The organism is Legionella navarrensis (assembly GCF_052527415.1).
Genome location: NZ_JBNVZR010000008.1, coordinates 1 through 114,967, shown reverse-complemented (window position 1 = coordinate 114,967; position 114,967 = coordinate 1). Strand labels below are relative to the sequence as shown.

The window sequence follows — 114,967 nt, the reverse complement described above, 5'->3', positions numbered from 1 at the left end:
AAAGATCTTAATGCATCAATTCGACGTATCAGCAAATCACTCTTTCTATTTTGCAGATTGATTGTAAAAAAATAAGTCGCATTAGGAGCCAGTGTTCTACGATAAACTCGCATAGGTTGGTCTGTATAAATTCCATGTGGGTCTTGTAACCGCTTTTTATGTGTAATTCAATAGAGTTGCTGGGCTTTTCAGCCCAGCCTACGCTTGCTTGCCATTCTGAATAGCTGATATGATACATCAATATTGCGATTATTATATCGATTTCACAAAAAGGCTCAACTATGGCAGCCGGCGAAACTGACGTACATAAATGCATTGACGAAATAAAAATTCCTAATCAGATTCATATTATATGGTTTGGAAGCTTTTTACGAAAATCACATCAAGACCGCATTATTTTATGGAAATTGAAAAACCCCTTACATACTGTCAATCTTTGGATCTGTAAGAGTATGCTCAATGAAGATACTTGTGAAAAATTTGATCGATTTTGTTCTGAAAATAAAATATCTCTCCATGATGTAAGCAAGCTAAATTTCTTAATGGAGCCAAGTGTTAGTGAATCTTTATACAGGTTAATGACTCACTCTCAACCCAATTATGCAGCTATCTCTGATATTTATCGTTTTTATGCGTTGAAATTCCTTGGAGGTTGGTATTTTGATACGGACATCGATCCAAAGTTAGCATTACCTGTGGACTTATCCTTGAAGTACGGCTTTGCTATCCATGCAAAAATCCTTCTTTCAACGGTAATTTCATTTACTCCTGCTATTATAGTATCGAGCAAGGAAAGTTTATTTTTAACCGCAAGTCTCTCTATCATAAACAATATGACACTGGCTTCTTCTGATCAGCCAATACCATTTATCGATCATTTTAGCTCATTAATTCATAGCAGAGATGCCGTACAAAGAATGATTTCTACCCAAATAACAACAGGATCCATTGGGCAAGCTGCTTGCAGTTATTTATGTGTAGATAATAATCCTTTATTTCCTGCTCCAGGCTCCATGAGCACAGAAAAAACTAACGTTCTTTCGAAAAAAATTTTACTGGGTTCTTTGCGGTTGGATAATACATTTGTTCAAAACGAGGAAAACTCTTGGCTTCTTAATGAAGAGTCTGAATTAAATGAAGGTCTTCAAAATCTGGCAGCCTTAAAACAATGTATATTTACCAGAGACAGATCGGCCTATACTCATTTTTTTGATGATCTTCTATTGCATAGAAATAAAATATTTTCTGAAATACTACCAATAAACCTATCAGAAACTCCTGAAAAAAAATCCGATTATTCTAAATCTCATTCTGTTTTTTTCCAATTAGATGTAACTGAGGAGAAGAGATCTGCCTCTCCTTTCGACAGTGGCGTTGATATAACTCTTTAAGTCTAGTAGCCAATCCCCATTACTGAGGAGCAACCCTCTAAGAACGATGCGGGCTAGTTTCCCAGCACATCGCTCAAGCCCTCATAAGGCTGATAGCAGGCCAATATTATACAAACAACAAAGCAGGTTGGTTTTAAATGCAGAGCTTGCAAACATGAAGTGTGTCCATCCATTCACTCAGCCATGCAGCCCATGATCAGAAGACGAACCCGGGGTCGGATTAACCTCTTCCTTTGGATGATGAAATAGTAAAAATGGTCTTAGCCCGGCTCGGCCAACCGCTCGCTTTTTCTTATGTACAGGTATGTCTGGCTGCTCCGATACATCCGGTGCATGTTTGTTTTTATCCGACCTTTTTTTGGTATAAAAATTCAAGTGGGCATACGGTTTGATTTTCCAGGGTAGCGTGTCTGAGTTGGCTTCTGGTTTGGCCAAAACAGGGGCGTATATCTCTTTGGCCTGCTCCAGGCTTTTAACCCGAATGTATACACGAACGGTCAGAAAGCAGTACGGTGCGTATTTTGGCGCCGTGTTTTCAGACGTTGGTGCGCTATATTTGAATACAATGCTGGCTGCTGACTGGCCGTGGCTCAAGCTGTTTTTGATCTCCTGACTCAACTGGCTCAGTGTCTTCGCCGCTTCGGCTGATGGGAAAAACTGTCTGTTGCTGGCCTCAAACTCATCGATGCAGTCAATAATACTGCTGTTTGCGTTAGCATGTCCTCCATAAGCAGCGCAATGTGTAACTGGATCACCGGCAAAACGTTGTCGTGTGAAAAAACCAATATTTTGTCCGGTCTGTTCATCAACCAACACCAGCAAAAAGCCAAGCCCTGGATTAATGGGAAGTCCATTTAAAGTGTCCGAATACAAAGACGTGTAAAAATTGGGTAACAAAGCCAGTGGTAAACCGGTATTGTCAGGCGAGACAAATTGTTCGCGGAAAGACAGTTGTTGTGCCGAATGGATGTTGTTAACAAGGCGTGGCAGCTCATCTGTTGGAGCCTCTTGCAGCAGCTGTCTGTTCTGTAAGGTAATTTTTGATGAAACCGCAAGCACACGGCTGTTACTTTGTGGCGCGCCAATCGAGCGGCATAAGTCTATCAGGCTGAGGCGGTCTTCCACTTGAGCGCTATGCAGGAGCATAAACAGCGTCAGTTGATTTTTTTGCACAGGCGCCACAAGCGCATTCGGCAGCGAGGGTTGAAATTCTGCAAAATTTCCCCGGAATTGTACGCGTGCCACCCGTTGCTGGATGACCTCTTGCAGGCTGGTCGTTTCGGTAGTGTGATCAGTGACGTCTGGTGGATTGGTTCTGTTGTGATAAAACTCGATCAAGGCCCGTGGGATGTATGTCATGTCTCGGTGTTGAAATTGTTCGGGAGTCGGAAAGAAGTGATCCAGAGCATTCTGAAAGTGCTCGCTGCTGCCAAATTCTTTTAAAATAATACGTTCAAATCGATCAAGCAATGCGCTCAGGTTATGTTTATTCTCTTCGAGTCTGTTCAAAATGGGTGTACGTTGAGATGCTGTTGGAAACTCATTCAAGCTGTTCAGCAAATCAATCAAACAGGTTAGTAACGACGACAAGTTGTTGGTAGCCGGGTTACTGAGGTCAGGCTTGTTCAATATCGTTTGGGCATGTTTTAATGAGTTGATGAGCGCCGGAATTTTAGACTGATGATCACAGCCTAAAATATGGCAATTGAACACAGACTCAAGCAAATTGGTCAGGGGTTGAAGAATATAATTGGTTGTCGAATTAAAGGTTCCCCGCGCCAATGCGTAGGTTTGAAACTGTGCCAGGCATTGCACCAGTTCAATCTGATCCGGTTTGGACCAGGCTCCGGTGACATCCAGAATGGTGCCTATATCAACGATACCACGGCTGGCGCGCTGCATAAAACGTGCTAATACATTGCCCTGGCAAGACAGCTCGTTGTCTAAAAAATAGAGTAAATGTTGCGATAGCTGGCCGACTTCCCTTGTTTCAATTGAGGGCTTTTTTATGCTGGACGCCAGCGCCTTGTCTACCTCGGCTTCAACGTATTGAGCATTAAAGATATCACTATCAGGATGATAGTGAGTCTCAATGTGATGCTTCAGCTCGTTGTTAATCATGGCGTACAGTGCGTCAGTTCTTACGCCGGCATCAAACCATGGCGCCTGTTGGTATTGTTCATTTTGCAAAAATCCGCCTGATTTCTTCCAAAACAGGGTAAGGAATTTTTCCAGGGGAGGGCGGGCGGCAACTCTTGCAGGATCATTCAGCGTCAGCACAGGCTCATATTTTACTTTTCTTTTTTGTACCCTTGCCGGTTTTGGGTTTACCGGTTCGGAGCTGGAGCCAGTTTCGGCGTTGTCTGCTGAATTGGATTCTGCATGTAGCCATGAGTGCATAAATTGTCTTACCGGGTGCGCTTCTGGCAGCGTCAAAATCTGTTGGATTGACTGGTTGCCAACCTCGGCTCCGGAGCGTTCAACGAGTTTGGTTATACTGGAGCAAATGTTGTTAATTTTCCTGGTGTTGTGCACGTTTTTGACAGCGTAATCGTTGTTATTCAATATAAAAAACGTGGTTGCGAGGTCGAGGGGATATTGTCCTGACTGGTTTGCCTGGTTGATTGTCGTCCGTATTTCATTCCAAAATTCGATAATATTGATATGCACCAAAAGCTGCACAATATCAAATGCGCCGAGGTGGCAGGCTGCGTGTAAAGGGGTATTACCCGACCCGTTCATAACTGACAAGGTTTGTACGGGTAACTGCTCTCTCTTTATTTGTTGAATAATGATTTCAACGGTACGAAAATTTTTGTTAAGAACGGCTGCGTATAATTCATCATGCTGCTCCGGCAGCGTAAAAAACGCGGGATCATGTATATCGTTGGAACTGGATGCTTGCACATGACGAGAGGACTTTCTTTTAGGCATTTTATGTCTTTAAATTGACTCGATTGGTCTTTATTTTATCATTTTATCTTTTTGTTGTATATAGGCTTTGCAATGCTTGTTGGGTGACCTGCCCTGGAATTTCTAAACAAAATAATAGTTTATTTGCATGCATATAAAAAATACAGGGGACAAGCGGGACAAGTGGGGATCTAACATAAATAATTATTGTTATATTTATTTTTTCGTTATTTTCCTTTGGCAAATTTTCATAAATAACGCAATACTATTATACTGGAATTTTTTTTAAAAATTAACCTTTAATTTAGCGACTTATTTAACAATCATTCTTACTGAAAAACTGGGCGCTTGATATGCTCAAAACTAATCCCATAAATGTATGCTAGTATAAATATTTATAAAGAGATAAAAAAAACAAAGGGGGGCTTGTGAAAAATACGTTACAAATATTTATTCATCTAACTCCTTCTTATTCAGGAAAATCCTGAATTTACAATAAGGAGCTTAACAAATGAACATCCCCTTGGAAGCGGTTGTCTCTGAAACAGGAGATGGTCAATTTACACAGAAAATTATTGTAGGGAATCATGTTTTAATAGCCGATGAGCCTATTATAAATGGAGGAAAAGATACTGGTCCATCGCCCTATGATTTTTTACTTGCCGCATTAGGCTCATGTACTTCGATGACGTTACGTATGTATGCAAACCTTAAGAAATTTCCTCTAGACCATGTTATTGTGAGATTAAGACATGAAAAAATTCATGTTGAAGATTGTATTGGATATGAAAAAAATAATTCAAAAATAGATCACATTGAACGTTTAATTGAGCTGGAAGGAACACTGACTCAAGAACAACGTACTCAACTATTAGAAATAGCTAATAGGTGTCCAGTGCATCGAACTTTAACGTCCAAAATCATTATTACAACAAAGCTGGTTGAAAACCAATCCAAATGATCTTAAGGAGCATCGTGATGAACGCACTCATATACCAGGGACCAGGAAAAAAATCTTTACAAAATCGTCCTGCTCCCGAAATAATACATGCAACAGACGCTGTAATTAAGATCACAAAGACTACAATTTGCGGCACTGATCTTCATATTCTTAAAGGAGATGTATCAACATGTCAGCCTGGCCGAATTCTTGGCCATGAAGGTGTTGGAGTGGTCGATAAAATCGGTTCAGGAGTTACTGGATTTAAGAAAGGAGATCATGTTCTTATTTCATGTATTACATCCTGCAGCAAATGCGACTATTGTCGCAAAGGAATGTTCTCACACTGTGTAAATGGTGGCTGGATGCTTGGGAACTCAATTGACGGTACACAAGCTGAGTATGTTCGAATACCTTTTGCAGATACCAGTCTTTATAAAATTCCTGAAGGAGTAGATAAAGAAGCGCTGGTAATGCTGAGTGATATTTTACCTACCGGTTTTGAGTGTGGCGTACTCAACGGCAAAATACAACCAGGTAATACTGTAGCTATTGTTGGTGCAGGGCCTATTGGCCTGGCGGCTCTTCTTACTGCCCAGTTTTACTCTCCTGCTGAAATTATAATGATTGATTTGGACAATAACCGTCTGGAAACAGCAAAACGATTTGGAGCAACAACCACAATCAACAGCCAGGAAGGCAACGCTGCAGAAAAAGTAATGAAAATGACTGATGGGCGTGGAGTAGACACGGCTATTGAAGCAGTTGGAATTGCGGATACGTTTCTTATCTGTCAGGACATTGTGGCACCTGGTGGTACTGTTGCTAATATTGGTGTCCATGGTGCGAAAGTAGATTTACATTTAGAGAGATTGTGGTCACAAAACATCGCGATTACCACTCGGCTTGTTGACACAGTCACTACACCCATGTTGCTCAAAACAGTATGTGCAAAAAAGATTAATCCTACATTATTAATCAGTCATCATTTTAAATTTGAAGATATTATGGATGCTTATGAAACGTTTGGAAATGCAGCGAATACCCATGCGCTAAAAGTAATTATTGACGTAGGATGATGCTGTTTACCAAGGAGTGGGCAATAAATATAGCTAACCCCCTCGTTCTCGTTGCAGGTAACTTAACTCAACTTAATTTTGTCTGGATGCGCTTTAGTTAGAAGAAAGGGAGCCTATGTTGATTTGGCAGTATCAATAAAAATGATCTGTATTTTACAACCAGTCTAAACTTTGCTTTACTGATTGATTAGCTGCTTTTTCCAGGGATTTAGAGTCATGCCAAAAATTATTATAATGGGCTGTGGTATCGGTGGATTGACGGTTGCTCACGAGCTTGTTAACGCCATAGACTCAAATTATGAAATTCATCTTTATGAACGACATGACGTAATTGGTGGTATGGCCAGAAGTGGCCTGAAAAACAGATGCGGCACCATGTTGCCAACAGAATATTGCTGGCGTATTTATGGGCCCAATTATAATAATTTACGGCATATTCTGAAGCAAATACCCTTAAAGCATGATGCAAGCAAAACAGTTCATGATAATCTAATTGATATTTCCAATTATTTGATAGCCGATCAACAAACGATAGTACATATGAACAATCGACCCGGCACCTTATTCGAGCTGCGACGTGTTTTAAAAAAAATTCCATTAAAACAAAAAATTCAGGTTTTAAATAAAATAATATATTGTTTTTTGATTTCGACTAAACGATTAAATGATCTGGATAAATTTTCCTGGGCTAATTACATTAATCCCGATAATTCGCTTTGTCATGATATGAAAAAATATATCATCGATATTATGGGGCCATATCTAGGGGCTGATGCTGAAAAAGTTAATGTACCCTCTGTTGCTAAAACCCTGGAGTCCTTTAAAATATTAAATCGCCCAATTAGTGTGATGAATGGACCAACGAATGAGGCGTGGTTTGAACATTGGAAAATCTATCTTGAGAGTAAAGGCGTCATTTTTCATCTAAACTCTGAAATAACAGCAATTGATGTTAAGGATGATGAGATAAAGCATATTCTTTTGGCTGATAATACCCAAATATCTGGAGATGTCTATTTCTGCTCGCTACCAGTAGAAAGTGTAACACGTCTTGAGTCATTGAAAATTCCTGAAATAAGTAAGTTAGCCAGGCGTTCCTACCAACTTATGATGAGTATCCAATTTTATTTTGATAAAAAAATCAATCTTCCTAATCAAAAAACAGCAATGTATATACCAGATAGTCCCTGGCAATTAGTCATTGAGCCGCAAGGATCAATTTGGAACAAAAACTACAATGAGGTTGCTGATTTATGGTCAATTGGCTTATGTAATTCAGTTCATCCGGGACTTTTAATTAAAAAGCCTTTTGTAGAGTGTTCGCATGAGGAAATTAAAGAGGAAGTTTGGTACCAAATACTACAATCCGAGTTCAATCAGTACTTGCATTTAGATACGGTTAAAATCACTGATTACAACGTCTGGAATACATATGTTTATAATGGAGAAAAGTTAAATACTTATGAACCTAAATTCAGCACGAATAAAGGTACATTTTATTTGCGACCAGACAACAAAACTCATTTAAAAAATATGTATTTTGCAACCGCTTATACAAAAACAGATACTGATATGTTTGAAATGGAAAGTGCTGTTGAGTCTGGGCGACGAGCTGCACAGATTCTTGAGCCATCTATACAAGTAATTGGAATTAATCGACCTCTATTTTTTAGTATATATCGCTTAGTTGATAAAATAGTTCCTTCCTTGAATATATATCAATCCAGTCCGATTTTTTGGTTTCTAGTGGGGGTTATTCCAGCTTTAATAACATTTCCCTTCTTGTTGCTGTACAGGAAAATAAGATAGGAAAATTTAAATGGATAAGCGTTAGAATGCATATTTGGTGATACCATATTTACAACAAAGAGTCGAAAGTATTATTTGATATCAAATAAAATTATCAACACCCTCTATATGAGTTTTAAATTATTTCCTCCTTCTGATTTTACGACATAGAGTGCTTTATCAGCCTGTTTAATGAGAGTTTTTAGGTCATCCCCATCTTTGGGATATATGCTGATACCAATACTGGCCGTAATTGCAATCTCATGCCGTTCTGTTTTTATTGGTTTTGATACGGTACTGAGAATTTTTTTGGCCACATCGATAGCCTGATCCGAACCAGTGAGTTCGGTGAGGACTATTATAAATTCATCCCCCCCCTGGCGGGTAAGAATATCAGTTGAACGGGTGTTTTTTTTCAGGCGTGCTCCGACCTCTACAAGCAACAAATCACCTGTGTCATGTCCCAACGAATCGTTGATCTCTTTAAAGTGATCCAAATCCATGAACAAAACAGCAATCTGGTTTTGGTGTCGCTGTGCATAGGATAAGGCTGCTTCAAAAGATTTTTCCAGTTGCTTTCTGTTGGCTAATCCTGTCAAAACATCATGATAAGCGATGTACTTAAGTTCATGCTCCGCTTGTTTCTGGGTATCGATATTTTGAATTTGCGCGATAAAATAAAGAGGTTGGTTTTGGTTGTTTCGTATTAACGAGCCACTAAGTAAAATCCAGATAACATTGCCATTCTTTTGGATATAACGTTTCTCCAAATGATAGGAACTGATTTCGCCAGTTAATAGCTGTTGAGCATAACTCAGATCCAGCTCTAAATCATCAGGATGCGTGATGGTCTGAAAATCTAATAACAGTAATTCTTCTTCAGTATAACCAACGAGCTGGCAAAGAGATTTATTTACTTTTAGCCACTTTCCGTCCAGAGAAACTATAGCCATCCCAATGGCGGCGGAGTCAAACGCAGAACGAAAGCGCGACTCACTTTCCTCTAAAACAGCATTGTTTACAACTAATCTATCTACTAAATCTAAATTTTCATAGCGTAATTTAAAATTAGTATTAAGCAGCTTATGTCCCGTCCAGGAGACCATAATGACAAAACAGAAGTAAATCAGTAAGGCTATTCCAAGTAAAAAATAGATTGGGGCATTTTGCAAAAATAACCAGGCACTTATCGGTAGAATGATTAACGTAACAAACAGGATGTTTGCGGTCGCATTCGCCTGAAGAGTATGGATTCCCCCCGATACAATGCCTATGCTGATAATGATGATCATCATTTGACATAAGAGGTTATCAGGCGGTATGAGGATTGAGCCGGATATTCCCCAAAGTGCCCCATAAATAATTGCCAGACCTATCAAAAATTTTAAATAGTATTGAGCTGGTAAAAAATGGTTGCGATGAATGATAAATACACTGCTATGAAATATAAAAGTAAGTAGTGCCGCTATAAACCATATCGCAAGGTATGTATGATTTGCCTCATTATAAAGCCCGATAAAGACGATCAGGCAACATAAAAAATTAGCAGGAATACTAAAAAACAGACTATCATTAAGCAGCGCGACGCGGTCCTCATCGATTTTTTTTATCACTTTCTTTTCATGTCCAGGTCTTTCATTGGTCATTTTAAAATCACTTAGAAATGATCGTAGTAATACACCATTTTTAACTGATACATCAAACAGAAGGTAACGCGGCCACTGGTGCGCTATCAATATTGAATCCCATCCTGCACCAGGCCTTCATTACTATAATGATTATAAGACCAAAGCCTCTGACCTGCCCGTTTTTTTTGAAATACCGGTCAGATCAGCTTTCAACCATCATCTTAATGAACCATGTAATAATTTAAATTCCACATAATCCATAAGGAACCAACAATAATAGACACTAAAATCACGCCGGTGAATAAAAGGGTCATGATATTTATTCTACCTTGTTCTGTTTGTGTGCTTAAGCGAAGAAAGAAAATCACCTGCAGCAGAAATTGAATGCACGCTGAGCTTAAAATAATGGCTAATGCCTCTAATTTAGAAAAGCGCTGAGACATTACTGACCAGAAAGAAATCAATGTCAGTACAGAGCAACTTATAAAGCCAATCAGATAGAGGCCCAGTTTTTTTTGTCCCGTTCCATAATCAGGCTCGTTTATTCCAGAATGATCCATGCTAAATTGCTCCCATCAGGTATACAATTGTAAATACAAAAATCCAGACAATGTCTAAAAAATTCCAAAACAGTCCCAGGTAGGTCATGCGGCGGCGTTTAATATGATTTTCCTTGATTAAAGGAAGTTGAATAATCATCACGATAATCCACAAAAGCCCGAAAGAGACGTGCAATCCATGAGTACCAACCAGGGCAAAAAATGAAGAAATTGCGCCACTCACATCCCAGCGAAAACCCTCATTAGCCATGTGAATGAATTCTCTGATTTCCATCACGATAAAGCCCGCGCCAAGCAAGAAGGTACTACCAAGCCAGAACTGAGCTTTGTGTAATTTATTCTGATACAGATTTAACACCGCCAGGCAAAAGGTAAAATTAGATGCCAGCAGGAGGAATGTTTCGATGAGTACATCATGTAAATTTACATAATTCTTTAGTACCGGGCCTGGGTATCCTGGATTATTTAATACTAAAAAGGTTGCAAACAGGCATCCAAATAATATGCAGTCCGTCAGTATATAAATCCAAAAGCCAAATACGTCTGTTGAATCACTGTCATGATGATGAGTGTCGGTGAGAATAGCCTCGTTATGCATTACACAAGCTCCCTGTAGTGAGCTAATTCAGTTTTTTTCACTGTTTCAGCATCGATATAATAATCAACATCAGTTGAGAATGTTCGAGCAATTACCGTTGCGATAACACCCAGTAAACCAACAATTCCTGGAATCAGCATATGCCAGACCAGGGCAAAGCCGGTAATTCCTGAAAAAACAGCAATAATAAAACCAGCAGATGTATTTTTTGGCATATGGATCGGGTCGTAATGAATTTCTTTAGGATGAAAGTGACCTTCTGCCCGATGCCGCTCCTTATCTACCCAGAATTGGTCAAGCGCGTCTACGGTCGGTAATCTGGCAAAATTATATAACGGTGCAGGCGATGCAATCGACCACTCCAGTGTCCGTCCATTCCAGGGGTCACCGGTTCGGTCATGCAGCGCATGACGGTTTTTTATGCTTACAATTAACTGGATAATCTGAAAAACAATACCGGTTAAAATCAGCAGGGCACCCATTGCGGCGAAAATAAAATAGGGCTGGTACATGGTGTTTTCGTAATGATTAGTTCGACGCACAAATCCCTCAAGACCCAAAACATAGAGGGGCATAAAGGCGCAGTAAAAGCCTGTCACCCAAAAATAAAAAGCTCTTTTTCCCCATTTTTCATCCAAACGAAAGCCAAAGACTTTAGGAAACCAGTAAATGATTCCTGCGAAATATCCAAACAGTACCCCACCGATAATCACATTATGAAAATGGGCAACAAGAAACAGACTGTTATGCACCTGAAAATCAACAGGAGGCACAGCCATCATGACCCCGGTCATTCCACCTATTGCAAACGTAGTAAAAAAGGCGGTTACCCACAGCATGGGGGTTGCCATGATAATCCGGCCCTTGTACATGGTAAACAGCCAGTTAAATACTTTTACGCCGGTAGGAATTGCAATGATCATCGTTGCAATTCCAAAAAAGGAATTGACATCGGCTCCCGCGCCCATGGTAAAAAAATGATGAAGCCAGACAACAAAAGATAAAAATGTGATCATGGCGATAGCCCAGACCATCGTGGTGTAGCCAAACAGTTTTTTTTGACTGAACGTGGCAACTACCTCAGAAAACACACCGAATGCGGGCAAAATGAGGATATATACTTCTGGATGACCCCATACCCAGATTAAATTGATATACATCATACTGTTTCCACCTGCGAAATCAGTAAAGAAATGCATATCGAGCATGCGATCTAAAGATAAAAGTGCAAGCGTTACGGTTAACACAGGAAATGCCAGCGCCACCAAAATCATGGCGCACAAGGCAGACCATACAAAAACGGGCATTTTCATTAGCGTCATGCCTTTGCAGCGCATTTTTAAAATAGTCGCAATAAAATTAATGCCTGCAAGTAAGGTTCCAACCCCTGAAATCTGTAAAGACCATATATAATAATCAACACCCACATCCGGGCTGTAATACAATTCAGATAAAGGCGGATAAGCCAGCCAGCCCGTTGACGCAAACTGCCCTACTACCAGGGAAATATTGCACAGCATCGCCCCAATAAAGGTTAACCAGAAACTGAGTGAATTCAGATAGGGATAAGCCACATCCCGCGCTCCAATCTGTAAGGGGATTATCATATTGAGCAGGGCAAAAACGAGGGGCATGGCAACAAAGAAAATCATAATAACGCCATGCGCTGTAAATATCTGATCGTAGTGATCGGGAGGTAAAAATCCCAGGGCTCCCCCCGCCGCAACGGCCTGCTGCGATCGCATCAGGAGTGCATCTGAAAAGCCACGCAGCAGCATCACAAATGCCAGGATTAAATACATAATCCCAATTTTTTTATGATCAACAGAAGTGACCCATTCATTCCAGACATAGCCCCACTTCCGGAATACCGTCAATAAAGCCAGGACCCCTGTAAATGCCAGTACCATAAATACGCCTGCGCCCATGGCAAAATGATTGTGAAATGGAATGGCATCCAGCGTTAATTTACCAAATAACAGATTTTCAAACATAACTATTCCTTATGGAATTTAATTGCATTTTCGCGGGGATGCTCCGGGCCTACACTGGTCATATAGGTCATGATGACCTTATCGAACAAATCAGTCTGTATGCCGGAGAATAGTCTGGGTTTATCAGCAATAGAGGGGATTAACAACTGATTGTAAGCCTGATCGGTTAATGCATCAGCTGATTTTTTTGCCTGAGCAAACCATTGTTGTAATTCCTGAGGTTCAACCACCTGGACTTCAAAGTGCATGTCTGAAAATCCATTTCCGTTATATTGAGTGTTTAAACCATCATAAGTACCGGGTTCGTTAGCTAAAAGATGCAGGCGGGTACGCATCCCAGCCATCGCATAAATCTGACTTCCTAACTGTGGGACAAAAAACGCGCTCATAGGCACATTATCAGCAGTAATCCAATATTCAACCTGCTGGCCTAATGGAATTTTAAGATAATTAACTGTTGCTATATTCTGTTCAGGATAAATAAACAGCCACTTCCATGGTAAAGCAATCGCCTGAACCAGCAGTGGCTTTTGATTCTGGCCTGCAATCGGCTGATAGGGATCCAGTTCGTGCGTCTTTTTCCATGTCATGATCCCGAGGACCAGTATAATCACACAGGGAATACCCCACCATAATATTTCCAGATAATAATTATGGCTCCAGTTTGGCTTATAATCGCGGGTACGGTGTGATACCTGATAATGATAAACAAAGGTAATACTCATTACGATGACGGGCAGCACCACAATCAACATCAAAGCCAGCGTATCAAAAAACAACTTGCGCTGTTCGTATGCAATCACCCCCTTGGGATTAAGCATGCCAATAAAATTCTCTTTACAGCCGCTCAAGGAAAGCAGTACCAGCACACCTGAGATGATGAATACAATATTGACAAGCCAACGAAAGGCATTCTTATTAATTTTAGCTGCTCGCGTCCTTGCGATCATAAACACTCCTGGTTGCGATACTTTCTAAGATTCTGAGATGATGATACGATTTAAAAGAAAATACAAAGAATTTATTGTAATTAACGTTTAATAACAAGGGATTGGTACTGTGACCTATATAATATTTGCTCGGTGGTTCGGATTGGTATCAGTTATACTTTCTTTAGGCATTCTGTTTAATCTGGAAGATGCCAGGGATATGGCCAGACACATGGTTAAATCCGACTCGGGCTACATCATGGGCGGAGTTCTTCCCACTATCTTTGGTGGATTGTCCTTAATGTTCGTCAACAGCTTTGAGCTGGGATGGACCTTAATCATCACCTTAATTGGAAGCAGTATGCTCCTTATTGGGATTTTCAGGGTGATTTTTGTCAGGCAATGGAAGGCGCTTCTGTCACAATACATTGAAGAGATACCTTTTTTGTTCAGCTTATTTGGTCTGATGTTCGGTGTGATCCTTCTCTATGTTGGTTTTATTGCGAATTCATTTAGATAGTAGAGCTCTTTTGATTGCGAGGTGGCTTAGCTCATGAATGAAAAAAATGTCCTGGCCGCACAGGTGCTGACTTACACCGGGATTATACCTTTTATATTCTTCGGAATGGCGCTTGCCCTCCACGTGGGCGGTTTCGATTATCGTTTGGCTTTATTCGCCTACGGAGCCGTCATCATCTCATTTCTTTGCGGAATCCATTGGGCGGTGTTCCTGTTTTTTTCGCAGAAGTGTACTCGCAATCTGCTGTTTCACAGCAACGCCATAAGCCTGCTGGGGTGGTTATCCGTGCTGCCCGTCATGACTTATTTAACGTTCGCCATTCAAATCGCATGTTTTATTTATCTGCTGATTCTTGACAGGGATCTTTATCGCAGCAAGGTTATTCCATTATGGTTTTTCCGCTTGCGTGTTAACGCGACGACAGCTGTTGCTTTGGTACTTTTGCTAACGGCGTGCTTCTCATGACAGTTCATTGAGTCATGTGTTAACTAATCGGCACGTTGATTTTCATTCATTCACTTCAGCTGTCAATGATTCAAAACATCCCGCCTTCACTTTATCCCGATATAAATCGCTACGTGATCAGTACCACTATAGTCTTCAAAATCGCTGATAAAATTACGCTGATATTCCGTACTGGCCTCAAAAAATTCCCACACTCGTTTCCACGTTTCAATCACTGTGGCAGGCATTGGGCCTGTGCCTTGAAAAACAAGATACTGTCCCGCCTGGATACTCACGGTGCCTGATTCTGCCTGTACGTCGCAGGCTTCCGTGCCGACAGTAACCGTGTAATAGCCAGTCGCATCTGAGTCGTAGCTTGAATAAACACCATAAACATTAGAATTTATATTGGGCTGACTGGCATAAAACTGATGCCAAAGGCCGGGTAATTTTGCTGTGTTTTCATTAAATTCATCCTTATTTTGAGTCCTTACACTAAACCCAGTCACCGTAAAGCCATCTACTTGACTTAATGCGGGTGATACAGACATATCAGTTACTCCTTCTCATTGTTAATGGACAGGCACAAACGGCAGTAATCGTTCCTCTGTCAAAATCGCGCCCATCATAACGAAGAAAATTAAAGATTACATCCTGACCCGCGATCTAAAAAACTGCCGGCCAGAACGTTCGGTATGCGTGAATCCATACCATAGATATCATGCCGGATTATAGTTTATATAAATCCTTAATCAGCAAACGAATATTTTCCCGCGCAGCCCCTTCATTTGCCAGCTTGACCCGCGTTACACCTACAACTGCGTCGTTCATTGTTGCGGTGTGTGACGAACTGATGGTTTTACTGTATATCGTATTATGCGTTAACGAATCGTTTAGTTTGTAATGGATGAGAAGGGTTGATTTGAAATCCAGACCGATAAGCGGGCGTTCGAAACGAACTATATTCGCGCTTAATGTATATCTTGCCTCAGGTTTTGCTGTAAACAGGCTCGCACTCTGCAGTGATTTTTCCAGCGCCGCCTTGAAGCTTTCATCGCTTATTTCCGGTACCAGAAGAGGATTTACGCAATGACCACCACGAACTTCCGATACCTTAATATGATTGATCAGACTTTTATTGGCCGGCTTGTCTGTTGTGTTATAGGTGTAAGTCATAGGCTCAACAGAGGCGTTGATTCCACAAGCCGTCAGACTGAGGCAGCTTAAGGAAACAATAAGGCAGGAGCCGATTTTTTTTAACATTGATATTCTCCATGATTTTTATAGTTGGACTGTCGTACAGGATGTTCCGTTATACGATATTTTTCCTGCAGCGGCATTTTACCGATAATCAAAGCGAATACAAGGACCCACCGTTACATTTGTCTTAAGCGGCGCATTGGTGTTAATGCGCCGGATGATGGGAGTACGGATCAGCAAGAGCTTGAAGCGTAGCTGCAGGATGGTTCGGATCCATCCGCATGCGGAGCCAGTTTATGCTCTACCTGCGGCAGGAGTTCCCAGATGGTATGTAATTCAGCGGCAATTTCTCTCAAAATTCGAGCGGTTTCAAATTGACTGCTGTTGAGTGCATCATGGAACGTGACGCAGGGAATCGTTATGCCGTGCTTTTCCTGTAACAGGCCGGTCATGATATGCTGCCTTGCGGCGGCATGTGCCACAGAGTTCTCTGAAATATAGAAGAGCGCTTTTGAATCGGGTGATGGACGGTGGTTCTTTAAAAAGGCATGCAGCATTTCCCAGGTTTTTGCCGGAATGTATCGACCGCCTTCTATCGCTCCTGGTACCAATACCATCTGCAGTCGGATACGATCACTATCAATCTGCTCTTTCAATAAATGATGTATCAAATGCCCAATATGTGGCCATGTGTTGTCCATAGGGTCGCGTTTCTCCATCTCCGCTGCAATGGCGTATTCCACTGAGTATATTTCACCGCCAGGGGCGCAGGGAAACTCTGTCAATGCCAATCCGCATTGTTCATTCACTTCGGCAAGAATTCTGGCACGCAGAAGTCTGAGATCACAAAACCAGTCGGGCTTGAAGCTTTTATCGTCAAATATTGCCTGAATGCATTGAGTAATGCGTCCCTTCAGTTCGCTGTCCTCTGTAAACCAGCCAGCCAGAATTTCTGCTGTGGGTTTTTCTGTTTTGCTGAGTCCGCGCGGATTGCTGTAATAATAAATTGTTACGAGCTGTGTCTGCGCGGCAACAATACTGGCCAGCGTTTTTATCCTTGGTATTAAGGCGAGTGCCGTTGCGGCGTGCAAAAAGATCTCTGTGACAGGACCATCGCTTTCCAGATAATCACGTTGATCACAAAAACCCAGTTTTTTGACCAGCTGCTGAACAGCAAGTGGCACCTCTCTGCGATCGTCCAGTTCGTAAAAATTCGTGCTTCCAGTGACATAACTGAATTTCGGCGATTTCACCAAAAACTGCAGCTGAGTGATAGCAACCAGACACGTAAACAAATCTTTATCGGACATGGGAAAAACGTCGTCACGGTGCAATACACTGTTAATGACATCTGGCGACTGCCATATCTTACCTGCGCACCGGCTTTGCCATTCCTGCGGAATAAGGGGTGAGTGCGCTTTCAGCATGCTAAGCCAACGATTTTCCTGAGCTGTTGGCGACTCTTTTTGCAGCAGTTCAACCAGGTTATCAAAGCTGTTACTGCCTTTTTCATCTTCCATTAAGAGTGATTGCGCTAATCCCTCTTTTTTTTTGTCAGAATATCCCAACCGGTGTAATACTTCATAGATTGTGCTCATAAAACCTCTCCAATTTTTAAAGAGAGGCAGCATAGCCCTATAAAAAAAAACGAATCAGCTTACCCGGTCAGGTGGTTTTGGCAAAACATGATGATGCCGACATTTGGGCCTGCAATTGCTCAGCCAGTTCGTCCAGCTTCGGCAATTGGGAATCTTTAGCGCCGGCTGGATTGGCCTGTAAGGCCTCTGCCCTGCGCAATGCTTCGTCCAGAAAGCTTTGAGACAGGCTTTGATCGGGTTCTATTTCCGCTTTGGCCTGCAAGGCAAGAATGGCTTCCATGCGGGAAATGAAATAGATATTGTGGCTGATAAAGCTCTCCCGCCCGGGAGTGCTTTCATTCTCAAGCACTCGCGCAATCGCTGCTTCGGCATGCTTCAGACAAAAATCCGGATCTTTCTCGCCCGGTTTTAAACGAGTGAACTCAGCCAGGTTGTTGTGTGCCTGAATAATATGAAAGTCGAAACCACAGCGACAGGCCTCCTCCATCTGGGCTGAAATCATTTGCAGCGCTTCGTCATGACGCCCCAACTGGCTAATCGTTATCCAGACTGGATTCATAAAAGTAATGATTCTTTCCGGGTAATAATGAGGATCGCGAAAGCGCCTGCCCTGCTCCCTCAAAGTCAGGTGTCGGGCCAGATCAAGGGCCAGCGTCAGCAAGGGCAGCCGCTCCTCTGGTGTGGAGCCTGCCTGATATCGTCTGAATTTACCCAGATAGTGCATCAGCATGGCAATACTGGACAGCAGCCTTGATTCCTGTTGAAAAAGAATATCTCGACAGGGATTGCTGATTAATGAGTCCAGTTCCGGTAAACAACGTCTGGCAAGAGTATACGCCGCTTCAATCCAGTCAATGATGAGCTGTCGTTTGCCTGGCTCTATCGCGGTATTGTCAACTGTCTGCTGATCAAGATGGTTGGCATGCAGGGTCAGGCTGTCTATGACCGCCAGCTGATCGTCTCTATCAAAGCTCAAACGGCCATTGTGTATATCCGCGACCATGTCATTCAGGATGTCGCGTTTTGCCTGACTCACCCCTGCGCGCAGATTATTGTATTTTAGTCCAGGCGAAACCAGGGGCTCCAGCAGCAGTACCAGCTGATTCATCAACTCGCCAGCGACCGACATGGCATAAATCGATGAAGGATTATGAAAGTCGAAATACAGTTTATGCAGCAAAAACATGCCGGCCGGCAATCGAGTCACCGGCTGACTTTCCAGGCCCAGATTGTGCAAAACAGGCAGCAGTTCGTCGGGATTGGCCCGGCATGAAAAACTCAGATCGGCGAGCGGCCTTTCATTCCAGCGAATGATACAGGTGATGGAGATCATTTGCTTTTTTTGCCTCCCCCGCTCGACCATAGATGGTACGACTGATTTATGCCTTTTCGGTATTGAAGCGCTCTTCAATCCCTTTGCCTGAAAAAATCCATGAAGACTGGTAACGTGTTCGGCAGGAGCGGTAAAACTTACGGCATAGCGCCTTGAGCTGCGAATATCTTCTTCGTGAGCGTTACGAATCAGGTATTCAAACAAAGGTTTTTGTTCTGATTGTTGTGTTTGCCAGGCATCTGGAATCGAAAGGCTGCTGGCTGTTTTCTGAGTAACACCCAGAATCCGACAAAGTAAGCCTCGCTGGTCCGGGATTTTTTCAAGGGTATAAAAAGGGGTGAAATCCCTGACATGTGCCGGAAAATGCTTTAACGGATCATGGGCTCTGCTCCAGTAATTATATAACGCCAATTGTGCTTTCTGTGTCGCCTGTAACAGTTCAACGTGCCCCGTTCCCGCCTCGCGTCCAAAGGCATAAATCAAATTATCAAAATAAAGGTTCCAGCAATACATCATTCTCAGTAAAGGCCAGCGCTGCAGATTTGGAATACGCGACACCACAGAGAGGTAGGGCATTTTTTTATTCGTCGTGTACAGCTGAGCCCAGACAGGCAGGCGTCTGGGAGCGGCTGCCGTTTGTGCGAACAGTAAATGCTGGCGCGCCAGGGCCAACACCGGTCTGGACTGTTGATTGCGGACTCGTCTCAGCAGATGGTCGAAGAGCCGGTTTATTTGCTCCTGAGGCGCGCTCTCCTCGATACTTTGATAACGAATCTGTTTCAACTGTTCTCCATAGTATTTGCCATTGAGGGTTTTAATGACAAAACTGGACAGCTCTCCCAGCATTTCGGCATGCTTCTGACGCGGCAAAAGCTGGTATACCATCGGCGGCAGCCCGTCGAGGATTTGCAGGCTTCTGATAGTATGGCCGTTATCCAGCAACACCTCGGCAACGTCTCTGGCAATCGTGGCGCCGTAGGAAAAGCCCAGCAAATGGAAGGGCCCTGCCGGTTGAATCGTCAGGATGGTCTGTACATAACGCTCGGCTGATTCGCGCAGGGTTCTGGGAAGTAAGGCCTCGTCATAGATGGCCGGATCCGATAAACCATACACATTGTATTTGTGCATTTTTTTAAACATCAAGACCATATTTTTATAGGTAATGTATCCCTCGCCTAATAAGGGCGGCAGGAAAAAACAGTTCGGGAGTCCGTCTTCTATTTCTGTTAACTCTTTATACAAGGCCGAGGCAGTGCGGCCATCTTCGTCGGAAAACAAGGCCTGATGTATGTTGTGCAGGTTGACAGCCGGCAGCATCAGTAGTTTGCGATAACTGAAACCAGGACTTATTTCCTGCTGAATGGTGTTGCAAAGCGTCATCAGTGAAAAGGAGTCACCCCCGGAAAAAATAAACTCCTGCCTGTTATTGAGAGGCTTAACGCCGAGAACGCGTTCCCATATAGCCTGTAAACGCCGCATCATCGGGTCGGCACCGGTATGGTCGAAAGCCGCCTCATTAAAAAACAGCTCACTGTCGGCGTCTACTCGCCTTATCAGCGCCTGTCTGTCTATTTTATCACTCGGAACCAATACGGGTAAGGACGGAATTTTGATACAGACCGGGATTTCTTCCGCTCGTAACCGTTGCCTCAGCCAATCAATAAAATGCCATTTGTCGATGGGTTCCTGCTCAAGCAGATAAGCAACAGGCTTTAGCTGCCCACGCCAGTTTTTGATAAGCACACAAACCTGAAACAGCTCGCGTCCCATTTCCAGATTGTATTGTTTAAAGCATTCTTCTATTGCATGCGCTTCAACCTTTACTCCGGCAACCTTGCAATGTGCCTCAGCGTTTATTCGTCCTTTGAAAATCAGGAACCGACCATCGGCACTCAGGGAAAAGCGGTTTTCAGTATTGAATACGCGCGTTTCCCTGCCATTAATCATCAGGGTGGGAAAGTTTTTTGCGCTGCGTTCATCGTCATTTATATAACCAGGTGAGAGAAACGGGGATTCGATATACAGGCATTCGTCAATAAGATGGAAGCGGATAAACTCGCTGTTGGGCAGGCCAATGGGGACGATTTGCTGGCCATTTTCATCACAGATATCGAGGTTATTCATCAAACAGATACTCATGCCCAGTGTTGCTTCGGTAGGGCCGTAGCAGTTCCATAGTGAAACATCGTGTTTTTCACATACTTGTTTCAGCCTTAGTGAGCAGGCATCGCCTGTAACCAGCAGGTGTTTCAGGCCGGCCCGGGCCAGACGTTCAATCACGCGATCCAGCGTCGGAATGGTCAGTTGAGAGGCGATAAGAATCAGGAACGTGCTGCGATGTTGTTCACAGGCTCGAATAATAGCCTCTAAATCCCTGCGTTGCTCCTGAGAAAGCATCACCAGCGTTCCTCCACCGGCAAATGCTCTGACATACTCTGAAATTCTGGCGTCGTAAGCCGGGCTTCGGGTGCACAGAACACGATAAGGTGCCCGTAATGGAAAGCAGTCTTTTTCTATTTTTGCCCATTCATATAAGCCTGCCGACAAAACCGGGATCCATTTTTTGCTGGCGCTGGTGCCTGAAGAGGCAACGATATAGCTGGGAATTAATGGATCTCGAACGATGGCCGGAAGCGCCGAACAACCTGCGCCGGTTACGTCCGGTGGAGAAAGCGCCCCCTGCTGCAGCAGGATGACATTATTTTTCACACAATCATGCCATATTCCCGTATAATCCATAAACAACAGCTTTATGTCGGGTAAATGCTTCAACTGTTCGCCGGGTATCGCTGTGTCAAGGGGAACAACGGTAGCATTGAGCCTGTCAAGCGCAAGATGAAAAAACACATGCAAATCTTCATTCTGGACCAGCAGGGCGATGCGGTCTCCAGGTCTGATGTCGAGGCTCAATAGATAATACGTCCAGCGCTCCACCAGATCATTCGCCTCCTGCCAGGTCATACGGACCCCGTTGCTGAGGATAAACCCTGTGTCGTCAGGACGAACGACAACATTACTGTAAAACATGGAATACATAATTCTTTTGGACTCACCGGGCAAATATGTCAAATATTATACACCGTGATCGCATTGCGACAAATAAAGAAAATTTTTACTCTACCCCTGTCGATATTCAGGAGACGATATGAGCCTTTCTTCTGCCCTGTTACAGGCTGATTTTTTGGCCTTAACTGACGAGTATTGTATCGATATGCCGCTGATGGATCTGCTGAGCGTGTTTGAAAAAGGGCCTGTCTGTATATCCATCAAGGATCAGAACGGTTTATATCGTCATGCCAACAAAAATTTTTCCCGGTTAATGGGACATCTTTCAGGCAAGACCATTTTGGGCAGGAAAGACGCAGAGCTGACCAACAACCGGCAGCTGCTAAAAACCATACGCCGTCACGATGAGCAACTGTTTGACGAGGCAAAATCCTTCCAGGTTAATGAAATACTTCACCCCCTGGCAACACCAGCGTATCAGCGGGAAGTCAAAGGTACGTTATATCCTGTTTTTACCAAAAACAGAGAAACGCATTGTGCCATTTTAGGTGTTTTTCAACCTGTTAACAAACTGCTGTATCTGTCCGTCGATGTTATCACCCACCTCTCTCTTCCTTCTATTCAATCACTGCTGATTAATAAAAGCTATGCAGTCACATTCAACAACCTATCATTTTCCTTGAGTCGTCAGGAAATTATGGTTATTACGGGTATGGTTAAGGGCATGAATGCTCAGGAGATCGCGGCCGCCCTGGCTTTGCAGCAGACAACGGTTGAAGGCTACTCACAAAATATCAAAAACAAGCTGGGTGTCAGCCGTAAAAGCGAAATCATAGCAGCCGCTCTGGAAGGGCGCCTGCTGGAAGAGATTCTGATTTGACATCGATTGTAAAAAAAGCCTATACAAATACGTCACTTAAAATGGCCTGAGAAGGCACACCGGCAAGAAAAATATGCTTTTTCAGTTTATCAGTTGTGTCCTTGGGGCCGCAGACATAAACGCGGGTGTCTTTCGGGTGGTTTAAATGCCGTAATGCCCGCTTTTCTATACTGGCCTCCGGATACCCCCCAGGGCTTTGCAGTACGCAGGGATCATATACAAAAGACGGAAACAGCATCGCCAGCGTTTTAAGCTCTTCTGCGTAGTAAATATCTTCATCTGAAAGGCCTCCATGAACCAGGGTAATGCTCCCCAGATGCCCCTGACTCAGCGCACTCTTAATAATTGCAACGAGTGGCGCAAGCCCTGTTCCTGTTCCCGCCAGTAACATGTCAAACGCCAATTGCTCCGGGTTGTGGTAAAAGCAACGACCAAAGGGGCCTCTTAATGTTACGCTGGTATGTCTGGCGGCCTTGTTCACCAGCCATTGCCCCATGCTTCCGCCGGGATAAATCTTGACGTGTAACTCAATAAATCCTTCCAGCCGGGGAATGTTGGCTATGGAATAACTGCGTATCACGCCTTCTGGATTAATCAGACTAAGGTATTGACCGGGAACCCAATGCTCCAGATTCTCCGCATGAAGTGTCAGCTGCATCACATTGTAATTAAGCGGCTTCACGTTGATTATTTGCGCGCGTACCTCGCATTCAGCACTGTCAGGGGCCGTCAGTTGAATGGCGTCCTCAGGCCTTGCCAGACAGGCCAGGAAATAACCCTGTGCTTTCAGCGTTTCGGGCAACCCTTCCTGCCACGAAGGATTAACATCCCCTTCCCTGGCCTTAATCAGGCAGGATTGACAAATACCGGCCTGACAGGAGTTTGGATAATCAACCTCATGACGAAGCAGGCACTGCAGCACGCTTTCCTGAGGCTCCAGGGTGTAGAGCTGATTTTCAAATGCCAGGGTACTCATGTGCGCCCCAGAACATCGTTTCGAACACTGTCGGCAATGGCAGCGACACGCTCAATATCTTCTGCCGCAACCCCCAGCTCAGCCAGCGTTACGCCAAGATGCTCAATAACAATGTCTACGTGCATATCATTTAACCCGCGTCTGACCAGATGAGCATGCCCTTCGCGCATGTTTTTCCCGCTGTATTGATTAGGCCCGCCAAACACCATGGTCAAAAATCCTTTTTGCTTCAGTATTTGCTGCTCCATATCCACATCATCAAAAAAATGACTGACCCGCTCATCCATCAGCATTTTGCGATAGAACACATCAACCGCGGTATTGACGGCGTCCTGCCCTCCCAAACGCTTAAATAATGACTCTGACATAGTGATCCCCTTAAAGATGTATTTGCAATACATCTTATAAAAAGAAATAATCACCGTCAATAACCCATCAGGAATTCATAATGCAACTGACACAATTTACCGACTATTCGTTGCGGGCTCTGATTTATATCTCACTGCAAAAGGGATCCTGCACGATCAAGGACATTACTGCAGCCTACGACATATCGAACAATCACCTGGTTAAAATCATTCATAATCTGGCCAGACTTGGGCTGATAAAAACCATTCGAGGAAAAAACGGAGGAATTTTAATGGCGGCACAGCCTGAAACCATTAATCTGGGGCAGCTGATTGTTCAGCTGGAGCCTCATTTTGATTTGGTACCCTGCTTTAATAAGGAAAAGGCTAACTGCTGCATTGCGCCTGTATGTCGGTTAAAAGGGGTGCTACATGAAGCTCAGGCTGCTTTTATGAGGGTTTTAGAGCGTTATACGCTGGCGGATGTGCTGCATAACAAGCCTGATCTATCCACGTTATTGAACATCAAACCGCCGGAGAAGTAAGGCTTTATCAGGAAGACTGGGCCAGGAGCACAGAACAGCGTTCAGAATGAGAGCGTGGTTGTGCCTGGGGTCTTTTGATGCGTAAAACAAAGTAACAGGAGCCTGCTCGGCCATGTCCAGAATGCGCTCTATCAGGTCGCCTTTATGGCTTAATTCTGCAATATAGCGCTCAATAAACTCGTGCCAGTGCCGGTCAATATCCTCGTGAAACCATTGTCTTAAGGCTGTACTCGGGGTGATCTCTTTCAGCCACAGATCAAAAGCCAGAGCATCTTTTTTAATGCCTCGAGGCCATAGCCTATCGACCAGAATCCACGTCCCCTCTTTCACTGCTGGTGGCGTATAGACCCGGCAAATGGCTATCCTGTTTTGATTATCTGCGTTCATGGCCAATCATGCATCCTCAGGCTGTTCCGTGGTCATTGGGTAAATCAATTTTAATTTTAGTGCCAAAAGCCAGGCGTAAGGCATTAAGAATGGCAAGAATATCAATCACTTCCTGCAAAATGGCTCCCATAACCGGGCCTATGTAACCTGCTGCCGCAAACCCCATTCCAATAAGACTCAACACCATGCCTCCCAGCGCGCTCTGTGCCGCAATGGTTCGGGTACTGATGCTCAAATGAAGCAGCTCATCCACTTTGCTTAATGTATTTTCCATAATAACCGCGCCTGCGGCTTCCGCCGTCACACTGCTGTGTTGCCCAAAGGCAATACCAACCGTCGCAGCCGTTAAGGCCGGAGCATCATTGATACCATCCCCCATAAACACCGTCGGAGCTTTTTTTCTTTCATTGCGTACAATGGCCAGCTTTTGCTCGGGGCTTTGTGATGCGTATACCTCGGTAAACGGAACCAGCTGGGCGAGGTAATTAACTTCTGATTCCCTGTCTCCTGAAACCAGCATGATTTTTTCAAACTGATGTGCCGGAATCAGATGACCGATAAATGATTTGCTTTCTGCCCGTGGCGCATCATGAAAATGCAGCGTGGCCGCATATTGCCCGTCTAATAAAATAATGCATTCCAGGCCCGGAGAAACAGCTGGGAGTAAGGGCTGACATTCTGGCGCCTTCTCTAACAGCTTTTTTCGACTTGTAACGGCTACTGTCCGCTGATTAATAATGCCAGTCAGGCCCTGCCCTGGCTTTTCTGATACGTCCGTCGATTCCAGTAAATCAATATGCCGCTCCTGCGTTGCCTTAATGACGGCGCTGGCCAGAGGATGCTTTGAGTAGCGCTCAAGACTGCCAACATATTGCAGTATCTGATCCTGCGTATGATTTGGGGCCGCAAACACGTCGGTCAGGGTCGGCTGTCCATAGGTCAGGGTACCTGTTTTATCAAAAACAGCGGTTTTACAGGTGGGTAATTGTTCCAGTACAACCGGATCTTTTATAATGATGGCCTGTTTTGCAGCCCGCGAAATAGCACTGATAATCGTAATGGGAATGGCGATTAATAAAGGGCACGGTGTTGCGATAACCAGCACCGATAGAAAACGGATGGCATCATTTGTAAAATACCAGGTGGCCGCGGCAAACAGCAGTGCCAGAGGCGCAAAAACAGCGCCAACCTGATCGCCCAGACGACGAATCGATGGGCGTTTTTGCTCCGCTTCTTCCAGTACCTGTACAATAATCGCATACCTTGAATCCACTGGCAGCCGGGTTGCCCGAATAGTAAGTACTGACTCGCCATTGATAGCTCCCGACAAAACAGAGGCACCGGGTGCCTTGGATATTCGATAAGGCTCCCCGGTAAGATACGACTCATCCATGGAGCCATTCCCCTCAATCACGGTGCCATCAACAGGACAGGTTTCGTGAGGATAAATAACAATTTCATCATCAATAAGAATGTCAGTGAGAGGAATATCTTCAATGTCACGCCCAGTCTTTCGATGAGCAACCGTCGGCATTCGTTTTACCAAAGCCAGTAAAACAGAAGACGCTTTATGTCGCGCATAACGCTCCAGTGTCTGCCCACTGGCCAACATGAGAATAATCAAGGACGCCGCTAAATACTGTTGCAGGACAACCCCTGTCACCAGCGCAATGGCAGCAAGAGAGTCTGCGCCAAAGTTTCCTCTCAACAGCTTCAGGAAAATCTGTAAAAACAGGGGGATGCCACCGATGACAATTAAAAACAACAAAGGAGCATTAGCGTGGGTTGTATGCAAGGCGCTTAAAATAAGATGGATACCAATAGCGATAAGTGAAAGAAAGGCAATAAACGATTGCCATCGGGACTGTAAAAAATTTATCAGTCGTTCACTTTTCATTCCGTATCCGGGCATAATTTTGCAGAGTCTAAATACGCAGGTATTTCACATGTCCAGTGAAAGCGCTGTTCTATTTTGGTTTTGAGTGCCTGTGCGGCCTCTGCTTCACCATGCGTGATAAACACTTTGCGGGGCGCTTTTTTCAGATGCGCCAGCCAGTCAAGCATTTCAATAGAATCGACATGTGCTGAAATCGTTTCCATCTGAGCCACTTCCGAACGCACGGGAATCATTTGCCCAAACATCTTTATTTCCCGCTCACCGCGAAGCATTCTGTCGCCACGGGTGCCACCGACCTGAAAACCACTGAATAAGATCGTATTAGCGGGGTTGGGAGCAAAATGACGGATATGGTGAATGACGCGGCCTCCAGTCGCCATGCCGCTTGCTGAAATAATAATGGCAGGAAATTTCTGGTGATCCAGAGCCATGGATTCATCAACTGAATTAATATAATGGGCTGTTTCGCATACCGCTTTATTTTGTTCCGGTGTCAATCGATTTTGTTCAGCATAACGGGCAAAGATTTGTGTAGCATTAGTCGCCATTGGGCTGTCAACAAACACAGGGATATCGGGAATTTCTTTTTTTATCTTTAACTCATGCAGATAATAAAGTAATGACTGCGTTCGCCCCACCGCAAAGGAAGGAATGATAACGGAGCCACCACGCTTTACTGTGCGGTTAATGATGGCCTTCATTTGAATCAGAGGATCCGTATTATCGTGTATGCGATTACCATAGGTAGACTCAATGACCAGATAGTCAGACGATGGGGGTTCTTTTGGGGCAAACATCAGGGGATCACTGGGTCGCCCCAGATCCCCTGAAAATAATATGGATGTATCCCCCTGCTCCAGACGAATAAAGGATGCACCAAGAATATGACCACCGTAGTAAAACGTGGCAGACAGACTGTCAGCAATGGGGATACGCTCTTCAAAGGGAACGACCTGAAAAAAACGCAGGGACTCTTCCGCATCCTGCCGGGTATAGAGTGGTAAGGCCGGATGATGTTTAGAATAACCCTTTCTATTGGCGTAACGGGCATCCTCTTCATGCAGATGACCACTGTCAGGCAATAAAATGCTGCACAAATCCCTGGTGGCAGCTGTACACAGGATTTTTCCACGAAAACCATTTTTTACCAGTAAGGGAATATAACCACTGTGATCGATATGGGCATGGGTCAATAGTATGTAATCAATTTTACCAGGGTCGATTGGCAGACTGGCCCAGTTTCGCAATCGCAACTCTTTGTATCCCTGAAAAAGACCACAATCGACCAGGATATTCAGTTTATTGGCCTGTATGAGGTATTTCGAACCTGTGACGGTTTGCACAGCACCTAGAAACTGAATTCTCATAATGACTCGGATAAAAGGATGATATAGTCATTATAGATTTGTTTTTTGGGTTTTAATAAACATTATTCTACCTTTAGCCTGTCAACGAAAATCAATGGACAATGATTTCTTCATGATGGGGAGGGGGGGCACTGACAATGCCATTAAAAAATAAACGCTATGATTTTGACGTATTCCCCCCTTTTTTGAAGGCCTGCTTCCAGAAGGCATTATGCTTGAAGCCTTGCTGCGTAAATATAAAATAGATAGAAATGACTGTTTTTCTCAATTGGTATTGGTTGGCCAGGATGTTGTGGGTGCTGTAACGATTGAGGAAAAATGAAGACATGCATTTAAAAAATTTTTCTCTGATTACTCAGGATGGGAAAGTTTCCATGTCACCTGCCTATGATTTATTAAACTCAACTATTGCCCAAAAAAATACAAAGGAAGAAATTGCGCTGCCTCTGAATGGGAAAAAAAATAATTTAACCCAACATGATTTTCTTAACTATTTTGCCAAAGAAAAACTAGAACTCGCTCCTAAGGTAATCGATGGCATCATTGAAGAGTTTCATCAAAGCATACCCGAATGGCGAAAACTGATTGGGTTGAGCTTTTTATCGCAACACATGCAGGAAAAATACCTCCAGTTGCTGGAACAACGCTGCTCACGATTGCATTTTTTTTGATTAGGGCGTAGGTAACAATTAATTTGAGGCAATTCGAGGTCCAGGAACATATTGACGGTTTAATAATTTCTTAATCTATTTAATGTACAATGTGGCTAACCCTCTTAACCATAAGGCTTAGTTCACTACCATGGCAAACAATAATCCGCATTACCTGGATCACCGCGCCCACAGCTCCTCTGAACCTGTGCGTCTGTTTCTGTTCGACAGAGATTCCACCCTGGTTCCTGGCGATGGTCATAATTTACCAGAAAATCAGCTCCTGAACGAAGAGCAAATGACCCCAATGCTTCGTGCGATTATATCGAATGGTCACCCGTGGGGTATTATTTCCACGGGCAATATCGATGGCGCGGAAAGCAATGCCCATACTGCCATCAGGAATGCCGGCATTGATTATTCAGCAAATCCGCCCGTCAATCCCAGTATTTCCAAGGGTGTAGAGGGCGTGTTGAATCAGATTCCCGGCTTACCGGACGAAAGATCTGCCCGTGTACGGTTTCAGCTGCACACGCTGGGCATTACGACTTTCGCTGACAAGCCTCTGGAACAGTGCTCGGAACAAGAGATTGATGACTGCATGAGCGTAATCCAGTACGGCTTATACGACCATGACGTCACCAGTGGCCAATCTGTTTTGAGTTTAACGGACACAAGGGGCAAATTTGTCGGTCAGATTGAAATCAATCCAGAAGCCCGGTTTCAGATTCAATTAGGGCAGACAACTCTGACTATTCGTGTATTGCCATTTCTGCAAACAAATGCATTACTGAGAGAAGGGGATAACAAATTTTTTCAGGCACTGATGGCCGTCGATTCTTTACAGCTTGAGATGGAGTTGACTGAAGGCATTCAAGGACTCGGCGTAGTTGGTATCGAAGCGCCTGAATATTATCGTAAAGTCGCCCCTGCAAATGTCACCATGCTGGATGATAAGCTGGGTGTAGTTTATTTGATGCAGGCGGCAGGATTCATGGCTATTCTCGCTGACACGCCCGAAAAGAGGCATAAAAACAGGTCAGAGAACACATACCTTCCTATACTGCATGATCGCCTCAACACATTGGGACTGAAGATGCCAGTCAATGGCAACCGTGATCGCCTTGAGTACGACCACGATTCTCAAATCCAACAGAGACCAGGCATCTATGCATCTTTCCTGAACAACAATATATTTAAGATGATGGGGGGATTCCTGGGTTTTGTCTGCATTGGGGTTCTTACACTGGGTTTGATCTCCATGTTCCCCCCGGCTGGTCTGGGTCTGGCGGCTGTCATCGGCATCGGGGTGTCTGTTGCCATTGTCGGCAGCCTGGCTGGCGCAGGGATAGGCTGGATTTTCGACAATAAGCGCAAAGAGCACAGGTCTGTTGGTGCTGCGCGCCATCAAGATATTGATGACAGCTCACCTGCACCTTTATACGGCTCCTCTGCGTTGAAGCGTCAGTCATATCAACCGGTCAGCCAAAGGGTGGGTCAGGCATCCGTCTCAAATGATTATCAGCCAGACCGCCGATCTGCACCGGGTTCGAGTGTCAATCCTGATTCGGCTTCGGCTGCGGCAATAGATGGCGAAGGCGAATCCACTCAGTTTGGTTTTAAGTGAAACTGACAAGCGATTTCATCAAAATGGAATTATCCTGTCGTCCCCGCCCAGGCGGGGACTTCCAATCAGCCTTAAGTTTGCCTGACACGCTAAAGTGATAATGTGATATCATGGCTCCTTTTAAATTTCAGGCCTGACGATCACCATGGATACCCTGCAACGCTTTATGTTTGAACATGCCAGCATTCGCGGCGAAATTGCTCATTTAGGCGATACCTACACCAGTATTCTGAACCAGCACCCCTACCCTGACATGATCAGACAATTACTGGGCGAGGCGCTTGTGTCTTGTCTGCTGCTGACCGGCAGCATCAAATTTGAAGGGGATCTCAGCCTGCAGTTTCAGGGGGACAGTCGCCTGCCCCTGCTCCTGGTTCAATGTGATCACCAGCTGCATATGCGCGCCTTTGCCAAATATCAGGAGAATCTGAGCACCGAAGAATATGCTCAGGCGTTCTTGCAGGGGCAGATGGTTCTGACCATCAGTCAGGATAAACAAACGCAGACCTATCAAAGTATCGTACCCATTCAGAGTACCGCCATGAGCGAAAATCTGATGCATTATTTTGCCCAGTCAGAACAGATACCAACGCATGTCTGTCTGGCAGTTGATGAGAAACAGGCAGCCGGCCTCCTGCTGCAGCTGATGCCGGGTCAGAATATTGTGGAGCGCGAGAATTTCTGGGAATACGCTTTGATGATCGGTCAGACCCTGAAGCCTGAAGAACTGCTGACACTGGACAACGCCGTGCTGCTGCACCGCCTGTATCATGAGACCGAAATACGCCTCTATGACGCACGCTCCGTACGTTTTCAATGCCGCTGCAGCGTCAGTAAAATGAAACAGGTTTTAACCATTCTTGGCGAAAAAGACGCCAAAGAATTGTTAAATGAGACAGGGCATGTCGACGTAAGCTGCGATTTCTGCAACCGGCATTACCAGTTTGACGCCATTGACATCGCCCTGCTGTTCCCCAACTCACTGGGTGCGGGTTGAGGGGCAGCAGGCGGTTATAGACGCGACATCCTGAGGCCCGGCCACACCACGCATGGCCTGAAGAATCGCCTGCATGTTTAAAAACTGCGCGCTTAACTGGAAGTACAACTCACCCTGCTGCTTTTCCTGTAATTCACCCACGGTCAGGTACGCAGACTGCCCCATATCGGAAAAATAGCTGAGATTCAGTTGGCGCCGTTCGGCGATGCCAGGAAACAGGCCGCAGAACAACAGGCTTTTGTCTCCTACATCGCGCAGCAGATCAACCTGGCGTTGACCACTGACGTTCATGGAGTGGAGGAAGTCAAGGGCAATAACGGATTCCATCAATTTGGAACCCTGCGCAAAGCGCATCAGCAGAAAAACGAGATAGCTTTCCGTACTCTCATTGAGAACCAGGCGCGTTGTGGCCTGAGCCTCGTTAACCAGAGCGTACCATTGACTGGTTTCGGTGGGATGCAAAATCAACCTGTTCATGCGTATGACCCCTTTTGTTACCTCTCACTTTTAGTTTAGCAAACAACATGCCAAATGCCGCAAAATTTGTCACAGCTGATCAAAAAACACCACGCGTTGAGAAACATCCGGGCTGGGCTTAGCCATGGGTATCACAAAGCAGTTAACCAGCGCGCGCCAGAAATCACGGTAAAGATGGGCTTGCAGACTATGTTCATCGCTGATGGGAAAACAGGGACCGTGATTGCATTCCAGCAGCCACACGCGGCCCTGCTCGTCGACGATAAAATCAACACCAAACAGCGCCAGAGCATCGGGCTGATTTGGGTCAAACGCCGCAGGATAACGTGCCCGCAATCCAGCGATGAGCTGGGTGAGCATGTTTTTTATCTGAGCATACAAGGGCGGAAAAAACTCGAAGCGTTCCGAGGGGATCTGAATGGTATTGGGCGCGTCTGCGTACAAATGCTCATTACTCACATGCGAGCGGATATCCTCGTAATTATCGCCGGCGAAAGGATGCCGGGCGACATTAAAATAGCCTTTGGGATACAGCCAGGCACCGGCTTTGTGGCTCAGGATCATAAACAGGCGAATGCTGTATTTGCGATGATCACGCAGCAAATGTGGTCTTGCAATATACTGTTGCAGCACCTGCTCTCCGCCCATGCGCTGTGAAGAGGAAAAATGCGCCTCCAGTTCATTCAGGTCATGGAATAAATGGATGTGCTGCCCATTGTTGAGCATGGATGGTTTCAGAATCCAGCGAAAACGATCCAGATGTGGAAGAGAAGCGGCAATTCTGCCGAGTACCTGCGGCCAATTATGGTCATTAATGCGAAAGGTCAGCGGCATAAGTTCCGGGTTCTGCGCGGCAATCAACTCAGCAAGAAGGTGTTTGTATTCCAGACAGAGCGCAGCCTGTTCATGAAAATCGAGTTGCGCGATGGAAAAATCTGCTGGTGAGGGTCCAGGCAGCCAGCCGGCTTCCTGTAAATAACGGGCAAGATTATATTGCGTTGGGGAATTTTGTTCCGGTAGATAATAAAATAGTTGTTGTCTCGCCGACATGTTGCTTCACTCAGAACAATAACCCGTCATCTACAGGATAACGGGTTTAGAGTTAAATTAAAATCCTGAGCAGGGTGGGCAAAGGAGCGCAGCGATATGCTCACTCTACCCTGGGATTTAATATTGATAGAGCTCCAGTGCTGGTTCGGGAAGCAGTCGTCCCCGCCTGCGCGGGGACGACATGTAATGGCATCGCCTGCAATATCGCTACCTGTCAAAATTAAATGGAAACAGTACTAGTTTAGCATGCTCGCAGTAGACGTTATCTGATTCAACTGACTTCCTCCGGCCTGCAGCACAATGGCGTCGGTGATTGAGTTTCCGTCTTTTTTCGTTGAGAAGAAGGTCATTCCGTTATTCTCTTTCGTTAAGAAGCTGGTATCGCCAAGACCTGGCTGTACAAATACCGGGTTACGCGCCTGCTTGATGATTTCTCCTTGTGCGTCGATGCGCATCAAATCATGAATGACCGCCGGTGCATTCTCAGCCACGTCCTTCAACAGGCGGATTCGATGGGCTTCGGCAGTCGATACGCTGGTAATGGCTTCGGCCTCGGCTCGCGCCTTAGCCATGATTTGATCAGACTCGGCTCCGGTCTGAATCGCCCGGACCCGGGCTTCGGTTTCTGCCCGCACAATGCCTTCCCGTTGCTCAATCTCAGCAGCCATTACCTTGGACTCTCCCGCTTTTGCCGTAATCTGCGCAATGGCGGCCTGACTTTCCGCCAGTCGGCGATTGGCTTCTGCCGTTGACTGCTGTGAGCCCAGATTACGTATCGTAGCCAGATACTCCTCGTCCGCCGGAAGAATTTCGGTAATCTGCAGCTCAGTTACGCATAATCCCCAGGCCCTGGCTTTCTCATCCAGTGCCTCTACGCATTCCTTGTGTAAATCACTCAGTTTACTGCTGCGAATGGTGCTGTGATGATCATCATCTACGTGCAGAGAAGGAGCAATGTCAGATGAATTGAAACGACTGAGAATGGTACGCAGAGTACCATCGGCAAAAACCTTTAAAAACTCAACAATACGATCAATACCCAGACCCACGGTTAAAAGTGGCTTTTCAACATGGAAAATCAGAACCGACTCGGCGCGCATTTCAATCTGATCCGCACACATCACCGTCAGAGGAGGCAGACGTATGCCCTGAGGACAGGTGTTGATGATGGAATTAAAATAATTGCCTTCTGTCTGGCTAATCAAGTGCTTGCCTGGCCCTCGCTCAACAACACCATTCTCGGTATTGACAAAGGCCACCTGCCCTTCTTTGACGGTCACGACTTTCAGAGCGCCCAGATCAATTACGTCCGTATCTACCGGTACTTTTTTTTCAAAGCGATCCGTCGAAGGCAAAACATGCGTTCCTGGCTCCAGATACACAAAAATACCGTTCCGATAACATTCTCCTGCCTCACCATTACGGATGGTCACGTAGCGTTTGTTGCCCAGAACAAAGTCATCCTGGCCTATGTTCTGTATGCCCGTGGCGGCGTCGAATGTTTCACCGGCAGCACAGTCAATTTCATGTATGCCCGGTGGCAGCTCAATGTAGCGTCCGTCCGCAGCGGTTTTAACCCCCAGAAACCCTTCACGGATACGAACGATTATTTTGGCACCGAAATCGTTTATATCCTGCTGTCTGTCTTTAATCTGAGTATGGCGGTCAAAGGTTTCATTTTGAGCCGCATGAATCAGATGAATACCTGGCTGTAGCAAGACCAGCTGACCGTTGGCATCGGTTTTATAGGCAAGTTCATTTGCCTTGATGCGCACACGCTTGATCGGCCCAAAATCAATGAAATCCACCGCTTTGTTAAAAACCGGCCCGAAGCTGTCGCCGGGAAAGGGGCGAAACCAGATCCCCTCTTCAATCAGCCTCACCTGACCGCTGACGTCCTGAATCATCGAAATCTGGTCGGATTTAACGCGTTTGAAACTTTTGTACAACATATACCATCCCAAAACAGGTACCGCTGCGTAGGCAACGCCCAGCAAAAAACGCCCTAATGCTTTCATATGTTAATACTCCTTGTTAAGTTGCATTTGTGTAAAGCACGTAAAGTATAAGCATACTTTTCTTAACGAAACATTAACAAACTTTACAATTTAGGTATTTTATTCTGTACTGGACAAAAACTCCGGGCTGTCATTCCCGCGCAGGCGGGAAAGGCAAATTATATAAAATTGTCCAGCACGTAGCCCGGATTAGGCGAAGCCGTAATCCGGGAACAAGGGATAATAATCAACGGTATCACTCTGATATCCACCCCCCCGTGTTGCGCACTATCCCTGAGACAACGATACGGTCTGATTGTTGATGGCATGATCCATTTGTACGCGCAGAAAAAACGATCGTCCGTTAACATGGCGATTGATAAGGCGCCCTAGAGAACCCTGTTTCAGGGCATTAATATCACGCTCACTGACACCTTGACTGACCGGTTCGTTTTCCAGTATCGCCAGCAGTTTGCTAACGGCATTGATTTTCTCGGTTTTGGTAAATTGCCTGAAAAAGCCGGGATGATATCGCTCATCGCCCCGTGCTCGCATGTCCTGGTAAGCTCGTAAGGCACGTATGAGCGCAGGCCGGTTCATTTCATCAATAAAATCATGAACGGATTGAAAGTGATATTGGCTTGTTACACCATTAAGGGCGTTGAACAGCTGCCCATCATGCAAGGCCGCCCGTTGCCTGTGAGTTATAAAGTCATGGTCTGGAGTATTTTCTGAGCATACCCGCTTAAGCACCGATGTTGCTGCATCGATTTTGTCTGCCTTGTTAAACTGGAAGGGTAAAATTGGGTCTCGCTTTTGCCTTCGCTGTTCAATATACGCCAGCATCACCCTCTTGAGCTCCTCGACCATCGGATTCGATTTGTCTTCTGGCATCAGGGGTTCAGGGGCGCTTATTTCCTGCAAAACAGGACGCTCATCGTCACTCTCCAGCGAGGTATCATCCCTATCCTCCATTGTCAGGGAGTTACGCTGTTGCGGCTCGGTTGACGTCAGGCTGAGAGCCTCGAATAAGTGGCTGAGCTGTTCCTGTTGATCAAAATAGTGTGTAGATAATTCAAAGGCATCTAAATCAGCTTTGATGGCCATCAGTTCAGCCCTGAGGGTCTCATTGCCAGACAAAGCATATAAATGATCGTGCTCATTAACCTGTTGAATAAAGTGCGTGATGCGGGGTTCCATTTCCTTTATGGCCCTGTCCATGGCCATGAGTGACTCCGCCAGGTCGTAACGATACGAGATCGCTTTTAACGATCGGCCATTCAGGCGCATCTGCTGCTCTATTTCCATGATGAGTTGCTGCAGGGCATGGCGGTGGTTTACAAACACTCTGGCAAGGATCAGGCGACTGTTGTCCAGCAACAGCGCATTGAGCCCGGCGCGCAGATCCTTGTCAGAACGTTGCATGGTATAATCGACCAGCTCGATAAACAGCGAATCAGCATGGGGCAGCAGCCTGTGCAACAGATCATCTGATAAGTCGCTCATCTCCCTGTTTTGTAACAAGACGATCAGGACTTGCCAGTCCTCACGCTCAATCAGAAGGGAGATGATGTCATTAAAGGGGTATGGCTTCATCAGCGCCCGTAAAAAAACCGGTTGACTGGCATGCTGAATGATAAGCTCCAGACCGCCTTCATGCAGTGGGCGTGGCGCGTTTAACTGATCAATAAGTTGCCTGCCGTGTGCTTCATCCGCGCCGTCCAGTGTATTGGCAATCACCAGCTGACGCAGGCTCGTAGAAGAAGAAAGTCCCTCGTCGAACACCATATCTTCTATCGATAGATTCAGCTGGCTGAACGTAGGGCTGTAATGATGCGTCGCCATAAAAGCAGAAAGGTGATTTAAGCTTTTTTCATAAACCAGCTCCGTAATCTGGTTCATGTTTAAATCTGCAAATAAGGTTTGCAGCGATTTTTTTATTTCCTGCTCATTCGCAAAGGATATTGGCTGAGAGAGCAGTTCATTGCTGATCCGCAGACTGTGTTCACGACAGGCTCTGATAAATAAGTCGGCGGGTAAAACATGGTTCAAAAGGCCTGTGCTGTGCAGCATGTGAAAGAGGCGCCGATCATCGGTTACAAACGCATAGTCGAGCAGGCGCTCAATGTGCTCATTCAGATCCAGCGTATTGGCAAGGATGTATACCATCTCTTTTATGAGCGTCAGTAAAGGAGATTCCCTGCGTGTCATAGCATGATCCAGCAGGAACAGTTGCGTAGCCGTATCACTCAGGCGATGTTGCTTCAGGTAAAGGGCGAGTAATTCATAATGACCCTCTTCAGCCAGTCGCCGATAACTATCCAGATTCTCTAACAGTGCAGGGCAGTGTTGGATGAGGAATTCAAGGTTATCCGTACGACCGGATTGCATCGTTTGCAGCTGTAACCGATAGTGATCTTCCGGGGTCAAATAACCGGGCTCAAGAAAAGCTGCTGCGAAATCAGGCATATTGTATAATAGCATGGCGTTTAACGCAGGCAGCAGCGATCCTTGTTCATGGCGATGATACTTATCTAATACGCGCTTGATGTGTGGGGGGCTCACTCGCTTAAAAAGCACGTAGGCATGAAAAATATTGCAAGGATCCAGGGTGGAATCGAAGCGCTGTAATCGGCGTTCAAACAGTGAGGCACCCACGGTATCCAGATCATAATGCCTGCCAATGAGATCAAATAGAGGCAGATTCCCTCTGCTTAAAGAATTAGCGAGGAGCTGATCCTGCTCTTTTTCCGCCAATAACGGCCAGCACTCCACAAACAGCTGATTTTTTTTATTAGCAAGTAACAGCATCAGCAGTTGTTGATTTTCCTTTTTAAACAACTCCCGGGCTTCAGGTCTGGATGCAATAACCGCATCAACTATGTTTGTATTCCCTGCTTTCAGGTTGTCTTCCAGTAAACGGAATTTGGTGTCGTTGCCCGTCTGACAACCCAGGTTCATCAGTAGAGAAACCAATGCCGTATTCCCAAGCTCCATGGCGGTTATTAAGGCCTTTTCTTTATCCCCCTCCTCGATAACATCAGGTAGATTATCCTGAATTAACTGATTCTCTCCAAAACGCGCCAGCAGGGTAAACGCGGACAACCCATCATGCTCTGCAAATAAAGCAATGGGTTCTGAAACAGGCTGTTTATCAATAACCTGAATAATGAAATCTTTCCAGGCAGAATCGGGCAGGTGCAGGGCCAGCTCTTTTATTATGTGCGGATTGGATTGCTTCATGGCATGTGCTATCAGAGCAGGCTCAACTGTGAAGCCATGATTCAGGAGCAGCCTCAGATTAACAAGATTCGTACGTAGAACAAGCTTAGGGCTAAGCGTTGGCAACCCGGTTTTTCCTCGGATCTTTTTCAGCCAGAACCGCAGGGTGCTGCTGTTATTTTTAACGGCAGCAGAAAAAATATAATCAACGATTTTTTCTGGATTAACTGATAACCTGGGGATTGCTGTCAATCGCACAAGCGAGCTGGACTGACCATGGCCACTTATTTTTTTCAGCAGGCGGTAAAAATTAAAATTATACAACTCGTTGAAATGGATCCCGGCGTAATCATAAAGATCCAGAATAACATCATGATTTTCAGGATTGAGAGAGCGCGCGCCTGCTTCCAGGAGTGAGGGATTATTGGCTTCTAACAGGCTTTTTAATTCATTCTTGCTTTTGTCTTTAAACAGCGTAACGGTATTTTTCAATAAATCAGTCCGTGCTGTCTGGGCTGTAATAACAAGCGCCTCATATTGAAAGGTGGCATCAAACTGATGAAAGTTGCGAAGCACGAATTCAGGATTATAGACGAGAGCATGATATAAATTAATCCGCGTGACGCGGTTGTTTTTAAATATGGTATCGATGGTATCGTAATCATAGGCTTCAGCAGCAAAATTAAACGATTTATTATCCTTAATCGGGTCATTAGAGCTTGACGCAACTGACTCTACTGCCTCACTCGGCCAAAAATCATGTTTTTGAGGATAGCGGCCCTGTTTTAACTGCCTCGGACTGGCAAAGCAGCGAATAGAAAATCCCGACATTTCGTCGGCTTTGTAGCCAAAAACCCTTCTCAGCTCCAAAATAAGCTCACTGGCAGTTAAAACGATTATTTTGTTTTTAGCTCCGGTGTCGGTAAAGCTGTCTAAATTATAGTTAGAGTCGACGATAGACCACTGGTTATTTTCACATGACAGAGCAATGGCATGGCCCATCGATGAAATATAATAGGCGCGGCCATTATTTTTAATGGCATCAAAGAATGTAGTCCACACACTATCAGTGGTTTGAAAGCCAAAATTAAATTCATTTTTTATAGGTTGTCCCTCGATGGTCAGGAACTTTTCCAGAGACGATTGTCTGGCTCCAAGGATGAATGTATTGGGTGAAAAGGCCAGTTGAACTTCATAAATGAAGTAATCCAGCTCTTCATCATCGCCAATCCTGTAATGCGCGGGAGGATTAGCCAGCTTATGACATAGCCTGAAATAATCAGACTCCCTCCCTGACAGGAAATATTTAATATAAACCGAGGCGATGCCCGAACAGATACCATCCTCATTCAGGCGAATGGAGTGATCAGTCTGTTTCAGCAGTTGATTGGCGGATGAGATAATCAGGGCTTGTTCAGGCATGGTATTTGGACATAAAAAAGGACATGATGCATTATGAATGATCACCTATAGTATGGCAAGCTGCTTACAGGTTACCTGAGCGGTAGCCATGGTGACGTCAGCAACGCACATTTTCCGTTTGAAAAAGCAGCAATGTTTCCTTCAAAACGGGGATGGATGCCAGGAGTTTCATATGCGCCCGAATGGAAGAGGGAAATGGAATGGGCATTTTCGCGTTCAGTACTACATGACTGCCCGGATGCACTGCCAGTAATCGGCACAATTCCGTTTGATCCAGCGTTGCTTTGGTGCGCCCCCGGGAATAAAACTGTGCGGAAAAGGGAGCTCGGTCGGCCCAGTAAATCAATAGACTGTTCACGGCAGGCTCTTCTGTATTCCAGAGGGCGACCAGTGGTTTTTGTGACTTTGCCACCCACTGAGGTTCCTCTGCAAACAATAACAGTGCAGCCAGCATCAATGTGCCCGTGATGGATGCCGCAGTCAGAAACAGTCTTGTAACCCGGCTCGATAAACTCAGCCTCTGCGCCAGTTCAGCAAAGGCCAGCGCAAATGCCGGCAGACTGGGAAACACATAAGGGTAGATAATGTTTCGGGCAAAGGTAAAAAAGAGCAGGGGAATCAGCGCAAACAGCATCAGATAACTGACCCAGCCATGCTCATCCAGACACAGGACCGGCAGCTGTCTGCGGTAGCGAATCAGGGACAGCAGCACGTTTCCAGTCCAGGGTAATATGGCTATCAGGGCATAGACCCAGATCATGCCGCGCCGCGTAACATGAGCAAAACCGTATTTATCGCCCTGCCAGGACGGCTCCAGAAAGCGCTTGATGTGCTCGCCAACGATAAAATAATTAAGAAAACCCGGTGTGCGCCGCTCGGCCAGTACATACCAGGGTATGGAAATGGCCAGCATCAGCAGGCCGCCGGTGATCCAGGGCAGTTTGACCCATAGGTTTCGCCATTGTCTGCGCAGCAGCACCCAGAAAAACAAAGGCATCCCGGTCAGCACCAGCGCGATGGGACCTTTGGCCAGCAACCCGAGACCCAGTCCAACAAAAAACAGATAGCCCCACAGGCGCTGGTCTTCGACAACGGCCAGCCAGAAAGACACCATGCTTAAACTGATGCAGAACAGCAAGGCCGGATCGGTCATCACTGTTCCGGCGTCCAAAAGAAAAAATGCGCAAGTCGACAACACCAGCACAGCATTCAGACCGACCTCACTCGCGCGGCTTCTGGCCACCCGCCAGACCAGCCACAGCACCCCCAGCGAGAGCAGCAGACTGGGCAGGCGCACCGCCAGTTCGTTCACGCCAAAAAACTTCATGGACAGTGCCGACAGCCAGGTAGACAGGGGCGGCTTGGCCCAGAAAGGAACGCCGTAATCATGCAGAGGCGTGACCCAGTTTCCCGTTTCCAGCATCTTACGGGCAATTTCTGCGTAACGTGCTTCGGTGGTGTCATTGAGCGGAATAAGCCCCATCGTCAGCAGACGGCATACCAGCAGAAACATCAGGCCAGCAATCAGATAGCTCCGCCGTACCCCGTTTATAACATATTGTTTTGCTGTATCAGACATGAATCGGCGCATCCGGTTGTACTGCTGATTTTTTTTGTAAGTGGCAGCCCGCTTCCGCCATGTCCTGACAAAACGCATCACTTTGCAGATATTGCCATTCATGCTGACGATATGGGCTTAAAGGATCCTCGTGATCGGAGGAGGGATACCCCGGATGACACATAATCAGGCCCTTATCCCCCGTTATCGCCAGAAAGCGGCGGAAATACTGTCGATAATGTTCAGCCTGGGTAAAATCATAAATACCGGCAAAGCTCTGATTGGCGGGAACGGATTGCTGACGCAGACGGCGTCTGAACGTCATTCCTCCCAGCAGGGCTATGGCCTGGCGCTTCGGAAAATCGGTCCAGCCGGCCAGGCAATCGGTCAGACCGTTGCTGGTGTTGCGAAAGAACAGCGCTGGCTGCTGCCTGGCATACCAGTTCAGCCAGGCATCACGAATCACGGGCAGTTGATGCACATGCTGATGCCCGTCAATAAAGTCCGGTAAGGCTCCTCTTGCCTCGCAAAAGGCATCAAGCTGGGCCTGGATTTCTGCCTCAACGACCTGCCGCGCCATTTGACCGGAATAACAGCGTTTCAACAGCGCCCCCAGGCCCGAAAAACAAGTGCCATAGCGCGCCTGCCAGGCGGAGCTGAGCGCGGAGCCCAGCGTCAGATTAAAGTGCAGACCAATAGAGGTACTGTCCTGCACGGAGGTCAGCTCCTGTTGCAGTTCGCGCCAGGCTGGTACATTGACCAGACAGCTGACCGCATTGAGCCGCTGCTGGCGGATAAGTGATAAAATACCGGCGGAAATATCTGCATTCTGCGCATAATCATCAGCACAGAGAATAATCGCCTTACTCATGAGCTGACCTCTGGCGTCCGTCGATAAACGAGGAAATTACTGGCCAGAAATCCGGCCAGCACGTTCCAGGTCATGCCGCAGACAATCGCGAAAATCTTACCGGAATCAAAGCGCTCAACCAGGGTAAACTCAATGTACTCCACCAGCAGCAGATTAAACACGCCAATCGCTGCAAACAGGGTCAATCGCTTCATCAGCTGTCCTTCGACCTGAAAGGTAAAGCGCAGATTCATGAAAAAACTGAACGCGATAGTAAACAGGTAACCAAAGGCTGTGTAATACAGATAATTCATACCCCACAAATGACCAAGATACATCAGTAGAAAACAGAGCAGGGTATTAATGGCACCAACGGCCAGATAACTGGAAAAACGGTTAATCAGGCCGATTAATGCTGTCATAGCTGATTTCCTGTTTGATGTTGTATAAAGGCCGGTTTTTGGTCTCGACCAGAATCCGGCTGATGTATTCCGAAATAATGGCCAGAAACAGAAACAATACGGAAAAAAGACCGGATGTCAGGAAAATAACCGAAGCAATACCATCCGCCAGCTGTTGATGGGTAAAGAGCTTCTGAATCAGGATAAAACCGGCATAACACATCATGATTCCGCTGATAAACACCGATATAAACGACATGGTTCTCAGCGGTCTGGCCGAAAAACCAATAATGGAATCGAGAGCCAGATTTATGAGCTTAAAAAGATTGTATTTGCTTTTTCCGGCAATACGGGGCGGACAATGATAGGAAATGGTTGCCGTTTTGTAACCAACGTAGGCAAACATCATAATCAAGTGACGATTGCTTTCTTTCATCTTCCTGAGCGACTCCACCACCTTTTGGCTGAGCAGACGAAAATTCCCCTGATCGGCAGTTAACTCAAATCCCGTCATTTTGCGGGCGAAGCCATAAAACGCCTTTGAGGTTACCCGTTTCAGCCAGGACTCCTCCTCCCGGTTACTGCGCGCCGCGCATACCACGTCATAACCCGAGTTGGCTTTGCTGACCATTTCCGGGATCAGCTCAGGCGGGTGCTGCAAATCGGCATCCATCAAAATCACGTAATCGCCCGTAGCATGATCAAAACCCGCGGTTGATGCAATTTCGTGACCGTAATTGCGCGAGAAGGAAATCAGGCGGATGGCTGGATTATCCTTAATATAGGCGACACAGCGCGACACCGTGTGGTCGGTCGAACCATCATCGATAAGAATCAGTTCATAATCGACAAAATGGGTGCGCAACACATCAATTGTTTTTTCAAGAAAGGTCTCGATAACCTGTTCTTCATTAAACATGGGGGCGACAACAGAGATTTTAATCTTGATCAGCTCCTTAAAAATTTACTGAATTTTGCAGCTTATACCTCTGTTTTTCAAGTATTAATGTCAATTAATGGTTAAAAAATGAGCTGCTCATTGTATTTGCCGGTATAAAATGACATGCTTTGTGCCGTACATCCATTCAATCAGCCTGGAGAACCCGTGAAAAAATTACCTGTTAATCGCTTACTGGCCGTCACCTCCCTATGCCTGGCTTTGTCATCCCCGGCTATTGGATGCAGCGACGTCAAACTGACAGCGGAAGACGGCACCATGATGGTAGCCCGCACCATGGAGTTCGGCGCTGATCTGAAATCCAACCTGCGCAGCTCACCCCGAGGCCGTGAGTTTAAAACAACCACACCCAACAACAGACCGGGTCTGAGCTGGAAATCAAAATACGGCTACCTGTACCTTGATGGCTTCGGCATTGACGCCAGCTTTGATGGTATGAACGAAGCCGGTATGTCCTTTGGTTATCTGTACCTGCCAGGTGAAACCCAGTATCAGACCATTCCAGAAGGGAAAGACGCGCAGGCCATACCCTATTCTGTATTTGGTGACTGGATACTCAGTAATTTCAAAACCGTGGACGAAGTGAGAGAGGCCTTGAAAAACGTCTACGTCAGTACACAGGTGATTCCTCAAATCGGCGACGCGGTATTGCCCGCTCATGCCACTATTCGCGATGCCAGCGGCAAGGGAATCGTCGTTGAGTTTTATAACGATAAAATCAACGTGTTCGACAGCATGGGTATTATGACCAATGCCCCCAGATACGATTGGCACGTCACTAACTTACGTAACTACATTAATCTGTCATCAGACATTCCTCAGGCCGTTACCCAGGGAGGCATGACCTATTCCGCCACCGGTCAGGGTTCTGGCGCATTCGGTCTGCCTGGTGATGCCTCACCACCGTCCCGTTTTGTTAAACTGGCGTTTATGGCAGCCAACGTATACAAAGTGAAGGACGCAACCGCACTGGTCAATCTGGCTCAGCACATCATGAACAACGTGGATTTGCCGGCTGGATACGTGCGCTCAACGGAAAACGGCAAGACCGAAACTGACATCACCCAGTGGGCCGTATTCAAGGACCTGACGCACAGGATGTTTTATTATCGCACCTACAATGACCTGACCCTGCGCGTTATTGATATGAGCAAAATCGATTTTTCAGAAAAGGCTGCACGACTGATCATGCCAGTGGAAGATGCTCCACGTCTGGTGAACACGACTGACGCGTTTTTGAAAGCGACAAATCCCGCGCCTTAAGGTATCGGTCAGCGCCTGGATCGCAGAGGCAGGGTGGGCAAAGGAGCGACAGCGACGTGCCCACCAGGCATTGGCACAGCGCACAACCATGGTGGGCACGTCGCTGTCGCTCCTTTACCCACCCTACCCCTGTATTTAATCTTGACAAGGCACCGGGACTGGCATCGATTAGCCGTTTATTATGAGCCGGGTTTACGATACGTTTTTTTAAGCGCCCCTCAGGCGTTTTTGCATCCGAATCAGATAATCAACAGCACGGTATGCTTCTTCAACCCGTTCGTTGTTCTCAACGCGCGAACGTAGAATCTCCATGCTGGGGGCTGAAATAATGCCATTGCCAATCAAAATTCCATCCATTGCAAACTGAATAAAACAGGATTTCACGTGCTCCCAGATAAATTCATAATGATCGGTGCTTCCTTTCAGCAACAAGGCGAGAGGAATATATCCATTATACGGCTTATTTTTATGAAAATACTGAATAACAGCAGGGATTTCATAGGCTCCTGCGTCGACTATTTCAAGGTCGAAGAGATAAGGAGAGCGATCCAGTATTTTGCGGCAGCTATCCAGCTGTATAGCAGACAAATCCTTATAATAATTGGAAGATACAACCAGTATTTTTTCACGTGACATACAAAAAATTTTCCTTATTTAAAAATGAGTAAAGAGCAGGCTGCGTCTGACTTCCAAGAGAATCATACTACATTAAAAGACAATCCAGCCAGTTTTTCGATAAGAAAAATACTTGCGGTTTGCTCTAAAAATAGACTATTATTTCACCTTAGTGGCTTATAGTTAAACTGAAAACGCATAAACAAAACAATAAGGAATAAATTGTAAGCGATTGGCAGCTGTCTTAATACATTTGTACGCATTAAGGAATAACGTTATGAATAATCAAGATATAATCGCTTTAATTAACAATGGAAATTCACCAGAAACAACAGCAGCAAATCTAATTGAATTATTTGAAACAAACAGAGAAGACTTCTCCAGAATAACCTTCTCAGAAGGTCAGAATATATTTCATCATCTTCTTCTCAATAAAAAAACAAAAATTATTGAACTGATGATAGAGCATGAAGGCTTAATCAAACTCTGCGATATTCCTGATAATTTCGGTCAGACTGTACTGCATTATTTAGCTAAAACACCGGATTTAGATCCTGTTTTTATGGAAAAAATAAGCAAACGCCTGTCTCACCTGTTAAATACCCAGGACGAACATGGCAATACTACCCTGCATGTGGGTGTCGTCAATGATAACACAGTCTGGATTCAAACCTTGATGAACGAACCTGGGGTTAATCGTGTTTTGGCGAATGCAGAGCAAAAAACCCCCTACGATTTGACCAGCAGCCCGCTTATCCACTCTCTTTTAAGGTCTATTGATTTGTCAAAAATCAAACTGAGCAATCTGCCCGACGAAGAGGTTCTGGCCACCCAGAGAAAAGAGATGAGAGATACCTTTCCACTGTTAAGCTCCAATGATCGCGGTGCGCTTGCGTCCTCTTCCAGCCCGGTGCTCAGCGATTCAAACGGCTCTCTGACGTCCAGCAGCAGTCAGAGCAGCTGCGACTCGTCGTCGCCGCGCAGGGACAGTAGCTATCGGGAAAATCTGATTGAGTTACTTAGCCAGGATCCATGCGAATACAATAAGCTGTTACAGACATTCTGCTCCCATTGCCTGGGCGCGGACATCGATGCAGACGACCAGTTAAAAACGCTGCTGCTCAATTCACGAAAAAATATCCGCCTGCTTAACGATGCCCAGACCGTGCTGTCGCCCATTCTGCAGGCTCAGGAATATAAATTTCAGCAGGAAAAAAAGCAGCTGCAGACCAGCTTTCTCGAAACACTCAGCATGGGCGGCCTGTTTGCGGTTTTACCCCCACCCATAACACCGGATTTTTCGCATATAGACAGCGAAAAACCAAGGCAGCTGCTGTCAAGCCTGTGGTTAATCTGCGCCGGTCAGGACACGGTTGATTCGGAACGAAACCTGGATTTGATACAGCTGAAATACTGCGCCATTGGTTTGCATAACAGCAAGCCCTTAAACGATCTACTAACGCATCTCAACTCGTTATTCCCATCCTTTGACCACTACCAGAAGTTATTTGCCAACTATCTGGTCTGGCAGCTGATAAGCCGTAATCTGGCTTTGTTTTATGACCCAGAAAACCCAGTCTGGGAGCAATGGGGATCGTTTAAACAACAGAATGCCAGCAACGACAGCGGCCTTGGAGAGCTCGGCCGTCAGTTGAATGAATCGATAGATATGCTGATTTCCAGGAGAGCACACCTTTGCAATTCGAAATTATTAAAAAACTGGCAAACGTTAATGACCCTGTCCTGCCACAGTGTGTTTAATCAGGAAAAACTGTCATTTGGACAACTGGTCCAGGACGCCATATCTGCAGGCTCTTCTGAGCAGGCAGGTCTTATCAATACGATTGCCGGCGAGCTTAAAAAACACGGTAAATCCTGGTATCAAAGACTGTCTACCCATCCATTTGAATCGGAAGAGGGCCAGGCGGTTATATCGGAAAATGCGCGTTATTTTGATCAGTTATTTGATTATTTTTCTTATAAAGTCCTTAAGCCTGATGCTCCTGTAAAAAGGCAGTCAGCATTAAAATTCCTGCTGCGGCTGGCTCAGCAGCTTTACGCATCAGATGGCGACATGCCACGTGATTTGAATCATTTTAAACTGGTATTTCAGGTAATAGATTCTCCTCCCATATCCCGCCTGAAAAGTCTGTTTTCAGAATGGAGTCCGCATGAACAGCTTATCTGGAAAGAAATGAAAAAATTCATTACTGAAGGAAACGAAAAATGGATACGGCAAACCATCCGCGTTGAAGCAGACAGCCTGTCTCCTGTGTGTAATTTTGCAAAGGATTACGAGTTCGCCCGGCAAAACGAAACACCCGTTTACAGGCTGGCAATGTGCGGAAAAGCATTGGAGCCGCTGGAGCAGTCAGCTCAGATTGTTCAATTTGATTCGAGTGTTTATCACAGCGATTTACCAGGATATTTTAACGACTACGTCATAAGCTCGGCCAAAGAGCGCGATGCCCGCTCATGCCGAATCCAGCCCAGAGAAAAAATGGACGTTTTGAACCTGAGTGAATCCGCTGAAAACATCGCAGAGGACTTGATCACAACAATGACAGACTTTAAGGAAGATTTCTTAAACAGAGGCGTGATACCCGGTGTGGTCTGGGGTAAGCGAACCAGGCCGGCTGCAGAGATTACGGATGTATTAATGAACTGGGCACAGACCCGATTATCGGCGCTGGACAAGACTCAGATCCAGGCTCCACTGAAAGAATTCAACAGTACCATGCTTTATTTAACCAAGGTAATCAATCAATACGATCACAGCAACCATCCGGTTAAAATAAACCCCTTGAGCATGATGGATAAGCTCAATCAGCTAAAATCATCATTACTGAATGCCGACAGTCGCGCTGCCGCGCAGTCTTCATCCTGCCCGGAAAAAAAATCCAGCGGCTCGGGGATGTCCAGGTTCTTTCAGCGTCGACTTTCGTTTCGTGGCGATCCTCACGGAGCAAGCTCGTCAACACCCAGCCGCAAATCCTGATAAGAACAGGCCGCCGGGAGATCCATCCCGATGGAAATTGCTATCAATGGATACCGCGGTCACGCCGCGGTACGACGGCGTTAGGGGATGGGGATCAACTGTCAACAGCCCCTGGCAAATAATAAACAAGACATTGAATGATTCTATGATAGACTGCGCGCCTAAATTTTACCCTTTAAACTCAAAATATCATCACGAGGTATGCGCATGTTTCCCGCCAGTTCCAAAGACCATTCAGAAAACTATTACAGCTTAAGTACCGAACAGATTGCCATGGCAGACGCCCTAAACCATTTTTGCTCTTCGGATATAAAACTCGACATACTGAAAAACCAACCCGAATACCATCAAAGCAGAATCGCACTGATTCAGTTGTTTATGTTTAGCTGCAATCTGGCACAGCTGCGGAGAGACGCTAAGGGCGAACAAACATGCCGTCAGTTCCTTAAGACAGCAGGCCAGATATGCGAGCCGGAGGCCGCAGAGCAGGCCCGCCTGCCAAATCCGCTGACAGAACCCGCAGAATTTGATCAAAAGTTACGCTTTAATTATGAGCTGGCAAAAGCATTTGGTGAAAAAATCAGAGAATTGACCGCACTGGAAAAATACCCAGAAGCGGACCTGGAGCCGACAGGCCTTAAGATGGACTGGGGCTTATTTGCTCCCACGCCTCCTCGCAATCAGGCTGAACGGATCGCCTTGCAGATGCAGGCTATTCAGGATTTTTGCCGCCGCGAGTCAACAAATGCATTATTCAGCAATCCAGACCTGACAGCACAACTTATTGCGCTATATGATTTTTTTGGCAAATACGCCGTATTCTCGCGCCAGCCTAAAGACATTGCCTGCGCCAGACAGGCACTGGCTACCCTGAAAAAAACAGATCCAAAGCATATTAAAATTGTACGGGATGATACATTTCGGTTGCTGAGCAGTAACGCGTTTATTAAGCTGCTGAGTACCGCTCATAAAGCATGGCAGGTGCTGCAGGAAAAAAATCTTGACCGGATTCAAAAAAAAGTCGGCATGATATATTGCATGTTACCCAGGGAAAATCAGAACGACCTGCCCACCCTGCTGAGCCTCATCAGACATTCGGTGGAACACATCCGATTTCTGGCTCAGGAGATGCCGAGGCAGCCACTGCCTCCTGCCTGGCAGATACGGGCGCGTACCGGCCCCTTAAGACTGATACTTCAGCCGGAGCACCTGCCCAGACTCGACAAAGAAAAAATCTTTATACTTCAGAATGTTATGCTCTTATCTGCGGTGGAATGCACCCAGTATTTACAGTTTAAGCCAGACAGCCTCTCTGTCAGGGAATCGTTTGAGGTCATTCTGAGTCTTAGTAGGACCTTAATTCAAATACCTCATCTTGATCATGACCTGATGTTTAAATTTATACGGACCTGCCTTGCTGTCCCGGCGTTTTCGGAAATCAGCGCGACCGTTTTGGGATATTTTAAAGCGATGGCGCCGGAGTATGCCAAAGTGGTATCACAGCTGAAGATCAGCAGGCCCGCCCTTCCGGATATCCTCGGCCACTTTCTCATAAATGATGAGAGTCATGCAGTAAAAGCGCATCAAACGTCTGCGTCAAAAAGACGGGCGGCCAGGGCAAGGAAAGAGCGACACCTGACCGCTGCTCAAGAGGCCGCAGCGGTCAGCCTGACGGCATTCTCGCTGCAGAAAATACCTGCTCCGATGCCTGAGGAGGAACCACTGCCTGTAGAGCAGCCATCCATTGCTGAAAGCGGTGTGCCTGAATCAGAAGCGCCGATTTCGTCTGCAGAGCCTGAGTCTTTATTATTTGAGGACATCGACATTAACGCCTGCCTCTTTGCCTCCGAGCTCGCTGAAAAAGCGGCGCGGCTGAACGGGCTCTGGAAATCATTGCTCAGCGTTATGGCTGAGCAGCAACGTAACGCTAATACGCTTTGTCTGCTTGATAATCCTGACGAGCAACCAGATAATCCAATTGAACGGTTTGTGCTCAGGCAGCAGGAGCTGGACAACGCCCGCATCCTGGCTGAACAGCGTGAGTTACTCGATCAGGAGTTCGGCATGGAATACCATGCCTTCAACGGATGGATCAACCAGTATACGCGGGCTCAGGCGCCAGCGCTCAATGTGCATCATGACGTCGTGGTCGATCAAGTCTGGCAGGATTACTTTGTTGACATGTATGAGGGTGCCGCGGATTTACAGCGGGCCGAGCAGAATGTATCCAGCATGAAACGCGAACCCGGACTGATTTTGAATGCCCTGCGCATGATGGCTAACCTCAAGCAAAATCCGGCCCCCATTCTGATGAATTTCCTGAATGAGCGTGCTGGAAAAATCCTTGAACAGGCCATGAAACAGGAACGCCATCTGCTGATGGATGCCTTGTGGCGAGGTTTTGAAACGGGTGACGCGCTGGCGTTTTATTGTCTGCTGGACAAATTTAACTATATTCCCATCGTGTTTCCTGAACTGGCGTTGAAACTGCTGTATTCATCTCACCGGGCCTATGAAGAGAATAACATCATGCAATTGCTTGAGGAGGTGAACCAGCTCCCGCCCGAAAAAAGAAATCGCAAAGAGCTGTTTCGCGATGTTCTGTTATGCGAGGGGCGAATTGATCGCTCGTTTACACGATACAGCCTGTTTCATGCGAACATGGCCGCAGCTCAAAGAAGTCAGGCGAGGGAGATGTGCGAGCGCTCCTCGCAGTACGTCAACATTAAACAGCTGTAGGTTGGGCCTTGGCCCAACAATGGCTCTGGTGAGATATTCTTTGTTGGGCCAAGGCCCAACCTACTGCTTTTATGTACATTATTAAATCATTCGGCACTAGCTTAGGATCTTCGCCTGAACCCTGCGCCCTTTTAACTTCCCATTCTGCAGATACTGCCAGGCTTTTTTTGCCTGGCTGCGGTGAATGGCAACGTAGGAATTAAACGGCGTGATGTCAATTTTGCCCACGCAATCGGCAGGAAGTCCGGCGTCTTTGGTCAAGGCGCCGAGAATATCTCCGGCGCGTATCTTGTCTTTTTTGCCCATGAACAGACACAGCGTCTGCATCTGGGGTAATAAAGCCATCTTTTCGACTGCCTTCAGCTCCTCAGGTTTACCCCAGACAACAGGGTTTGCCTGAGCCTCCTCAATCATAAGAACACGCTGCGCATCACCCGGAACCGTCAGGCTGAAAGCCAGCCCCTGATGACCTGCCCGGCCAGTACGACCGACCCGATGCGTGTGCACGTCGCGCTCAAAGGCCAGCTCGTAGTTGATCACCACAGGCAGCTCTTTGATATCCAGTCCTCTGGCGGCCACATCCGTAGCCACCAGAATAGAGCTGCTGCGGTTGGTGAAGCGCAGCATGGCCAGATCCCGCTCGGGCTGCTCCATATCACCATGCAGCGCGGTGGCACTAAAACCAGCCTGAATCAGGCGATCGGCCAAATCAGCTACCTGTTGTCTGGTGTTACAGAAGATCAGTGTCGATTCGGGTCTGTGTCGATACAAGAGCGACTGCAGCACAGAAAACTTGTCGGCTGCCCGTGGAACTTCGAAAAAACGCTGCTCAATGTCCTGTCGGGCCTGCGTTTCCTCGATACGTATATCCTCAGGATTTTGCATAAACTGCTGGGAGATCTGTCTGATTTCATCAGGCCAGGTTGCAGAAAACAGCAGGGTCTGTCGTTGTTTCGGGCAGAGAGACATAATGACTTTCATATCATCAAGAAAACCCATATCAAGCATACGATCCGCTTCATCCAGCACCAGTGTAGTCAAGCCGGCCAGCGTCAGAGATCCTTTATCCAGGTGCTTTTGCACGCGCCCCGGCGTGCCAACCACAATATGTGCGCCATGTTTTAAGGAGTCTTCCTGTGGCCGCATGGGTATACCGCCTGATAAATTTACTATTTTCACATTGGGCAGAAAACAGGCCAGACGCCGTAAGGCCTGGCTGACCTGCTCTGCCAGCTCACGCGTGGGGCATAAAATCAAAGCCTGAACGGCAAACCACTGTAGTTTCAGGCGATGCAGAATGGGCAGGCCAAAGGCTGTCGTTTTGCCACTACCCGTTTTCGCCTGAGCCAGGACATCCTTTTGTTGCAGGATAACAGGAAGACTGTGCTGCTGAATGGGGGTCATTTGTTGATATTGCAGGGATTCCAGGCTTTTCAGTAATTCATCCCGCAAAGGCAGGGAAGAAAAAGCCGTTTCATGTTCGCTGTGCTGAGTCATGGACTGTTCCGCTCGTTTTTTAATACAGCTGTCTATATTATCACAGATGTGCGCACAGCGCAGAAAAGCCGGGACAGCGAGTCCACGTTTGAATCCATGAGCCATGGCGCCATTTGTGCCATCCAAAAACACAATATGATTGATGATGATACACTTAATAGGGTATAATATAATCATATCGTCTATTTTTTAATACTTTCGGGTGAAAAGGCTCATGAAACCAATAACGAGATTAACAGAAACCGAGGGTGACTACTCCCGTAACTCGGCCTTTATCAGTGAAGCCAATACCGGCGTTGAACAGCTCAACCGCCTGATAGCGCAGTTTAATCGGGCAAAAACAAAAGAGCAAAAACTGGAAATATTACTGGAATTGCAGCAGCACACGACTCATATCATCAATAAATTTCCACCTGCACTCATCGCCCAGTCACCTGAATTCCAGCGTATTTTCCAGATTGAGATGGTAAAATCCGTGCAGGAAGAATTGAAGAAAATCGGTGTTGAGTCGATTTACCAACCCAGACTGGATGAGGAGGAGTATTCGCGTCTGGCAACCTCGTCCAAATCATGGAAAACATCATTCGATCGCCTGCGGAAAGGAAAGGGAGTTTTCGGTGAATTGAGCGGTCTGGAGGGAATCCGGGCCGCGATTGAAAGCACCTCGCAGCAAACGTCTGAACAGGGACTGCATCGTGAGCTCATTCGTCTGAAACGCAGCGTGCGCACCTGGATTGCAGAGCAGAGCACCCTGACCGATAAGCAGGCACAGGCCATGAGAGATCTCGTGTCTGCCACCAATGCCCGGTTGCTCAGCATGGAACAGAAAAATCCGTCTCTGGGCACGCAGCCCTTAGTCCAAAACAACCCTTTTGCTGAGTTCATTGCCAACATGCCGCCTGAAAAAGTCGCCGGATTGACGGAAATTCTGGCCCGTGGCAGCAAATACAACCGCGAGGAAGAACTGGCAAAATTATATGCCCCCGGAGAACCGGGCGCCAAAACCTTTGCCGGGTTGCTCTCTACTCATAAAATTAAATTTTTAGGTGGAAAAAATGCAAGAAATCTGACCGTTGAAAGCACAGACGGCCAGCATACATTTGTTATCAAAGTAGACAGGCGAGGCAATACGCCCAAAAGTCTCGAAGAAAAAGTGACTGACAGTGCGGCGGGGATCTACCTGCCAAATCTGGCAGTGGACCGCAGCATCACTATTATTAATAAAAAACGCGAACCAGCTACACACAATCTGCAAGTCAGCGAATATTTTGCTGGTGGAGATCTGGTAAGTCACAGTAAGCAGCACAAGACGGACGAGGCACGTTTAAAATCAGCGGTCAATATCTATCGGCAACAGGCGCAAATGCTGGTAGACATGGGACGGGAAAACGTGGCCGTCAGCGATCTGAAAAACGCAAATGGACTCATCGATAAGCATGGGAAACTCAGGCTGGCCGATACAAAATCGCTGCTACCTGTTACGGATGGGATGATTATAAAACACAACAATGACAGTCAGTGGTTTGATTTCGTCTCGACACAGTATATGGATCCCCCCGAAGTGCGCAAAGACATACTGAGGGATGATTTTTCCTTCAATGCCGATCAATACCATGCCTGGATGCTGGGTAAAAATCTCTATCAGTACCTCACTGGTTGCGATAGCGCGTATTTGAACAGGCAAACAAACGGCCAGGATTTTGATTTTTCCAAGCCGTTATTTGAATCGGAAGAAGGCAGGCAATGCCGCACGCTGATTCAATCGCTGGTTCGATTAAATCCGTCTGAACGCATGCCGGTCGCTGATGCGCTGCAACAGCTCAGCATGCTGGATAACGGTCTGAATCCTCGTGCCGAGGCTTCATCCGAACAAATGGCGGCTGCCAGTTCGTCTGCTCCTTCCACCCCCAGTGAAAAGAAAAAGGGTGTGTTATCGAGGCTGAATCCCTTCAAAGGCTCAGCCCCGAGACAGACACCCATAGCGGGCTCCAGTACACAGCAAACCTATGCAGCCAGCAGCAACGATCCAGGCATGCCGCCAGCAGCCAGGGGCAAGGGCAAAGCCCGTCCGGATCCCCTTCAGGAAGTGAAAGCAGACTGCCAGCAGCTGGAAAAAGAACTGTCAGCCTTGAAAAAAAGACAGGGCGAGAACCAATCAGGCTACGAAGAGCGCCTGACATCAGCAAACAGTGCAGCGGACTGGACAGGTCTTAAAAAAGATTTAAGCAAAGACATTGAACGCGTGACCGACGAGCTTATGAAAGCAGTACGCCGGGAATGCGGCACTATTGCCAGAGAGATTAATGCGGTTCGTGCCAAACGAAATGAGGAAAACCTCGATTTTAAGGGCCATATCGCATCTCCAGCCAATCTGGCCTCGCTGGATGACCTCAAAAGGCGTTTGCAGGCAACCTTTGACACTGAAAATGAGCTTTTGAGGGCGCATTTAAAGAGCGAATGCAGTGAGCTGCGTGATGCTATTGCACAGCATGCCGTTGGCATGAACGATCGGCACATGCAAGAGTATTTGACTGGGATTGATAGAAGTCTCAGATATACAGAAAGGTTAGCTGACCTTGAAAACCTGAAAACCAATCTGTCGGCCACGCTTTATGCTGTCAGTTCGGCCGATGTGCATGAAATCCAGAACACGGTTGCCAATTACCGCACGGGCAAAACCGAGTTCTTTGCGGTTAATAAAAACGTAAAGGCCGCAAGTATTGAAGGTGCTCTGGCCGCGGTTCCTCTTCATCTGAGAGGCAGTATTTTTGATGAAGGGCAAACGAATCAACAAGTCCGCGAGGTAAAAAAGGAGCTGGCAAGACACCGCTATTTCGGTAAACGCGGTAAGGTCTACACGCAAAATGGCGAAGTCGATGCCAGCAAAGCAGCCAGCACCTTCCGCAGTGTGAAAGACCGGGTTCAACGGATCAAGGAACAGGAAAGACAGGATAACCCGGGTAGAACGCTCGAAGATAAGCCTAAATTCACGCCTTGATGAAAATCATACCCTGTCAAAAACCCCGGATTACGGCTGCGCCTGATCCGGGCTACAGCCCCTGCCAGTACGGCACCCCAAAACACCGTAGCCCGGATTAGGCGCAGCCGTAATCCGGGAACCACACCCTGTAACAACTTGACAACTGACTGTCTAAAAAGTTAGCATCAAGTTCCATTTAAATCACAACTGATTTTTTACTATAACCATGGGGCAACCGTGAACACCGAAAAACGCACATGGCTGACTATGGTATACCCATGGATCCTCTGGACCATCGCCGCCAGCTTTTTCTTTTACAAGTACTTATTGCAGGTATCACCCAGCGTAATGACGGGCGACTTGATGCGCGCCTTTCAGATTAATGGCGCCGGGCTTGGCAACCTGTCGGCCTTCTATTTTTATGCTTATCTTGTCATGCAGATTCCCGTCGGGATCATGCTGGATCGATACAGCCCCAGACTGCTGACCAGTGCGGCCATCATACTCTGCAGCCTGAGTACGCTGATGTTTGCAGAAACGCACAGCCTCTGGCTGGCCTGCCTCAGCCGCGCCCTGATGGGTGCCGGTGCCGCCTTCGCAGCCGTCTCCTGCTTCAAGCTGGCATCGGTCTGGTTTTCTCCCCGGCGTTTTGCCCTGGTGTCAGGTATGTTCATGACGGCAGCCATGCTGGGTGCGGTTGGCGGGCAAATGCCCCTGTCGGTTCTGGTTCATCAGGTTGGCTGGCGTTCAGCCATGCAAGTGGTCGGCTTTATCGGACTTCTCCTGGCTGCCATCTATTTTTTTGTTGTGCGGGACAAAGCCGGGAACCCCCAAACGCAGCATGCGCAGGGACATGAAAAAATCTCGCATTTGCTGGGCCGTATCATCTTCAATAGACAGGCCTGGGTATTATCACTCTACAGTGGGCTGGCCTTCGCGCCGGTTTCCGTGTTTGGCGGGCTGTGGGGCGTGCCCTTTCTTCAGGTCGCATATGACCTGTCGCGTGATCATGCCGCTCTGGCCGTATCCTCGATTTTTATCGGCTTCGCTGCCGGTGCGCCTTTCTGGGGCTGGTTTTCCGATTACATACAACGTCGCAAAACGGTCTTGTTTGTCGGCACCTTCTCTGCCCTGCTCTGCCTGCTGGTGGTCCTGTACAGCAACAGCCTGTCCTTAAGTACCTTAATCATCCTGCTGTTCTTCTTTGGCTTCGGTGCCAGCGGCTTTTTTACCAGTTTTGCCATGATTCGCGAATTGTTCCCCATTGTGCTGGCAGCAACGGTTCTCGGCATCATGAACACCTTCAACTCCGTATTTGAAGCCTTGTTTGAACCCCTGGTTGGCGTTTTCCTTGATAAAACCTGGCATGGTGAAACGGTGGCTGGCGTGCATTCCTTTTCGGTAACTGGGTACCATATTTCGCTGTCGCTGTTGCCTGCGTCCCTGCTGCTGTCTCTGCTGACCCTGCTGTTCATCAAGGAAACGTATTGCCGCTCGAATGAGGAATAAGACGTCTTACAGTACTTTTTTCACAAACTGCGACTTCAGCTTCATGGCGCCAATACCATCAATTTTGCAATCGATGTCGTGATCGCCGTCCACCAGGCGGATATTTTTAACTTTCATTCCAACCTTCACCACCAGAGACGAGCCTTTTACCTTTAAGTCCTTGATAACGGTGACCGTGTCTCCATCCTGCAAAACGGTACCGTTCGCATCTTTAATCACGCGCCCCGTTTCCTGCTCCGCTTCGGCGGCGTTCTTCTGCCATTCATGGCTGCATTCCGGGCAGACCAGATGGTCGCCGTCTTCGTAGGTGTATTCTGACTGACATTTGGGACAATTGGGCAGGGTGTTCATATAAAGGTTTCCTGATGTTGATTACAGACGGACATAGTACGATTTTACAGGGTATTTGTCATATTTATCGGCAAACGCATTTTAATCTCGGAGCGTGCGTTGATAATTATCCACGGGCTCCATTTTTGCAAGATCATCGACGATCTTATCCAGCGCTTTAACCGAATCGGTTTTTATGCCGGTTTTCTTTGTAAACCAGTTTTGCCCCTGTTTCAGTAAACGGCCTTCTTCTGATTGCAGCAGTTCAGCTTTTTTAGCCTCCAGAGCCACTCTGTCACCTTGAAATGGAGCCAGCGCCCGGGCGAAATGCTGCAATATATGTTCCTTTAACTCCCCTCCAGCTAATGCTGTGTTCGTAATATAGTTGTATGTGCGTGTTGCATCTGCTCTGACTATTAATTGCTGGTTATACATTTTTTCACGAAAGGTGTAACAGATTTTTATATTAGCCTGCAGTAAAGGACTGCGTTCATCAGGAGCTGGTGAATTGTTAGCCCTCTTCGCAACAGCTGATGCCGTACCATAACCCGCCGTTCCGGCCGAAGGACTCTCACTGTTTTTTTTATGATTTGTCGAGAGAGGCTCAGGCGGTGAGCTGCGGGCGGCTGATGTCGAACTCGAGGGACTGGCTTTCGCCCGAGTAGGCTTTTGTTCTGCAATAGCCTCTAATGCGGCTCTTCTCGCCTCCGCACGGGTCTTTTCTGCCACCACGTCGAGTCTTGAGTTCGTAGCCGGTGCTTTCTCCTGCGTTGATATAAAGGTTTTGAGCGCAGCCCGACTGTGCAGAGACATAGATACTTCCTCAGCATTTGACTCTTTCAAATGAGCGGACAGCTGGCCTGCCGCTAGTTTCGTTGCTCGAGGATCGTTCGGATTAAACTCAGCTATACGGCGCTTACCCGGATTGGAATCATAATACTGAATCTTTATAGTGCCTTTGTCCGTATGCCTGATACGCAGTCCCATGACGTGATCCTGAGTATAGAGCAAGGCACGCTCGGCTTCCGGTTTGGCGATGATTGCCTGAATAATGGCCGTGGCCGCCGCTTTTCGTTCTGTAATATCTGATATCTCCATTGTTTTAACTGCTTTCTCACGTTCAAACAATTCCTGCCGGTATTGCGCAGCCACTACCCGCCGCATCACCGGATTTAACAGATCGCCTTTGGCCGTTTCTTTTGCCTCAAGCAGTCTTTTGTGAAATTTATCCGTAGCCAGCCAGTTGAGGGTGAAGCCGAAGCAGGCTCCATCGATGTTTTTTAACAGGGGATATTTTTTCAGGTACTCACCTTGATTGAAGGTATAGGCATTATCAACTCTGTTTTTATTTTTCAGATAAGCGCTGTTCATTTTTTCATATCTATCGGCATCGGTTGTCTGCAGGCGTGCCAGGCTTCGTTCAGCAAAACCAATGTCCATTTTATAACGGGCCTTTAGCTCTTTGTTATTTAATCTGTCATGCAGGGCATCCAGATCCCGGTCGCTGCTGACAAATAAGGCTCTCGCCTGAATCAGGCGCTCCTGACGTTTCGGATTATTACCCATCATTGCCAGGCTTTTTTCGCCGAAAGCAGGATTTATCTTGTACAGTTCCAGTAAATGATAATTGCTCAGCCGGTTATGTAATACGTCAATCTGCTCTGGCTTGAGCTGCCCCAGTACCTCCGACATGCGGGTCCTGTCATCCAGCGCAGGGGCAAGCATCTGCAGAGGATCCTGGATCATTTTCAGATAGACGAAATCCTGTACCGCCTTGTCCTGCTTAAATAAGTTGCGTGCCTGAGCGTTAGCCTTTGAGTTAAAGTAGTCAAAAATATCGTTGGCGCTGCGACCTGCCAGACTTTTAATCAGCTCATTACTATCTGGGTTCGAGCTCTGTGTGTACGTCATTTCCATTACGTTCTTTGAACGAGACTTGGACTTTATTTTAGGCAATTGAGTCACCAAACGGTCTTGATGCATAAATTTATTATAGACCGTTCAGAATATATTGAGGCCGATTTTATTTTTTAAACAAGCCCTGCCACTGCGACAGCATATCCTGTACCTGCTGCTGCCACCGATCCGTGACTTGCCTGTATTCGTCTGTGTCGCCTGCAAAGGGGTTGGTAAGGCCTGGATTGACCGTTGCAGCGAAAACTTTTTCCAGCATCTCTTTAAAAGCCTGGTTCATGGGATGATGGGCTAAGATAATAAGCTGACGCAGCATGTCAGAGGATAAAAACTTACTGCTGCCACTTTCCATTTCGACAATAATCTGGAGCAGGGTTGCGTTGGTTAAGTCCTGCCCCTCTTTCGAGTCCTCTACGCGAAAGGGGATGCCCTCAACCACGTAGCGCTGCAGTTCTTCTACGGTTATGTATTGGCTGGTTTTGGTGTCGTACAAACGACGGTTTTTGTATTTTTTAATGAGCCGGGTCATGTTGGCATTCTCTGAATATTTTTGTGACAGTTGTTATGTGATTCCCGGATTACGGCTGCGCCTGATCCGGGCTACGATCTGCGCCGTACTGGGACTGTAGCCCGGATTAGGCGAAGCCGTAATCCGGGAAAGCAGGCTTAGTACATATGCAAACCACCGTTCACACTCAGGTTGGAACCGGTCATATAACAGCTTTTATCATCAACCAGGAACTCAACCACCCAGGCAATTTCTTCTGGCTCAGCCAGCCGTTTGGCCGGGATCATTTCAATAATGGATTGCAGAATATCCGGTCTGATGCCTTTCATCAGGCGGGTATTCACATAACCCGGAGAAATGCTGTTTACAGTTACCTGTTTTGGCATCAGCTCCTGAGCCAGGCTTTTGGTAAAGCCATACACGCCGGATTTAGACGCAGCATAATTGGCCTGTGAATACTGCCCTTTTTGCGCGTTCACGGATGAAATGTTAATAATGCGGCCACTCATCTGATTGCGCATGGTATCCACAACCTGACGTGTCACGTTAAACATGCCATCCAGATTAACGCGCATTACTTCGTCCCATTGCTGCTTGGTCATTTTATTAAATACGGCATCACGGGTAATGCCCGCATTATTGACCAAAACATCGACACGACCAAATTCCGCGATGATTTTACCCACGACTTCTTCGCATTGGTCAAAATCGGTCACATCCATGCGGCGAAAAAGAATATTGGTAAAACCCTGCTCGTTTAACGCGGCCTGCCATTGTTCTCCCTGGTTACCTGGGAGAATATCGAGGGCGACGACCTGTCCAAACGTAGGGCTGAGCTGTCTGGCGATTGCCGTTCCAATATCTCCAGTACCACCTGTAATTAATGCCAGTCTGTCTTTTTTCATGGACGTTTCCCCCATTCGATTAAATACTACATGTACTGCCCACCATTCACATCGAGGTTAGCCCCGGTGATGAATCCAGAGTCTGCCGAAGCGAGAAACGCCACAGCTGCTGCTATTTCGGCGGCTTTACCCAGGCGACCAACCGGAATATTGGCAATAATACCGTTCAAAACCTCTTCTTTTACATTAGCCAGCATCGGTGTTTCGATGTAGCCGGGCGAGATGGTGTTAACTGTAATTCCTTTTCTGGCTACTTCCTGAGCCAGACTTTTGGTAAAGCCAAACATGGCCGATTTGCTGGCGGCGTAGTTGCACTGTCCAATTTGTCCTTTACGGCCATTAATGGATGATATGGTGATGATACGACCGTAGTTACGCTCGATCATGCCAGGCAATATGTTACGGGTCATGTTGAATACGCTGGTCAGGTTGGCATCGATAACGTGCTGCCACTGAAAGGGAGTCATTTTGCGAAGGGAAACGTCTGCGGTGATGCCGGCGTTGTTGACCAGCACATCAATATGGCCGTAGCGTTCGGTAACCAGAGCAGCCAGTTTTTCACAGTCGGCAAAGCTGGCCATGTCGGCGTAGACAATATCCACGTCAAAACCTGCCTGACGCTGCTCTTCCTGCCAGCGTTTGGCTTCGTCGTGCCTGCCGTCTTTAAAGTAACAGGCGATAACCTGATAATCACGGCTCAAGCGCTGGCATATGGCGGAACCAATACCACCTGTGCCTCCCGTGACGATCGCTGTCATTTTATCCATAACAAACTCCTTGTCGTTGTGATTTCGATGTCCATTTGAATCACCTCGAATGCAGTAAGGGATCCCCCTGATGTGGCGCTGTGCCACACAAAGTAGATCCCTTACAGATTTCGGGGTGAATAACTTATACTTTTACTGGCTTTGGTACAAAGTTTTTTACCTGCTGTGCAAATTGATGCAGTACATCCAGTCCGGACTCTTCTGCCTGTTTGCACCATTGCTGCAAAGACTCAACCAGTTCTTTTTGCGACGATGCCGTTTTCAGCCATATATTCTGCAGTGACTGACGGAACGAATAAACGACCCGCAACTGTTCACGGCTGTCGAGCAGAGCCTGCAGGCGTTCCTGCGAGCGCTGTGACAGCAGGCTGTCCTGCAGACGCAGCAGGCGACCGGCACGCTGAAACAGTTTTTTCTCCGATTTATCTGCAGGAGCAACCTGTTTTTCCCGTTTCAAAACAGGACGCACAACGCGCTTGTAATAATAAGACATCACCTGAAAACGGTTACTGACCACGGCTCTGACGGTTTCCAGGTCAACAGACAGTTTTCCAGCGTCCATAGCGAGCCTGGGCGGCAGTTTTTTTACCTTGGCTAAACCAAGCATAGACAAACATCGGATATACATCCAGCCCAAATCGAATTCCCACCATTTAATTGAGAATTTGGCCGACGATGCGAAGGTGTGATGATTGTTATGCAGCTCTTCCCCACCAATCCAGAATCCCCAGGGAATAATGTTGGTTGCGGCATCGTGGCACTCAAAATTACGATAGCCCCAGTGATGGCCAATACCGTTAATCACGCCGGCGGCATGCACGGGAATCCACATCATCTGAATAGCCCAGATGGTAACGCCAGGTATGCCGAACAACAGCACATCAATCAGAAACATCAGTAAAATACCGCGAGCGGAGTAGCGCTTGTAGAGGTTACGCTCAATCCAGTCATCGGGCGTGCCGTGCGAGTACTTTTCAACCATCTCGCTGTCTTTGGCTGCGGCCTTGTATAACTCAGCGCCCTGCCAGAATACTTTTTTAATACCGAGAACTCTGGGGCTGTGGGGATCGCCTTCTACGTCTGTTGTGGCGTGGTGCTTGCGGTGAATCGCGACCCATTGAGAGGTAACCATACCCGTCGTCATCCACAGCCAGAAACGGAAAAAGTGACTGACCGCCGGGTGCAGAGTCAATGCGCGATGCGTCTGATAACGGTGCAGATAAATTGTAACGCCTGCAATGGTAATCTGTGTCAATACGATGGTGGCAATCACATACCCCCAGAAAGACAGATTTAAAAGGCCAAAAATCATACGGGACTCCTCTGAACAAAGAATTCTAAAAACAGCTTGAGCATACCTTCTTCAATTTACGCATTGGGATTCAGACTCTGACAATCAGGATTCCGATGCGCACATTAAAGTGGCCACACAAACGGCTGCTGACGACAAATTTCACTTATTTTCGGGGGAATGCCGGCTCCTTTCCTGCAAATCCGCAAAAAACCCAGAGATCGCAAAACAATGGTCACGACACCCTGATAAAAATTTAACGTCTATCTTTATAATAACACAATTTGTATGGTTTAAATATCATATCAGTTACACAAATTATGTTATCATACTAATCGAGGCTGTTAAAAAGGTTGCCAGCATGAATAAAAAGTTGAACATTCCATTGCAATCCATCAAGCCATTCATGGTCCTTGGATTTGCTATTGCCCTCATTATCGGGCTGTTAATGATGCTTTCATACCTCGTTATCTGGGGTCTGGTCATCGGCGCGGTCCTCTGGCTGGCAGCAACCGTTAAACGCTTGCTCTTTCCGCCCAGGATCATTTCCCGTCAACAGGGCCGCATCATCGACTACCCGCGTGATAAAAAATAATGCCGGAATTACCTGAGGTTGAAACCACCCGCCTGGCGATCACGCCCTTTCTCATTAATCAGCGCATCAGTCACATTGAAGTGCGCCAGAGTCGTCTGCGTCTGCCCGTATCAATGGAACTGCAGAATGGCTGTCAGGGCATGACGGTTGAAGCGGTGATTCGCCGCGCCAAATACCTGCTGCTGCAGCTGAACGAAGGTTTTATCCTGATACATCTGGGCATGTCTGGCCATTTACAGATTGTACCGGTCGGCACAATTGCCACGAAACACGCTCATATCGATATGATTCTCGACTCAGGCCATATGCTGCGCTACCACGATCCGCGCCGCTTTGGTCTTTGGCTTTATCTGCCGCACAGCCCTTATCAGCACGCGCTGCTGACACATCTGGGGCCTGAGCCTTTGTCAGATCTGTTTAACGGTAATTATCTCTGGCAGCGCGCGCAGGGCAGAAAGCAGGCCATCAAGTCATTCATCATGAACAACGATACCGTGGTCGGCGTGGGCAATATTTACGCCACAGAAAGCCTGTTTTTATCAGGCATTCATCCGCTGCGGGCAGCAGGCTCGCTGACGCGGGACGAATGTGAGAACCTGTCGCGGCATATTAAACAGGTGCTGGAACAGGCCATCAGCGTTGGAGGGACCACCCTGCAGGATTTTTATGCCCCCGATGGGAAACCAGGCTACTTTGCCAGTAAGCTGTATGTTTATGGCCGCAAAAACCAGACCTGTATGCGCTGCGAGGACTTCATTGACGCCTGCCAAATCGGCGGTCGAACGTCAGCCTGGTGTCCGGGCTGTCAGCCATTGGGTTTGCAAGTCATATGACTTCCCGTATTATCAACGCATGTATAGATTTTTGAGGCCTTATGAAAATCAGTAAACTCCGTACGCTGTGGATAACGATTCTATCTGCCCTTTTTACCGCCAACACCTGCATTCAGGCTGTTTTTATGCGCCTCAGCAAACGCATCAATCGTCCCTGGGTCGATGCCGCCATCGATATATGGATTAATCGTCTGCTGGATCTTGTCAAGGTACAGTGCCGGGTAGTTAATCCGCATAATGTCTATCCAGAAGCGGGCAAGGCCACTATTATCATGTGTAATCATGCCAGCATGTACGATATCCCTATCAGCTATAAAGCGTTCCCCGGGCATTCCATGCGCATGCTGGCCAAGAAGGAACTATCCAGAATCCCCTTTTTAGGCAAGGGAATGAAGGCCGCCGAATTTCCTTTTGTTGATCGAAAAAACCGTAACCAGTCCATAAAGGATCTGCAATATACCCACGAGCTTATGGAAAGCGGCATCGTAGTCTGGATTGCTCCGGAGGGGACACGCTCTCTCACTGGTCGGCTCGGAACCTTTAAAAAGGGTGCATTCATAACCGCTATTGAAGCTCAGGCCACTATCATCCCTATCGGAATTCGAGGTGCTTACAATATTCTGCCCGCTCACACCATGCAGTTTAATCTCAACCAGACCGCCGAAATACACATCGGTCAGCCCATTGACGCATCTCAGTACAGCCTTAATCAAAAAGAAGAGCTGATTCAGAAAGTGCGGGAATCAATCAAGGCCCTGGCAGGCGAAGAGGAATAAGCGTACGAATCAGATCAGGCGGCCATTCAGAGCTGGCCCGCCCGGCAATTGACTCGCCTGGCTAATGTCGTTATTCTTCAAAAACCTTCATTTTCTGGTAATTATCGTGACTGAACTGACTGAGTTACTCAGACCATCCTGGGGTGCTGAGAAATGGATACTGGAAGGTTGGAACAAAATTACTGCAGACGAAAAGCAAGTCATAAAAAAGAGAATGGATGATTTGTTCTGTGACGGCCTACCCTTTGAACTGAAGTCCGACAAGCTTTTCTATATTTATACCTTTTCTCTTCTGGCACAGCTGGAAGTCCTCGCCATTCAGGTTCCACTTAAATTTGAATCGAGAATGTCTACGCCTGAATTCAGGGCGAGCATGCGCCAGCAGCTGCTGGATGAAATCTTTCATGGCCTGGTTTTCACGAAAATTGTGTATATGCTCTGCGCCCCCCTGGCCTCGCCACCACCTTACAGCCCAAACATAGAGCTGCTTTGTAATTTTATTCGTGAGGAAGAATGCCCCAGGGTTGCCGTCATGTTGCTGAATCTGATTGGCGAGGGCTGGATTGAAGAAATCTTTTACAGCCTGCATCGGGCTGACATTGCGACGAATGTGTTTGATATCATTCTTGAAGATGAACACCGGCACGTTGACGAGGCTGATTTATACCGTGATATTGGTATGCCTGACATCGACAACATCACACCCAAAATTGCGTTTCTGGAAGAGCAGCTGATCAGCAATATTTTTATGCAGTACAAATACATGGTGTCTGTGTGCGCGCTGCTCGGTATTGATGGTGTCAGCAATTTCAAACAAAACCTGCACAACAAGCATTCGCAGCAACTGGCGAAAATTGGACTTAAACCCGGAGACAAATGGTCTTTCTTCATGAAGTTTGGCGACGGTCTGCTGCCCAATTTAAAAAATTACACCGAAGAAAACGCCGAAGTTACAATGACCCCCATTCGCAAGGTCTTCATGACGCAATGGAGTAACCCAAGCGATCCGACCATGGCCGGTCAATTCAGTATCGACGTTTCCCCTCTGGATTTTTTCAACCGTAAATTTCCATCCGAGACGCTGACCTGTCTGATGATGCAGGCGGTCAGTGCTGGTCTGTCAGAAAACGATTCGTTCCGAAACTACCTCAGTTTCCGAAAAATATTTCGCAGTGAAGCGGCATACGTTGGCCTGGTGGTCAAACTGCCTGCCTGCGGTGATCATATTGCAACCATCATTTTTAAAGACTGCCATACATTAAGTCTGCGTGAATTATCAGAAAAAATTCAGAGCCTTATGACGGTTATGACCCATTGTTACAAGCTGCGCGAACATCTGGAGCAGACTAGCCCAGAGATTCAGCGCCTGATGAAAGACATGGTTTATGACTTTGCCTACAACAGCTACGGCTATCCCATGGCAGGCACACCCTTTGTTTCACTCAGTAACATCGGATATTGCGGCTACAGTCAGTGCATGTCGCCGCTACGCTGCAATGAAACCATGAAAGTAACCCTGATGGAAGTTGAACGTCGTCAGGTATGGAGCAAAGAAACCCAGTCGTTTGTCGTACAGGACATGCTTCCGGTCTCGATCAGCGCCGATCATCGCATTTTTGATGGTAATCTGCCCGTTCCGAAACAAACCGGTGAATATTTTAATCGAATGTTCGCCAAAATGGTGCAGGAAAAGCAGCTTCCCTATGAACCTGCAATGCAGCCCAGACAAATGAAAAAAATTCTGGACCGGTTAATCGATACAAACGTAGAAATGGGTTATAAGACCTTGATCTGGCTGCAGACTTACTGGTTTGACTTTATTTCTCTGGAAGAATGCTATCAGGCAGCCAACATGGAACCTGCCTGACACTCGGCTCTCGCATTCACAGGGATGTGATGCGGGGGCTATATCCGCTTGATCAGTATGTTGTATATCCATGCCGTAACGTAAGCACCAACATACGCGTTGACAAATACGATACCGCCACCAAGCACGCTGTTGAAAAACGATGGATTATACGAGACGTACATCTCACCCATCATTGCTACAGCTGGTTTGCCTGTGTAAACGGCCATGGCCATCAAACCTGCCACAAACGCAGCAAAACCTGAAATAGCACCCAAGGTCAATCCTAATGCCATGGGGTGAAGCTTACTGTATGCCATAATAGTCACCTTGTAATATTCCCTGTTCGCATTCTATTATTCATTATTCTCAATAGGATGGGAAGTGTCCTGCTACTCAGCACTCAGCACATAAGAAAAAGCGGTAGGTTGGGCCTTGGCCCAACAATGGATCTGGTGAGATATTCTTTGTTGGGCCAAGGCCCAACCTACCGCTTTTTCCATTTAGTTTTGACATGCGTCGTCCCTGCCTGCGCGGGGAGGATACTTACATGTCAAAACCAAATGGAAACAGTACTAATGCCTGAAGCCATAGCGTGCGGGTGCTGAGCTGACCATCAGGGCCGAGCCCATATGGCGGGGATCAGAGGCCGCCGTTACGATATTAAGTGATTTATCCCAGGTTATCGCCTGCATATCACCGTAATACTGTTTCAGTGCCATTAACTGATAACCCAGTGCTTTCAGACCAGCCTGTATATCCGGGGAAAACGTTTCCGGCTCAAACTGCACCCAGTCGGGCAGATACTGATGATGAAAACGCATAGCCGACACCATCGATATGGCCCCATGGTAGCGACTGAACTCCAGTGCCGCCAATAGCAGCATGGAAGGAATACGACTGCCACCGGGCGTACCATATACAGCAACCCGTCCCGGCATTTCCAGAAAACTCGGCGCCATGCTGGATACGGGCCGCTTTCCAGGAGCAATGGCATTTTTATCATTTCCAACCAGACCAAACACGTTTCTTGCACCAGCCTTGGCTGAGAAATCATCCATTTCGTCGTTCACAATAACGCCCGTTCCAGCCGGAACAACGCTGGAGCCAAAAATATAGTTAACGGTCATCGTAGCCGATACGCGGTTATCCTCGCTGTCAATGATGGCAATCTGCGTGGTATTCGGCTGATTATCATGTGGTGCGCTGCCTTCAAAGCGGGAGCTTGGCGTCACCTGCCCCTGCGGGATGAGAGAACGCAAATAACTCAGGTTGTCACTCGACAGCAGCTTGTCTATGGCCAGAGGGATAAAATCCGGATCGCCCATGGTCTGGCTGGCCTGCCAGTACGTAACACGCATGGCTTCGATCAAACGGCTCAGTCGCTGCACCTCCGGCAGACTCTCCAGTTCTACATTATCCAGCAGCGCCAGTGTTGTCAGCAGAATATAGCCGCCAGACGACGGTGGCGGCGCCGTAATGATCAGCATATTGCGGTAAGCGCCTATTAAGGGCTCTCGTAGTTTAATCTGATAGCGGGATAAGTCATTTAAGGTCCAGATACCGCCGGCGGCACGAACACCCTTTACCAGCTTTTCAGCGACATCCCCTCTGTAAAATCCATCCTGTCCGTGTTGAGCCAGTTGTTTCAGGGTATTGGCCAGATCCGGCTGCCTGAACCGCTTACCCGGGCGCCAGGGCTCGCCCTTGTTCAGAAAAACAGCAGCCGTATCGGGAAATCGGAGCAATTGCTCGAGACGATCCTCGTTTCTGGCAAAATCATAAAAACGTGTATCCATATCAAAACCATCTTCTGCAAGCTTAATGGCCGGGGCCAGAACACGTGCCAGCGGCAGGCGCCCATAATGTTCTGATATATAAACCAGCGCGGCAGGCTCGCCTGGTATGGCGGCGGCCAGCCCGCCATTCAGTGACAGACCGGGAATCACATTACCCTGCTTATCAAGAAACATGTCCTTGCTGGCGGCCATTGGCGCGACCTCACGGCCGTCAATCAGGATATTTTTTTTGCTTTTTCCGTCATGCAGCAGCCAGAAACCGCCGCCACCAAGGCCGGAATGATAAGGCTCAACAACTGCCAGCGCGGCGCTGACGGCAACAGCCGCATCAAAGGCGTTACCACCGGCAGCCAGAATCTCCAGACCCGCGCTGGTTGCCAGAGGATGCGCACTGGCTACCGCGTAGCCAGGTGGCTTCTCATGCAGGGGCAGCGCGTGGGCGGAGGCAGAAAACAAGGTAAACAGGCTGACACCAGCCAGTAAATGCAGAACTGCTTTCATAACGCTTCCTGAAGTGCCCGTTTCTGAAGCGCGTCGACCACCGAGGCAGGTACAAACTGAGACACATCACCTTTCAGAATGGCTATCTCCCGCACCAGAGTAGACGATATAAACATCAGATTTTCAGATGGTGTTAAAAACAGGGTTTCCACGTCAGCCGACAGTTTACGATTCATGCCGGCCAGCTGAAACTCATACTCAAAGTCGTGAACAGCCCGAAGACCGCGCAAAATAATACCGGCTTTTTGCTCCCGTACAAAATCAATAAGCAGGTTATCAAAGCCAACCACCGAGACCCCGGGTAAATCTGCCACCGCTTCTTCAATTAAGCTGATTCGCTGCTCAAGTGAAAGATAGGGGCGCTTGGCCTTATTGCTGGCCACAGCGACCACCAGTTCAGGAAAAATGTTGGCTGCACGCGTGATAATATCAATATGGCCGTTGGTCACGGGATCAAATGTACCTGGGTAAATAGCTCGTTGTTTCATCAGGCTGGCGAGTGATTGCAAGTTGTTCCAGTCTAGCGTATTCTGAAAAAAAACACTATGACTAATGGATTGGGGATTTGGCAATGAATGCACTCAAACGATTGATTTTCGTCCCTATGCTCGCCTTGATGGCCTGTGCGCCTCCGAAAATGCAGGCTCCTGCAATGCCCGGTATGATACCAAATGAAGCGGCCCCCCTTAAGACACCTGGCCCAGGTACCAATGAGAAGGTAGCAGCCATTGTCACAGACGGTAAAATCAACCCAGGCAAATCCCTCGGGACAAGTGCGACGCCCCCTTCTTCCTGGGAACTATCAGGCGCCATGGCGGCCAAAAACAAAAATAAAGCCTGGAGCGCATCGGTAAACTGGATTCAGCGTGGCATTAGCTCTTATCAGATTCGCCTCTTTGGCCCGCTTGGCAGCGGAACCGTGATGATTTCCCGCCAGGGAGGCGCGATAAGCTTCCGCGATGGCCCCAAATCCGTCACATCCAGCAACGCCGATGAACTGCTGAGCAGACAAACCGGCGTTCGACTTCCGGTCAGCAATCTCTTTTACTGGGTACGCGGTATCCCGGCACCCGGTGCCGTCCAGTCGGCTCAGCGCGATGCCAACGGCCATCTGACTCTCCTGCGCCAGTCTGGCTATACCATTCAATACCTCGGTTACAGCAGCGTAGGAAAGATGGCGTTGCCTGCCAGTATTCGCTTACAGGGTAATGGCGTATTCATTAAGATGGTTATTAAACGCTGGAGAATTTAGGTCATCAGAAAAAAAATACAGGATGGCGATTGACAACCCTTAAAATTCTCTGCAAAATACGCAGCACATTCCGACGGTATACGGAATGGCAGTCAAGGATGATAAAGTAGAATCCACAATTTATTGGGGTGTCGCCAAGCGGTAAGGCACAGGGTTTTGATCCCTGCATACCTAGGTTCGAATCCTAGCACCCCAGCCAGATTCTTGTTGATTCAACCTGAAGTCAATTCAGGTTTTTTTGCTTCAAGTAAACAGACGGCAGAAGATATCCGGGAAGGATGCGTAGTCCGGATCGCACTAATAATAACTATATCTTTCTGGCTGTCTTCTGCTATGTGTTTAAGTTAACTGATTAACCCCCAATCGAAGGCTTTTTACACATGTCAACAATGATGATATTTACTGGTAACGCCAATCCCGAACTTGCACTCAACATTGCATCGCATTTGCAGATCCCTATTGGTCAGGCTTCTGTAGGTACGTTCAGCGATGGTGAAACCCTGGTTGAAATTCTTGAAAATGTCCGTGGCCGCGATGTGTTTATCGTTCAGTCCACCTGCGCACCTGCCAACAATAACCTGATGGAGCTGCTGACTATGTCAGACGCCCTCAGACGCTCATCGGCAGGCCGGATTACGGCCGTAGTACCCTATTTTGGCTATGCAAGACAGGACAGGCGTGTACGTTCAGCGCGCGTGCCGATCACGGCTAAAGTGGTGGCTGACATGATGGCATCCGTCGGGATCTGCCGCGTTTTGACGGTTGACCTGCACGCAGACCAGATTCAGGGCTTTTTCTACATGCCCGTTGATAACGTCTATTCCACCCCTATTCTGCTGGAAGACATCAAACTGCAGAATCTGACCAATTTGATGGTGGTTTCGCCTGATGTAGGCGGTGTGGTTCGCGCGCGCGCGATGGCCAAGCGTCTTAACGATGCAGAGCTGTCGATTATCGATAAACGTCGCAGTGGCCCTAATAAATCAGAGGTCATGCACATCATCGGTGAACCAGCGGGCAGAAACTGCATCATCATTGACGACATTGTCGATACAGCCGGCACGCTTTGCTCAGCCGCCTACCAGTTAAAACAAAATGGCGCAACCAGCGTCAGAGCCTATATCACGCATCCCGTGCTGTCAGGCCCTGCCGTGAACAACATCAACCAGTCCGTGCTGGATGAAGTAGTTGTTACCGATACCATCCCTTTATCAGATGCCGCCAGACAATGCGCTAAAATCCGCGTAGTGAGCCTTGCCGACATGCTGGCTCAGGCGATTAAACGCGTTAATGTTGAGGAATCGGTCAGTTCGATGTTTGCGGACTAAACCGCGAAGACCGTATCACCTTAGTGGCGATACGGTTTTTTTGTGCGTTTTAATGAGGGAAAGCCTGCTCTTGAGTCGCCATGTCATCATCTGACGATACTGGCACAGGGGCAGGTAAAAACAGGCGCATTCGGTTCAGTAATCCTTTTCCATTATTATGAGGCGCTCTGACATATTCCGTCAGTACGCCTTTCTGCTCTGCTACTATGCGCTCAGCTCTTTGCCCCGCACTCTCATTCTCCAGCGCTTTCGCTTTATCCAGATCAGCCAGACGCCGAATAACCGATTGGCTGGAAGCAGATTTAGCCGGAAAGTCCGCCAGAGAGTCTTTAAACTCATTGAAATCCTCAACGGGCAAGTCGGCTATGGTTCTTCTCATCTGTTCACGTTGCTCACTGGAAACCCCTTTTCGCGTGAAATAATCAACAAAGGTTTTCAGGCAGGCACCGAGGGTAATGGTAAACGGCAAAGTAAACGCATGGATCACGAACATGATAACCGCGGCGAGAACGTCACCTTCGGCAGTAAAATCACGCATCGACCGAAAGCCACTTAAAAACGCGCCCTTGATATTACGCCACCACAAATTAAAAAAATAACCAGGCCCCATCAACTCACCCCATCATGTTAATAAACAGGCACTTTATAACACAAAAATTAACAGAATGTTAAATTTTAATTCCCAGAGAACATAAACCTATGTGCTGGACAATTTTTTAATCTTTGTATTAGGGGCTGTCCTCTCAGAGCATCATTTGTCCTCCCCGCAAAGGCGGGGATCCATGGTCAAATCAGGCTCGGAGGCAGCTCCAGAAATGAAAAAGGGCGATTAAAAAATCGCCCTTTTCGTTGAAACGCGGATAGGATTAATCGCGGGTTCCAACGTATTTGTCGTCGAAATAACGTCGTAATTTGGTTCTCAGAGTTCCACGACTGATACCCAGCATAACAGCAGCACGAGACTGATTGTATTTGCAATGTTCCATAACAGCGCGGAACAGGGGTGTTTCGATTTCTTCGAGAACAAACTGGTAAAGATCGACAGGATCAGTTCCCTTCAGCTCGGCAAAATATTTTTGCACAGATTGAGTCACGCTGGCTGCCAGTGACGCAGTGTTATCTCCGGCTTCATTACTGATTATTGTCATTCTTTTTAACTCCTCCTTCAAAAAGCAGCATCTTACAGAATTGCACAAATCCTGACAAGTAAAGATAATGCTATTTTTAGTATTATTAGAAAAAAAAACGAGTGCGCCATCTGATTTCAGCGCACTCGTAACCACTTGATTTTACTTGTTAGAACTTCAACATCTCTTGACTGAATGGATTGCCATTCACCAGCAGCTTGCCCTGATCAAGTGACAGCTCAACAACGTAGTAGTCGCCTTGCTGTACGATAAGACCTGTCTGCAGCATTGATGCTATCTGAGCCTTGGTCATTTCAGACACATCAGGCGTTGCAGCCGGCGCTGATGCATCAGCCGCTGGCGCAGCACCCTGCTGAGCAGCCGCACGCTGTCTGTTTGCTTCATTCATAGCCAGCTGAACTACCTCTACAGGTACTTTCAATTTGCTGACACCATGAATTTTTGTAATCAATTCAAAAGGATTGGCACTGTCACCTTTTGGCAGTGAAACAAACAGAGTTCCTTCTACCGTACCCTGAGGCATGGTGAAGCTTAAGTCAGACACTTCAAACTCGGCGCCACGGCTGAACAGCTTTGGCACGTCAGGTAAAATGGCCATTAATGCCTGTTGTTTTTCCTGATCGGTACCTTGCTGGGCCTTGGTCACCTGCTCGTTAATACGAGCCAGAACCGTCGCATCCAGGTTTCTGACCGATATTTCCAGATTGCCAGGACCAAAGGTTTTGCCGTTAGCCTGAATTTTTCCGATTGAGGTTTTGAAATGAGAGCTGAACAAATCATCGCTGATATCGCTGCTGCTGTTCAAGTCAAAACTATTCATTTCAAACTGCGTCTGGCCGTTTTGTGTCACGACGATGGAAGGAATCGATACACTTGCCTCACCCAGATACAGCCCACTGTCTGTTTTACGCAGCTTGTACTCGGTTTCGACTTTACCAAGGGTCGCCTTGATGTCTTTTTGAGTAAACAGCATGCCGGTAACGTTCATGCCACCTTCAATTTTATCGGCATTAGAGGTGACAAAGGTGTTGCTGGTCATTCCCATCCAGTCAAACTCGCCGCCTTGTTTAGCGATCAGCTTGAATGAGGGAACGGCCATTTCAACATCGCTGCTGTTAAAATAATTAACAAACAGAGACAGATCCATTTTTGGCCTGGTGGACTCACTGGTAAACAGGTTATTGAACTGTTCAGTGTACTGGGCGGGCAGTTCCAGATCGGTACTGGCATAGCCAAGGCCAAATTTAACGCCGCTTTTAGAAAAAATGAATGGGCCGTGGAGAATGGTCAACGGCATTTTCATGCTATAGTCCTGAGCAGGCACTGTCTCTGACTGACCATCAGCCGATTTCACCAGACGCTCGGGAACGTGAAGCTTCCAGTCCAGGGTTGCTGTCGAGCTGAACCAGCCGCGATTGTAGCTGTCTATGCTGGCAAACACGCCGTTTGACTGGTTAATGACGTCCAGGTTGTGCCTGACGGTGCGCTCGGTCGCAACACCCATACCGTAGTATCCGCCAAGGACTAGAATGGCCAGAATAACCACCAATCCCGCTAGTTTTTTCATTGTCATCTCCGTGTAAGTATTCTTCCTCTGCACCATACCAGGCCAGAGGCACCGAACTAATTAAAGCACGAGATGACAGAACTAGCAAAGAAATAACAAAAAAAACCACTATAAATCAGCAGGAATGCGTGGGTTTACACCATGTTTCACGAACCATAAAAGCGAGTATCAGAGCTACCAGTGAGCACAATGGGAGAATCTGCAGGCCCGCCTGAAAATCGGTGTGTGTCAGCGTTTCAACATGATAGCCACGGGCGCCGGAAGCACGATCGATCAGCCAGCCAACGAGAGGCTGCATGGACGCGCCAACAAAGATCGAAATCATGTTGGTAAACGCAATCGACGTCCCCACCACGTTACGTTTCTGGATTTCAGTGGACACGGCATAGGCAATGGCAACCCCGGTATTTGTAAATCCGAATACAAAAAAGATGAAATACGCGCTTGACGCGCTCATGGCAGGATAAAACACAAAGAGGCTGGTTAATATCAAACCGCTGGCAGCAGAAATAATCATCAGCGGTTTGCGTCGTCCCATGCGGTCCGACAACCAGCCGGCAATGGGACCGCCTATTCCCCAGCCAATAAATATAAGACCGGTTGCAAAGGCAGCTGAATGGGCTGTTAAACCACGGCCATATTCGAGATACGCAGGTCCTATGGCCTCACCAATCACAGCGGTTGGTCCAAACAGAAATCCTGCATACAGGGCATTTATCCATGTCTGTCTGTGAGACAGGATAATGGCCAGACTTTGCCGGATGCTCAGATTAGCGGGCTCATGAATACTCTGGCGCTGGGCATAAGGCCGGTCCTGAACAAACAGATAAAGCAGTACCGCGAGCACGATAAAGAGCAGTGCGATAATCAGCATACTTTCGCGCCAGCCCATGTGAGCCACGAGAAATGACACCGGTGCCTCGCCCGCTGCAGCACCAAGCATACCGAGCGCCTGCGTTAAACCAGCCAGCAACCCCAGCATGGCCGGAGGAAACCAGGACGTTGCCAGTCGCAGGGAACTGACAAAGGCAAAGGCAGCACTGAAGCCAATCAACATTCGACCGATGGATGCTGTCAGCAGGCCATCTGCCAGCCCAAATACCGCGCAGCCCAGCGCCGTAACCAGCGACATGGCCGTCAGGATGGTGCGAATGCTCAGCCGGTCGACAGTCAGACCCACAGGAATCTGCATGAGGATGTAAGGAACGTAAAACGAGGCGGTTAAAATGCCGAAGCTGGCTTCGTTAATACCGAAGGCCGTCTGCAGGCTGCGGTGCATGACACCGGGTGCCACACGGGCCATGTAATCTGAAAAATAGAAAGCCGCGGCCAGACCCCATACGATCCAGGCGGCAGCCAATGAATTACCCGGGCTGTTTTTTTTATCCTGAGTCACAATACCCTCTTCCGAAAATTTGTATCTATCAAAAACTGATAGAGTATGATTCAATCGTTATCAACCCGAACAGCAGTTCTAATTATTCGAGCACTCGTGTATATTTAAATACATCAGTGAATCGGAAGTTAACACTTTTATTTTAATCTGTACACCTTCCTGACTCTATAAACTTATAACCAGCCTGGGTAACGACCATGACCGCATTGGAAAAAGCCATCAAAAACGCTCTCGATTTATCTGGCAGTACTGCCGAAGCCAATAAGGCGTATCTGGAGTTCATCAAAGCCAACTTTATCATCCCGGTGGATATCAATTCCGATCCAAACGATCCCGAAGTCCTTTATCTGCAGGAGCAGGGCCAGACATTTTTACCCGTATTCACCGACATGAAGCATCTGGATAACTGGGCACATGACATCAGCGACAAAATCCGCATACTCAGACTGTCTGGTGTAGACCTTTTAAAAGGTATGGGAGAGCATGTCAGTGTCTGTCTGAATATTGGCAGCCCGGTTTATAAGGAATTTAATCCATCTGAGCTGGCCAGAATGCGCAGCATGGTTATTAAATTTTTCTCATCTTGAACAAAAGAAGGTTAATATGCTAAAATTTGTATTAACTATGCTGTTATGAGGATTGAACCCATGGCTGAAATTGTACCTCCTTCACTGACACCGGAGGCTGGCGCTGCTCCAACAGCTCCTAAGCCTCTGCCTGGCGTAGACGATACTCCCAGTCCCTCACCAGTGGCGGATAACAGTGAAAAATCAGCAGCACCTGACACCAAGGCCAAAAAACAGCCTCAAGAGCCAGCGCCATCGGACAACGCCAATAAGAAGGAAGCGGAGACTGGTGATCCATGGCTGGATATGTGGACTGATCTGCAAAACAGGTTGAATGAAAAAAGCTCCGACTCAAAGGTAAGCGGGCCGCCGCAAATAAACAGCCCGCAAAAAGAACCACAAGCCGACAAACCTGCTGCCGATAACAGCAGGTCAAACGACGCGAGTGTAAAAGCACCTGAGCCCATGATGTCAACGCCCTCTGACAGCCAGACAGACCCCTCACCGGAAGCTGACGAGTTAGCCGCTTTCGACAGAATGGATGCCAGCTCAAAAACAGGCAGCATGCCAGGCAGAACACCTGATCTCGATGCAGAGGCCGCTCTGGGTCAAGCCGGCCCGGCATTGGGAGCCTGATAAAACGACCATAGGCATTTGAGGCCATATCGTGTATAATATGGCCTGACAAATTCAAGGTATTGATATCCAGACACAGCAGTTCGGCCTTTCCCGTGTTGCCATGGTACTTCCGGTTATACATCACCCCCAGACAAGGTTTTTTATGATAGAAATGATTCGAAATATCGCCATCATCGCCCACGTGGATCATGGCAAAACGACGTTGGTTGACAAATTACTGCAACAAACCGGCACACTGAACGAACGCGCACCCAAAGTGGAGCGCCTGATGGATTCCAATGCCCTCGAAAAAGAGCGCGGCATTACCATTCTGGCAAAAAATACCTCCGTTCACTGGGAAGGTCACCGCATCAACATCGTAGACACCCCAGGACATGCCGACTTTGGTGGCGAGGTAGAGCGGATTCTGTCGATGGTAGACAGTGTGCTCCTGCTGGTAGACGCGGTTGATGGCCCCATGCCGCAGACTCGCTTCGTTACCCAGAAAGCCTTTGCCCGTGGCCTGAAGCCCATCGTTGTCATCAACAAAATTGACCGTCCTGGCGCACGTCCTGACTGGGTGATGGACCAGGTGTTCGATTTGTTCGATAACCTCGGCGCGACTGACGAGCAGCTGGATTTCCCTGTCGTATACGCGTCGGCCCTGAATGGTTACGCAAAGCTGGATCTGGATGACAACGCCACAGACATGAGCGCACTGTTTCAAACCATCGTGGATCGCGTCAGCCCGCCTGATGTGGACGAAGAAGGTCCATTTCAAATGCAAATCAGCTCGCTGGACTATTCATCCTACGTGGGCACCATTGGTATCGGACGTATTTCCCGTGGGCGCATTAAAGTAAAATCGCCGGTTAAAATTATCGACAAAGATGGCAATGTGCGCAGCGGCCGCCTCTTACAGCTGCTGGGTTTCAGCGGGCTGGATCGAGTGGAAGTGGAAGAAGCCAGTGCGGGACAGATTGTTGCCGTCACCGGTATTGAACAGTTAAACATATCCGACACCATTTGCGATCCCAATACAGTCGAAGCCATGCCGCCTCTGACTGTTGACGAGCCAACCATCAGCATGACCTTTCAGGTGAACGACTCACCACTGGCTGGTCAGGAAGGTAAGTTTGTCACCAGCCGTAAAATCCGCGAACGTCTGCAGACCGAATTGCTGCATAACGTGGCTCTGCGCGTTGAAGACACCGCTGATCCCGATAAATTCAGAGTGTCAGGGCGTGGAGAACTGCATTTATCCATTTTGATCGAAACCATGCGCCGTGAAGGTTACGAAATGGCCATCTGTAAGCCAGAGGTCATCATGCGCGAAGAAGATGGCAACATCCTCGAGCCCTATGAGCGCCTGACCGTAGACGTAGAAGAAGCCCACCAGGGCACCATTATGGAAAAGCTGGGTGAGCGTCGCGCTGAAATGCAAAACATGATGCCGGATGGCAAAGGCCGCGTTCGTCTGGACTACCTGGTTCCCACCCGCGGACTTATCGGCTTCCATACCGAATTTTTATCCAGCACCTCAGGAACAGGTCTGATGTACCACGTATACGACCATTACGGTCCGGCTATTAAAGGTCGTCTCGGTAAACGTGCCAATGGTGTACTGATTGCCAACTGCCCAGGTGTTGCGCGCGGTTTTGCCTTGTTTAACCTGCAGGATCGGGGTAAATTGTTCATTGAGCCACAGTTACTGTGCTACGAGGGCATGATCGTGGGCATTCACGCCCGTGACAACGATCTGGTTGTCAACGTTACCAAAGAGAAGCAGTTAACCAACATGCGGGCCTCTGGTACGGATGAACATATTCTCCTGACACCGCCTATCAGGCTGTCTCTGGAGCAGGCCCTGGAATTCATTGACGATGACGAGCTGGTGGAAGTAACACCACAGTCCATTCGTCTGCGAAAAAAGGAATTGAAGGAATCCGATCGCAAGCGAACCTCGCGGGCGAATAACAGCGAAGACTAAACAACATGAAGCCGACTTTTCAGCGCGTTATTCTTTATGCACGGCAACACCGTGCCAATCAAGGCGTCAATGAAAGTCTGCATCGTCTGGTGGAGTTTCTGCAGGAGCGGAAACTCCACACCTGCGTCGATGCCGAAACCGCAACGCATTTTTCCGTGGATTTGCCTGTTCTTGAACGCGAGCTCATGGGTACTCAGCGCGATCTGATTGTGGTAGTAGGTGGGGATGGCAGTCTTCTGTCGGCGGCTCGTATGGCCGTTGATGTTAACGTTCCGGTGATAGGCATTAACCGCGGGCGTCTCGGCTTTTTAACCGACATATCCCCTAATGAAATAGAAACCCAGCTGGGTGCCGTTCTTGATGGCAGCTACCATGAAGAGCAGCGCTTTCTGCTGGAAGCTGACATCCATGACAACAAAACCACCTATTTTCAAGGTAAAGCATTGAATGATGTGGTGCTGGGTCGTGGCAGTGAAACGCATTTGATTGAGTTTGATGTTTACATCGATCAACAATTTGTCAGCCACTATCGCTCCGATGGCATGATCCTGGCGACACCAACGGGCTCAACCGCCTACGCCCTGTCCTCCGGCGGCCCTATTATGCATCCTCAGCTAAATGCTATTGTTCTTGTGCCCATGTTCTCGCACAGTCTGAGCTCGCGACCACTGGTTGTAAACAGCAAGGCCGTGATTGATTTGCACATCAGTGAACACAACGAGAGCGATTTGCGTATCAGCTGCGACGGCCATGAATCACGCATGGTCAAACCCGGGCAGCATGTACGCATTAAAAAAAATGTCAACAGACTGCGTTTATTGCACCCTGCTGATTATCACTATTATGATACATTAAGAATGAAACTGGGTTGGGAATCAAAAAACCAGGGATAAATCATGCTGACCACCTTACGCATCGAAAATTTTGCTATCGTCAAACAACTGGAACTGGATTTTAGCCGAGGGATGACCGCGTTCACCGGAGAAACCGGTGCCGGAAAATCGATTATGATCGATGCCCTGATGCTGGCTCTGGGAGGCCGCGCAGACTCCTCTGCCATCCGAACGGGCGAGGAAAAATGCGACATCACGGCCGTTTTTCACCTGGATCTACAGACTGAACCCGCTGAATGGCTGAAAGAACACGACATAGCCTGTGACGATGGTGAGCTGGTGTTACGACGGGTTCTGTATGCGGAAGGACGCTCCAAATCCTCTATCAATGGCCAGCCATTCCCTTTGCAGAAGGTGAAGGAACTGAGTGAGATGCTCGTGCATATTCATGGGCAGCATCAGCACCAGACACTGCTGCAGCATGCTACGCATCGCCAGCAGCTGGATCGCTACGCCGCCCATGACGATCTGCTGTCCCAGGTTGGGCATTTGTACAGGGCCTGCCAAAAAACCAAGGCGGAGCTCGAAGCCCTGAGCCAGCTTGATAACTCCGATGATCGCCGCGATCTGCTGCGTTTTCAGCTGGACGAACTGCAGGCACTGAACCTGCAGGAAAACGAAATGCAACAGCTGCACGAAGAGCATCAATTGCTGCATCATGCCCACGATTATCTGCATAACACCCAACAAATCATGCATTTACTGCAGGCTGACGATCAACCCAGCCTCTGCCAGGGCCTGAATCAGGTCATCCATTATTTAAGTGAATTACCAGGCGAACAGGCGTCCATCAAAAACGCCATGGAATTGATGAACAGCGCACTGATTCAATGCGAAGAAACCATAGACGAAATACAGAGATTTGCTGAGCAGGTACAACTGGATCCCCAGCGTCTGCAGGAAGTGGAAGAGCGCATCAGCGCACTGCATCAGGCCGCACGAAAATACCATGTCGATGTGAAGGAGCTTCCCTCCCTGCTGCAGCGCCTGCAGGATGAGATAAAAAACTGCGAAGACGCCGATGAGCGGGTAAAGCAACTGCATGGCAAGTACCAGGAACAGAGCCAGGCCTACGAGCAGGCCGCTCTGGCGTTGCGGCAGTCAAGGCAGGCGTTCGCCGACAGGCTGGCGCAGGAAATCAGCGCCATTATACAACAGCTGGGCATGCCCAAAGGACGTGTCAGCATCGAGTTGAGTGCACTCGATAAAATGCAGCCCCATGGACTGGACAAAGTTGAGTACAAAGTCTGCACCAACCCAGGTATGGCACTCGACACTCTGAACAAGGTTGCGTCTGGCGGAGAATTATCGCGTATCAGCCTCGCAATCCAGATGATCACCGCCCAGCGCGGGGCTACCCCCACCCTGCTCTTCGATGAGGTAGACGTGGGCATTGGCGGTGCTACGGCCGCCCTGGTTGGCAAGCTGCTGAGGAATCTGGGTGAGCGTTTACAGGTATTCTGCGTCACACATCAGCCTCAGGTGGCATCCTCGGCCCACCATCATTTTGTCGTGGAAAAATACGACGACAAGGAACAGACCTTCTCGCGCATCATTGCACTGGATGAATCGGACAAAATCGATGAAATTGCCAGAATGCTGGGCGGTTTGACCATCACAGAACAGACGCGCTCTCATGCCCGGGAGCTGCTGGTTCAAAGCCACTAAGTAGTAGGTTGGGCCTTGGCCCAACAATCAGCCTGGATGCCAATTCCATGTTGGGCCAAGGCCCAACCTACTGCCTGTCAGGATCATTGTGCAGGTGTATTATTTTTAATAATTCGACGTACTAGTACTAAATGGAAACAGTACTAGATGACTTCCTCGCCAAAGGGATCAATCCGGTAAATTCTGATGGCCATGATGATCATCAGGCTGTTGTAGACTATGTTAATTCCGATATAACAGATAACGGCTCCCAGCAAGCCCAGCCAGTGAATGAGAACAATACTGGATATCAACTGCACCAGCAGCAGGCCTATCGTTAAGCGGGCGCCCGCTTCGCTGCCCTCATGTGAATACTGAATCATTTTGGACAAAGGCATGGATATCGCGTACGTTACGACGTTGATCAGGCAGGCATAGGTATAGGGCAAGGCATCAATGAAATTTGATTGATATAAAAGCAGAATTTGTTTTGCGAACAGACCAATAACAAGCATGATCACCAGGGAGATGGCAAAGCAAATCAGCATATATTTTTTCATCACCCTGAGCAGGCTTTCTCTGCTCTCGGCAAACGCGGCCGAGATATCTGGCCCTATGAGGATACCAATGGGAGCAATGGCGATAAAAGCCAGAGATATAATGGAGCTGACGGCTGAAAAAAGACCGACCGAATGCTCGTTGTGTCCCAGCCATTCAATCACCAGTAATGGAATGGCCGCAAAAACGTATTTATTGAGATTCTGGATAGTATATCCGTAGATCTTGCTTTTCCATTTCTGTTGTACAGCAGTGATCCACTGTCTGAACTGCTGCATAATGCCATGTTTTATGATGATAACCGAGGCCAGGACAATCAGAACGTAGCTGGCGATAAATCCCATCAACATAATGTGAGGGAAGTAACGCCTGTCGCCATGGAAAAAGACTGGGTAAATGTAAAAATAAATAATGAGACTGAGTATAAAATAACATAGCGTCTGCAAGAGACTCATGATGACAGCCGTACGCATGTAATTGATGGCGCGAAAGTATTGTATGTAGATGTTATAGGCTGACAATGCAACGGTAGCCCAAAGAAACAGGAACAGAGGATGGCTGATTTCAAACAGGCTCAACCCCATACTGGCCCTGCTGATCGCGATGATGCACAGGCTGATCAGCAGGCCACCCCCTATGATTAGAAAATAGACGGGTTTTAAAAACTGTTTAATATCCGTCGTCAGACCGGCAATTTCGCCAAATTTTTTCTGCACAAGCAATTTTGGAACGTAATAGGCAATGATGGAATCCACCCCCAGCGTTATCAGTGTAGACAGTAGCAGCAAGGCATTGGTCGCTACGGAAAAATCACCGAAAAGAGCCTCTCCAGCATGGCGGGCTACCAGCATATTGATGATAAACAACATGAACTGATCAGCAATGATGATAAACAGATTGAGGGCAAAATCCATATTTTAATTCTTACCGTGACAAGTGAAATAACTATACAGAATCAGTAAGTTATCTACCAGTATTACCTGACAACTCACAGACTTATCAACAGCTGACAGTGGCTTGGGATGCTGTGAACTTATTGATTTTTTTCTATATATATCATTAAGTTATAATTTTTATGCTCATTTTTTCTGACCGGAAACAAAATTATGAACAAAATTATCCACAGAGCATGGGCAGGCTCAGGCTCCTACACCATCCAGAACAAACTGTATGGGTTTGAGCGCGCTGTTTTTATCGCGTACAACAACCGTGGAGTATTTTTTGGAAATCGTGTACACAACAATAAAATCCCCGACCAGGTAAGCATCGGAATGCAGCGTGTAGGGGCTCATGTACACAGCAAAACCAAAGGGAATGCGAAAACCGGTAAAATGAAAGCTTTCCTTCTCCTGTCTGCCCAGGAGAATATGTCCGCTGCAATGCGGTGCGCGCGGCATCCAGAAGTGTGGCTGATCGTGATATTCGATGTATTCTCCACCACCATATTGCTGTTGGGTCAGGTAATTGCTCACGTAGTTTTTGCCCACATGAACCAGTGTTACCGGCAGATTTTCTTCCGATTCCAGACACAATGTATCGCCAATGGCCAGCAGTGAGGCATTGTAATAGGCGAGGTTTTCGCGGGTGGCCGTGACCACCGGTATTTCAATGGTCTGATTATCAATCAGCAGTCTACCGAGGCCACCCAGAATGTTTGCATCGGTTTCAACAATACTTTCTTCTGAAATCCAACGCCCAGACAAACAGGCATGCGCCGGGGGCGTCGAGATATCTGGCCGTTTGGCCGGGCTTCCCGCGTCAAGAGGACTGACTTCTCTGAACTCAACATCCAAATCACCATGATGGGAATGATTGATCAGCTGATAGGCTTTGCCGGGCTGAAAGTAACCCATAATATCGCGGGTAATCATATTAGCGTGAGGATCGCCGCCAATGCGATTCACAATTAATCTACCCAGATTTAATAGAATATTTTTAGGCAGGTTACGAATATTCATCAAATTATCACGCATGAGATCTATTCTCCTGTACAGGCTGCTGCAACATGGTTTGTGCTGGCCGCTACTCCTGGCTCAAGTGAGTGCGACGTTCATTCATTGTTTCGATACTGTTCACCACGGTCTGGCGGCAAATTTCATGCATGACCGGAATTTCTGTTAAGGATAAACCGGAGTGAATGGCATGAGCAATAAAAAAGCTATCCTGCCAGGTTTTTTCATTTTTTCGACCCCGTGATTTTAACCACAGACTGATCCAGAGAAAATGAAACAGCCATTTATCACGATGCCTTTCCAGTTCCTGCTCAAATACAGCATTAACGGCTTCGTCAATATTACAGACCCTGACGCCATTAACGAAGCTGCTGCAGCGGTTAACCAGTTTATCAATGTGGGCATTTTCGGTGTACCAGGACTCCGTAAACTGCTTATCATCCAGCCAGGCAAGGGAGCGCTTGAACGATGCCGCTACGATTTCCTGCGTGAAGGGCACTATCTGCACGCTTAACTCATTGATGATACTGTCTACGTCCATACGTTCCGGCACAAAATGAATGCCGGTCATCTCCTGGATTTCCAGTAAATGCAAATCCGGCATTGTCTGCTGAGCGATGGTCACGTCCAGGAAATGATTCGTGATTAAGGTGAGGTAATCCTCATCCACGTTACGCACCGTCACCGTCTCATCAAACGCTTCCTGGTAATAGGCCTTTGCTTCTGCAGCTGTCATGACAGGGGTTATCCAGGCATCCTTGATGCCAACACCCTCTTTGAACAACAGACCGCACAGGCGATTGCGCCGCCCTTGCCGGACGTGAATAAACAGGCCCTGCGCGCCGGTGCCATCAACTTCTGTCGCCTTGATTTGTATCGTGGGCGCTTTGGCCGCTTTTTGAAATACCACGCCCTTCATTCGCTGCAACTTAATCCAGTGATTAAAATGTTCATGACAGGCAGCAGGATACCAGCTCTTGATGGCCGATAAACGGGTCAGAGATTCGGAACTCAGGGTAATCGTCGCGATCAGGTGATCGAGGGTAGAAATGACCATTTCCCGCACATCAGGCTTCGGGTGCAGCAGAGCCAGCAGGGCAATGTCATGCCCCTCATTCAGGCTGCACAGATCAATAATCAGGTCAGCAAAAAATTCTACGGGCATCGCGTGACTTTGAGCAAAAAAATTATCCGCGATATCAAAAACAGACATATCCGATAACTCTTCTATCATGCTGCGAATAGCTTCCAGATGATCCTCTTCGTCCACGGACTCGTCGTCCTGTCCGGCTAAATCAAGATAGGCATCGCGTAATTCAGACGATAATTCAACATGAACATCATAAAAGGCATTCAGGACAGGCAGCCAGAAGCTTAAGCTGTGCCTGCCAGCACGGATGGCAAGCGCGAGGCGATGCATCAGCTGATTCAACACCTTGTCCCCCAGCTTATAACCGGTTTCCTGTGCCGACTGCAGCTGGGCAACGCAGATATCGATGGCAAATATGCACGCCGAATACAGTGAATTTCCTTCGTCAGCTTCCGCTTCATCCATGGCATTGATGATATCAACCAGCTGCACAACCAGACCGGGCTCGTGCAGAAAGGAGATAAAGTGCTGCGGTTCAGGACTGGCATCTGCCTCGATAAGCCCGGCAATTTCACTTATCCATTGCTGCAGACTGTCGGCTTGATCACTCATGTGTTTTTGGGGACCTGTCTTGGCTTTCCATGCTCATCGATGGCGACAAACACGAAGGTACCCTCGGTCACACAGAAACGCCCCTGACTGATAGCGGGCTCTGCCCATACTTCAACCGCAATGGTAATAGACGTATTGCCCTGTTTCACCAGATCGACATGACAGCTGACCACGTCGCCTACATGTACGGGCTTAAGAAAGGTCATGGAATGAATCGCTACCGTTGCTACCCGACCCTGGGCTATTTTTTTTGCCAGAACACCAGCCGCCAGGTCCATTTGCGATACCAGCCAGCCACCGAAGATATCGCCATTGGCATTGGTATCGGCAGGCATGGCCAGCGTCTGGATGGTGATTTCACCACGTGGAACAGACGTACTCATGAGCCACGCTTCAGTTTGGCCAGCGCATCTGCCATGGCCGTGTTAAAGACGCCTTTTTTGGCCACAGCAGGTTTTTTGTCCTGCTCTGGTTTTCTGCTGTGAGGCATGGCTTTCTTTATCGGCGCTGCTTTGGCTGACGGAGCCGGTTTTGTTGTTTTTTTCTGTTGCACAACAGGTGCTTTTTCAGTATCCAGGCGCATGCTCAGGCCAATGCGGCGGCGCTCTTTGTCTACTTCAACGACCTTAACGGTGACAATATCACCCGCTTTGACCAAAGTATGCGGATCGCTGATGAAACGATTGGTCATCGCTGAAATATGCACCAGACCGTCCTGATGTACACCAATGTCCACGAAGGCACCAAAATTAGTCACGTTACTGACAACGCCTTCAAGAATCATCCCCTCATGCAGGTCTTTGATGTCTTCCACGCCTTCTTTGAAACTGGCAGTCTTGAACTGTGGACGCGGGTCACGACCGGGTTTTTCCAGCTCTTTCAGCACATCCTGAATGGTTGGCAGGCCGAAATGCTCATCGACATAGTTTGCTGCATTCACGCTGTTCAACAAGCCGTGGTTGCCAATAATAGCGGCCAGATCGACTTTTTGTCCGGCCAGAATTTTTTCAACCAGGGGATAGGCTTCCGGATGAACAGATGACGCATCCAGTGGATTGTCGCCGTTCATAATCCGCAGGAATCCTGCCGCCTGCTGAAAACTCTTCTCGCCCATACGGGGTACATTTTTCAGCTGCTCGCGATTGACGAACACGCCGTGTTCGTCCCGCCAGGCGACCAGATTTTTAGCCAGCGTTTCGTTCAGGCCCGATACCTTGGTCAGCAGAGCGACGGAAGCTGTGTTCACATCCACGCCAACCGAATTCACGCAGTCCTCTACCACAGCATCCAGACTGCGTGCCAGACGGTTCTGGTTGACGTCGTGTTGATACTGACCCACGCCAATAGCCTTAGGTTCGATTTTTACCAGCTCAGCCAGGGGGTCCTGCAGGCGTCTGGCGATGGACACCGCGCCGCGGATACTGACGTCCAGATCAGGAAATTCGTCAGCAGCCAGCTGCGAGGCCGAATACACCGAGGCTCCGGCTTCGCTGACGGTGATTTTAGCCAGAGTCAGGTCAGGGTACATTTTCATTAAATCACCGACCAGACGCTCGGTTTCCCTTGAGCCGGTTCCATTACCAATACTGATGAGTGTGGCATTATGTCTGGCGGCCAGGCGTGCCAGTTCGGCGATGGCCTGATGCCATTCATTCTGCGGTGCGAATGGAAACACGGTGGCGTAATCAAGTACTTTGCCCGTGACATCGACAACAACGGCTTTCACACCGGTACGAATACCTGGATCCAGTCCAATGGTAACTTTCTGTCCGGCTGGGGCAGCCAGTAATAAATCACGCAGGTTTCTTGCAAACACATGAATCGCTTCTTCATCTGCAGACTCACGCAGACGCGACAGGAGCTCCAGCTCCAGCTTGGTAAACAGTTTCACTTTCCAGGTCATGCGGACCGTATCGAGCAGCCAGGCATCGGCTGCGCGCTGCTGATCGGCGATATTGAAAAAGGCGGCCATGCGCTTTTCACCATACTCGGCATCGGTGGGCAGACACAGGCTCAGCTGCAGCACTCCCTCACGACGCCCGCGAAACAGAGCAAGGGCTCGATGAGAAGGAATCTTTTTAACCAGCTCTTCGTAATTAAAATAATCGGTAAATTTATTAATGGTTGCTTTTTTACTGGTTGTGTTCTGGCTGGCTACGGATTTCAATACCCCGTTTTGCCACAGATACTCGCGCAGTTCATTGACCAGATCCGGATGCTCAGCAAAGTTTTCCATTAAAATCTGACGGGCGCCTTCCAGCGCGGCCTTGCTGTCTGGGACAGCAAGTTCCGGATTGACAAAGGCCTGAGCCTGAGTCTCCGGATCGAGGGATGGATCGCTTAAAATGGCGTCGGCCAGTGGCTGCAGGCCGGATTCCCGGGCTATCTGCGCCTTGGTTCGTCGTTTGGGTCGATACGGCAGATACAGGTCTTCGAGACGCGTTTTACTGTCTGCTGCCAGAATCTGCTGTTCCAGTTCAGGTGTGAGTTTTTCCTGCTCACGAATGGATTGCAGGACCACGTTTCTGCGTTCATCCAGCTCCCGGATATAGTAAAGACGCTCAGATAAAAGACGCAGCTGAGTATCGTCAAGACCCTCGGTAGCTTCTTTACGATAGCGAGCAATGAAGGGGACGGTCGCTCCCTCATCAAGCAAACGAATGGTTGTTTCTACCTGTGAAACCTTAACCTTAAGTTCCTGCGCAATTATCGCTGCAGCCGAGATTATCGCTTGAGCCATTAACATCCCCAAAAACACTGTATAAAAACCAGCACGCATTATATACCCCTACCTGGGTATTTTGCGAGTATTTGTTAATCTTTGAACATTGCCGTCACGCGCCACCCGGTTCCGCCCATCATTACCTCTTGTAATGTGAGCTGAACGGATGAATGTGACGGCTGAAGCATTACTCCACGGTAACGGATTTGGCAAGATTACGTGGCTGATCAACATCGGTTCCTTTGGCAACCGCCACATGATAGGCCAGTAACTGCAGTGGAATAGTGTAAATAATCGGAGCAATCCAGCTGCTGCAGGCAGGAACCGGAATCAGAATGGCGCCATTGACGGGCCATGCCTGAGCGTCGTCAACGAAGACAATCAGCTGACCGCCTCGGGCGTTGACTTCGTGCAGGTTGGATTTTAACTTGTCCAGTAACTCATCGTTAGGAGCAACCGCAATCACGGGCATGTCTTTGTCAACCAGAGCCAGTGGGCCATGCTTTAACTCCCCTGCCGGATAGGCTTCGGCATGAATATAGGAGATTTCCTTCAGCTTCAGCGCACCTTCCATCGCAACGGGATACTGAACACCACGCCCGAGGAACAGGGCGTGCGCCTTATTGACAAAGGTTTTCGCCAGAGATTCGATCTTGCTGTTAATCAGGAGGGCGCGCTCACAACTGGATGGCAGTTCACGGATCTGATCAAGCACCGTGTGTGCCCGCTCGTCGGGGCACAGTGCCGCAGACAGCATCAGAAAGGCGGCCAGCTGCGTGGTAAATGCCTTGGTTGAAGCAACCCCTATTTCCGCGCCGGCACGGGTTAAAAAGACCGCATCGGCTTCGCGCACCATGGAACTGGTAGCTACGTTGCAAATCGCCAGACTGCCGAGGTAGTTCATTGACTTGGCTTTATGCAGAGCCGCCAGGGTATCTGCCGTTTCACCCGACTGTGACACCGTAATAAACAGGGTATTTTCAGGAACAACCACATCACGGTAGCGATACTCACTGGCTATTTCAACCTGCGTTGGCAGGCCGGCCAGCGACTCCAGCCAGTAGCGCGCAACCATCCCTGCGTGGTAACTGGTTCCACAGGCTACGATATGGATATTTTTCACTCGAGTGAATAACTCAGATGCCTTTTCACCATAACTGCGTCTCAGCACGTCCAGTGTTGCTGTCCGACCTTCGAGTGTATCGGCCAGTACTTTGGTCTGCTCGTAAATTTCCTTGAGCATGAAATGGCGGTAGGGGCCTTTTGTGACAGCCTGGCTTTCTTCATCCAGGGGATGTTTCTGGCGAATCACAGGATTGTTCTCGTCATCGAAAATCTCCACCTGACCGCGACATAAACGGACACTGTCGCCCTCTTCCAGGTAAATGACATCCTGCGCGAAAGAACGCAGCGCCATGGCATCGGATGCAATAAACTGTTCATCAATACCAAGGCCGACCACCAGCGGACTGCCACGGCGAACTGCAATCAATTCCTGTGTGCGCAGCTGATGAATCACCCCCAGCGCGAAAGCACCGTGCATCTGCATGGCGGCTTCCTGGACGGCCAGCAGCAGATCTTCATGTTGCTGATAGTGGTAATGAATCAGATGTGCCGCAACTTCGGTATCTGTTTCTGATGTAAATTCATAGCCGATAGAACGCAGATAGTGACGGAGCTGTTCGTGGTTTTCGATGATGCCGTTATGCACAACGGCAATCTGACCATTGGACATGTGAGGGTGAGCGTTTTGCTCAGAAGGTCTGCCATGTGTTGCCCAGCGCGTATGCGCAACACCGGTGTTGCCGGTTATAGAGGTCTCCTGCATGGCATCGGCCAGTGCCTGTACCTTTCCCTGCACGCGCACCCGTTTCAATCGGCCAGCTGCATCCAGTACGGCAATACCCGCAGAATCGTAGCCACGATACTCAAGTCGACGTAATCCTTCCAGCAAAACTCGACTGATATCACGCTGAGATACGGCACCAACAATCCCACACATAGCCTTTACTCCTTACAATATCCAGTAATCGTCCTCGTTTTAATCGAGAACAGGCGTCAATTAAAATGGACTGTATTTATACAGTATACACCCACACTGGAGAACAGGTGGGAAAAAGATCAAGTATGCCTTAAATCCTGGGCTATGAAAAGCAGAGGAGGATCGCCCATCAGGGCTGTCCCATTTTAATTTGAACTGAAGTTAATCAGTTGGCACGATCTGCTGCCTTCTCCCTTGAGGGTGAAGGCAGCAGAGCTGACCTTTTAGAGGAATCAGGTTGATTTTCAGGCACCGGCCTTGACAAAGGCTGGCTTTTGACAATCCGTTTCATAACCGTGTGCGTTCAGAACCTTGCAGATATCCCAGGCCAGCAGGTTGTGTGCGCGCGTGCCAGGATGGACTTCATCCCAGAACAGATATTCATCCGGTTTTTCACAGACATTGAAATTTTTCTCGCCCGCCGCAAACGAAGAATCGCGATAGTTCAGTACCTGTGCATATTCCAGCACAAAATTTCCGGCAAACGGCGATTGGGCCAGGCCGGCAAACATGGGCAGCTTCACGTCAATACAGGCATCGCTGGTATTCGCCAGTCCATAATCCTGGGGTTTATCAAAGGCCCTGGCGAGGAATGTCTGCAGATCGATGTACGTATAATCAACCTCAGACTCATCGCCCTGCCATTCGACAACCTTGTCTGCCAGGCGTTCATTGTGCCAGCGTATGGCGACGTCAATGACATCCCGGTCAGATGTGTTGGCAAATTTTGGTGACCAGGCCACAGAGGGCAATCCGAGAATGACAACGTGTCTTGCTCCGGCGCGGGTCAGCTTATGAACCGAGCTGTCAATGCTGCCAATCACGTTATCTACGTAATCACTCATCAGATCGGTGTCATAATTCTCCTCAAAACGCAGGGCATTCAGATAATCGTTGCCACCGGAAAAGACAAAATACACCGTTTTATTGTCCAGTTTCGGATGGGTCAGCAGATACGCCTGAACCGTCAATCCCAGACTGGGTGGAATCAGCTTACCCACGACCAGCGCCTTGAGGGAGTTGATGGGATGACGAATCAGATTCCAGGTGGTCAGCTGGTAATCGTAGGTTTGCGCCCAACTGCCGCCAAAAGCCTGGTTATTAAAGTATCTGGTGTCTTCCTTATCAATGAACAGCATTCCGGCCAGATACTCATTCCAGACGCGTCCGTTGGAAAAACGTGATTGCCAGTATGGGTCGCCGGGCAGAACGGGAACGCTGCGCACCTTGGTTACAATCGACGCCAGCATGGGAGCCAGTTCTTCGTCAAAAAAGGCGGTCACCAGCTCGATGCCGGCATTCAGTACCGCAGTCGGCACATACCAGGAATCGGCAAACTCGTTCATTTTATTGAGAACAAATGTTTTCAGCGGTTTAACAAGATAGGATGGGCTCTCGTCTTTTCTCAGACTTTTCAGTAAATGGGTTGTGTTTCCAATGTCGGAAAGGCTGTCACCGAAAACGACCATTGAGGTAACGGGTGCAGCAGCCTGCAGATTGAACGACAGGCACAGTCCTGCAATACCCGACAGCAGACTCGTCCTTGCGCGATATGACATACGATCTCTCCATTGAATGTTATGTATGTTCGGTCCATGTTTTCATGGCCCCAAGATTACCCCTGAAAACTTTTTACTGTCAAACAATTTGCTCATAAAAAAATCGCTACTGGATACACGATCAGCTGTGTCAGGATTTTTTCATGATCCTTTCCTTATCGCGCTTCCAGTCGCGATCCTTAACGGCATCCCGCTTGTCATGCACTTTTTTACCCTTGGCCAGCGCCAGTTTCATTTTTACGCGGTTCCTGCCCCAGTAAAGCGACAGGGGAATCAGCGTATACCCCTGCCGTTCCACGCTGCCAATCAACTGATTCAGCTCTCTGCGGTTTAACAGCAGTTTGCGTGTGCGCGTGGGATCCGGGTGCAGGTGAGTCGCGGCTGTGTTTAAGGGCTGTATCTGCGCTCCCAGCAAAAATGCTTCGCCGTATTTCACGATCACATGCGCATCGGATAAATTGATTCGGCCGGCGCGCAGGCTTTTCACCTCCCAGCCTTCCAACACAAGGCCGGCCTCCAGCTCGTTTTCGATAAAATAATCAAAACGGGCTTTTTTATTAAGCGCAATCGTCGCGCTGTGAGGGTTCTTACTGGTCATCTTTCTGCCTGAATTTAAAAAACTTAATGCTTTAGAGTATACACTAATCTTCGCGGCTATCAGACAAATATAAGCGCGGCTTGCTTATGGACATCAATTTGCAATACGATAAGTCTGATCTGTCTTTATCAGGGAGCGTTCATGATCGTTGGCGAAGCGGTGCCTAATGTTGTTTTCAGTACCACCAGTAAACCGGAAGAGCATCTTGCCGATTACCGAGGCAAATGGCTTGTCCTTTATTTTTACCCCAAAGATGCCACGCCGGGCTGTACTGTTGAAGGCCGGGATTTTCGTGATGCCCATGCGCAGTTTCAGGCTCTGAACGCGGTCGTTCTGGGTGTTTCCCGTGACTCCATCAGCTCTCATGATAATTTCAAATGCAAACAGGAGTTCCCCTTTGATCTCATCAGTGACGCGGACGAATCACTTTGCCAGTTATTTGACGTGATCAAAATAAAATCGATGTATGGCAAAAAAATGCGCGGAATCGAGCGCAGCACGTTCATCATAAACCCCGAAGGAATCCTTATGCATGAATGGCGCCGGGTGCGCGTAATCGGGCATGTGGACGCCGTATTATCGACATTAAAAGCCTTGCAGGCTTAGGGGAAACGTATGCATACCAGCGAAACACGACCAAAACTGTTTATTCTCGACACCAACATCATGATGAGCGATCCGTCGGCTATTTATCGCTTTGAAGAGAACGATGTTTATCTGCCCATGGTGGTGCTTGAAGAACTGGACAGCCACAAAACGGGGTTGTCTGAAATTGCCCGTAACGTACGACAGACCAACCGCATGCTGGACGAACTGATGAGCGGTGCCAGTCATGAACAGATCGTAGCAGGCCTGCCTATTCCTGGGATCTACAAAACCGATAAGGCGAAAAGTACAGGCCGCCTGTTTTTCCAGACGGATGATTTTGAAGAGATCAACGTGTCGTCTCTGCCGGGTCACAAGGCAGATAATACCATTCTGGCCACTGCGCTGGGCCTGCAGAAAAAACTGCCGGAACGCAGCATTATCATTATTTCCAAAGACATTAACTTACGCATCAAGGCCGGTATTCTTGGTATCGCCGCGGAAGATTACTACAATGATCAGGTGGTTGATGACGTCAGCCTGCTGCACCGTGGTCTTCATGTTCTTGAGAATAATTTCTGGGATACGCATTCAAAAGATATGAATGCCTGGCAGGAAGGCGGCCGCACCTTTTATAAAATTACAGGTCCACTGATCAAGCACTGGAACCCGAATGACTGCCTGTGTACCGAAGATAATCAGTTTCAGGCTATTGTGAAGAAAATAAGTACCGATCATGCCATCGTTCAGATTGCCCGTGACTTCACACAAAGCAAACACACCGTCTGGGGTATTACAGCCCGCAACCGCGAGCAGAACTTCTCGCTGAATCTGCTGCTGGATCCCGATGTGGATTTCCTTACCCTGCAGGGCTCGGCAGGTACGGGTAAAACACTGCTGACCATTGCTGCCGGCCTGACTCAGGTTCTTGATCAGAATCGTTACGCTGAAATCATCATGACCCGCGTGACCATACCGGTAGGTGAAGATATTGGCTTTCTGCCCGGCACAGAAGAAGAAAAAATGACGCCGTGGATGGGTGCGTTAATGGATAATCTCGAGGTTCTGCATGGCACTCAGGAGGGAGGCAGCTTTGGCCGCGGCGCTACAGCCGATCTGCTGCAAAGCAAAATCAAAATCCGTTCGCTTAACTTCATGCGTGGCCGGACCTTTTTAAACCGCTTCATTATCATCGACGAAGCGCAGAACCTGACGGCCAAGCAAATTAAAACGCTGGTGACACGGGCAGGCCCCGGCAGCAAGATCATCTGCCTCGGCGACATCAAACAGATAGACACCCCGTATCTGACAGAAACCACTTCCGGTCTGACCTTTGCGGTGGACCGCTTCAAGCATTGGGAATACAGTGCGCATATGACCCTGACCCGCGGAGAGCGCTCAAGGCTTGCCTACTACGCTGCCGAACACCTATAGTAGTCCGCTTCGACTCCAGGGCCGAAGCGTTTTTTTTTTACGTGGGAAAACATACTATGAGCATCCAGGCAATCACCTTTGACGACGTGTTGTTAGTTCCGGCCTATAACCATCACGAATCAAGACGCGTGGTCGAAATTGACATGACCGACAGACTGTCCAGACTTTCGCTGAAACTGCCTGTAATCAGTTCGAATATGGATACCATCACAGAAAGCGGCATGGCCAACTACATGCACAGCAAAGGCGGAATTGGCGCTCTGCATCGCTTCATGTCGATCGAAGACAACGTGGCTGACTTCAAACGCTGTACCGGTCAGGTCTTTGTTTCGATAGGCTGCACAACTCAGGAGTTGCAGCGTGCGGAAGCCCTGCGTGATGCCGGCGCGGTTTTTTTCTGTGTCGATGTGGCGCATGCGCATGCCAAATACGTGGGAAAAACGCTTAAGAACCTGCGTCAGATGCTGGGGAGCCGCTGCATCATGGCCGGTAACGTCGCGACCTATGCCGGCGCTGATTATCTGGCCTCCTGTGGCGCCGATATCATCAAGGCGGGCATTGGCGGCGGCTCTGTGTGCAGCACGCGGATCAAAACCGGTTTTGGCATCCCGATGCTGACCTGCATTCAGGATTGCGCCCGCAGTGATCGTTCGATTGTCGCCGATGGCGGGATTCGCAGCGCCGGCGACATCGTCAAGGCACTGGCCTTTGGCGCTGATTTTGTCATGATTGGCGGCATGCTCGCTGGAACCGAGCCGACACCAGGCAAGGTATTAACCAAAGCCGATGGCAGTAAGGTTAAAATGTACCGCGGCATGGCATCCCGCGAAGCACAGGAAGAGTTTCTTGGCCAGATGCACGAATGGAAAACAGCCGAAGGCGTGGCAACCGAAGTGCCCCTTCGTACGGATCAGGATGTGATTATCGCTGACATTATCGGCGGACTGCGCTCCGGACTGACCTACGCCGGTGCCGACAGTATTTCCGAGCTGCAGCGCAAGCTGAATTACGTCACCATCACCGCCGCCGGACGTACCGAAAGCCTTCCGCACAAGTTGCTTAAGTAGGTGAGTCCACCGTCAGGAAAACAGCAGGATATCCTCTGGCTGCACATGCCTGGCCAGGACCCAGGTCTGAAGCATTAAAATCAGGCTGATCAGCAGCGCACCGCAGGAAAACCAGCAATAACTGGTCAATCCTGTGGTGGGCAATTCTTCGCGAAACACATTCAACAGCACCGAACCGGCCAGAAAAGCTGTCATAAAGGCCGCAATCAGCACGTTGACTGGATCAAATAGCACCGAGTATATCCACCCTGCCAGCAAGGCGCATATCAGCAGGAAACGCCCCAGGTGATCGAAACGGTGCTGATACAGACGGGAAAACTTGCGATCCGTCAGTAAAAAATGCAGCGCCATCGCGAAGGTAAAGATGATCGTAGCCACGATGCTGGATTGTGCGCGCAGGGACATGGTGTAGGTTATCAAAAAATTATAGAGGCAGAACATGGCCAGATGCAGGCCATACACCAGACTGTCTTTATGCGCCTTGTCGCGGAATCGCTCAGCCCACAGCTCCAACCCGTAATATATAAAAAAGCCAAACAAAGCGACGATATAAATCATCAATTCGGTAAAGGAGGTCAGCCACTGATTATCCAGCAAAAACTGCCCAATGGGTTTGTTGTATTCAACCAGACCCGGCAGCATCTGCAGGAAAACATAGGCAACCGCTACGCCACCGGCAAAGGAAGCCAGGGCTCGTCCCCGTCCAGGCAGACTGCGGGCAAACCATGGGCTGGCATAATGAAACAACACAAGAACAAGGGTGGCGGCCAGTGCGACCCATAAATGCGCGGCGTTAATCCATAACACGATCGGGTTCTCCGTAAATGACTTGTATAACAAGACGTTCTGTTATTATTATACAGGCGTTTATTTCTGCTACACAGCTCTTGTAAAAGGATATTTCCATGAACCTTGATGATTTTCGATGCATGCGTCGCGGCCAGCATCTCTCGACGGTATCGCCGGACAACGCAACATTGCTGAAAGGGATCAACTGGCGGAATGGGAAAAAGAACAGGGCCTTGCTCATGCTGCATGGCTTCGGCTCCACGCCAGCGGTATTTCGCTACATGACGCCGCATATTCAGGGCTACGATGCCATCGTGGTACCACCGCTGCCGGGGCATGCGGTCAGTCTGGACGCATTCGCTCATATGAAAGCGGACGACCTGAAACGTTTTGTTGAACAGACCTGCAGCGAATTGTGTCAGGAATATGATCAGGTTGATGTGCTGGGTTTGTCTCTCGGTGGCGTTTTGGCCTGTCATTTGAGCCAGCTTTTCCCCTTGCATCATCTGTATCTGCTGTCTCCTGCCATCGACATTCATCTGGCCATCAACAAAACCATTGCTCTGGCCCAAGGCCTGCAGCGGCTTGGTTTTCGCTATATTCGCAGCATAGGTGGTAATCTGTATACCTCGGCATATTGCGAGATTTCGCTGCGTTTATTACCGCTCTCGACGATCGTTGAGCTGCTGACGATGCTCAGGCAGTTCCAGTTTGCAGCGCCAGTCTGCCCAACCGATGTGTTCCTTGGCTGCCACGACGAGGTAGTGTCTTCTCACTGTGTAGCGGCCCGCTTTGCAAATCAGGCGCAGGTAAATATCCACTGGCTGAAAAACTCCGCTCATGTGCTGCCGCTCGACGGCGATGTCGACGCCATTTTGCAATGCATGCGGGAAAACAACGCCGTCACGGCCGTGCCACTTCCGGCGTGACGGCATTACTTATTTGTTGTATCGGGTGTAATCCTTGACAATCACATCGGGATTCCAGCCGCGCATATCAAGAACGGCACCATTATAAGCCATAAAATTGGCTTTGGTTTCGGGGATTTTGTAGAAATAAATATCACTGGCGTCGGTTGCCAGCGTATGCTGCCTGTCCAGCGTGGTTATTTCCGCTATGGAGTGGTTATGCGTTTTGGCAAACACTGTTCTGGAGCGCAGATAGCGACCGTTAAAATGTGAATGCCCCCATAACTCGACATCCAGTTTGTTGGCAATACCGGCTAATTGTATGAAGGTATGGCCCCTCGCGCGAATGGTCAGCGTATTGCTTTTGACCCAGTACATGCCGAACCAGCCATCACCATCAAGATCGAGATTGGCAATATTGGCTATTCCAGACAATTGCACCTTTGCCTTTCCTGACAGAGACAACTGCAGGGCGTTGGTATTCACACCGCTGATTTCCGTGTAACCGGGCCCGTCCACTTCCAGTCTGCGCAGATGGATGTTACCACTCAGCTTTGTGCGCCCGGGGTTGCTGATGATCAAATCCAGCAGACCACTATTGATATTTGAGCCATTAATACTGCCGCCGCCGTGGTAGGTAAAGGCATTCAGATAGCGGCTGTAGATGTCTATCCGCACTGCGCCGAATTTTGGAAAACCACCAGCCGGCATGACAGTCAGGGTGTTGTTGCTGACCCGGGTGGAGATTTGCACCAGATCCTGCGGATTGCCACGCAGAACCACGTAGGAACGGGAAGAACCGGTATGCAGATTAACATTGATGGCGCCACTCACCTGTATGCGGTTGAAGGAGGGCATGGAGCGGGTCTGCGGAGACTTGATCATAACCAGCGGAGCCGCGACAGGTGCCGTTTTGGGTTTGTGATGCACACAAGCCGGCAACAAACTGGCAATAACCATCAATAATATCAGCCGCTTCAACATAATCCAGAGATTCCCTCAGAGTAATTTTCCTACATTAGAGGAAGTTATCGTAATGCGCAAGCCAAATAGAGGCTGGCGCAGACACTAATTATTAAAGTTTGAAATCGCGATGCTCTCAGGGCAACCTTCATAACGGGTAAATTCGGGGGCCTTGTTTACCAGCTCGGTCAGCGAGGATTCAGCCGGGATGAGGGCAGGCAGTTGCACGAAGACATCCACCAGCAGACCGTTTTTACAGCCCAGATAGACCTTGCGTGTCGCATCAGCACCAAAGGACTGAGTTATTTTATCGCGCAGGATGCTTCGCGTGACCTGGCGTCCGGCATGATCCCGCAAGTAGGCAGCCAGCTCTGTTTGATCCGCTTCACGCGTCAGACGGGTAGCCAGAGCAAAGTACTCATCCGGGGAACGGATCTGGCAACTGCCGTGCTTATTCCATTCGTGGCGTTCAAGACAGCTTCCATAGGAATAGCTGGGCATGAGCACGCGTAACTGTTCTGCTACTTTGTCGCTGAGATTGACAGGGGCATAATCGCAGTGAGAACGGGCGGACTGAACACCGCAAAAACCGTAATGCTCACCGCAGCTGTCCTGATTGGGCCACAGACCATGCAAAACCAGGTGACGCGCCTGCCAGGATTGGGCAGACAGGTGCAGGCATTCGGGTTTTCCGGCATCGTAGCCGTAGGTCTGGCAAAAACCGGGCTGCCAGCTCAGAGCGAGGACGTAGGAATCGGCAAGACCAGGAGACAACTGACAGGATTGCGTCTGACTGGTTTCGTAGTCAGCAGCGCCGCAGTCGGCCTGAACCCAGCGCAGGGGGTATTGTGGATTCTCTGGAATCCAGATCCGCAGCCAGGCAGGATTAGACGTATTGTTGACCTCACGGATGGCGTAGATTTTTTCAGTCTGGGTGTAGACATTGTTCGGATTGGTTTTTTTGTTTTTCGAGAGCCAGGCCGGGCAGGATTTTGTCATTAGAATGTGGCCCGTCACAGGAACAGAGGCAAAGGATGGCAGCGACAGAAACAAAAAAAATACGAGTGAAAACAATTTCATGCGATCATCCCTGGTTATGAATGGTCAATAATTGGTCTTTGGCCGGCATCAGCTTCCTGTATAATCTGCTCATAAAGGAAAAACAAGGATCCAGCCATAATGAATTATCGACGAGTGATTGCGCCCGGCGCAAGCTATTTTTTTACGTTAACATTGCAGGACAGGCGAAGCGATTTATTGATTTGTAAAATAAACGAATTGCGCCACGCTTTTAAACAGGCAATACAGGCATATCCTTTCACAATTGATGGCATCGTTGTTCTTCCCGAGCATATGCACATGTGCATCACATTACCTCCCGGTGAGGCAAACTATTCTCAACGCATAAGTTTTGTCAAAAGTGCCTTTTCCCGTCAAGTTGAACCCATCGAATTAATCAGCTCATCACGACAAGGCAAACGTGAACGTGGCATATGGCAGCGCCGGTTTTGGGAGCATATTATTCGTGATGAGCAGGATTATGAACGGCATTTGAATTACATACATTACAACCCCGTCAAACACGGATATGTAGAGTCGCCATCTCAGTGGCCATACTCCAGTATTCATCGTTATATAAACTCGGGAATTTTACCCATGGACTGGACAACTGCCGATGCTGAAATAAAATCTGGCGAGTGATGTACCGGTAGGCTGGGCCCTGGCCCAGCAAAGAGTGCCTCGCCCAATCCGTTGTTGGGCCAAGGCCCAACCTACGCCTGAAATAAAATCTGGGAGGATGTCTCGCCCAATCCGTTGTTGGGCCGAGGCCCAACCTACGCCTGAAATAAAATCTGGTGGGTGATGTACCGGTAGGTTGGGCCTTGGCCCAACACTGGGTATCACGCCGGATTGGCGGGGGGGAGATCGTCGCTGGCTTTCCTTGCTGCTGATTTGTCTGGCCTGAAGGAGGATACCGCCTGCCACAGGGCGGAGCCGTTCCAGACGGTTTCTCCGGCCTGGTATAAGGCCTCAGACAGGATATCAATCTGTCTGTTTAAAGTCTGATCGCTGCTCAGGCGGCATATATCGTGCAGGTTGAGGATGCTGGCATGTGGCCATTGTTCTCTGGCCCATGTCAGCAATGCTTTTTGCGCCTGCACAGCCTGATTGGCCGCGCAGGCCTGTTTCAGCTCGCGTGTACCGTGTGTTCGCGGAATGGGTTTCTCAGCTTTGTTTCGCTGCTTCCACCATAACTGCAGGGTCACCCCCCAGGCCAACACAAGTCCGCCCACCAGCCACCAGACCATTGAGTTTTGTACCGGCATCACCGGAGTTGGCTCACTGGAGGCTTTACTGCTGTCCTCCACAACAGGCTGACTCACAGCCGGGCTGGCAGGTGCAGGCGAGCTATTGGCGGCTGCGGTGATTATCAACTGCCGCTCAGGCAGAATGGTCACTTCTTCCTTACCTGTTTCTGTATTAAACCAGGACACCTGAATGGCAGGTATCGTGGTCTCGCCTGCTTTATTAAAGAGATAGGTCACGTTCAGTGTAGTGTTACCTACCACGTTACCCTGGCGAAGGTTATTTTGCTCCACCGCCTTATCCTGATAAACACGCTGGCCATCCTGGATGGGAATGCTCAGGGCTGGCAGTAACTGCGCCGGTAGACCGGTTGCCTCAATCCCAATCCTGCGGATTAAGGTACTGCCCTGCTCCAGTGTACGGCTGGGTTGATCCCAGGTCTCTGTCAATACCAGGTGTTTGGCTGGCAGCCAGTCTTTCCCTTTAAAATCGGGCGAAGCCGGCCTGACATCCAGTGTGATCGCCGGTGCCTTGATGCTGACCTGTTGTGGCATGTCTTCGTAAATCAGGGCGGTAAAGGAAGGTGGCCTGATCGCAAAAGATCCGCTTTTTTGTGGAAATACAGCGTACTTCTGTTCTTCAACCGAGTAATAGCGCCCCTGGATAGACTCCTGATAACGCCGCGCATCCCCCAGAGGAATCAACAGACCGTCTTCCACACTGGGCGGCTGAAATGCCGCATCCAGCAATCGCCGGCTGTTGTATAGCTTAACCGTGTAAATAACCTGCTCATTAACATAGGGCTGCCTGGTACTGACCTCGGCCTGCAGCATCACATCCTGCTGATCATTAACCACCCCGGATACGCTGGCCCCGCTGCCCGCTTCCCTGACCTCAATGCTGCTGGCCTGTGTCTGCTCCTGACCAACCGTCAAAGGCGGAATGGGCAGCGTGCCCACGCGTTTGGGAATGAGCACAATTGTCCATTGGCGTGATGTATGCGTCTCGTTGTTGATGATGCTGTAATTGGTGCTGCGCTCTGTGCCAACAATGGTAAAATCCTTTTTCAGTGGCCCCAGATCAGGGTTAGCTGTGGTGTTGCCATTTTCCTCAACCAGAACCAGGCGAAAACTCTGACCAACGCTTACCGAAGATTCATTAAGCTCCAGAGTCAACTCAGCCTGAACGGCACTCGCCATAAACAATAATATTGCTGTTATCAACTGTTTCATTGAGACCACCCATTTTGTCTACGCATATAATCCCGTAAAAATTTTTCTCGCAGCAGGCCGCCCGGATCATCGGGAATCAGGCGCAGCCACTGTTCTTTGGCCTGCTGTTTTTCCCTGTCTTCAGCACGTTGTGCCTCTGCAGCCTTGTTCTCAGGCGATGATTTCTTTTCTGCCTCTTCTTTATTTTGATTTGCCTTACCCTGCGATTGTTTCTTTTCCTGTTCGCTCTGCTCCTGCTTTTTCTCTTCAGGCGATTGTTTGTCAGGCTGTTTACTTTCTTCAGGTTTTGACTGCGCGCCCTGCTCTTTTTGTTCCTGCCCGGATTGTTTCTCTGGCTTTTGCTGTGGCGCCTGATTATTATTTTCCTGCTGTTTTGAATTGTCCTTATTCGACTGCTGCTGTTTATCCTGCTTGTCCTGCTTGTCTTTATTGTCCTTATTGTCTTTTTTCTGCTGCTCGTTTTGTTGTTTCTTTAACAGAGATGCTACCAAATCACGGTTGTACCGCGCATCTTTGTTATCAGGATTAGCCGCCAGTGATTTGTCATAGGCCTTGAGCGCCTCCTCCAGCTTCCCGGCGCGCGCAAGGGCATTCCCCTGGTTGTACCAGCTCTGCTCATTATCGCCTTTTCCAAAGTCGGTAGCGGCCGCCTCGAAATCGCCGGCACGGTAAGCTGCCGCACCTCGCCAGGCATCGTTTTCAAAAAGACCCTGCGCCTGCCGATACTCTTTTTTCTGCATCAGTTCTGCTGCCTGCTGATCGTGGGTTGACCATAGATCAACCCACGAAAAAGCATGCGCGTCACAGGCAGCCAGCAGCAATACGATAGCCCAGTGTTTCATGACGCCACCCTCAGTAACCAGCCGCGTCGGAAAACGGGCAACAAAAACACCAGCGCCGGGATCAGGAACCAGCGCCCATCATCACGCCAGACAGCTACATCGTTTTGTTCGCTGCGGGTAAATTCCTGACGATGGCTGTTCGACTGCATCCAGCGGGCCAGCTCGTTATTGGTATCAGGATAAGTCAGCAGGGTTCCGTGACCGGCTTTGGCCAGCGGTTGAAACATGGGCGCGGCGGCCTGATCAGCCATAATCGGCATGACGGATGTATCAATGGATTTTGCGGCCAGTTTTTTTGCCACGTTATTGGCCCGTGAATCCGGCGGCGTGGCGCTGAGGACCAACAGCTTTCCCTGCTGAAAACCGGCCTGATGAATCAGATCAGCGCCCTGCTCCAGCGCGCTGGACAAGTCCTGACCGCCAACCGGCATAATATCCGGCGACAAAGCCTGCAGGAGCGCATCGATTGTTTTGCCGTCTTCGGTTAAGGGCGACACCACGAAGGGCTGACCAGTATACACCACAAGGCCAAACTGCCCGGCGTGCGCACCGGTGAATAAATCATGCAAGACAAACCTTGCCCGGGTCAGGCGATTGGGCGACACATCATTCACCAGCATACTGTCCGATAAATCCAGCAGGACCACCGTAGGCTGCTGCACGTTCCAGGTGGGGACCGGCAGGCGAACCCAGGCAGGCCCTGACAGAGCAATAATGGCAAACAGCCCGCTCAGAAACAGACACAAAACCGCAAGATGACGGCGGCTTTCGCCATGACCACGCAACAGATGCTTCAGCAGATGCGGATCGCATACGGCTGACCACGCCTGAGAAAATGAACGCTGCTGCCAGACACGCCAGAATAAATACGACAGCGGCAACAGGGCTAAAAGCCAGAAAGGACGCAGAAAGTGGAAATCAGCCATCATCGCAGACTCCTTTGAGCCGGAACCAGTCGCGCACGATCAGCAAACCACAGCATCAGCAGCACGAGAGCGCAGGCCAGCGGCCAGGCGTAATAATCCTTTTGTGGGCGCAGTGTGGCCTGATCGCGGGAAACGGCCTCCAGCTGATTGATGGTATCGTAAATGGCTCGCAGGGATCCGGTGTCTGTGGCACGAAAATAGCGCCCCCCCGTCATCTCGGCTATGTCACGCAGAGTCTGCTCGTCCAGTTCTGACACGGCATTTAAATCGAATAAAGGGTTACTCATTGCGCGTGGATCACTTTCAGCACCGAGACCAATGGTGTACACCTTGATGGCATCGTCTCTGGCCAGCTCGGCAGCTTTCATGGGTGCCAGTACACCAGAATTATTCGCCCCGTCAGTGAGCAGGATGATCACCCGGCTGGCGGGTGGCACGTCCTGCAGACGTTTTACCGCCAGCCCAAGAGCATCACCAATCGACGTGGTTTTACCCGCCAGCCCCACAGTTGCGTCGTCCAGGCGTTGCAGTACGTTACCACGATCGAAAGTCAGGGGCGTTTGCAGATACGCCTGGCTGCCAAACAGAATCAGGCCAATGCGATCACCTGCGCGCGCCTGTACGAAGGCCCTGGCTGCCTGCTTGACCACGTCCAGCCGGCTGACAGGCTGCCCGTTCAGGATCATGTCTTCAAGTTCCATGCTGCCAGACAAATCAAGAACCATCATGATGTTACGTCCTTCACGCGCCAGAGGCACCGGCTCGCCCACCCAGCGGGGACCGGCCATGGCGAAGACCATAAACACCCAGGAGAAAAACAACAGCCAGGCGCGCAGAGAGCGCTCATCAGACTGCCCATCACGCCCCATCAGCGTCGATAAATCCTGATAAAAGGGCACCTTCAAAGCGGCTGGCAGGATGGTTTCGGCCCGCGGTATCAGGCACCAGACCAGCACGGGCAAAAACAGCAGCAGCAACAACCAGGGCATGGCTAGTTCGAACATGGCGTACCTCGCTGTTGGATCCAGGCGCGTGCTGCAGCAAACAGCGGGCCTAAATCGTCATCTGCGGAGTCGGGACGATAAGGCAGCTCCAGAAGCAGCACGGCCAGGGCTGAAAAATCAATGCGATCTGAGCTGCGGTTTAAAAAATCAATCCACGCGGCGCCCTGCAGACTGGCCACCTCTTCCCGTGGATAGTACAGCAAAGCCAGTCGGCGCAGCAGATTCGACACCGCAGCGCTAACGTCCTGAGTTTTCTTCTCGCGCTGAAACTGCGCTTCGTATTGCGACAGCAGATGCAGGGCCTGTCGCTTGAAACGCTCCCGGCGGCGGCGTCGATACAGCAGACCGCCCAGCGCGAGCAGCGCGGCAAGTATCAGCGCAGCCAGCAGGTACCAGCCAATAGCAAGAGGCCACCAGCCTGGTACGGCGGGGAGTTGAATGTCGTGTAATGATTCCAGACCCTGTACGTCAGCCACGTGTCCTCCTCGGGAAGGTCTGGTGAACCAGCCGGGGCAAATCGGCGCTGGCGCTCACCTGTGTATACTGAATCTGCAGCCGCCGGCATGGCTCCTGCACCAGGGCCGTGCGCAAATCGCACCAGCGCCGGTATTCATCACGCTGGGTCTTATTGACGGTATCCAGCAGTAAATCATGCTCGCCGTCGGTGATGGCGTAGCGATCCGGAGGCGGTGGACTGAGCTCCAGTGGGTCGCATACGTGATAAACCAGCAGGTCGTTATGCGCGCGCAGCCGGCTGAGATGGCTGTCGCATTCCTCGTTTAACTGATAAAAATCGCTGATCAGCACGATGATGCTTCCGGGTCTGGCCACGCGCCGCAGCCGCAGCAGAGCCTCGCTCATGGGCTTGGCCGTATGGTGTCTGTTGGTTTCGAACTGGCGGGTGTACTCACTCAGCCGCGCCAGAACAGGCAAGACCGATGCCTCGCGCGAGGCGGGCATGAATTCGTGATGGGAGTCAGCGGAATAACACAGGGCTCCGAGCCGGTCACCCTGTTTGATGGCGGTCCAGGCAATCAGGGCGGACAGACGCGCTGCTACAACCGATTTGAACGCGATTCGCGTACCAAAATGCATGGAAGGACTAAAGTCGGTCAGGATCACCACGGGACGCTCGCGTTCTTCCTGGTAAATTTTCGTATGAGGACGTCCGGTACGCGCGGTCACCCGCCATTCCATGTGGCGGATTTCGTCACCGGCCTGGTAATTCCGCACTTCTGAGAAATCCATGCCGCGACCACGCATACGCGATATATGATTACCGGCGCGTGCAGCCCGGCCTTCAGGTTTGTAATGAACCCGGCGTGCAAACCGCCGCAGCGCAATCAGTTCACTTAACTCCGCTACCACACCTTCCAACATGCTACCCCCTATGGGACTGCAACCAGGCGCAACAGGCGATTGATAAAATCGTCGCTGCTGATACCTTCTGCTTCCGCCTCAAAGCTGAGCAGAATACGGTGACGAAGCACGTCATGGGCAATGACATGAATATCCTCCGGCGTAACAAAGTCACGACCAGAGAGCCAGGCATGAGCCTTGGAGCAGCGATCGAGAGCGATAGTGGCGCGTGGACTGGCACCAAAACGCAGCCAGCGCTGCATTTCTTCGGAATAAGGCGCCGGATTACGGGTTGCTACGACGAGCTGGACAATATACTCCTCCAGAGCCGGGCTGGTATGAACGGCCAGAACCTGACGGCGGGCATCAAAAATGACACGCTGATTCAAAGGTGACACCCGTGGCGAATCGTCACTGCGTTCGCCCAGAGCCTCGCGTCTGGCCAGCATCAGGATATCCTTCTCTACGCTGACATCGGGATACCCTACTTTCACATACATTAAAAAGCGATCGAGCTGAGCCTCGGGTAAAGGATAGGTACCTTCCTGCTCAATTGGATTTTGTGTAGCCATCACCAGAAACAGCTCAGGCAAGGGGTAGGTTTTACCGCCAATCGTCACCTGGCGCTCGGCCATGGCCTCCAGCAGAGCGGCCTGCACCTTGGCGGGTGCCCGGTTAATTTCGTCGGCCAGAACGAGGTGATGAAAAATGGGGCCGGGTTGAAATACGAAGGAGCCGTCCTGAGGACGGAAGATATCGGTACCGGTCAAATCACCGGGCAGTAAATCGGGTGTAAACTGAATGCGGTGAAATTTACCTTCGACCACGCTGGACAGTGCCTTGACGGCGCGGGTTTTAGCCAGCCCCGGCGCACCTTCAACCAGCAAATGGCCATCAGCCAGCAGGGCTATCAGCAAACGCGACACCAGCGTTTTCTGCCCTAAAATCTGCGCATTCAGATAGTCTTTGATATGCAACACCTGCTGTTGCAGATTTTGTCTGTTCTCAATGCTTGTCTGATCCATATTCCATACCTTGATCAAAAAAACAAATCCTAACCTGAAACAGGCAGGATGCCAAGCTTTCCGGGGGTAATGTCTGTGTGCAGAACATCAGCTCCGAATATACAATACCCCGAAACTCATCACGGATGCTGCTGCCGGGTTTGGCGGCGCTGCGTAATTCAGGTAGTATGCCGGTTTCTGAGCCTGACACGTGATAAGGATAACAACATGAGCCAACAGGTCATCTGGTATTTACACCATTATGCTGGAGCGCCGAGCCTTGGCATGTCCTATCGCCCTTATTATCTGAGTCGGGAATTTGCAAGACAAGGCTGCCAGTCCTGGGTCATTGGCGCGGGCTTTCATCATCTGCTGCATTCTCCCGTCGAACAGAGAGAACCAGTACGGCAGGAAACAATCGACGGGCAGAACTATCTCTTTTTGAAAACACCAGCCTATCACGGCAATACCCCCAAACGCTTTATCAATATGCTGACTTATGCATGGAATCTGTGGCGCTACCGGAAAAAACTGCTGGCCATCACCGGCGTACCATCCGTCATCATCGTGTCATCCGCTCACCCCTTCCACTACTTTGCGGCCCGCCGTATTGCCCGGCAGTACAAGGCCAGACTGATATTTGAAGTGCGCGATCTCTGGCCCATGTCTCTCATCGAGCTGATGAACGTATCGCCATCGAATCCAGTCGTTCATCTGCTCAATCACATCGAAAAGCAGGCCTGCCGTGAAGCGGATTACGTCGTCTCGCTGCTGCCTTATGCTCTGGAGCATATGGCGAAACGTGGCCTGAGCGCGGAGCGCTTTGTCTATATCCCGAATGGCGTGGCGCCGGATGATCTTGCGCGGGAACAGGAAGCCATACCAGAGGCATATCAACAGCTTATCCTGGAAAAAAAACAGCGGGGTCAGCTGCTGGTGGGATATACCGGAGCGCACGGTGTTCCTAACAGCCTGGACGATCTGCTTCAGGCCCTTATCCGTCTACAGGAGGAAGGTTTTCAGGATGTGCATTTTTTCCTTGTTGGTGATGGCAGGCAGAAGCAGGCTCTGCAAGATCTGGCCCGGGTGCACAGATTGTCTTCGGTCACGTTCCTTGATAAACTCCCAAAAAAACAGATTGCGTCTTTTTTGCAATCAATGGACGCTGTTTATCTCGGATGGAAAAATAAACCTTTGTACCGTTATGGCATATCGCCCAATAAGTTATTTGACTACCTCTTAGCGGCAAAACCGGTGCTGCAGGCCTTTTCCGCGCCCAACGATCTCATTCGGGAAACCAGCACGGGCATAACCGTGGAAGCAGAAAACCCGGTTGCCATTGCCGAGGGGATAAAGGCATTGACCCGTATCCCGCAGGAAGAACTGCAATCCATGGGCAGGCGGGGCAAGGAGCTTGTCCTGTCGCAGTTCACCTACGATCGTCTGGGGAAACAATACCAGACTCTGTTTGAAGCGCAATGATGAAACCATGTCTCTGACCCAGGAACAACACAAATCAGACCACCTCGCTGCCTCGTCAACCGGGATCCGACGCACGCCTTTTTTGCAGGCCGTGATGACCCTGTTAAGCGGCGGCATGATCGCACAAATGCTCCCCTGGCTCGCCACCTTTCTGCTGGCACGACTCTATTCGCCACAGGAATTTGGCTATCTGGCGATCTTCACCACCCTGTCGGCGGCAGCGGCAATTGCCGCAACCGGACGTTATGAGATGGCGATACCGCTGCCACCAGACGAATCCGATGCGGATTCTCTGGTGCTGGTCGCGGCAGGTATCAGCCTCTGCGTGTCGTCAGTATTATCTCTGGTTCTGTTTTGTCTGCCGTCGCTTGTTCCGGGCATCAGCCAATGGCATGAAGCCCGTTACACCCTGCCTCTGGCGGTCTTCGCTATCGCTCTGTACCAGATTCTGACCTACCGTTTTTTACGCAAGGGCCTGTATCGACAGATCAGCGTGACACGCTTTGTTCAGGCGGGCTCAACCGTTTTGATTTCCATACTGGCGGGATACCTGGCTTATCAGGGTGGGCTCGTACTGGGTTACGTGAGCGGCTGGGCCATTGGCGCGCTGCTCTATGTGCTGCTGACTCTGCGGCGGCATCCTTTTAATCTGCGCAGGGCAGCAGCTGGAATGAAACAAAACGCCAGCCGGTTTTATCATCACGCCCTGTATGGGGCCATACCTGCCCTGCTGGACAGCGTATCCATTTTTTCCATTATTTTTATCATCAGCCACCATTATGGCAGCGACTACGCCGGGCAATATAACCTGTCGCGTCAGTTTGCCTATGGCCCGGCCAGTCTGATTGCCGGAGCCATTGGCCAGGTTCTGTTTCGCGAATCGTCTCAACGCCTGATGACACAACAGGAAGACATCAGCCTGTTTCGCACGATCAGCCGCTACCTGCTCTATGCTGCTCTGCTCTATACGCCCTTACTGATCGTGGCATCACCTGATCTGTTCCCCTTGCTGTTTGGTCAGGCCTGGAAAACCGCCGGACTGCTGACCGCCATCCTCGCAGTGAGTTATGGCATCCGTTTAATCGTCAGTACCCTGAGCAGCTTTTTGCTGGCGCACCGTGCGCTGCGCATCAATGGCGCCTGGCAGGCCGGCTATTTTATTATCATCAACAGCCTGTATTTTTTTCATCCAGAAACGGCTCTCGATTTCTTTATTTGCCTGGCCGTTGTCGATCTGGTTTTGTATGGACTTTATTTTATGCTGATCCGTCACGTTGTTTATAAGCGCCCTTTCACTGAGGCCTCAATATGAAAACCGTGCGCATGTGCAACTCAGACTTATTTAAGAAGGCAGACTCCCTATGTGCGGCATAGCAGGTTTGATTGTAAAACAGGGGACCAGCGCGTCCATTTCCGAGCGTATTATCGCCATGACACAAAGCATTCAGCATCGCGGTCCAGATGGCGAAGGCCTCTATTGTCATGAAAACCTGGGTCTGGGACACAGGCGTCTGGCGATTATTGATCGCTCGAACGAAGGGCATCAGCCCATGGCGTACCAGCAGGGTGACCTGGTCATTACCTATAATGGCGAAATTTATAACTACCGCGAATTACGGCAGCAGCTGAGTCAGCTGGGGTACCACTTCCATTCGCACAGCGATACCGAAGTGATTCTGGCAGCCTATGCTCAATGGGGTGAACAATGCGTTCATCGCTTCAACGGCATGTGGGCCTTTGCCTTATTTGACAGGCCGCGCAAACGATTGTTCTGCTCACGGGATCGTTTTGGCGTCAAACCCTTTTATTATGTTAATACCGCAGACCATTTTGTCTTTGGCTCCGAAATCAAGCAGCTACTGCCGTTTTTAAGCAAGGTACGCGCCAACGAGGATGCCCTGCTCAATTTTGTGTTGACCAGCGTGTCTGACCAGGATAACGATACCTTTTTCCAGGATGTGGTCAAACTGCCAGCCGGTCATAACCTTATTTATGCGCTGGACTCGCATCGTTTAGACTGCCAGGCCTGGTACCAGCTCGACTTTCAGGAGCAATACGCCAGTCTGTCGGTTGATGAGGCAGTTGAGCGCTATATGAGTCTGCTGGAAGACGCCGTCAGCCTGCGCCTGCGTGCGGACGTGCCGGTCGGCACCTGCCTCAGCGGCGGTCTGGACAGCTCGACCGTGGCGTCTATTGCCGCCCCCCTGTATCGAGCCTCGTCTGGCAGCGCCTTTTTTGGAATCACTGCCGTCAGCGAACAGGAAAGCAATAACGAAGCCGATTACGCACGTCAGGTCATTGAGCATTCGGCCATGAACTGGCTGCAGGTCAAGCCGGGGTATCAGGATTTCTGCGAGTCCCTGCCCAATCTGGTCTGGACGCAGGAAGAGCCTTTCGGCAGCCCGTCGCTGACCATGCAGTACTTTGTAATGAAAACGGCGCGCGACCATGGTATCCCGGTATTACTCGATGGCCAGGGCGGTGACGAAACCCTGCTTGGTTATGAAAAGTATTATGGCAGTCACCTGGTCAGCACTTTTCGTCAGAACGGCCTGGCGGCCTTTATTCACGCGCTGAAAACCGCTGGCGCCAACAATAAAAAACTGACCCTGCCCAACGCCATGAAATATCTGATTGCCGGCACGCTGGCCCCCCTGCGTTTTCAATATTACCGGCACAAACATCGATATCTGCTGAATCGCCCGGCTTTCCCGAGCCATTTGAGCGATTATTCACGCTGCATCTGGAATGCCTTTCAGTTACAGAAACTGGAAGTGGAAAGCACCAATCTGCCGGTGTTGCTGCGCTATGAAGACAAAAACTCCATGGCACATTCCATCGAAACCCGCCTGCCTTTTCTGGATTACCGGGTGCTGGAAGCGGCTCTGTCTCTCCCTTTGCAGTATAAAATCAAAGATGGCTGGTCGAAATGGCTGCTGCGTCGCGGCATGGAAAACCGCATGCCGGATACTATTGTATGGCGCAAAAACAAATTTGGCTTTGAGGCACCGGAGGTTCTGTGGTTAAAACAACACGCCAGAGAGATGCGGTACCAGGTGCAGAACTCGCCCCTGCTGCGCGATATAACACGCGCTGAGGCGCTGGAAAAACAATATCCGGCACTCGATCTGCGCTCTCAATGGCGACTGTACAGCATTGCCCTGTGGGAGCAGCGCTTTGGAGTCACGGCATGAAGACTGTTGTCTGCCACATGACGTCGGCACATCCGGCGCATGATATCCGCATTTTTCATAAGCAGTGCGCCAGTCTCGTTAAGAACGGTTACGATGTACACCTGGTGGCGGCAGGCTCGCTGTCGCCGGACAATAAGGGCGTTATTCACCACGCCCTGCCGGTTCGCTCCCGTGGCGGCCGTCTGGGCCGGATGATTGTTCGTGCCTGGCATACCTACCGTATGGCCAGACGAACGGGGGCGGATCTGTTTCATTTTCATGATCCCGAGCTTTTACCCTGGGGCCTGTTGCTGAAATGGCAGGGCAAGGTAGTGGTCTATGACGCTCATGAGGACTTGCCGCGCGATATTCTCACCAAAGCCTGGATCCCAGGCTCGATACGCACCCTCGTTGCCAGAACAGCCGAATGCCTTGAACATTTCGTTGCCCGTCGCCTTGACCGGGTTGTGGCGGCCACACCGTTCATCCGTATTCGTTTTCAAAGCGTCGGTGCACAGGCAACAGACATCAAAAATTACCCGGTGATCGACGAACTGGATTATCCGGCCGCACCGACGGCAGAAAGCCCTCTGCCAGCTCTCTGCTACGTAGGCACGCTCAGCCCGCAACGCGGTATTCTGACCATGCTCAAGGCCATTGAAACGCTGCCGGTACGCCTGATTATTGCAGGCTCCTTTGTTGACCAAAAAACCGAAGCAGAGGCACGCGCCCTGCCCGGCTGGGCTAAGGTTGACTATCGTGGCGTGGTGTCCCGCTCCGAGGTAGCCCGCATTCTGGCCGAATCGGCTGTCGGACTTTGCCTGCTGCACCACAGTCCAACGCATAACGAATCCCTGCCAATTAAATTATTCGAATACATGTCTGCCGGGCTTGCGGTACTGTCTTCGGATATTCCGCTGTGGCAGGACATCGTCGAACGATCGGATTGCGGTTTGTCGGTCGATCCTGTAAACATAGAGGCCATCCGCCAGCGTATCATCTGGATGCTCGAGAACCCACAGGAGGCAAGGCAAATGGGGCAAAATGGCAGGATGGCCGTTCGTGAACGCTACAGCTGGGAAGCGGAAGCCTCGCGCCTGGCTGAAGCGTATCGTGAAGTTTTGAACGATTAATTACGGTCTGTTAACAATGGCTCTCCATCAGCCTGGATTAGCGCCAGCGTAATCCGGGGAAGAGGCGACAAGCGTGGAACGGAACCGGGACGCCAGAGTTATCCCGGCACGGCTCCCTGTTTGTGGTTTATTTCCCGGATTACGGCTTCGCCTAATCCGGGCTACAATGGCTATACGGAGGAGGCGCATCATGCGAGCTTGAAGAAGCTGCTGGTGTTGGCTGCAATTCACGCCTGTCCCAAAAAAGAGGAACGTACTCTTCTGGTGCACTTGGTTTAAAGAACCCTTGATCTGCGGCGATGCTGTAAACAGGAGGAAGGGGTTCATTTTCTGCTCGCGCGAGCGTCGGATACAGTGCCTGTCCGTCCATAACCGAGTTTGAAGCCACGGGATCCGGCGTTGAGCTTGCGGCTTCAGCCATCTCGCTGCTCAGTAATAACTCCTGCTCAGCATAAATAATTTCCTGATTTAGCACAAAGTCCTCAATCGCTGAGCTTAGCTTAATGTCCGCATCGTAAAGAGGTTCCACTGCTTCACCCGTGACAGGTGATCGCGGTACCTGATCACTGACACTGAAAATCGTCTCTATCGCCTGTTTATCATAATGATGACCATCGCTCAGGAGCACTGGGTCTTCCATGATTTGCCCGGTGATTGGGCACAGGAAACGAGGGGGAACGACGCCATCAAATCCTATGCGGCGTAAGCGTTCTTCGAAGCGAACAGGTGGCAGGGGCTCTACAAAACCAGAAGTCGCAGCCGGGCTGCTCATAGCCGCGGGAGATTGCAGCAATCGTTGATATTCAGCCTCAGCACGGGTGAGACTCGCACTTTTTACAGAAAGCATTGTGGTACGGGTATGAAAAACTTTACCAAGCAGTGACCCGTGACGGTTATCAACAATGTCCCCCAGTAACGGAAGTCGCGCCGGCTCGTCGAGGCTCATAATGTGATCCAGCAATGGCTTTTTATTCTTGACCAATACGTTAACAGTCTCCCTGGTAGCTGGAATAACACGTTCACTCATCAGGGCCAGTAAGGTTTCGATGTGATTATGATTAATCAGAGCCGTGATAATCCTGGTGCCGGATTTTGCAAAAGCCTCTCGCTTCAACTCCACTGGCATGACCATTAGCATAGGGTGTACGAATTGAGGATTATATTTAAGAGCTATATCCATAGGAACATCATTGAGATGGCTCCTGGTAAATACCCGTTGCTTTGCATCCTCAGGCATGTAGTCCAACAAAAGTTGAACAGCCGCGGGCGAGTATTGAAGAGCATATAAAAGCTCTATTCCGTTATAAGCGTCCGACCTTGCAGTCTCAGACGCGTTAGCCAGAACGGCCTGAAGTGATTCCACTCCCCTTGACAAAGGGGTTGTACTAACGATGTGAACCAATCCGTTGTATAATCCTCGCGCATCCGTGGTAACTAAATATTGTTCCAGCCCAGCGATAATGATGTCTCTATGCCTGGGCACGTCGCTCCTTTCACAAACGGGTAGCCGCCTCAAAACCTCAAGTAACGTATAAAAGTCGATGAAGGAGCTATTCGCAATTGGTAATAATGCACCCAGATAGTCATAGGGCCATTTATGATGTAAACCTTTTTCTGTTTCAAGGACAAGATAACGCTTAACTTCGTCGAAAAACGGCTTATTTATTGTTTTCTGTACTGGAATGGGTACGTTAAAAGGCATAGTGACTCCCGGAAAAAAATACCTGACTTCCAATTGTACATATTTATTCTTAAGGGAATATTAATCGTGTTATTTGTGTGCCGTTAAAATAGGACGATTATTAACCATTGTAGCCCGGATTAGCGCCAGCGTAATCCGGGGAACAGGCCACAAGCGGGGAACCGTGCCGGGATGACCATGGCGTCCCGGATTACGGCTTCGCCTAATCCGGGCTACGTGTCTGGACAAAAATTTCGGGATCTCTTTCACGCAACCATTGTTCCCCGGATTAGCGCCAGCGTAATCCGGGGAGCAGGCCACAAGCGGGGAACCGTGCCGGGATGAC

The 114,967-nt window shown here is 48.6% G+C and carries 95 protein-coding genes and 1 tRNA gene; 38 read left to right on the top strand and 58 right to left on the bottom strand.

Translation table 11 applies throughout. The features are described from left to right. The first annotated feature begins 281 nt into the window (after nucleotides 1-281). A complete protein-coding gene (locus ACQUTA_RS06755; RefSeq protein WP_444987462.1) occupies nucleotides 282-1,391 on the top strand; it encodes a TcdA/TcdB catalytic glycosyltransferase domain-containing protein in 1,110 nt (369 codons plus the stop codon). A gap of 177 nt (nucleotides 1,392-1,568) precedes the next feature. Here ACQUTA_RS06755 and ACQUTA_RS06750 read toward each other — a convergent pair whose 3' ends face one another. After that, nucleotides 1,569-4,325: a hypothetical protein gene (locus ACQUTA_RS06750; RefSeq protein WP_444987461.1), complete on the bottom strand. Its 2,757-nt coding sequence runs from the start codon at nucleotides 4,323-4,325 to the stop codon at nucleotides 1,569-1,571. 490 nt (nucleotides 4,326-4,815) lie between these two features. Here ACQUTA_RS06750 and ACQUTA_RS06745 point away from each other — a divergent pair, with 490 nt between their 5' ends. The 3 genes from ACQUTA_RS06745 to ACQUTA_RS06735 all read left to right on the top strand — a co-directional run bounded on the left by ACQUTA_RS06745 (nucleotide 4,816) and on the right by ACQUTA_RS06735 (nucleotide 8,132). Then, a complete protein-coding gene (locus ACQUTA_RS06745) occupies nucleotides 4,816-5,265 on the top strand; it encodes an OsmC family protein (protein WP_444987460.1) in 450 nt (149 codons plus the stop codon). A 17-nt stretch (nucleotides 5,266-5,282) separates the two neighbouring features. Continuing rightward, nucleotides 5,283-6,323 carry a zinc-dependent alcohol dehydrogenase family protein gene (locus ACQUTA_RS06740; protein WP_444987459.1) on the top strand — a complete coding sequence of 347 codons (1,041 nt, stop codon included), beginning with the start codon at nucleotides 5,283-5,285 and terminating at the stop codon, nucleotides 6,321-6,323. 216 nt (nucleotides 6,324-6,539) lie between these two features. Beyond that, nucleotides 6,540-8,132: an FAD-dependent oxidoreductase gene (locus tag ACQUTA_RS06735; protein ID WP_444987458.1), complete on the top strand. Its 1,593-nt coding sequence runs from the start codon at nucleotides 6,540-6,542 to the stop codon at nucleotides 8,130-8,132. Between the two features lie 104 nt (nucleotides 8,133-8,236). On the opposite strand, the gene ACQUTA_RS06730 is transcribed toward ACQUTA_RS06735, so the two are convergent. The 5 genes from ACQUTA_RS06730 to cyoA all read right to left on the bottom strand — a co-directional run bounded on the left by ACQUTA_RS06730 (nucleotide 8,237) and on the right by cyoA (nucleotide 13,841). Next, nucleotides 8,237-9,757, bottom strand: coding sequence for a diguanylate cyclase domain-containing protein (locus ACQUTA_RS06730; protein ID WP_444987457.1), 1,521 nt, complete (start codon nucleotides 9,755-9,757; stop codon nucleotides 8,237-8,239). 203 nt (nucleotides 9,758-9,960) lie between these two features. Continuing rightward, nucleotides 9,961-10,299, bottom strand: a complete 339-nt coding sequence (cyoD, locus tag ACQUTA_RS06725; protein WP_444987456.1) for a cytochrome o ubiquinol oxidase subunit IV — start codon at nucleotides 10,297-10,299, stop codon at nucleotides 9,961-9,963. Nucleotide 10,300: 1 nt separating this feature from the next. Then, nucleotides 10,301-10,897, bottom strand: coding sequence for a cytochrome o ubiquinol oxidase subunit III (gene cyoC, locus ACQUTA_RS06720; protein ID WP_444987455.1), 597 nt, complete (start codon nucleotides 10,895-10,897; stop codon nucleotides 10,301-10,303). Then, nucleotides 10,897-12,891: a cytochrome o ubiquinol oxidase subunit I gene (gene cyoB, locus ACQUTA_RS06715; protein ID WP_444987454.1), complete on the bottom strand. Its 1,995-nt coding sequence runs from the start codon at nucleotides 12,889-12,891 to the stop codon at nucleotides 10,897-10,899. Before cyoB ends, cyoC begins: the two co-directional genes overlap by 1 nt. Nucleotides 12,892-12,893: 2 nt before the next feature. Then, entirely contained in the window at nucleotides 12,894-13,841 is a 948-nt protein-coding gene (cyoA, locus tag ACQUTA_RS06710; protein WP_444987453.1) for a ubiquinol oxidase subunit II, read from the bottom strand. Nucleotides 13,842-13,950: 109 nt separating this feature from the next. Here cyoA and ACQUTA_RS06705 point away from each other — a divergent pair, with 109 nt between their 5' ends. Both ACQUTA_RS06705 and ACQUTA_RS06700 read left to right on the top strand, forming a co-directional pair. Then, nucleotides 13,951-14,340: a hypothetical protein gene (locus ACQUTA_RS06705; RefSeq protein ID WP_444987452.1), complete on the top strand. Its 390-nt coding sequence runs from the start codon at nucleotides 13,951-13,953 to the stop codon at nucleotides 14,338-14,340. A gap of 33 nt (nucleotides 14,341-14,373) precedes the next feature. Beyond that, on the top strand, nucleotides 14,374-14,805 hold the full coding sequence (locus ACQUTA_RS06700; protein ID WP_444987451.1) for a DUF3429 domain-containing protein: 432 nt from the start codon (nucleotides 14,374-14,376) through the stop codon (nucleotides 14,803-14,805). Between the two features lie 86 nt (nucleotides 14,806-14,891). On the opposite strand, the gene ACQUTA_RS06695 is transcribed toward ACQUTA_RS06700, so the two are convergent. The 4 genes from ACQUTA_RS06695 to ACQUTA_RS06680 form a co-directional block, all read right to left on the bottom strand. After that, on the bottom strand, nucleotides 14,892-15,335 hold the full coding sequence (locus ACQUTA_RS06695) for a GyrI-like domain-containing protein (RefSeq protein WP_444987450.1): 444 nt from the start codon (nucleotides 15,333-15,335) through the stop codon (nucleotides 14,892-14,894). A 178-nt stretch (nucleotides 15,336-15,513) separates the two neighbouring features. After that, complete coding sequence (locus ACQUTA_RS06690) at nucleotides 15,514-16,047, bottom strand: hypothetical protein (RefSeq protein ID WP_444987449.1); 534 nt, start codon at nucleotides 16,045-16,047, stop codon at nucleotides 15,514-15,516. Nucleotides 16,048-16,217: 170 nt separating this feature from the next. Further along, nucleotides 16,218-17,582 carry a hypothetical protein gene (locus tag ACQUTA_RS06685; protein ID WP_444987448.1) on the bottom strand — a complete coding sequence of 455 codons (1,365 nt, stop codon included), beginning with the start codon at nucleotides 17,580-17,582 and terminating at the stop codon, nucleotides 16,218-16,220. Nucleotides 17,583-17,649: 67 nt separating this feature from the next. Beyond that, nucleotides 17,650-21,942, bottom strand: a complete 4,293-nt coding sequence (locus ACQUTA_RS06680) for an AMP-binding protein (protein ID WP_444987447.1) — start codon at nucleotides 21,940-21,942, stop codon at nucleotides 17,650-17,652. A gap of 118 nt (nucleotides 21,943-22,060) precedes the next feature. Between ACQUTA_RS06680 and ACQUTA_RS06675 the strand changes: the two genes are divergently transcribed. Then, nucleotides 22,061-22,801, top strand: a complete 741-nt coding sequence (locus ACQUTA_RS06675; RefSeq protein ID WP_444987446.1) for a LuxR C-terminal-related transcriptional regulator — start codon at nucleotides 22,061-22,063, stop codon at nucleotides 22,799-22,801. Nucleotides 22,802-22,820: 19 nt separating this feature from the next. Here the strand turns inward: ACQUTA_RS06675 and ACQUTA_RS06670 are convergent, their stop codons facing one another. Together ACQUTA_RS06670 and ACQUTA_RS06665 are read right to left on the bottom strand one after the other, a co-directional pair. Then, the gene (locus tag ACQUTA_RS06670; RefSeq protein ID WP_444987445.1) at nucleotides 22,821-23,777 is read right to left on the bottom strand and encodes an FAD-binding oxidoreductase; all 957 of its coding nucleotides are present in this window, start codon (nucleotides 23,775-23,777) and stop codon (nucleotides 22,821-22,823) included. After that, nucleotides 23,774-24,145 (bottom strand): group I truncated hemoglobin, encoded by a 372-nt coding sequence (locus tag ACQUTA_RS06665; protein ID WP_444987444.1) that lies wholly within the window; start codon nucleotides 24,143-24,145, stop codon nucleotides 23,774-23,776. Before ACQUTA_RS06665 ends, ACQUTA_RS06670 begins: the two co-directional genes overlap by 4 nt. Nucleotides 24,146-24,225: 80 nt before the next feature. On the opposite strand from ACQUTA_RS06665, the gene ACQUTA_RS06660 reads away from it, so the two are divergent. Next, nucleotides 24,226-24,669: an Rrf2 family transcriptional regulator gene (locus ACQUTA_RS06660; protein WP_444987443.1), complete on the top strand. Its 444-nt coding sequence runs from the start codon at nucleotides 24,226-24,228 to the stop codon at nucleotides 24,667-24,669. Here ACQUTA_RS06660 and ACQUTA_RS06655 read toward each other — a convergent pair. The 3 genes from ACQUTA_RS06655 to ACQUTA_RS06645 are packed head-to-tail and all read right to left on the bottom strand — an operon-like array spanning nucleotide 24,640 to nucleotide 28,320. Then, complete coding sequence (locus ACQUTA_RS06655) at nucleotides 24,640-25,056, bottom strand: DUF488 domain-containing protein (protein WP_444987442.1); 417 nt, start codon at nucleotides 25,054-25,056, stop codon at nucleotides 24,640-24,642. The genes ACQUTA_RS06660 and ACQUTA_RS06655 overlap by 30 nt on opposite strands. Nucleotides 25,057-25,072: 16 nt before the next feature. Then, nucleotides 25,073-26,953 (bottom strand): heavy metal translocating P-type ATPase, encoded by a 1,881-nt coding sequence (locus ACQUTA_RS06650; protein ID WP_444987441.1) that lies wholly within the window; start codon nucleotides 26,951-26,953, stop codon nucleotides 25,073-25,075. Continuing rightward, nucleotides 26,950-28,320, bottom strand: a complete 1,371-nt coding sequence (locus ACQUTA_RS06645; protein WP_444987440.1) for an MBL fold metallo-hydrolase — start codon at nucleotides 28,318-28,320, stop codon at nucleotides 26,950-26,952. The genes ACQUTA_RS06650 and ACQUTA_RS06645 overlap by 4 nt, the downstream gene beginning before the upstream one ends. Before the next feature lie 211 nt (nucleotides 28,321-28,531). On the opposite strand from ACQUTA_RS06645, the gene ACQUTA_RS06640 reads away from it, so the two are divergent. From ACQUTA_RS06640 to hslO, 4 genes are all read left to right on the top strand, one after another. Then, entirely contained in the window at nucleotides 28,532-28,642 is a 111-nt protein-coding gene (locus ACQUTA_RS06640; protein WP_444987439.1) for a hypothetical protein, read from the top strand. A 4-nt stretch (nucleotides 28,643-28,646) separates the two neighbouring features. Then, entirely contained in the window at nucleotides 28,647-28,991 is a 345-nt protein-coding gene (locus tag ACQUTA_RS06635; protein WP_444987438.1) for a HipA domain-containing protein, read from the top strand. A 130-nt stretch (nucleotides 28,992-29,121) separates the two neighbouring features. After that, a complete protein-coding gene (locus ACQUTA_RS06630) occupies nucleotides 29,122-30,597 on the top strand; it encodes a hypothetical protein (RefSeq protein WP_444987437.1) in 1,476 nt (491 codons plus the stop codon). A 145-nt stretch (nucleotides 30,598-30,742) separates the two neighbouring features. Then, nucleotides 30,743-31,594 carry an Hsp33 family molecular chaperone HslO gene (gene hslO / locus ACQUTA_RS06625; RefSeq protein WP_444987436.1) on the top strand — a complete coding sequence of 284 codons (852 nt, stop codon included), beginning with the start codon at nucleotides 30,743-30,745 and terminating at the stop codon, nucleotides 31,592-31,594. Here the strand turns inward: hslO and ACQUTA_RS06620 are convergent. The 8 genes from ACQUTA_RS06620 to ACQUTA_RS06585 form a co-directional block, all read right to left on the bottom strand. Beyond that, nucleotides 31,577-32,071, bottom strand: a complete 495-nt coding sequence (locus ACQUTA_RS06620; RefSeq protein ID WP_444987435.1) for a hypothetical protein — start codon at nucleotides 32,069-32,071, stop codon at nucleotides 31,577-31,579. The genes hslO and ACQUTA_RS06620 overlap by 18 nt on opposite strands. A gap of 69 nt (nucleotides 32,072-32,140) precedes the next feature. After that, nucleotides 32,141-33,121 (bottom strand): YheC/YheD family protein, encoded by a 981-nt coding sequence (locus ACQUTA_RS06615; RefSeq protein WP_444987434.1) that lies wholly within the window; start codon nucleotides 33,119-33,121, stop codon nucleotides 32,141-32,143. A 236-nt stretch (nucleotides 33,122-33,357) separates the two neighbouring features. Continuing rightward, nucleotides 33,358-35,139, bottom strand: coding sequence for an SPFH domain-containing protein (locus ACQUTA_RS06610; RefSeq protein ID WP_444987433.1), 1,782 nt, complete (start codon nucleotides 35,137-35,139; stop codon nucleotides 33,358-33,360). 267 nt (nucleotides 35,140-35,406) lie between these two features. After that, nucleotides 35,407-39,762, bottom strand: coding sequence for a hypothetical protein (locus tag ACQUTA_RS06605; RefSeq protein WP_444987432.1), 4,356 nt, complete (start codon nucleotides 39,760-39,762; stop codon nucleotides 35,407-35,409). Nucleotides 39,763-39,859: 97 nt separating this feature from the next. Then, on the bottom strand, nucleotides 39,860-41,341 hold the full coding sequence (locus tag ACQUTA_RS06600) for an ArnT family glycosyltransferase (RefSeq protein ID WP_444987431.1): 1,482 nt from the start codon (nucleotides 41,339-41,341) through the stop codon (nucleotides 39,860-39,862). After that, complete coding sequence (locus ACQUTA_RS06595; protein WP_444987430.1) at nucleotides 41,334-42,191, bottom strand: ChbG/HpnK family deacetylase; 858 nt, start codon at nucleotides 42,189-42,191, stop codon at nucleotides 41,334-41,336. The genes ACQUTA_RS06600 and ACQUTA_RS06595 overlap by 8 nt, the downstream gene beginning before the upstream one ends. Beyond that, nucleotides 42,188-42,592: a GtrA family protein gene (locus ACQUTA_RS06590; RefSeq protein ID WP_444987429.1), complete on the bottom strand. Its 405-nt coding sequence runs from the start codon at nucleotides 42,590-42,592 to the stop codon at nucleotides 42,188-42,190. The genes ACQUTA_RS06595 and ACQUTA_RS06590 overlap by 4 nt, the downstream gene beginning before the upstream one ends. Continuing rightward, nucleotides 42,567-43,508 (bottom strand): glycosyltransferase family 2 protein, encoded by a 942-nt coding sequence (locus tag ACQUTA_RS06585; protein ID WP_444987466.1) that lies wholly within the window; start codon nucleotides 43,506-43,508, stop codon nucleotides 42,567-42,569. Before ACQUTA_RS06585 ends, ACQUTA_RS06590 begins: the two co-directional genes overlap by 26 nt. A 168-nt stretch (nucleotides 43,509-43,676) precedes the next feature. Between ACQUTA_RS06585 and ACQUTA_RS06580 the strand changes: the two genes are divergently transcribed. After that, nucleotides 43,677-44,792, top strand: coding sequence for a linear amide C-N hydrolase (locus tag ACQUTA_RS06580; RefSeq protein ID WP_444987428.1), 1,116 nt, complete (start codon nucleotides 43,677-43,679; stop codon nucleotides 44,790-44,792). Between the two features lie 207 nt (nucleotides 44,793-44,999). On the opposite strand, the gene ACQUTA_RS06575 is transcribed toward ACQUTA_RS06580, so the two are convergent. Further along, entirely contained in the window at nucleotides 45,000-45,428 is a 429-nt protein-coding gene (locus tag ACQUTA_RS06575; protein ID WP_444987427.1) for a 6,7-dimethyl-8-ribityllumazine synthase, read from the bottom strand. Between the two features lie 256 nt (nucleotides 45,429-45,684). On the opposite strand from ACQUTA_RS06575, the gene ACQUTA_RS06570 reads away from it, so the two are divergent. Then, nucleotides 45,685-48,405 (top strand): RasGEF domain-containing protein, encoded by a 2,721-nt coding sequence (locus ACQUTA_RS06570; protein WP_444987426.1) that lies wholly within the window; start codon nucleotides 45,685-45,687, stop codon nucleotides 48,403-48,405. Between the two features lie 207 nt (nucleotides 48,406-48,612). After that, nucleotides 48,613-51,144: a hypothetical protein gene (locus ACQUTA_RS06565; RefSeq protein WP_444987425.1), complete on the top strand. Its 2,532-nt coding sequence runs from the start codon at nucleotides 48,613-48,615 to the stop codon at nucleotides 51,142-51,144. 96 nt (nucleotides 51,145-51,240) lie between these two features. Here ACQUTA_RS06565 and dbpA read toward each other — a convergent pair whose 3' ends face one another. Then, nucleotides 51,241-52,641 (bottom strand): ATP-dependent RNA helicase DbpA, encoded by a 1,401-nt coding sequence (gene dbpA / locus ACQUTA_RS06560; protein ID WP_444987465.1) that lies wholly within the window; start codon nucleotides 52,639-52,641, stop codon nucleotides 51,241-51,243. Between the two features lie 214 nt (nucleotides 52,642-52,855). On the opposite strand from dbpA, the gene ACQUTA_RS06555 reads away from it, so the two are divergent. Both ACQUTA_RS06555 and ACQUTA_RS06550 read left to right on the top strand, forming a co-directional pair. Further along, nucleotides 52,856-55,639: a protein kinase family protein gene (locus ACQUTA_RS06555; protein ID WP_444987424.1), complete on the top strand. Its 2,784-nt coding sequence runs from the start codon at nucleotides 52,856-52,858 to the stop codon at nucleotides 55,637-55,639. A 219-nt stretch (nucleotides 55,640-55,858) separates the two neighbouring features. Continuing rightward, nucleotides 55,859-57,130, top strand: coding sequence for an MFS transporter (locus ACQUTA_RS06550; RefSeq protein WP_444987423.1), 1,272 nt, complete (start codon nucleotides 55,859-55,861; stop codon nucleotides 57,128-57,130). Nucleotides 57,131-57,136: 6 nt separating this feature from the next. Here ACQUTA_RS06550 and ACQUTA_RS06545 read toward each other — a convergent pair whose 3' ends face one another. The 6 genes from ACQUTA_RS06545 to ACQUTA_RS06520 form a co-directional block, all read right to left on the bottom strand. Continuing rightward, nucleotides 57,137-57,481, bottom strand: a complete 345-nt coding sequence (locus tag ACQUTA_RS06545; protein ID WP_444987422.1) for a zinc ribbon domain-containing protein YjdM — start codon at nucleotides 57,479-57,481, stop codon at nucleotides 57,137-57,139. A gap of 81 nt (nucleotides 57,482-57,562) precedes the next feature. Continuing rightward, nucleotides 57,563-59,371: a hypothetical protein gene (locus tag ACQUTA_RS06540; protein WP_444987421.1), complete on the bottom strand. Its 1,809-nt coding sequence runs from the start codon at nucleotides 59,369-59,371 to the stop codon at nucleotides 57,563-57,565. A gap of 112 nt (nucleotides 59,372-59,483) precedes the next feature. After that, nucleotides 59,484-59,903: a polyhydroxyalkanoate synthesis regulator DNA-binding domain-containing protein gene (locus tag ACQUTA_RS06535; RefSeq protein WP_444987420.1), complete on the bottom strand. Its 420-nt coding sequence runs from the start codon at nucleotides 59,901-59,903 to the stop codon at nucleotides 59,484-59,486. 137 nt (nucleotides 59,904-60,040) lie between these two features. After that, complete coding sequence (gene phbB / locus ACQUTA_RS06530) at nucleotides 60,041-60,787, bottom strand: acetoacetyl-CoA reductase (RefSeq protein ID WP_444987419.1); 747 nt, start codon at nucleotides 60,785-60,787, stop codon at nucleotides 60,041-60,043. 26 nt (nucleotides 60,788-60,813) lie between these two features. Next, nucleotides 60,814-61,554 (bottom strand): acetoacetyl-CoA reductase, encoded by a 741-nt coding sequence (gene phbB / locus ACQUTA_RS06525; RefSeq protein ID WP_444987418.1) that lies wholly within the window; start codon nucleotides 61,552-61,554, stop codon nucleotides 60,814-60,816. 124 nt (nucleotides 61,555-61,678) lie between these two features. Further along, nucleotides 61,679-62,866, bottom strand: a complete 1,188-nt coding sequence (locus ACQUTA_RS06520; protein ID WP_444987417.1) for a DesA family fatty acid desaturase — start codon at nucleotides 62,864-62,866, stop codon at nucleotides 61,679-61,681. 340 nt (nucleotides 62,867-63,206) lie between these two features. On the opposite strand from ACQUTA_RS06520, the gene ACQUTA_RS06515 reads away from it, so the two are divergent. The 4 genes from ACQUTA_RS06515 to ACQUTA_RS06500 all read left to right on the top strand — a co-directional run bounded on the left by ACQUTA_RS06515 (nucleotide 63,207) and on the right by ACQUTA_RS06500 (nucleotide 66,916). Beyond that, complete coding sequence (locus tag ACQUTA_RS06515; RefSeq protein WP_444987416.1) at nucleotides 63,207-63,440, top strand: hypothetical protein; 234 nt, start codon at nucleotides 63,207-63,209, stop codon at nucleotides 63,438-63,440. Further along, a complete protein-coding gene (mutM, locus tag ACQUTA_RS06510; RefSeq protein ID WP_444987415.1) occupies nucleotides 63,440-64,273 on the top strand; it encodes a bifunctional DNA-formamidopyrimidine glycosylase/DNA-(apurinic or apyrimidinic site) lyase in 834 nt (277 codons plus the stop codon). Before ACQUTA_RS06515 ends, mutM begins: the two co-directional genes overlap by 1 nt. Before the next feature lie 125 nt (nucleotides 64,274-64,398). Then, the gene (locus ACQUTA_RS06505; RefSeq protein WP_444987464.1) at nucleotides 64,399-65,049 is read left to right on the top strand and encodes a lysophospholipid acyltransferase family protein; all 651 of its coding nucleotides are present in this window, start codon (nucleotides 64,399-64,401) and stop codon (nucleotides 65,047-65,049) included. Nucleotides 65,050-65,155: 106 nt separating this feature from the next. Then, complete coding sequence (locus ACQUTA_RS06500; protein ID WP_444987414.1) at nucleotides 65,156-66,916, top strand: 2-oxo acid dehydrogenase subunit E2; 1,761 nt, start codon at nucleotides 65,156-65,158, stop codon at nucleotides 66,914-66,916. Between the two features lie 38 nt (nucleotides 66,917-66,954). Here ACQUTA_RS06500 and ACQUTA_RS06495 read toward each other — a convergent pair whose 3' ends face one another. From ACQUTA_RS06495 to coaD, 3 genes are all read right to left on the bottom strand, one after another. Next, on the bottom strand, nucleotides 66,955-67,215 hold the full coding sequence (locus tag ACQUTA_RS06495) for a hypothetical protein (RefSeq protein ID WP_444987413.1): 261 nt from the start codon (nucleotides 67,213-67,215) through the stop codon (nucleotides 66,955-66,957). Between the two features lie 255 nt (nucleotides 67,216-67,470). Beyond that, nucleotides 67,471-69,195 carry a gamma-glutamyltransferase gene (gene ggt, locus ACQUTA_RS06490; protein WP_444987412.1) on the bottom strand — a complete coding sequence of 575 codons (1,725 nt, stop codon included), beginning with the start codon at nucleotides 69,193-69,195 and terminating at the stop codon, nucleotides 67,471-67,473. Continuing rightward, a complete protein-coding gene (gene coaD / locus ACQUTA_RS06485; protein WP_444987463.1) occupies nucleotides 69,192-69,683 on the bottom strand; it encodes a pantetheine-phosphate adenylyltransferase in 492 nt (163 codons plus the stop codon). The genes ggt and coaD overlap by 4 nt, the downstream gene beginning before the upstream one ends. 83 nt (nucleotides 69,684-69,766) lie before the next feature. Here coaD and lolB point away from each other — a divergent pair, with 83 nt between their 5' ends. The 3 genes from lolB to ACQUTA_RS06470 all read left to right on the top strand — a co-directional run bounded on the left by lolB (nucleotide 69,767) and on the right by ACQUTA_RS06470 (nucleotide 71,775). Beyond that, a complete protein-coding gene (gene lolB, locus ACQUTA_RS06480) occupies nucleotides 69,767-70,447 on the top strand; it encodes a lipoprotein insertase outer membrane protein LolB (RefSeq protein ID WP_444987411.1) in 681 nt (226 codons plus the stop codon). A gap of 124 nt (nucleotides 70,448-70,571) precedes the next feature. Next, nucleotides 70,572-70,646: transfer RNA gene (locus tag ACQUTA_RS06475), tRNA-Gln, on the top strand. A gap of 181 nt (nucleotides 70,647-70,827) precedes the next feature. After that, the gene (locus ACQUTA_RS06470; RefSeq protein ID WP_444987410.1) at nucleotides 70,828-71,775 is read left to right on the top strand and encodes a ribose-phosphate pyrophosphokinase; all 948 of its coding nucleotides are present in this window, start codon (nucleotides 70,828-70,830) and stop codon (nucleotides 71,773-71,775) included. 49 nt (nucleotides 71,776-71,824) lie between these two features. Here the strand turns inward: ACQUTA_RS06470 and ACQUTA_RS06465 are convergent, their stop codons facing one another. The 4 genes from ACQUTA_RS06465 to ACQUTA_RS06450 form a co-directional block, all read right to left on the bottom strand. Beyond that, nucleotides 71,825-72,313, bottom strand: a complete 489-nt coding sequence (locus tag ACQUTA_RS06465; protein ID WP_444987409.1) for a hypothetical protein — start codon at nucleotides 72,311-72,313, stop codon at nucleotides 71,825-71,827. Nucleotides 72,314-72,641: 328 nt separating this feature from the next. Further along, complete coding sequence (locus tag ACQUTA_RS06460; protein WP_444987408.1) at nucleotides 72,642-72,923, bottom strand: helix-turn-helix domain-containing protein; 282 nt, start codon at nucleotides 72,921-72,923, stop codon at nucleotides 72,642-72,644. A gap of 148 nt (nucleotides 72,924-73,071) precedes the next feature. Next, nucleotides 73,072-74,490, bottom strand: coding sequence for a YdgA family protein (locus ACQUTA_RS06455; RefSeq protein ID WP_444987407.1), 1,419 nt, complete (start codon nucleotides 74,488-74,490; stop codon nucleotides 73,072-73,074). 115 nt (nucleotides 74,491-74,605) lie between these two features. After that, on the bottom strand, nucleotides 74,606-75,886 hold the full coding sequence (locus tag ACQUTA_RS06450) for an MFS transporter (RefSeq protein ID WP_444987406.1): 1,281 nt from the start codon (nucleotides 75,884-75,886) through the stop codon (nucleotides 74,606-74,608). Nucleotides 75,887-76,083: 197 nt separating this feature from the next. Between ACQUTA_RS06450 and ACQUTA_RS06445 the strand changes: the two genes are divergently transcribed. From ACQUTA_RS06445 to recN, 5 genes are all read left to right on the top strand, one after another. Next, entirely contained in the window at nucleotides 76,084-76,473 is a 390-nt protein-coding gene (locus ACQUTA_RS06445; RefSeq protein ID WP_444987405.1) for an SseB family protein, read from the top strand. 60 nt (nucleotides 76,474-76,533) lie between these two features. Further along, nucleotides 76,534-77,088: a hypothetical protein gene (locus ACQUTA_RS06440; protein WP_444987404.1), complete on the top strand. Its 555-nt coding sequence runs from the start codon at nucleotides 76,534-76,536 to the stop codon at nucleotides 77,086-77,088. A 145-nt stretch (nucleotides 77,089-77,233) separates the two neighbouring features. Beyond that, nucleotides 77,234-79,060, top strand: coding sequence for a translational GTPase TypA (gene typA, locus ACQUTA_RS06435; RefSeq protein ID WP_444987402.1), 1,827 nt, complete (start codon nucleotides 77,234-77,236; stop codon nucleotides 79,058-79,060). 5 nt (nucleotides 79,061-79,065) lie between these two features. Further along, nucleotides 79,066-79,953, top strand: a complete 888-nt coding sequence (locus ACQUTA_RS06430) for an NAD(+) kinase (protein WP_444987401.1) — start codon at nucleotides 79,066-79,068, stop codon at nucleotides 79,951-79,953. 3 nt (nucleotides 79,954-79,956) lie between these two features. Beyond that, nucleotides 79,957-81,621 carry a DNA repair protein RecN gene (gene recN / locus ACQUTA_RS06425; protein ID WP_444987400.1) on the top strand — a complete coding sequence of 555 codons (1,665 nt, stop codon included), beginning with the start codon at nucleotides 79,957-79,959 and terminating at the stop codon, nucleotides 81,619-81,621. Between the two features lie 143 nt (nucleotides 81,622-81,764). Here recN and ACQUTA_RS06420 read toward each other — a convergent pair whose 3' ends face one another. The 8 genes from ACQUTA_RS06420 to smpB all read right to left on the bottom strand — a co-directional run bounded on the left by ACQUTA_RS06420 (nucleotide 81,765) and on the right by smpB (nucleotide 92,732). Continuing rightward, entirely contained in the window at nucleotides 81,765-83,072 is a 1,308-nt protein-coding gene (locus ACQUTA_RS06420; RefSeq protein ID WP_444987399.1) for an oligosaccharide flippase family protein, read from the bottom strand. 225 nt (nucleotides 83,073-83,297) lie between these two features. After that, nucleotides 83,298-84,131 carry a hypothetical protein gene (locus ACQUTA_RS06415; RefSeq protein ID WP_444987398.1) on the bottom strand — a complete coding sequence of 278 codons (834 nt, stop codon included), beginning with the start codon at nucleotides 84,129-84,131 and terminating at the stop codon, nucleotides 83,298-83,300. A 49-nt stretch (nucleotides 84,132-84,180) separates the two neighbouring features. After that, entirely contained in the window at nucleotides 84,181-85,812 is a 1,632-nt protein-coding gene (locus ACQUTA_RS06410) for a Y4lR C-terminal helical domain-containing protein (RefSeq protein ID WP_444987397.1), read from the bottom strand. Continuing rightward, complete coding sequence (gene yciA, locus ACQUTA_RS06405) at nucleotides 85,809-86,195, bottom strand: acyl-CoA thioester hydrolase YciA (protein ID WP_444987396.1); 387 nt, start codon at nucleotides 86,193-86,195, stop codon at nucleotides 85,809-85,811. The genes ACQUTA_RS06410 and yciA overlap by 4 nt, the downstream gene beginning before the upstream one ends. After that, nucleotides 86,192-88,552 (bottom strand): Tex family protein, encoded by a 2,361-nt coding sequence (locus ACQUTA_RS06400; RefSeq protein WP_444987395.1) that lies wholly within the window; start codon nucleotides 88,550-88,552, stop codon nucleotides 86,192-86,194. The genes yciA and ACQUTA_RS06400 overlap by 4 nt, the downstream gene beginning before the upstream one ends. Nucleotides 88,553-88,721: 169 nt before the next feature. Further along, complete coding sequence (gene glmS, locus ACQUTA_RS06395; RefSeq protein WP_444987394.1) at nucleotides 88,722-90,536, bottom strand: glutamine--fructose-6-phosphate transaminase (isomerizing); 1,815 nt, start codon at nucleotides 90,534-90,536, stop codon at nucleotides 88,722-88,724. A 284-nt stretch (nucleotides 90,537-90,820) separates the two neighbouring features. Further along, the gene (plaC, locus tag ACQUTA_RS06390; protein ID WP_444987393.1) at nucleotides 90,821-92,134 is read right to left on the bottom strand and encodes a lysophospholipase/glycerophospholipid:cholesterol acyltransferase PlaC; all 1,314 of its coding nucleotides are present in this window, start codon (nucleotides 92,132-92,134) and stop codon (nucleotides 90,821-90,823) included. A gap of 130 nt (nucleotides 92,135-92,264) precedes the next feature. Beyond that, nucleotides 92,265-92,732: an SsrA-binding protein SmpB gene (gene smpB / locus ACQUTA_RS06385; RefSeq protein WP_444987392.1), complete on the bottom strand. Its 468-nt coding sequence runs from the start codon at nucleotides 92,730-92,732 to the stop codon at nucleotides 92,265-92,267. Nucleotides 92,733-92,873: 141 nt separating this feature from the next. Here smpB and ACQUTA_RS06380 point away from each other — a divergent pair, with 141 nt between their 5' ends. From ACQUTA_RS06380 to ACQUTA_RS06370, 3 genes are read left to right on the top strand one after another with little or no spacing between them, the layout of a single operon-like run. After that, entirely contained in the window at nucleotides 92,874-93,338 is a 465-nt protein-coding gene (locus tag ACQUTA_RS06380; protein WP_444987391.1) for a peroxiredoxin, read from the top strand. Between the two features lie 9 nt (nucleotides 93,339-93,347). Further along, a complete protein-coding gene (locus tag ACQUTA_RS06375) occupies nucleotides 93,348-94,751 on the top strand; it encodes a PhoH family protein (RefSeq protein WP_444987390.1) in 1,404 nt (467 codons plus the stop codon). Between the two features lie 56 nt (nucleotides 94,752-94,807). After that, nucleotides 94,808-95,818, top strand: coding sequence for a guanosine monophosphate reductase (locus ACQUTA_RS06370; protein ID WP_444987389.1), 1,011 nt, complete (start codon nucleotides 94,808-94,810; stop codon nucleotides 95,816-95,818). A gap of 12 nt (nucleotides 95,819-95,830) precedes the next feature. Here ACQUTA_RS06370 and ACQUTA_RS06365 read toward each other — a convergent pair whose 3' ends face one another. Continuing rightward, on the bottom strand, nucleotides 95,831-96,625 hold the full coding sequence (locus tag ACQUTA_RS06365; protein ID WP_444987388.1) for a hypothetical protein: 795 nt from the start codon (nucleotides 96,623-96,625) through the stop codon (nucleotides 95,831-95,833). Between the two features lie 98 nt (nucleotides 96,626-96,723). Between ACQUTA_RS06365 and ACQUTA_RS06360 the strand changes: the two genes are divergently transcribed. Then, nucleotides 96,724-97,536: an alpha/beta hydrolase gene (locus ACQUTA_RS06360; RefSeq protein WP_444987387.1), complete on the top strand. Its 813-nt coding sequence runs from the start codon at nucleotides 96,724-96,726 to the stop codon at nucleotides 97,534-97,536. Between the two features lie 9 nt (nucleotides 97,537-97,545). On the opposite strand, the gene ACQUTA_RS06355 is transcribed toward ACQUTA_RS06360, so the two are convergent. After that, the gene (locus tag ACQUTA_RS06355) at nucleotides 97,546-98,499 is read right to left on the bottom strand and encodes a GIN domain-containing protein (protein ID WP_444987386.1); all 954 of its coding nucleotides are present in this window, start codon (nucleotides 98,497-98,499) and stop codon (nucleotides 97,546-97,548) included. 84 nt (nucleotides 98,500-98,583) lie between these two features. Next, complete coding sequence (locus tag ACQUTA_RS06350) at nucleotides 98,584-99,558, bottom strand: ribonuclease T2 family protein (RefSeq protein WP_444987385.1); 975 nt, start codon at nucleotides 99,556-99,558, stop codon at nucleotides 98,584-98,586. Between the two features lie 99 nt (nucleotides 99,559-99,657). Between ACQUTA_RS06350 and ACQUTA_RS06345 the strand changes: the two genes are divergently transcribed. Next, entirely contained in the window at nucleotides 99,658-100,179 is a 522-nt protein-coding gene (locus tag ACQUTA_RS06345; RefSeq protein WP_444987384.1) for an REP-associated tyrosine transposase, read from the top strand. Nucleotides 100,180-100,379: 200 nt separating this feature from the next. Here ACQUTA_RS06345 and ACQUTA_RS06340 read toward each other — a convergent pair whose 3' ends face one another. Genes ACQUTA_RS06340 through ACQUTA_RS06310 form a run of 7 tightly spaced genes read right to left on the bottom strand, consistent with a single transcriptional unit; the run spans nucleotide 100,380 to nucleotide 107,173 of the window. Continuing rightward, nucleotides 100,380-102,017, bottom strand: coding sequence for a BatD family protein (locus tag ACQUTA_RS06340; protein WP_444987383.1), 1,638 nt, complete (start codon nucleotides 102,015-102,017; stop codon nucleotides 100,380-100,382). Next, nucleotides 102,014-102,859 carry a tetratricopeptide repeat protein gene (locus ACQUTA_RS06335; protein WP_444987382.1) on the bottom strand — a complete coding sequence of 282 codons (846 nt, stop codon included), beginning with the start codon at nucleotides 102,857-102,859 and terminating at the stop codon, nucleotides 102,014-102,016. Before ACQUTA_RS06335 ends, ACQUTA_RS06340 begins: the two co-directional genes overlap by 4 nt. Continuing rightward, nucleotides 102,856-103,788 carry a vWA domain-containing protein gene (locus tag ACQUTA_RS06330; RefSeq protein ID WP_444987381.1) on the bottom strand — a complete coding sequence of 311 codons (933 nt, stop codon included), beginning with the start codon at nucleotides 103,786-103,788 and terminating at the stop codon, nucleotides 102,856-102,858. The genes ACQUTA_RS06335 and ACQUTA_RS06330 overlap by 4 nt, the downstream gene beginning before the upstream one ends. Next, a complete protein-coding gene (locus ACQUTA_RS06325; RefSeq protein ID WP_444987380.1) occupies nucleotides 103,785-104,789 on the bottom strand; it encodes a VWA domain-containing protein in 1,005 nt (334 codons plus the stop codon). Before ACQUTA_RS06325 ends, ACQUTA_RS06330 begins: the two co-directional genes overlap by 4 nt. After that, nucleotides 104,777-105,265, bottom strand: a complete 489-nt coding sequence (locus ACQUTA_RS06320; RefSeq protein ID WP_444987379.1) for a DUF4381 domain-containing protein — start codon at nucleotides 105,263-105,265, stop codon at nucleotides 104,777-104,779. The genes ACQUTA_RS06325 and ACQUTA_RS06320 overlap by 13 nt, the downstream gene beginning before the upstream one ends. Continuing rightward, nucleotides 105,258-106,169, bottom strand: a complete 912-nt coding sequence (locus ACQUTA_RS06315; RefSeq protein ID WP_444987378.1) for a DUF58 domain-containing protein — start codon at nucleotides 106,167-106,169, stop codon at nucleotides 105,258-105,260. The genes ACQUTA_RS06320 and ACQUTA_RS06315 overlap by 8 nt, the downstream gene beginning before the upstream one ends. A gap of 8 nt (nucleotides 106,170-106,177) precedes the next feature. Further along, nucleotides 106,178-107,173, bottom strand: coding sequence for an AAA family ATPase (locus ACQUTA_RS06310; protein WP_444987377.1), 996 nt, complete (start codon nucleotides 107,171-107,173; stop codon nucleotides 106,178-106,180). A 207-nt stretch (nucleotides 107,174-107,380) separates the two neighbouring features. Between ACQUTA_RS06310 and ACQUTA_RS06305 the strand changes: the two genes are divergently transcribed. Genes ACQUTA_RS06305 through ACQUTA_RS06290 form a run of 4 tightly spaced genes read left to right on the top strand, consistent with a single transcriptional unit; the run spans nucleotide 107,381 to nucleotide 112,940 of the window. Continuing rightward, entirely contained in the window at nucleotides 107,381-108,634 is a 1,254-nt protein-coding gene (locus tag ACQUTA_RS06305; RefSeq protein ID WP_444987376.1) for a glycosyltransferase family 4 protein, read from the top strand. A 7-nt stretch (nucleotides 108,635-108,641) separates the two neighbouring features. Then, nucleotides 108,642-109,946, top strand: coding sequence for an oligosaccharide flippase family protein (locus ACQUTA_RS06300; RefSeq protein ID WP_444987375.1), 1,305 nt, complete (start codon nucleotides 108,642-108,644; stop codon nucleotides 109,944-109,946). A 49-nt stretch (nucleotides 109,947-109,995) separates the two neighbouring features. Then, nucleotides 109,996-111,828: an asparagine synthase (glutamine-hydrolyzing) gene (gene asnB, locus ACQUTA_RS06295; protein WP_444987374.1), complete on the top strand. Its 1,833-nt coding sequence runs from the start codon at nucleotides 109,996-109,998 to the stop codon at nucleotides 111,826-111,828. Continuing rightward, a complete protein-coding gene (locus ACQUTA_RS06290; RefSeq protein WP_444987373.1) occupies nucleotides 111,825-112,940 on the top strand; it encodes a glycosyltransferase family 4 protein in 1,116 nt (371 codons plus the stop codon). The genes asnB and ACQUTA_RS06290 overlap by 4 nt, the downstream gene beginning before the upstream one ends. Nucleotides 112,941-113,091: 151 nt before the next feature. On the opposite strand, the gene ACQUTA_RS06285 is transcribed toward ACQUTA_RS06290, so the two are convergent. After that, on the bottom strand, nucleotides 113,092-114,642 hold the full coding sequence (locus ACQUTA_RS06285; protein WP_444987372.1) for a U-box domain-containing protein: 1,551 nt from the start codon (nucleotides 114,640-114,642) through the stop codon (nucleotides 113,092-113,094). A 69-nt stretch (nucleotides 114,643-114,711) separates the two neighbouring features. Then, nucleotides 114,712-114,967 (bottom strand): hypothetical protein (locus tag ACQUTA_RS06280; protein WP_444987371.1); only part of this gene is annotated, 256 nt, incomplete at its 5' end.

Bases quoted from the DNA above. Each gene is read 5' to 3' on its own strand.
- ACQUTA_RS06645 (WP_444987440.1), bottom strand. From the start codon at position 28,320: ATGAGAATTCAGTTTCTAGGTGCTGTGCAAACCGTCACAGGTTCGAAA.
- ACQUTA_RS06410 (WP_444987397.1), bottom strand. From the start codon at position 85,812: ATGAGTGATCAAGCCGACAGTCTGCAGCAATGGATAAGTGAAATTGCC.
- ACQUTA_RS06695 (WP_444987450.1), bottom strand. From the start codon at position 15,335: ATGTCTGTATCACCCGCATTAAGTCAAGTAGATGGCTTTACGGTGACT.
- ACQUTA_RS06660 (WP_444987443.1), top strand. From the start codon at position 24,226: ATGCAACTGACACAATTTACCGACTATTCGTTGCGGGCTCTGATTTAT.
- phbB (WP_444987419.1), bottom strand. From the start codon at position 60,787: ATGAAAAAAGACAGACTGGCATTAATTACAGGTGGTACTGGAGATATT.
- dbpA (WP_444987465.1), bottom strand. From the start codon at position 52,641: ATGACTCAGCACAGCGAACATGAAACGGCTTTTTCTTCCCTGCCTTTG.
- ACQUTA_RS06460 (WP_444987408.1), bottom strand. From the start codon at position 72,923: ATGACAATAATCAGTAATGAAGCCGGAGATAACACTGCGTCACTGGCA.
- ACQUTA_RS06595 (WP_444987430.1), bottom strand. From the start codon at position 42,191: ATGAGTAAGGCGATTATTCTCTGTGCTGATGATTATGCGCAGAATGCA.
- ACQUTA_RS06545 (WP_444987422.1), bottom strand. From the start codon at position 57,481: ATGAACACCCTGCCCAATTGTCCCAAATGTCAGTCAGAATACACCTAC.
- ACQUTA_RS06340 (WP_444987383.1), bottom strand. From the start codon at position 102,017: ATGAAACAGTTGATAACAGCAATATTATTGTTTATGGCGAGTGCCGTT.
- ACQUTA_RS06750 (WP_444987461.1), bottom strand. From the start codon at position 4,325: ATGCCTAAAAGAAAGTCCTCTCGTCATGTGCAAGCATCCAGTTCCAAC.
- ACQUTA_RS06685 (WP_444987448.1), bottom strand. From the start codon at position 17,582: ATGAGCACAATCTATGAAGTATTACACCGGTTGGGATATTCTGACAAA.
- glmS (WP_444987394.1), bottom strand. From the start codon at position 90,536: ATGTGTGGGATTGTTGGTGCCGTATCTCAGCGTGATATCAGTCGAGTT.
- ACQUTA_RS06440 (WP_444987404.1), top strand. From the start codon at position 76,534: ATGGCTGAAATTGTACCTCCTTCACTGACACCGGAGGCTGGCGCTGCT.
- ACQUTA_RS06505 (WP_444987464.1), top strand. From the start codon at position 64,399: ATGCGCCTCAGCAAACGCATCAATCGTCCCTGGGTCGATGCCGCCATC.
- ACQUTA_RS06755 (WP_444987462.1), top strand. From the start codon at position 282: ATGGCAGCCGGCGAAACTGACGTACATAAATGCATTGACGAAATAAAA.
- plaC (WP_444987393.1), bottom strand. From the start codon at position 92,134: ATGTCATATCGCGCAAGGACGAGTCTGCTGTCGGGTATTGCAGGACTG.
- asnB (WP_444987374.1), top strand. From the start codon at position 109,996: ATGTGCGGCATAGCAGGTTTGATTGTAAAACAGGGGACCAGCGCGTCC.
- ACQUTA_RS06620 (WP_444987435.1), bottom strand. From the start codon at position 32,071: ATGAACAGGTTGATTTTGCATCCCACCGAAACCAGTCAATGGTACGCT.
- cyoD (WP_444987456.1), bottom strand. From the start codon at position 10,299: ATGGATCATTCTGGAATAAACGAGCCTGATTATGGAACGGGACAAAAA.
- hslO (WP_444987436.1), top strand. From the start codon at position 30,743: ATGGATACCCTGCAACGCTTTATGTTTGAACATGCCAGCATTCGCGGC.
- ACQUTA_RS06540 (WP_444987421.1), bottom strand. From the start codon at position 59,371: ATGACGTACACACAGAGCTCGAACCCAGATAGTAATGAGCTGATTAAA.
- ACQUTA_RS06670 (WP_444987445.1), bottom strand. From the start codon at position 23,777: ATGAGTACCCTGGCATTTGAAAATCAGCTCTACACCCTGGAGCCTCAG.
- ACQUTA_RS06735 (WP_444987458.1), top strand. From the start codon at position 6,540: ATGCCAAAAATTATTATAATGGGCTGTGGTATCGGTGGATTGACGGTT.
- ACQUTA_RS06375 (WP_444987390.1), top strand. From the start codon at position 93,348: ATGCATACCAGCGAAACACGACCAAAACTGTTTATTCTCGACACCAAC.
- ACQUTA_RS06495 (WP_444987413.1), bottom strand. From the start codon at position 67,215: ATGGCATACAGTAAGCTTCACCCCATGGCATTAGGATTGACCTTGGGT.
- ACQUTA_RS06300 (WP_444987375.1), top strand. From the start codon at position 108,642: ATGTCTCTGACCCAGGAACAACACAAATCAGACCACCTCGCTGCCTCG.
- ACQUTA_RS06330 (WP_444987381.1), bottom strand. From the start codon at position 103,788: ATGATGGCTGATTTCCACTTTCTGCGTCCTTTCTGGCTTTTAGCCCTG.
- cyoA (WP_444987453.1), bottom strand. From the start codon at position 13,841: ATGATCGCAAGGACGCGAGCAGCTAAAATTAATAAGAATGCCTTTCGT.
- ACQUTA_RS06745 (WP_444987460.1), top strand. From the start codon at position 4,816: ATGAACATCCCCTTGGAAGCGGTTGTCTCTGAAACAGGAGATGGTCAA.
- ACQUTA_RS06615 (WP_444987434.1), bottom strand. From the start codon at position 33,121: ATGTCGGCGAGACAACAACTATTTTATTATCTACCGGAACAAAATTCC.
- cyoB (WP_444987454.1), bottom strand. From the start codon at position 12,891: ATGTTTGAAAATCTGTTATTTGGTAAATTAACGCTGGATGCCATTCCA.
- ACQUTA_RS06455 (WP_444987407.1), bottom strand. From the start codon at position 74,490: ATGAAAAAACTAGCGGGATTGGTGGTTATTCTGGCCATTCTAGTCCTT.
- typA (WP_444987402.1), top strand. From the start codon at position 77,234: ATGATAGAAATGATTCGAAATATCGCCATCATCGCCCACGTGGATCAT.
- ACQUTA_RS06555 (WP_444987424.1), top strand. From the start codon at position 52,856: ATGAAACCAATAACGAGATTAACAGAAACCGAGGGTGACTACTCCCGT.
- ACQUTA_RS06465 (WP_444987409.1), bottom strand. From the start codon at position 72,313: ATGCGTGATTTTACTGCCGAAGGTGACGTTCTCGCCGCGGTTATCATG.
- ACQUTA_RS06590 (WP_444987429.1), bottom strand. From the start codon at position 42,592: ATGACAGCATTAATCGGCCTGATTAACCGTTTTTCCAGTTATCTGGCC.
- ACQUTA_RS06305 (WP_444987376.1), top strand. From the start codon at position 107,381: ATGAGCCAACAGGTCATCTGGTATTTACACCATTATGCTGGAGCGCCG.
- ACQUTA_RS06730 (WP_444987457.1), bottom strand. From the start codon at position 9,757: ATGACCAATGAAAGACCTGGACATGAAAAGAAAGTGATAAAAAAAATC.
- ACQUTA_RS06285 (WP_444987372.1), bottom strand. From the start codon at position 114,642: ATGCCTTTTAACGTACCCATTCCAGTACAGAAAACAATAAATAAGCCG.
- ACQUTA_RS06430 (WP_444987401.1), top strand. From the start codon at position 79,066: ATGAAGCCGACTTTTCAGCGCGTTATTCTTTATGCACGGCAACACCGT.
- ACQUTA_RS06370 (WP_444987389.1), top strand. From the start codon at position 94,808: ATGAGCATCCAGGCAATCACCTTTGACGACGTGTTGTTAGTTCCGGCC.
- lolB (WP_444987411.1), top strand. From the start codon at position 69,767: ATGAATGCACTCAAACGATTGATTTTCGTCCCTATGCTCGCCTTGATG.
- ACQUTA_RS06420 (WP_444987399.1), bottom strand. From the start codon at position 83,072: ATGGATTTTGCCCTCAATCTGTTTATCATCATTGCTGATCAGTTCATG.
- ACQUTA_RS06315 (WP_444987378.1), bottom strand. From the start codon at position 106,169: ATGTTGGAAGGTGTGGTAGCGGAGTTAAGTGAACTGATTGCGCTGCGG.
- ACQUTA_RS06635 (WP_444987438.1), top strand. From the start codon at position 28,647: ATGCATTTAAAAAATTTTTCTCTGATTACTCAGGATGGGAAAGTTTCC.
- phbB (WP_444987418.1), bottom strand. From the start codon at position 61,554: ATGGATAAAATGACAGCGATCGTCACGGGAGGCACAGGTGGTATTGGT.
- ACQUTA_RS06290 (WP_444987373.1), top strand. From the start codon at position 111,825: ATGAAGACTGTTGTCTGCCACATGACGTCGGCACATCCGGCGCATGAT.
- ACQUTA_RS06630 (WP_444987437.1), top strand. From the start codon at position 29,122: ATGGCAAACAATAATCCGCATTACCTGGATCACCGCGCCCACAGCTCC.
- ACQUTA_RS06690 (WP_444987449.1), bottom strand. From the start codon at position 16,047: ATGTTAAAAAAAATCGGCTCCTGCCTTATTGTTTCCTTAAGCTGCCTC.
- ACQUTA_RS06445 (WP_444987405.1), top strand. From the start codon at position 76,084: ATGACCGCATTGGAAAAAGCCATCAAAAACGCTCTCGATTTATCTGGC.
- ACQUTA_RS06740 (WP_444987459.1), top strand. From the start codon at position 5,283: ATGAACGCACTCATATACCAGGGACCAGGAAAAAAATCTTTACAAAAT.
- ACQUTA_RS06665 (WP_444987444.1), bottom strand. From the start codon at position 24,145: ATGTCAGAGTCATTATTTAAGCGTTTGGGAGGGCAGGACGCCGTCAAT.
- ACQUTA_RS06700 (WP_444987451.1), top strand. From the start codon at position 14,374: ATGAATGAAAAAAATGTCCTGGCCGCACAGGTGCTGACTTACACCGGG.
- mutM (WP_444987415.1), top strand. From the start codon at position 63,440: ATGCCGGAATTACCTGAGGTTGAAACCACCCGCCTGGCGATCACGCCC.
- recN (WP_444987400.1), top strand. From the start codon at position 79,957: ATGCTGACCACCTTACGCATCGAAAATTTTGCTATCGTCAAACAACTG.
- ACQUTA_RS06655 (WP_444987442.1), bottom strand. From the start codon at position 25,056: ATGAACGCAGATAATCAAAACAGGATAGCCATTTGCCGGGTCTATACG.
- ACQUTA_RS06610 (WP_444987433.1), bottom strand. From the start codon at position 35,139: ATGAAAGCATTAGGGCGTTTTTTGCTGGGCGTTGCCTACGCAGCGGTA.
- ACQUTA_RS06360 (WP_444987387.1), top strand. From the start codon at position 96,724: ATGAACCTTGATGATTTTCGATGCATGCGTCGCGGCCAGCATCTCTCG.
- coaD (WP_444987463.1), bottom strand. From the start codon at position 69,683: ATGAAACAACGAGCTATTTACCCAGGTACATTTGATCCCGTGACCAAC.
- yciA (WP_444987396.1), bottom strand. From the start codon at position 86,195: ATGAGTACGTCTGTTCCACGTGGTGAAATCACCATCCAGACGCTGGCC.
- ACQUTA_RS06675 (WP_444987446.1), top strand. From the start codon at position 22,061: ATGAGCCTTTCTTCTGCCCTGTTACAGGCTGATTTTTTGGCCTTAACT.
- ACQUTA_RS06345 (WP_444987384.1), top strand. From the start codon at position 99,658: ATGAATTATCGACGAGTGATTGCGCCCGGCGCAAGCTATTTTTTTACG.
- ACQUTA_RS06600 (WP_444987431.1), bottom strand. From the start codon at position 41,341: ATGTCTGATACAGCAAAACAATATGTTATAAACGGGGTACGGCGGAGC.
- smpB (WP_444987392.1), bottom strand. From the start codon at position 92,732: ATGACCAGTAAGAACCCTCACAGCGCGACGATTGCGCTTAATAAAAAA.
- ACQUTA_RS06640 (WP_444987439.1), top strand. From the start codon at position 28,532: ATGCTTGAAGCCTTGCTGCGTAAATATAAAATAGATAGAAATGACTGT.
- ACQUTA_RS06520 (WP_444987417.1), bottom strand. From the start codon at position 62,866: ATGATTTTTGGCCTTTTAAATCTGTCTTTCTGGGGGTATGTGATTGCC.
- ACQUTA_RS06310 (WP_444987377.1), bottom strand. From the start codon at position 107,173: ATGGATCAGACAAGCATTGAGAACAGACAAAATCTGCAACAGCAGGTG.
- ACQUTA_RS06680 (WP_444987447.1), bottom strand. From the start codon at position 21,942: ATGTTTTACAGTAATGTTGTCGTTCGTCCTGACGACACAGGGTTTATC.
- cyoC (WP_444987455.1), bottom strand. From the start codon at position 10,897: ATGCATAACGAGGCTATTCTCACCGACACTCATCATCATGACAGTGAT.
- ACQUTA_RS06565 (WP_444987425.1), top strand. From the start codon at position 48,613: ATGTTTCCCGCCAGTTCCAAAGACCATTCAGAAAACTATTACAGCTTA.
- ACQUTA_RS06515 (WP_444987416.1), top strand. From the start codon at position 63,207: ATGAATAAAAAGTTGAACATTCCATTGCAATCCATCAAGCCATTCATG.
- ACQUTA_RS06535 (WP_444987420.1), bottom strand. From the start codon at position 59,903: ATGACCCGGCTCATTAAAAAATACAAAAACCGTCGTTTGTACGACACC.
- ACQUTA_RS06650 (WP_444987441.1), bottom strand. From the start codon at position 26,953: ATGAAAAGTGAACGACTGATAAATTTTTTACAGTCCCGATGGCAATCG.
- ACQUTA_RS06570 (WP_444987426.1), top strand. From the start codon at position 45,685: ATGAATAATCAAGATATAATCGCTTTAATTAACAATGGAAATTCACCA.
- ACQUTA_RS06415 (WP_444987398.1), bottom strand. From the start codon at position 84,131: ATGCGTGATAATTTGATGAATATTCGTAACCTGCCTAAAAATATTCTA.
- ACQUTA_RS06380 (WP_444987391.1), top strand. From the start codon at position 92,874: ATGATCGTTGGCGAAGCGGTGCCTAATGTTGTTTTCAGTACCACCAGT.
- ACQUTA_RS06605 (WP_444987432.1), bottom strand. From the start codon at position 39,762: ATGCCTGAACAAGCCCTGATTATCTCATCCGCCAATCAACTGCTGAAA.
- ACQUTA_RS06350 (WP_444987385.1), bottom strand. From the start codon at position 99,558: ATGAAATTGTTTTCACTCGTATTTTTTTTGTTTCTGTCGCTGCCATCC.
- ggt (WP_444987412.1), bottom strand. From the start codon at position 69,195: ATGAAAGCAGTTCTGCATTTACTGGCTGGTGTCAGCCTGTTTACCTTG.
- ACQUTA_RS06470 (WP_444987410.1), top strand. From the start codon at position 70,828: ATGTCAACAATGATGATATTTACTGGTAACGCCAATCCCGAACTTGCA.
- ACQUTA_RS06400 (WP_444987395.1), bottom strand. From the start codon at position 88,552: ATGGCTCAAGCGATAATCTCGGCTGCAGCGATAATTGCGCAGGAACTT.
- ACQUTA_RS06575 (WP_444987427.1), bottom strand. From the start codon at position 45,428: ATGTCACGTGAAAAAATACTGGTTGTATCTTCCAATTATTATAAGGAT.
- ACQUTA_RS06335 (WP_444987382.1), bottom strand. From the start codon at position 102,859: ATGAAACACTGGGCTATCGTATTGCTGCTGGCTGCCTGTGACGCGCAT.
- ACQUTA_RS06355 (WP_444987386.1), bottom strand. From the start codon at position 98,499: ATGTTGAAGCGGCTGATATTATTGATGGTTATTGCCAGTTTGTTGCCG.
- ACQUTA_RS06325 (WP_444987380.1), bottom strand. From the start codon at position 104,789: ATGTTCGAACTAGCCATGCCCTGGTTGTTGCTGCTGCTGTTTTTGCCC.